The sequence below is a fragment of the Providencia alcalifaciens genome, from assembly GCF_915403165.1.
Lineage (GTDB): Bacteria > Pseudomonadota > Gammaproteobacteria > Enterobacterales > Enterobacteriaceae > Providencia > Providencia alcalifaciens_C.
On the sequence record NZ_OU659204.1, the window covers coordinates 1 to 115,343 of the forward strand.

General features: G+C 43.4%; 94 protein-coding genes, 2 tRNA genes and 3 rRNA genes (1 of these 99 running past the window's edge). 47 read left to right on the forward strand and 52 right to left on the reverse strand.

Translation table 11 applies throughout. The features are described from left to right. The 5 genes from dnaA to LDO73_RS00025 all read left to right on the forward strand — a co-directional run bounded on the left by dnaA (position 1) and on the right by LDO73_RS00025 (position 9,287). On the forward strand, positions 1 to 1,398 hold the full coding sequence (gene dnaA / locus LDO73_RS00005; protein ID WP_224059641.1) for a chromosomal replication initiator protein DnaA: 1,398 nt from the start codon (positions 1 to 3) through the stop codon (positions 1,396 to 1,398). A gap of 5 nt (positions 1,399 to 1,403) precedes the next feature. Continuing rightward, positions 1,404 to 2,504: a DNA polymerase III subunit beta gene (gene dnaN / locus LDO73_RS00010; protein WP_132496996.1), complete on the forward strand. Its 1,101-nt coding sequence runs from the start codon at positions 1,404 to 1,406 to the stop codon at positions 2,502 to 2,504. Between the two features lie 9 nt (positions 2,505 to 2,513). Then, a complete protein-coding gene (gene recF / locus LDO73_RS00015) occupies positions 2,514 to 3,608 on the forward strand; it encodes a DNA replication/repair protein RecF (protein WP_036950667.1) in 1,095 nt (364 codons plus the stop codon). 18 nt (positions 3,609 to 3,626) lie between these two features. Then, complete coding sequence (gyrB, locus tag LDO73_RS00020; protein ID WP_224059642.1) at positions 3,627 to 6,041, forward strand: DNA topoisomerase (ATP-hydrolyzing) subunit B; 2,415 nt, start codon at positions 3,627 to 3,629, stop codon at positions 6,039 to 6,041. Between the two features lie 258 nt (positions 6,042 to 6,299). Beyond that, entirely contained in the window at positions 6,300 to 9,287 is a 2,988-nt protein-coding gene (locus LDO73_RS00025) for an autotransporter domain-containing protein (RefSeq protein WP_224059643.1), read from the forward strand. Between the two features lie 117 nt (positions 9,288 to 9,404). On the opposite strand, the gene asd is transcribed toward LDO73_RS00025, so the two are convergent. Next, on the reverse strand, positions 9,405 to 10,511 hold the full coding sequence (gene asd, locus LDO73_RS00030; RefSeq protein ID WP_224059644.1) for an aspartate-semialdehyde dehydrogenase: 1,107 nt from the start codon (positions 10,509 to 10,511) through the stop codon (positions 9,405 to 9,407). Positions 10,512 to 10,855: 344 nt separating this feature from the next. Here asd and LDO73_RS00035 point away from each other — a divergent pair, with 344 nt between their 5' ends. Both LDO73_RS00035 and yidZ read left to right on the forward strand, forming a co-directional pair. Continuing rightward, positions 10,856 to 12,040 (forward strand): MdtL family multidrug efflux MFS transporter, encoded by a 1,185-nt coding sequence (locus LDO73_RS00035; protein WP_224059645.1) that lies wholly within the window; start codon positions 10,856 to 10,858, stop codon positions 12,038 to 12,040. Next, positions 12,033 to 12,998 (forward strand): HTH-type transcriptional regulator YidZ, encoded by a 966-nt coding sequence (gene yidZ, locus LDO73_RS00040; protein ID WP_224059646.1) that lies wholly within the window; start codon positions 12,033 to 12,035, stop codon positions 12,996 to 12,998. The genes LDO73_RS00035 and yidZ overlap by 8 nt, the downstream gene beginning before the upstream one ends. A gap of 105 nt (positions 12,999 to 13,103) precedes the next feature. Here the strand turns inward: yidZ and ykgO are convergent, their stop codons facing one another. Next, complete coding sequence (gene ykgO / locus LDO73_RS00045; RefSeq protein ID WP_006660624.1) at positions 13,104 to 13,229, reverse strand: type B 50S ribosomal protein L36; 126 nt, start codon at positions 13,227 to 13,229, stop codon at positions 13,104 to 13,106. Between the two features lie 211 nt (positions 13,230 to 13,440). Between ykgO and nagK the strand changes: the two genes are divergently transcribed. The 5 genes from nagK (at position 13,441) to LDO73_RS00070 (ending at position 23,327) form a co-directional block, all read left to right on the forward strand. Beyond that, positions 13,441 to 14,352, forward strand: a complete 912-nt coding sequence (nagK, locus tag LDO73_RS00050; protein ID WP_224059647.1) for an N-acetylglucosamine kinase — start codon at positions 13,441 to 13,443, stop codon at positions 14,350 to 14,352. A gap of 424 nt (positions 14,353 to 14,776) precedes the next feature. Beyond that, on the forward strand, positions 14,777 to 15,415 hold the full coding sequence (locus tag LDO73_RS00055) for an OB-fold-containig protein (RefSeq protein ID WP_224059648.1): 639 nt from the start codon (positions 14,777 to 14,779) through the stop codon (positions 15,413 to 15,415). 74 nt (positions 15,416 to 15,489) lie between these two features. Further along, entirely contained in the window at positions 15,490 to 17,691 is a 2,202-nt protein-coding gene (locus tag LDO73_RS00060; RefSeq protein ID WP_224059649.1) for a flotillin family protein, read from the forward strand. Positions 17,692 to 17,811: 120 nt separating this feature from the next. Next, entirely contained in the window at positions 17,812 to 22,749 is a 4,938-nt protein-coding gene (locus LDO73_RS00065; protein ID WP_224059650.1) for a DNA repair ATPase, read from the forward strand. Beyond that, positions 22,749 to 23,327, forward strand: coding sequence for a rhomboid family intramembrane serine protease (locus LDO73_RS00070; protein ID WP_224059651.1), 579 nt, complete (start codon positions 22,749 to 22,751; stop codon positions 23,325 to 23,327). Before LDO73_RS00065 ends, LDO73_RS00070 begins: the two co-directional genes overlap by 1 nt. Here the strand turns inward: LDO73_RS00070 and LDO73_RS00075 are convergent. After that, the gene (locus tag LDO73_RS00075; protein WP_224059652.1) at positions 23,319 to 23,990 is read right to left on the reverse strand and encodes a helix-turn-helix transcriptional regulator; all 672 of its coding nucleotides are present in this window, start codon (positions 23,988 to 23,990) and stop codon (positions 23,319 to 23,321) included. The two genes, LDO73_RS00070 and LDO73_RS00075, sit on opposite strands and share 9 nt — an antisense overlap. A 74-nt stretch (positions 23,991 to 24,064) precedes the next feature. On the opposite strand from LDO73_RS00075, the gene LDO73_RS00080 reads away from it, so the two are divergent. Continuing rightward, complete coding sequence (locus tag LDO73_RS00080; protein WP_224059653.1) at positions 24,065 to 25,516, forward strand: MFS transporter; 1,452 nt, start codon at positions 24,065 to 24,067, stop codon at positions 25,514 to 25,516. A 45-nt stretch (positions 25,517 to 25,561) separates the two neighbouring features. Here the strand turns inward: LDO73_RS00080 and LDO73_RS00085 are convergent, their stop codons facing one another. Together LDO73_RS00085 and LDO73_RS00090 are read right to left on the reverse strand one after the other, a co-directional pair. Next, positions 25,562 to 27,361, reverse strand: a complete 1,800-nt coding sequence (locus LDO73_RS00085) for an IucA/IucC family protein (RefSeq protein WP_224059654.1) — start codon at positions 27,359 to 27,361, stop codon at positions 25,562 to 25,564. A 201-nt stretch (positions 27,362 to 27,562) separates the two neighbouring features. Further along, positions 27,563 to 29,053, reverse strand: a complete 1,491-nt coding sequence (locus tag LDO73_RS00090) for an MFS transporter (protein WP_224059655.1) — start codon at positions 29,051 to 29,053, stop codon at positions 27,563 to 27,565. 93 nt (positions 29,054 to 29,146) lie between these two features. On the opposite strand from LDO73_RS00090, the gene LDO73_RS00095 reads away from it, so the two are divergent. Together LDO73_RS00095 and LDO73_RS00100 are read left to right on the forward strand one after the other, a co-directional pair. Continuing rightward, complete coding sequence (locus tag LDO73_RS00095) at positions 29,147 to 29,686, forward strand: TetR/AcrR family transcriptional regulator (RefSeq protein ID WP_224059656.1); 540 nt, start codon at positions 29,147 to 29,149, stop codon at positions 29,684 to 29,686. Positions 29,687 to 29,755: 69 nt separating this feature from the next. Further along, positions 29,756 to 30,637 carry a hypothetical protein gene (locus LDO73_RS00100; protein WP_224059657.1) on the forward strand — a complete coding sequence of 294 codons (882 nt, stop codon included), beginning with the start codon at positions 29,756 to 29,758 and terminating at the stop codon, positions 30,635 to 30,637. A gap of 71 nt (positions 30,638 to 30,708) precedes the next feature. Here LDO73_RS00100 and LDO73_RS00105 read toward each other — a convergent pair whose 3' ends face one another. After that, positions 30,709 to 31,356 carry a helix-turn-helix transcriptional regulator gene (locus LDO73_RS00105; protein ID WP_224059658.1) on the reverse strand — a complete coding sequence of 216 codons (648 nt, stop codon included), beginning with the start codon at positions 31,354 to 31,356 and terminating at the stop codon, positions 30,709 to 30,711. 192 nt (positions 31,357 to 31,548) lie between these two features. Between LDO73_RS00105 and LDO73_RS00110 the strand changes: the two genes are divergently transcribed. From LDO73_RS00110 to LDO73_RS00120, 3 genes are read left to right on the forward strand one after another with little or no spacing between them, the layout of a single operon-like run. Then, complete coding sequence (locus LDO73_RS00110) at positions 31,549 to 31,926, forward strand: RidA family protein (RefSeq protein WP_224059659.1); 378 nt, start codon at positions 31,549 to 31,551, stop codon at positions 31,924 to 31,926. 15 nt (positions 31,927 to 31,941) lie between these two features. Continuing rightward, positions 31,942 to 33,195 carry an MFS transporter gene (locus LDO73_RS00115; RefSeq protein ID WP_224059660.1) on the forward strand — a complete coding sequence of 418 codons (1,254 nt, stop codon included), beginning with the start codon at positions 31,942 to 31,944 and terminating at the stop codon, positions 33,193 to 33,195. Between the two features lie 22 nt (positions 33,196 to 33,217). Further along, positions 33,218 to 34,192: a sugar phosphate isomerase/epimerase family protein gene (locus tag LDO73_RS00120; RefSeq protein WP_224059661.1), complete on the forward strand. Its 975-nt coding sequence runs from the start codon at positions 33,218 to 33,220 to the stop codon at positions 34,190 to 34,192. Positions 34,193 to 34,264: 72 nt separating this feature from the next. Here the strand turns inward: LDO73_RS00120 and LDO73_RS00125 are convergent, their stop codons facing one another. Next, entirely contained in the window at positions 34,265 to 35,341 is a 1,077-nt protein-coding gene (locus LDO73_RS00125) for a nitrilase-related carbon-nitrogen hydrolase (RefSeq protein ID WP_224059662.1), read from the reverse strand. A gap of 558 nt (positions 35,342 to 35,899) precedes the next feature. On the opposite strand from LDO73_RS00125, the gene LDO73_RS00130 reads away from it, so the two are divergent. Beyond that, the gene (locus LDO73_RS00130; RefSeq protein ID WP_224059663.1) at positions 35,900 to 37,192 is read left to right on the forward strand and encodes an MFS transporter; all 1,293 of its coding nucleotides are present in this window, start codon (positions 35,900 to 35,902) and stop codon (positions 37,190 to 37,192) included. A 52-nt stretch (positions 37,193 to 37,244) separates the two neighbouring features. Here LDO73_RS00130 and LDO73_RS00135 read toward each other — a convergent pair whose 3' ends face one another. The 3 genes from LDO73_RS00135 to LDO73_RS00145 all read right to left on the reverse strand — a co-directional run bounded on the left by LDO73_RS00135 (position 37,245) and on the right by LDO73_RS00145 (position 40,246). Further along, entirely contained in the window at positions 37,245 to 37,889 is a 645-nt protein-coding gene (locus LDO73_RS00135) for a 3-keto-L-gulonate-6-phosphate decarboxylase UlaD (protein ID WP_224059664.1), read from the reverse strand. Between the two features lie 50 nt (positions 37,890 to 37,939). Further along, positions 37,940 to 38,407, reverse strand: coding sequence for a PTS sugar transporter subunit IIA (locus LDO73_RS00140; RefSeq protein WP_154628068.1), 468 nt, complete (start codon positions 38,405 to 38,407; stop codon positions 37,940 to 37,942). A 66-nt stretch (positions 38,408 to 38,473) separates the two neighbouring features. Continuing rightward, positions 38,474 to 40,246, reverse strand: coding sequence for a PTS ascorbate-specific subunit IIBC (locus tag LDO73_RS00145; RefSeq protein WP_224059665.1), 1,773 nt, complete (start codon positions 40,244 to 40,246; stop codon positions 38,474 to 38,476). Positions 40,247 to 40,673: 427 nt separating this feature from the next. Between LDO73_RS00145 and ulaR the strand changes: the two genes are divergently transcribed. The 5 genes from ulaR (at position 40,674) to LDO73_RS00170 (ending at position 44,707) form a co-directional block, all read left to right on the forward strand. Next, positions 40,674 to 41,429 carry an HTH-type transcriptional regulator UlaR gene (gene ulaR, locus LDO73_RS00150; RefSeq protein WP_224059666.1) on the forward strand — a complete coding sequence of 252 codons (756 nt, stop codon included), beginning with the start codon at positions 40,674 to 40,676 and terminating at the stop codon, positions 41,427 to 41,429. A gap of 115 nt (positions 41,430 to 41,544) precedes the next feature. Next, entirely contained in the window at positions 41,545 to 42,612 is a 1,068-nt protein-coding gene (gene ulaG / locus LDO73_RS00155) for an L-ascorbate 6-phosphate lactonase (RefSeq protein ID WP_224059667.1), read from the forward strand. A gap of 161 nt (positions 42,613 to 42,773) precedes the next feature. Beyond that, on the forward strand, positions 42,774 to 43,460 hold the full coding sequence (locus LDO73_RS00160; protein ID WP_224059668.1) for a hypothetical protein: 687 nt from the start codon (positions 42,774 to 42,776) through the stop codon (positions 43,458 to 43,460). Between the two features lie 15 nt (positions 43,461 to 43,475). After that, entirely contained in the window at positions 43,476 to 44,000 is a 525-nt protein-coding gene (locus LDO73_RS00165) for a sigma-70 family RNA polymerase sigma factor (RefSeq protein WP_224059669.1), read from the forward strand. Further along, entirely contained in the window at positions 43,985 to 44,707 is a 723-nt protein-coding gene (locus LDO73_RS00170) for a hypothetical protein (protein ID WP_224059670.1), read from the forward strand. The genes LDO73_RS00165 and LDO73_RS00170 overlap by 16 nt, the downstream gene beginning before the upstream one ends. 57 nt (positions 44,708 to 44,764) lie before the next feature. On the opposite strand, the gene LDO73_RS00175 is transcribed toward LDO73_RS00170, so the two are convergent. From LDO73_RS00175 to asnC, 16 genes are all read right to left on the reverse strand, one after another. Beyond that, on the reverse strand, positions 44,765 to 46,060 hold the full coding sequence (locus LDO73_RS00175; RefSeq protein WP_224059671.1) for an SLC13 family permease: 1,296 nt from the start codon (positions 46,058 to 46,060) through the stop codon (positions 44,765 to 44,767). 231 nt (positions 46,061 to 46,291) lie between these two features. After that, on the reverse strand, positions 46,292 to 48,124 hold the full coding sequence (gene glmS / locus LDO73_RS00180) for a glutamine--fructose-6-phosphate transaminase (isomerizing) (protein WP_224059672.1): 1,833 nt from the start codon (positions 48,122 to 48,124) through the stop codon (positions 46,292 to 46,294). A gap of 260 nt (positions 48,125 to 48,384) precedes the next feature. Continuing rightward, a complete protein-coding gene (gene glmU, locus LDO73_RS00185; RefSeq protein ID WP_224059673.1) occupies positions 48,385 to 49,755 on the reverse strand; it encodes a bifunctional UDP-N-acetylglucosamine diphosphorylase/glucosamine-1-phosphate N-acetyltransferase GlmU in 1,371 nt (456 codons plus the stop codon). Positions 49,756 to 49,878: 123 nt separating this feature from the next. Further along, complete coding sequence (locus LDO73_RS00190) at positions 49,879 to 50,304, reverse strand: F0F1 ATP synthase subunit epsilon (RefSeq protein WP_006660646.1); 426 nt, start codon at positions 50,302 to 50,304, stop codon at positions 49,879 to 49,881. A gap of 21 nt (positions 50,305 to 50,325) precedes the next feature. Continuing rightward, a complete protein-coding gene (gene atpD, locus LDO73_RS00195) occupies positions 50,326 to 51,708 on the reverse strand; it encodes a F0F1 ATP synthase subunit beta (protein WP_224059674.1) in 1,383 nt (460 codons plus the stop codon). 34 nt (positions 51,709 to 51,742) lie between these two features. Next, the gene (gene atpG, locus LDO73_RS00200) at positions 51,743 to 52,606 is read right to left on the reverse strand and encodes a F0F1 ATP synthase subunit gamma (protein ID WP_224059675.1); all 864 of its coding nucleotides are present in this window, start codon (positions 52,604 to 52,606) and stop codon (positions 51,743 to 51,745) included. Positions 52,607 to 52,661: 55 nt separating this feature from the next. Then, on the reverse strand, positions 52,662 to 54,203 hold the full coding sequence (gene atpA, locus LDO73_RS00205; protein WP_224059676.1) for a F0F1 ATP synthase subunit alpha: 1,542 nt from the start codon (positions 54,201 to 54,203) through the stop codon (positions 52,662 to 52,664). 14 nt (positions 54,204 to 54,217) lie between these two features. Then, the gene (atpH, locus tag LDO73_RS00210; protein WP_224059677.1) at positions 54,218 to 54,751 is read right to left on the reverse strand and encodes a F0F1 ATP synthase subunit delta; all 534 of its coding nucleotides are present in this window, start codon (positions 54,749 to 54,751) and stop codon (positions 54,218 to 54,220) included. Positions 54,752 to 54,763: 12 nt separating this feature from the next. Then, positions 54,764 to 55,234 (reverse strand): F0F1 ATP synthase subunit B, encoded by a 471-nt coding sequence (gene atpF / locus LDO73_RS00215; RefSeq protein WP_181477768.1) that lies wholly within the window; start codon positions 55,232 to 55,234, stop codon positions 54,764 to 54,766. 57 nt (positions 55,235 to 55,291) lie between these two features. After that, a complete protein-coding gene (gene atpE, locus LDO73_RS00220; protein WP_004246596.1) occupies positions 55,292 to 55,531 on the reverse strand; it encodes a F0F1 ATP synthase subunit C in 240 nt (79 codons plus the stop codon). Positions 55,532 to 55,578: 47 nt separating this feature from the next. Beyond that, positions 55,579 to 56,397: a F0F1 ATP synthase subunit A gene (gene atpB, locus LDO73_RS00225; protein WP_224059678.1), complete on the reverse strand. Its 819-nt coding sequence runs from the start codon at positions 56,395 to 56,397 to the stop codon at positions 55,579 to 55,581. A 33-nt stretch (positions 56,398 to 56,430) separates the two neighbouring features. Next, complete coding sequence (gene atpI / locus LDO73_RS00230; protein ID WP_224059679.1) at positions 56,431 to 56,805, reverse strand: F0F1 ATP synthase subunit I; 375 nt, start codon at positions 56,803 to 56,805, stop codon at positions 56,431 to 56,433. Positions 56,806 to 57,395: 590 nt separating this feature from the next. Beyond that, positions 57,396 to 58,019 carry a 16S rRNA (guanine(527)-N(7))-methyltransferase RsmG gene (rsmG, locus tag LDO73_RS00235; RefSeq protein WP_224059680.1) on the reverse strand — a complete coding sequence of 208 codons (624 nt, stop codon included), beginning with the start codon at positions 58,017 to 58,019 and terminating at the stop codon, positions 57,396 to 57,398. Position 58,020: 1 nt separating this feature from the next. Further along, positions 58,021 to 59,910: a tRNA uridine-5-carboxymethylaminomethyl(34) synthesis enzyme MnmG gene (gene mnmG / locus LDO73_RS00240; RefSeq protein ID WP_224059681.1), complete on the reverse strand. Its 1,890-nt coding sequence runs from the start codon at positions 59,908 to 59,910 to the stop codon at positions 58,021 to 58,023. A 376-nt stretch (positions 59,911 to 60,286) separates the two neighbouring features. Beyond that, positions 60,287 to 60,733, reverse strand: a complete 447-nt coding sequence (gene mioC, locus LDO73_RS00245) for an FMN-binding protein MioC (protein ID WP_224059682.1) — start codon at positions 60,731 to 60,733, stop codon at positions 60,287 to 60,289. A 91-nt stretch (positions 60,734 to 60,824) separates the two neighbouring features. Continuing rightward, positions 60,825 to 61,286, reverse strand: coding sequence for a transcriptional regulator AsnC (gene asnC, locus LDO73_RS00250; RefSeq protein WP_036950600.1), 462 nt, complete (start codon positions 61,284 to 61,286; stop codon positions 60,825 to 60,827). A gap of 161 nt (positions 61,287 to 61,447) precedes the next feature. Between asnC and asnA the strand changes: the two genes are divergently transcribed. Continuing rightward, positions 61,448 to 62,440 (forward strand): aspartate--ammonia ligase, encoded by a 993-nt coding sequence (gene asnA, locus LDO73_RS00255; RefSeq protein ID WP_154603240.1) that lies wholly within the window; start codon positions 61,448 to 61,450, stop codon positions 62,438 to 62,440. Here asnA and viaA read toward each other — a convergent pair whose 3' ends face one another. Both viaA and ravA read right to left on the reverse strand, forming a co-directional pair. Then, positions 62,441 to 63,898: an ATPase RavA stimulator ViaA gene (gene viaA / locus LDO73_RS00260; RefSeq protein ID WP_224059683.1), complete on the reverse strand. Its 1,458-nt coding sequence runs from the start codon at positions 63,896 to 63,898 to the stop codon at positions 62,441 to 62,443. Next, positions 63,895 to 65,418, reverse strand: a complete 1,524-nt coding sequence (ravA, locus tag LDO73_RS00265; protein WP_224059684.1) for an ATPase RavA — start codon at positions 65,416 to 65,418, stop codon at positions 63,895 to 63,897. Before ravA ends, viaA begins: the two co-directional genes overlap by 4 nt. Before the next feature lie 391 nt (positions 65,419 to 65,809). Here ravA and rbsD point away from each other — a divergent pair, with 391 nt between their 5' ends. The 6 genes from rbsD (at position 65,810) to rbsR (ending at position 71,677) form a co-directional block, all read left to right on the forward strand. Further along, complete coding sequence (rbsD, locus tag LDO73_RS00270) at positions 65,810 to 66,229, forward strand: D-ribose pyranase (RefSeq protein ID WP_224059685.1); 420 nt, start codon at positions 65,810 to 65,812, stop codon at positions 66,227 to 66,229. Positions 66,230 to 66,236: 7 nt separating this feature from the next. Then, positions 66,237 to 67,751 (forward strand): ribose ABC transporter ATP-binding protein RbsA, encoded by a 1,515-nt coding sequence (rbsA, locus tag LDO73_RS00275; protein WP_224059686.1) that lies wholly within the window; start codon positions 66,237 to 66,239, stop codon positions 67,749 to 67,751. After that, positions 67,748 to 68,710, forward strand: coding sequence for a ribose ABC transporter permease (gene rbsC, locus LDO73_RS00280; protein ID WP_224059687.1), 963 nt, complete (start codon positions 67,748 to 67,750; stop codon positions 68,708 to 68,710). The genes rbsA and rbsC overlap by 4 nt, the downstream gene beginning before the upstream one ends. 39 nt (positions 68,711 to 68,749) lie before the next feature. Continuing rightward, positions 68,750 to 69,640 carry a ribose ABC transporter substrate-binding protein RbsB gene (gene rbsB / locus LDO73_RS00285; RefSeq protein ID WP_108479110.1) on the forward strand — a complete coding sequence of 297 codons (891 nt, stop codon included), beginning with the start codon at positions 68,750 to 68,752 and terminating at the stop codon, positions 69,638 to 69,640. Positions 69,641 to 69,742: 102 nt separating this feature from the next. Continuing rightward, on the forward strand, positions 69,743 to 70,666 hold the full coding sequence (gene rbsK, locus LDO73_RS00290; protein WP_224059688.1) for a ribokinase: 924 nt from the start codon (positions 69,743 to 69,745) through the stop codon (positions 70,664 to 70,666). Between the two features lie 9 nt (positions 70,667 to 70,675). Further along, positions 70,676 to 71,677 (forward strand): ribose operon transcriptional repressor RbsR, encoded by a 1,002-nt coding sequence (gene rbsR, locus LDO73_RS00295; protein WP_423810862.1) that lies wholly within the window; start codon positions 70,676 to 70,678, stop codon positions 71,675 to 71,677. On the opposite strand, the gene mdtD is transcribed toward rbsR, so the two are convergent. Next, the gene (gene mdtD, locus LDO73_RS00300; protein WP_224059689.1) at positions 71,674 to 73,080 is read right to left on the reverse strand and encodes a multidrug transporter subunit MdtD; all 1,407 of its coding nucleotides are present in this window, start codon (positions 73,078 to 73,080) and stop codon (positions 71,674 to 71,676) included. The genes rbsR and mdtD overlap by 4 nt on opposite strands. 45 nt (positions 73,081 to 73,125) lie before the next feature. Next, entirely contained in the window at positions 73,126 to 73,818 is a 693-nt protein-coding gene (locus LDO73_RS00305) for a FadR/GntR family transcriptional regulator (protein ID WP_224059690.1), read from the reverse strand. Positions 73,819 to 74,347: 529 nt separating this feature from the next. On the opposite strand from LDO73_RS00305, the gene LDO73_RS00310 reads away from it, so the two are divergent. The 6 genes from LDO73_RS00310 (at position 74,348) to LDO73_RS00335 (ending at position 80,431) form a co-directional block, all read left to right on the forward strand. Then, positions 74,348 to 75,888: ribosomal RNA gene (locus LDO73_RS00310) — 16S ribosomal RNA — on the forward strand. A 65-nt stretch (positions 75,889 to 75,953) separates the two neighbouring features. After that, a tRNA-Ile gene (locus LDO73_RS00315) sits at positions 75,954 to 76,030 on the forward strand. Positions 76,031 to 76,163: 133 nt separating this feature from the next. Further along, positions 76,164 to 76,239, forward strand: a tRNA-Ala gene (locus LDO73_RS00320). Positions 76,240 to 76,550: 311 nt separating this feature from the next. Next, positions 76,551 to 79,459: ribosomal RNA gene (locus LDO73_RS00325) — 23S ribosomal RNA — on the forward strand. Between the two features lie 143 nt (positions 79,460 to 79,602). Then, a 5S ribosomal RNA gene (gene rrf / locus LDO73_RS00330) occupies positions 79,603 to 79,718 on the forward strand. The 16S, 23S and 5S rRNA genes sit together here with 2 tRNA genes alongside, the layout of an rRNA operon. A gap of 287 nt (positions 79,719 to 80,005) precedes the next feature. Further along, entirely contained in the window at positions 80,006 to 80,431 is a 426-nt protein-coding gene (locus LDO73_RS00335; RefSeq protein ID WP_224059691.1) for a hypothetical protein, read from the forward strand. A 111-nt stretch (positions 80,432 to 80,542) separates the two neighbouring features. Here the strand turns inward: LDO73_RS00335 and LDO73_RS00340 are convergent, their stop codons facing one another. The 7 genes from LDO73_RS00340 to acs form a co-directional block, all read right to left on the reverse strand. Then, complete coding sequence (locus LDO73_RS00340) at positions 80,543 to 81,937, reverse strand: 3-deoxy-7-phosphoheptulonate synthase class II (protein ID WP_224059692.1); 1,395 nt, start codon at positions 81,935 to 81,937, stop codon at positions 80,543 to 80,545. A 230-nt stretch (positions 81,938 to 82,167) separates the two neighbouring features. Then, positions 82,168 to 82,575, reverse strand: coding sequence for a cupin domain-containing protein (locus tag LDO73_RS00345; RefSeq protein ID WP_006814017.1), 408 nt, complete (start codon positions 82,573 to 82,575; stop codon positions 82,168 to 82,170). Between the two features lie 32 nt (positions 82,576 to 82,607). Then, on the reverse strand, positions 82,608 to 83,135 hold the full coding sequence (locus LDO73_RS00350) for a prephenate dehydratase domain-containing protein (RefSeq protein WP_224059693.1): 528 nt from the start codon (positions 83,133 to 83,135) through the stop codon (positions 82,608 to 82,610). Between the two features lie 22 nt (positions 83,136 to 83,157). Then, positions 83,158 to 83,856: an RraA family protein gene (locus LDO73_RS00355; protein ID WP_224059694.1), complete on the reverse strand. Its 699-nt coding sequence runs from the start codon at positions 83,854 to 83,856 to the stop codon at positions 83,158 to 83,160. Positions 83,857 to 84,237: 381 nt separating this feature from the next. Continuing rightward, entirely contained in the window at positions 84,238 to 85,887 is a 1,650-nt protein-coding gene (gene actP / locus LDO73_RS00360) for a cation/acetate symporter ActP (protein WP_224059695.1), read from the reverse strand. Next, positions 85,884 to 86,195, reverse strand: coding sequence for a DUF485 domain-containing protein (locus LDO73_RS00365; RefSeq protein WP_006657420.1), 312 nt, complete (start codon positions 86,193 to 86,195; stop codon positions 85,884 to 85,886). Before LDO73_RS00365 ends, actP begins: the two co-directional genes overlap by 4 nt. A 204-nt stretch (positions 86,196 to 86,399) precedes the next feature. Further along, on the reverse strand, positions 86,400 to 88,355 hold the full coding sequence (acs, locus tag LDO73_RS00370; RefSeq protein WP_224059696.1) for an acetate--CoA ligase: 1,956 nt from the start codon (positions 88,353 to 88,355) through the stop codon (positions 86,400 to 86,402). Between the two features lie 397 nt (positions 88,356 to 88,752). On the opposite strand from acs, the gene sodA reads away from it, so the two are divergent. From sodA to LDO73_RS00385, 3 genes are all read left to right on the forward strand, one after another. Then, positions 88,753 to 89,379 carry a superoxide dismutase [Mn] gene (sodA, locus tag LDO73_RS00375; protein ID WP_224059697.1) on the forward strand — a complete coding sequence of 209 codons (627 nt, stop codon included), beginning with the start codon at positions 88,753 to 88,755 and terminating at the stop codon, positions 89,377 to 89,379. A 100-nt stretch (positions 89,380 to 89,479) separates the two neighbouring features. Next, positions 89,480 to 90,202 (forward strand): 6-hydroxyaminopurine reductase, encoded by a 723-nt coding sequence (gene yiiM / locus LDO73_RS00380; protein WP_423810863.1) that lies wholly within the window; start codon positions 89,480 to 89,482, stop codon positions 90,200 to 90,202. A gap of 36 nt (positions 90,203 to 90,238) precedes the next feature. Next, the gene (locus tag LDO73_RS00385) at positions 90,239 to 91,144 is read left to right on the forward strand and encodes a LysR substrate-binding domain-containing protein (protein WP_224059698.1); all 906 of its coding nucleotides are present in this window, start codon (positions 90,239 to 90,241) and stop codon (positions 91,142 to 91,144) included. Between the two features lie 31 nt (positions 91,145 to 91,175). Here LDO73_RS00385 and LDO73_RS00390 read toward each other — a convergent pair whose 3' ends face one another. Continuing rightward, positions 91,176 to 92,054 (reverse strand): pirin family protein, encoded by an 879-nt coding sequence (locus tag LDO73_RS00390; RefSeq protein ID WP_224059699.1) that lies wholly within the window; start codon positions 92,052 to 92,054, stop codon positions 91,176 to 91,178. 283 nt (positions 92,055 to 92,337) lie between these two features. Here LDO73_RS00390 and LDO73_RS00395 point away from each other — a divergent pair, with 283 nt between their 5' ends. Next, complete coding sequence (locus LDO73_RS00395; RefSeq protein ID WP_224059700.1) at positions 92,338 to 92,883, forward strand: toxin-antitoxin system YwqK family antitoxin; 546 nt, start codon at positions 92,338 to 92,340, stop codon at positions 92,881 to 92,883. Between the two features lie 78 nt (positions 92,884 to 92,961). Here LDO73_RS00395 and trpS read toward each other — a convergent pair whose 3' ends face one another. The 11 genes from trpS to pilM all read right to left on the reverse strand — a co-directional run bounded on the left by trpS (position 92,962) and on the right by pilM (position 102,715). Next, positions 92,962 to 94,005 carry a tryptophan--tRNA ligase gene (gene trpS, locus LDO73_RS00400; protein ID WP_224059701.1) on the reverse strand — a complete coding sequence of 348 codons (1,044 nt, stop codon included), beginning with the start codon at positions 94,003 to 94,005 and terminating at the stop codon, positions 92,962 to 92,964. An 80-nt stretch (positions 94,006 to 94,085) separates the two neighbouring features. Further along, positions 94,086 to 94,772 carry a phosphoglycolate phosphatase gene (locus tag LDO73_RS00405; protein ID WP_224059702.1) on the reverse strand — a complete coding sequence of 229 codons (687 nt, stop codon included), beginning with the start codon at positions 94,770 to 94,772 and terminating at the stop codon, positions 94,086 to 94,088. Then, entirely contained in the window at positions 94,769 to 95,443 is a 675-nt protein-coding gene (rpe, locus tag LDO73_RS00410) for a ribulose-phosphate 3-epimerase (protein ID WP_224059703.1), read from the reverse strand. The genes LDO73_RS00405 and rpe overlap by 4 nt, the downstream gene beginning before the upstream one ends. 36 nt (positions 95,444 to 95,479) lie before the next feature. After that, positions 95,480 to 96,310, reverse strand: coding sequence for an adenine-specific DNA-methyltransferase (gene dam, locus LDO73_RS00415; protein WP_224059704.1), 831 nt, complete (start codon positions 96,308 to 96,310; stop codon positions 95,480 to 95,482). Positions 96,311 to 96,393: 83 nt separating this feature from the next. Beyond that, positions 96,394 to 97,323 (reverse strand): SPOR domain-containing protein, encoded by a 930-nt coding sequence (locus tag LDO73_RS00420; RefSeq protein ID WP_036950113.1) that lies wholly within the window; start codon positions 97,321 to 97,323, stop codon positions 96,394 to 96,396. 284 nt (positions 97,324 to 97,607) lie between these two features. Further along, a complete protein-coding gene (aroB, locus tag LDO73_RS00425; protein ID WP_224059705.1) occupies positions 97,608 to 98,696 on the reverse strand; it encodes a 3-dehydroquinate synthase in 1,089 nt (362 codons plus the stop codon). Between the two features lie 40 nt (positions 98,697 to 98,736). Next, positions 98,737 to 99,258, reverse strand: a complete 522-nt coding sequence (gene aroK / locus LDO73_RS00430; RefSeq protein WP_036950109.1) for a shikimate kinase AroK — start codon at positions 99,256 to 99,258, stop codon at positions 98,737 to 98,739. A gap of 505 nt (positions 99,259 to 99,763) precedes the next feature. Next, positions 99,764 to 100,807, reverse strand: a complete 1,044-nt coding sequence (locus LDO73_RS00435) for a transporter (protein WP_224059706.1) — start codon at positions 100,805 to 100,807, stop codon at positions 99,764 to 99,766. Beyond that, positions 100,800 to 101,336 (reverse strand): hypothetical protein, encoded by a 537-nt coding sequence (locus LDO73_RS00440; protein ID WP_224059707.1) that lies wholly within the window; start codon positions 101,334 to 101,336, stop codon positions 100,800 to 100,802. Before LDO73_RS00440 ends, LDO73_RS00435 begins: the two co-directional genes overlap by 8 nt. After that, positions 101,329 to 101,868: a PilN domain-containing protein gene (locus tag LDO73_RS00445; RefSeq protein ID WP_224059708.1), complete on the reverse strand. Its 540-nt coding sequence runs from the start codon at positions 101,866 to 101,868 to the stop codon at positions 101,329 to 101,331. The genes LDO73_RS00440 and LDO73_RS00445 overlap by 8 nt, the downstream gene beginning before the upstream one ends. Before the next feature lies 1 nt (position 101,869). After that, the gene (gene pilM, locus LDO73_RS00450; protein ID WP_224059709.1) at positions 101,870 to 102,715 is read right to left on the reverse strand and encodes a pilus assembly protein PilM; all 846 of its coding nucleotides are present in this window, start codon (positions 102,713 to 102,715) and stop codon (positions 101,870 to 101,872) included. 116 nt (positions 102,716 to 102,831) lie between these two features. Here pilM and mrcA point away from each other — a divergent pair, with 116 nt between their 5' ends. Further along, the gene (mrcA, locus tag LDO73_RS00455) at positions 102,832 to 105,372 is read left to right on the forward strand and encodes a peptidoglycan glycosyltransferase/peptidoglycan DD-transpeptidase MrcA (protein WP_224059710.1); all 2,541 of its coding nucleotides are present in this window, start codon (positions 102,832 to 102,834) and stop codon (positions 105,370 to 105,372) included. 96 nt (positions 105,373 to 105,468) lie between these two features. Here the strand turns inward: mrcA and nudE are convergent, their stop codons facing one another. After that, a complete protein-coding gene (gene nudE, locus LDO73_RS00460) occupies positions 105,469 to 106,023 on the reverse strand; it encodes an ADP compounds hydrolase NudE (protein WP_224059711.1) in 555 nt (184 codons plus the stop codon). 277 nt (positions 106,024 to 106,300) lie between these two features. Here nudE and LDO73_RS00465 point away from each other — a divergent pair, with 277 nt between their 5' ends. From LDO73_RS00465 to pckA, 4 genes are all read left to right on the forward strand, one after another. Next, entirely contained in the window at positions 106,301 to 108,400 is a 2,100-nt protein-coding gene (locus LDO73_RS00465; protein WP_224059712.1) for an IgaA/UmoB family intracellular growth attenuator, read from the forward strand. Positions 108,401 to 108,467: 67 nt separating this feature from the next. After that, on the forward strand, positions 108,468 to 108,908 hold the full coding sequence (gene hslR, locus LDO73_RS00470) for a ribosome-associated heat shock protein Hsp15 (RefSeq protein ID WP_224059713.1): 441 nt from the start codon (positions 108,468 to 108,470) through the stop codon (positions 108,906 to 108,908). Positions 108,909 to 108,936: 28 nt separating this feature from the next. Then, entirely contained in the window at positions 108,937 to 109,809 is an 873-nt protein-coding gene (hslO, locus tag LDO73_RS00475; RefSeq protein WP_224059714.1) for an Hsp33 family molecular chaperone HslO, read from the forward strand. A gap of 203 nt (positions 109,810 to 110,012) precedes the next feature. Next, the gene (gene pckA, locus LDO73_RS00480) at positions 110,013 to 111,632 is read left to right on the forward strand and encodes a phosphoenolpyruvate carboxykinase (ATP) (RefSeq protein WP_224059715.1); all 1,620 of its coding nucleotides are present in this window, start codon (positions 110,013 to 110,015) and stop codon (positions 111,630 to 111,632) included. Positions 111,633 to 111,732: 100 nt separating this feature from the next. On the opposite strand, the gene LDO73_RS00485 is transcribed toward pckA, so the two are convergent. Together LDO73_RS00485 and LDO73_RS00490 are read right to left on the reverse strand one after the other, a co-directional pair. Continuing rightward, on the reverse strand, positions 111,733 to 112,431 hold the full coding sequence (locus LDO73_RS00485; RefSeq protein ID WP_224059716.1) for a pirin family protein: 699 nt from the start codon (positions 112,429 to 112,431) through the stop codon (positions 111,733 to 111,735). Between the two features lie 483 nt (positions 112,432 to 112,914). After that, positions 112,915 to 114,111: an NAD(P)/FAD-dependent oxidoreductase gene (locus LDO73_RS00490; protein WP_224059717.1), complete on the reverse strand. Its 1,197-nt coding sequence runs from the start codon at positions 114,109 to 114,111 to the stop codon at positions 112,915 to 112,917. Positions 114,112 to 114,489: 378 nt separating this feature from the next. Here LDO73_RS00490 and pitA point away from each other — a divergent pair, with 378 nt between their 5' ends. Continuing rightward, positions 114,490 to 115,343 carry the 5' portion of an inorganic phosphate transporter PitA gene (gene pitA / locus LDO73_RS00495; protein WP_036950148.1) on the forward strand. 634 nt of this gene lie beyond the right edge of the window, so 854 of the gene's 1,488 nt are visible here — the first part of the coding sequence; the start codon lies at positions 114,490 to 114,492; the stop codon falls past the right edge of the window.

The following is a 115,343-nucleotide window of genomic DNA, read 5'->3' on the forward strand; positions in this document are numbered from 1 at the left end:
GTGTCACTTTCGCTTTGGCAGCAATGTCTTGCCCGATTGCAGGATGAACTACCTGCCACAGAATTCAGTATGTGGATACGCCCTCTTCAAGCTGAATTAAACGATAATACACTGGCACTGTATGCCCCGAATCGTTTCGTCCTTGATTGGGTGAGAGATAAGTACATCAATAATATCAATGAATTATTGAATGACTTTTGCGGTTCTGATGCCCCTGCTCTACACTTTGAAGTAGGGAATAAACCGTTAACGGTTGCGCCAGTGAGCACTCAAACACGCGTTAGTAATAATAATGCAATGCCGTCGTTCACGGTGCCATCCGCCCCTGTAAAACCAAGTTGGGATAACTCAAACAAAGTACAACCCGATGTAGCTTATCGTTCAAATGTTAACCCTAAGCACACGTTTGATAACTTTGTTGAAGGTAAATCAAACCAACTGGCTCGCGCGGCAGCGAGGCAAGTTGCTGAAAACCCTGGCGGCGCTTATAACCCTCTGTTCCTTTATGGTGGAACAGGCTTAGGTAAAACTCACTTATTACACGCCGTGGGTAACAGCATTATGCAACACAAGGCCAACGCCCGCGTGGTCTATATGCATTCTGAACGATTTGTACAAGATATGGTCAAAGCATTGCAGAACAACGCCATTGAAGAATTCAAGCGTTATTACCGTTCTGTTGATGCATTACTTATTGATGATATTCAATTTTTTGCCAACAAAGAGCGTTCACAAGAAGAGTTTTTCCATACATTCAACGCCCTGCTTGAAGGCAATCAACAAATTATTTTGACCTCTGACCGTTATCCAAAAGAGATCAACGGCGTAGAAGATAGATTAAAGTCCCGTTTCGGCTGGGGTTTGACCGTTGCGATTGAACCACCAGAGTTAGAAACCCGTGTGGCTATTTTGATGAAAAAAGCCGATGAGAACGAAATCCAACTGCCCGGTGAAGTGGCATTTTTCATCGCAAAACGCTTACGTTCTAATGTGCGTGAGTTAGAAGGTGCATTAAACCGCGTTATTGCTAACGCGAATTTTACCGGTCGCGCTATCACTATCGACTTTGTTCGAGAAGCGTTACGTGACCTATTAGCACTGCAAGAAAAGCTGGTAACTATTGATAATATTCAGAAAACTGTTGCTGAGTACTATAAAATCAAAGTCGCTGACTTACTTTCTAAGCGCCGCTCTCGTTCTGTCGCTCGTCCGCGTCAGATGGCAATGGCACTGGCGAAAGAGCTGACAAACCATAGTTTACCTGAAATCGGGGATGCTTTTGGCGGTCGTGACCACACCACGGTGTTGCACGCTTGTCGTAAAATTGAACAATTACGAGAAGAAAGCCATGACATCAAAGAAGATTTTTCAAATCTAATCAGAACATTATCATCTTAATTGCTATGAAATTTATTATAGAACGCGAGCAGTTATTAAAACCGTTACAACAGGTTAGTGGCCCTTTAGGTGGACGTCCAACGTTGCCTATTTTAGGAAACCTTTTACTTCACGTAAAAGAAGGTGCCCTGCAACTAACGGGAACCGACCTAGAAATGGAGATGATGGCCAATGTTCCGCTCACCCGTGAGCATGAAATTGGTGCAACCACGGTGCCTGCGCGCAAGTTTTTTGATATTTGGCGTGGTTTACCGGAAGGTTCTGAAATCCAAGTCGAGCTTAATGATGACCGACTGCTTGTGCGTTCTGGACGCAGCCGTTTCTCATTATCCACCTTACCTGCTGCTGACTTCCCGAACTTAGATGACTGGCAAAGCGAAGTCGAATTCTCTCTGCCTCAATCCATACTGAAACGTTTAATTGAAGCGACCCAGTTTTCAATGGCGCACCAAGACGTTCGTTATTACCTGAACGGCATGCTGTTTGAAACTGAAGGGCAAATGCTGAGAACTGTCTCCACAGACGGTCACCGCCTTGCGGTTTGCTCGATGGATATTGGTCAAGAGTTGCCATCCCATTCTGTGATAGTGCCTCGCAAAGGTGTCATGGAATTAATGCGTCTGCTAGATGGCGGCGATGCGTTATTGCAGCTACAAATTGGTAGCAACAATATTCGTGCTCATGTTGGCGACTTTATCTTTACCTCTAAACTCGTTGACGGCCGTTTCCCTGACTACCGCCGCGTTCTGCCAAAGAATCCAGATAAAACCTTAGAAGCTCGCTGTGATTTGCTCAAACAAGCCTTCTCACGCGCAGCAATTTTGTCTAATGAAAAATTCCGTGGCGTGCGCTTATTCTTCAGTGAAAACCAATTACGCATCACGGCGAATAACCCTGAGCAGGAAGAAGCGGAAGAGATTGTTGATGTTAATTACCAAGGTGGTGAGATGGAAATTGGCTTTAACGTCAGTTACATCCTTGACGTCTTGAACGCGCTGAAAAGCGAAAATGTCACACTGTTTTTAACGGATGCCGTTTCTAGCGTACAAATTGAAGACTCAGCAAGCCGCTCTGCGGTCTATGTTGTTATGCCAATGCGTTTGTAATCAGTCCGTATGATCCTTTCGCGTTTATTGATCCGCGATTTTCGTAATATAGAAGACGCCGATCTCTCCCTTGCAACTGGGTTCAATTTTTTAATTGGGCCTAATGGGAGTGGCAAAACCAGTGTACTGGAAGCAATTTATACACTTGGGCATGGGCGAGCCTTTCGCAGCATTCAGGCGAATAGAGTTATCCGTCATGACCAAGAACAATTTATTTTACATGGTAAACTGGGACACTCAGACACCGAACGTAAAACATTGTCCCTGGGTTTGAGTAAAAACCGCGAAGGCGACAGTAAAGTCCGAATTGACGGCACCGACGGGCATAAAATTGCGGAACTCGCAAAGTTATTGCCAATGCAGCTTATTACCCCTGAAGGGTTTACCTTGCTGAACGGCGGTCCAAAATATCGACGTGCGTTTATCGATTGGGGATGCTTTCATAATGAAGCACTCTTTTTCTCAACGTGGTCGGACTTAAAACGTTTGTTAAAGCAGCGAAATGCGGCTTTACGACAAGTGACTCGTTATGAGCAAATTCGCCATTGGGATCAGCAACTCGCCCCAATTTCAGAACAAATTAGCCAATGGCGCGGCGAGTATATTGCAGGTATCGCAGAAAATATTGAGCAAACCTGCAAACAATTTTTACCCGAATTTTCACTTTCAGTCTCTTTCCAACGTGGCTGGGACAAAGAAATTGATTATTCAGAACAGTTAGAGCGGCAGTTTGAGCGCGATAGAGCGTTAACCTACACCGCATCGGGGCCACATAAAGCTGACCTGCGAATTCGAGCCAACGGCATTCCCGTTGAAGATATGCTCTCTCGCGGCCAACTGAAATTATTAATGTGTGCACTCAGGTTAGCGCAGGGTGAATATTTCACCCAACAGAGCGGGCAACAATGCCTGTATCTACTGGATGATTTTGCTTCAGAACTTGATTCTGGTCGTCGGCAATTATTAGCGGCTCGACTCAAAGCTACGCAAGCACAAGTGTTTGTAAGTGCTATTACGCCGGCGCAAGTCAATGATATGATTGATGCCAACAGTAAGATGTTTAGTGTAGAGCAAGGCAAAATAGAAGTTCAACCTCAGGAATAGAAAGAGCAGGAAACGTTGATGTCGAATACATATGACTCCTCAAGTATCAAGGTATTAAAAGGACTGGATGCGGTGCGTAAGCGCCCGGGCATGTATATCGGTGATACCGACGATGGAACAGGTCTTCATCACATGGTCTTCGAGGTTGTGGATAACGCTATCGATGAAGCCTTAGCCGGTTTCTGTGACGATATCGTCATCACTATCCATGCCGATAACTCCGTCTCTGTCCAAGATGATGGACGTGGTATCCCTACGGGCATCCACGAAGAAGAAGGTGTCTCCGCTGCAGAAGTCATCATGACCGTTCTGCACGCTGGCGGTAAATTTGACGACAACTCCTATAAAGTTTCCGGTGGTCTGCACGGTGTAGGTGTTTCGGTTGTTAACGCCTTATCTGAAAAACTTGAATTAGTGATCCGCCGTGACGGTAAAGTCCACGAACAAGTGTATAAACACGGAGAGCCACAAGGTCCTCTAACTGTGGTTGGTGAAACTGACCAAACAGGGACTCGCGTACGTTTCTGGCCAAGCATGGATACCTTCAAAGGTATCACCGAATTCGAATACGACATTCTGGCAAAACGCTTACGTGAACTCTCATTCCTGAATTCCGGTGTTTCCATCAAACTCATTGATAAACGAGATGGTAGAGAAGACCATTTCCATTATGAAGGTGGGATCAGAGCATTCGTTGAGTACCTGAGCCGTAACAAAACTCCAATTCACCCATCCGTATTCTATTTCTCCACAGAGAAAGACGGCATTGGTGTGGAAGTTTCCATGCAGTGGAACGATGGTTTCCAAGAGAATGTTTACTGCTTCACTAACAACATTCCTCAGCGCGATGGCGGTACCCACTTAGCCGGCTTCCGTGCTGCGATGACCCGTACCCTGAATAACTACATGGAAAAAGAAGGCTACCAGAAGAAAAGCAAGGTCAACGCAACAGGTGACGATGCTCGTGAAGGCTTAATTGCCGTTATTTCTGTGAAAGTGCCAGATCCAAAATTCTCTTCTCAGACCAAAGAAAAACTCGTTTCTTCAGAAGTAAAAACCGCTGTAGAAACCATGATGAATGAGAAGTTAGTTGAATATTTATTAGAAAATCCAAACGACGCCAAAATCGTTGTTGGCAAAATCATTGATGCTGCTCGTGCCCGTGAAGCTGCACGTAAAGCACGTGAAATGACCCGTCGTAAAGGAGCATTAGATTTAGCAGGCTTGCCAGGTAAACTAGCGGACTGCCAAGAGCGTGACCCTGCATTATCTGAACTGTACTTAGTGGAAGGGGACTCTGCGGGCGGATCTGCAAAACAAGGTCGTAACCGTAAGAACCAAGCAATTTTGCCACTGAAAGGTAAAATCCTGAACGTGGAAAAAGCGCGTTTCGATAAAATGCTTTCTTCCCAAGAAGTTGCGACACTGATCACCGCATTAGGCTGTGGTATTGGTCGCGATGAATATAACCCAGATAAACTGCGTTATCACAGCATCATCATCATGACGGATGCTGACGTCGATGGTTCGCACATTCGTACATTACTGTTGACCTTCTTCTACCGTCAAATGCCAGAAATCGTTGAACGTGGCCATATCTTTATTGCTCAGCCGCCACTGTATAAAGTGAAACGCGGTAAACAAGAGCAATACATTAAAGACGACGAAGCGATGGACGACTATCTGATCTCTATCGCGCTGGATGGCGCTGAGCTGCACTTAAGCGCGGAAGCCCCAGCCATGAAAGGCGAACAACTGGAAAAACTGGTTGTTGAATACAATGCAGCACACCGTATTATCCGCCGCCTTGAGCGTCTATACCCACAAGCGCTGCTAAACAGCTTAGTGTATCAATCTACACTGACTGAAGACGCACTGAAAGATAGCGCGCAAGTTGAAGAGTGGGCGAAAACCTTAGTGGCACGTTTAGAAGAAAACGAGCAAGCGGGTAGCTCTTACAGCTATATCATTCATGAAAACCGTGAGCGTCAGCTATTCGAACCAACCATTCGTATCCGTACCCATGGTGTTGATAGCGACTACAACCTCGATTTCGACTTCGTTCATGGTAGCGAATACCGCCGTATCACCGAATTAGGTGACATCATCGGTGGGTTAATTGAAGAAGGCGCTTATATTCAACGCGGTGAACGTCGCCAGAATATCGACAACTTCGAGCAAGCATTAGAGTGGTTAAGCCGTGAATCTCGTCGTGGTTTATCCGTACAGCGTTATAAAGGCCTTGGTGAAATGAACCCAGAACAACTTTGGGAAACTACCATGAACCCTGAAACTCGCCGCATGATGCGTGTAACGGTCAAAGATGCCATTGCGACTGACCAGCTGTTCACCACCCTGATGGGGGATGCGGTTGAACCACGCCGTGCCTTTATCGAAGAGAACGCCTTAAAAGCTGCGAACATCGATATTTAATCGATTTTCCTGCGAAGTCATTGAATAACCCTATACTTCGGTATAGGGTTATTTTTTTATTTAATTTTAATCTTAAGTATCTATTTATTATTAATTCCAATTCAAACTTAATTAAATAAAATGACTAATTGAATTTAATTAATAGAATGAAGAATAAAAATAAAGTTTGTCTTATTTTATTTTCTATTTATAGAAAATAAAAATTACCTCATTAAGATGAAATAGGTTTTATCCTCTCTAAAAATCTATAGGTCTATAATGAACAAAATAACTCCCGCGGTATCGCTCGGTCTATTTGCTCTATTTAACGCCCAAATAACCTTTGCAAACTCAGATTATATTGATGCTAGTAAATCTATCATTGAACAACGAAATCAGCGATTTGACGAACTAAGAAATCAGGTAATCCCACCGTATCCAACCCCACAATCCCAAGCGGCGCAATGGGATAAAGACGTTAGCCAGCAGTCAATGCAATTAACAGCAAAACGCAAAAAGAACGCTGAAAAAGATAAAAAAAGCACGCCAGAATATATTTTTAATATTTACCGAGAATACCTATTTAATCAAAAAGGATTTAATTATAATGATTTTAAAGAAATTAAAGCCTATAACCGTTTAGAAAATTTATTCCATTTAGCTACCTTTGCAGATGACCCAATTCAAAACCGTCCTCGCTCAATGGATTTTATTCTCAAAGACTATTATTTACGTGGTCGCCCAAATCAAGTACTCGATGATAAAGGTGAATATTTTCCAAACTATGTCGTTATTACAGGCTCTTCTTACCCAAGTGGACATACTTGGAATGGATTTAAACAAGCGGCTGTATTTGCCACGATTTTTCCAGAAAAAGGCGCTCAATTTTTTAATCGAGCCATAGGCTATGGCGAAAGCCGCGTAATTGTCGGCGCACATTTCCCAACCGACACCATTGCCTCGCGCTCCGCCAATTATTATCTTCTCGCTCATTTACTCAAAGAGGATAAAACCGCCAATGCACTGATTAGCCAAGCCAAAGCGGTACGCCAAGCGCTCAATAGTCAATGCGCCATCAATGATAAAAAATGCAAACCACCAATAGGCTCGCTCCCCTCTTTTAATGAAAACCTAGGTTATTACGCTAAGCAGAGTGAGCAGCCATCACAGCTACTTCTCGTTGACCAAGTTCCTGCTGACGCCGCATATTTGCTACGCTCTCGCTTTGCCTATCTTAATCAATCTCAGTGGCAGCAAATTATTGCAGGCACCGCTTATCCTACAAACTCTTTAGCGGGCTGGGGCGTTAAGCAGGATCAACCGGAAAGCCATTGGGGGCTGATTAACTTACCCAAAGCCTACAAAGGTCCAACGCATCTTGCTGAAGATTGGGTTGTGAATCAGCGAGTGACGCAAGACGATGTTGCTAACGTCGGCATAGCCGATACTTGGAGCAATAATATTGAGGGTAAAGGGCGCTTAATTAAACAAGGAGAAGGGACTTTAACCTTAACGGGTACTAACCGTTTTGCAGGGCTGGATATACAACAAGGCCGTGTGGTTTTAACCCAAGAAAACCACTTAACAGGCCCCATCAACATCAATGGCGGGGAGCTTAGCGCCAAACATCTCTTGCATGTACCCGTTGACGTCACCAATGGCACATTAGCGCTCACGCACGGCATCAAAAATACAGTGACATTAAACCAAGGAGCTCGATTTATTGGTTCCGGCCAAGTTAATGATTTAGTGGTTAACAACGGCGCTATCTTAACCCTTGGCGATAATACTAAAGACCCAACACGCCGTATAATGGTGGATAATACCGCCACATTCCAACCCGGTAGTGAATTCCATGTGAGTCTTCAAGCAACAGACATACAGAACTTTGATGCCCTACAGTCTAGCGGTACTGTGACAATCAACGGCGGTAAGGTCAAAGTGTTCTTCGCTGAGAAATCACTGCCATTCAATGAACGTATACCAAATGAAGATGAAATTCAGGGGCGATTCCGCTCCGAATATAGAATTATTAGCGCTAAAAAAATCCAAGGGAAATTTGATAGCGTAGAACCAAACTATCTGTTTATCGGCACGACATTAGATTACGGTGAAGACTCTCGCTCACCCACCACGAAACTGGTAACACTCAACGTCGGGCGTAGCGACCTGGCATTCGATACATTTGCAAAAACGCCAAACCAAGCCGCCATTGCTCACGCTCTTGAAGATCTCCCTCTTAGCAACACCCTGTATGAACGCTTAGTGCTCAGCAAAACCACCGCAGGGGTTAACAGCCTTCTTCACACCCTATCCCCACAAATTCATATCGATACCTTAGCGAGCCAGTTGAATAACCATCGCCAATATCACGGCACGCTGCTGCAACAAACACGCTCATCGGAAAATCTCGTCAAAGAGCGTGGAGATAACCGCGGCAATGTGTGGGTCAATATTCCCTACCATTGGGACAGAACCCAAAGCGATGGAAATGCATCCGGCTTTACCAATAGCAATTATGGCGTGTACTTAGGGGCGGATAAGCATTTCTTTAATGATGACTTTATCTTTGGAATGAGCTCCGGTTTTACCAAAAATTCCGTCTCAGGCGGTGTCGGTCATAGCCATAGCAACAACTATTATTTAGCCGCTTACGGCTCATTACGATTAGCGCCAATCACCCTTCGCGCAGGGCTTGGGCATACATGGCACACCATCAAAACGGATAGAACCGTCAATTCACCCATTTATTCCGATCACAATACCGCTGATTATAAAGGCAAAACTAACCACTTATTTATGGAAGCTGCTTACCCGTGGAAATCGGCATTTATCAACGCCGAGCCATTTGCCAACTTTGCCTTTACTAATGCAGAAAGCCATGGATTTAAAGAAAAAGGGGAAAAAGCCTCGCTCACTACAGGTCGCCAATCCCTCGATGCCACAACCACAACGCTGGGATTACGTTTAGATAACCAATGGAAAGTGGGCAATACATCCTCAATCGATGTACATGGGGAATTCGGCTGGCAACATCAATATGACAAGCGGGTACGTGAAATGGCATTTCGATTCGCCCACCGCGACCTGGTTGCACCACCGCTTAACTATCACGGCGTTAATGCACCGCAAGACGGAGTGGCTATCAAACTGGGTTCCAGCCTTCAGCTAACAGATAATTTCAAACTGTCCATGGATTACAGCCAATTTACTGCCAAGGGGTATTTAGAAAATAATCTTGATGCCAAATTGTTAGTGTCGTTTTAATTCGTTGGTTTCTTTGTAATTCATCAACACCACAAACATTAGCATAATAAAAAATGGCACCGGAGCGTTTAATCACTCCGGTGCCATTCTTATTTTTAACCGTTAAAGAAAGCGGAGCTACAGCAGAATTCTCAACATACGGCGCAGAGGCTCCGCAGCCCCCCACAGTAATTGGTCACCCACGGTGAAGGCTGAAAGATACTCAGGGCCCATATTCAACTTACGCAGACGCCCCACTGGCGTGCTTAGTGTGCCCGTCACTGCCGCAGGAGTCAGTTCACGCATGGTGATTTCACGGTCATTCGGCACCACTTTCACCCATTCATTATGGGAAGCCAGCAGTTGCTCCACTTCATTCAGTGGCACATCTTTTTTCAGTTTCAGGGTGAACGCTTGGCTATGGCAGCGTAATGCCCCCACACGGACACATAAACCATCAACCGGAATAATATTGCTACCCGTTGCCAAAATTTTGTTGGTTTCCGCCTGCCCTTTCCACTCTTCACGGCTTTGACCGTTATCTAGCGCTTTATCAATCCACGGAATCAAACTGCCCGCTAGCGGAACGCCGAACGCATCCGTTGGCATGGAGCCACTGCGCGTAAAGTCTGTGACTTTTTTCTCAATTTCTAAGATAGCCGACGCTGGGTTTTGCAGCTCTTTCGCCACTTGCGCGTGTAAAGAACCCATTTGCGACAAAAGCTCACGCATATTACGTGCACCCGCACCGGATGCCGCTTGATAAGTTGCTACTGAAGCCCACTCAACCAAGTTATTCGCAAACAGACCGCCCAACGACATCAGCATTAAACTCACCGTACAGTTACCGCCGACGAAGGTCTTAATGCCTTTATTTAAGCCGTCTTGGATATGCTGCTGGTTAACTGGGTCTAAAATAATAATCGCATCGTCTTTCATACGCAGTGCAGACGCGGCATCAATCCAGTAGCCTTTCCAGCCCGCTTCACGTAATTTTGGATACACTTCATTGGTATAATCGCCGCCTTGGCAGCTAATAATAATATCCAGTGCGCTCAGTGCATCGATATCAAATGCGTCTTGCAACGTGCTGCGATGACCGCCAAAAACTGGTGCCTCAGCTCCGTGTTGGGAGGTGGTAAAAAAAACCGGATGAATAACGTTAAAATCCCCTTCTTCTACCATTCTTTGCATCAATACGGAGCCGACCATTCCACGCCAGCCAATAAACCCTACATTTTTCATTCTCTTCACCCTGTCTGTTTACATACATCACCCAAAAAATTTCTACCCTCGACTTTCACTTTGCCAATCGAAGCTGGAAATTTTTCGGAAAGATAAAATTCAGAAACCATCAACCAACCGTATTAAACGTGACAAAATATGAACCAGTGTGCAAGTGAATTTCATCACTAATAGCAAGAAGATTAGTAATAACGCTAATAATTAGTAACGACGTTAATAATTAGTAAAAAGTTATTGATTTATAATTTCCATTTTGGAAAATACTATTTTCCAATTAATCCATACATTCAATTACTCAACCCAATTAAGATTAACGGGTTAATCCTCATAAAGTAGCGAATCTCATGACTAAATATGTCCTCTTCAGTTTCTGGATTGTCCTTATCTATCCTTTGGGTGTTGATCTCCATTTAACCGGTATTCCTTATATTGCCGCTGATTTAAATGCCAATGAAAGCCAGCTCCATGTGGCGTTTTCCATCTATTTAGCCGGTATGGCATCCACCATGTTAATTGCCGGATGGTGTGCAGATCATATTGGTCGAAAACCTGTTGTTCTCGTTGGTACAATGGTATTTGCCATCGCCTCTGTTATCGCCGGAAATGCCACATCTATTGATACCTTTTTAGTGGCACGATTTTTTCAAGGGATTGGTGCAGGCTTCTGTTATGTCGTGACTTTCGCGATTTTACGTGATGTTCTTAGTCCACAAAGACGAACTAAAGTGCTCGCCGCAATGAATGGTATAACCTGTATTGCGCCAGTGCTCGCGCCTGTCATTGGATTTGCTATTTTGCTGATCCACCACTGGTCTGTGATGTTCTACTTTATGGCCGGTTATGCAGTTATCAGTATGCTATTTTGCCTAATCTCAATTAAAGAGACTAAGCCTTCTTCTACTCCATCAACAGAGCAATCAACCAACCAACCTGCGGCAGAAGAAAAGTTATTTAGCACCTTCTTTGTCACGCGCTTGATTATTTCCTGCTTTGGCATGGGCGTGATCCTGACTTACGTGAACGTCGCCCCAATTATCTTGATGGAAAACCTTGGATTCACAACGGGCCAATACTCTACCGCCATGACCTTGCTGGCGATGGTGAGTATGGGAACCTCATTCTTTATGCCAAAACTGATTTCGACATTTAATAGCCGAACCTTACTGAATACCGCATTAAGCCTATTTTTGGTCAATGGCGTCCTGCTTTCCATCTATCTGCTTGCACTCCCACATTTGGCGCTGCTGTACATCGTCTTCGCCTTCTGTGGTGTTGGTTTCTCCATGCAGTTCGGCATCATCATGAGCCAAGCGTTATCGCCATTTGCAAAAAAAGCGGGTATTGCCAGTTCTGTTTTAGCCATCTCACAATTAAGCTGTGCCTCCGCGTATATTTGGGTGATGGGTGTGATGGGCGTTCCATCAATCAGTATGTTGTTAATTATCTTGCTTGCGGCGGGAATGATTGGCATGGTGTTGCTAAGAGTGCCCACCACGCAAGTCAACCAACAGGTCGCTACATGTGAATAAGCAACTGCATCGATTAGACTTAAATTTACTGGTTATTCTGCAATATCTGGTGGAAGAACGCAGTGTTAGCCTCGCAGCTCAACGCCTTGCAATCACCCCATCATCAGTCAGTAAGTCGTTGTCTAAACTACGCCAATGGTTCGATGACCCTCTATTTATCCGCAGCCCGCAAGGGCTGCTTCCTACCCCACTCATGCTACGCATTGAAAAATCACTGCCTGAGTTTTTAAATCTCTCACACTATATCGCTGAAATTCGTGATACCGAAAAACCACGAGGCATGACTTTCCGCTTAATGATGGAAGCACCGTTAAACTTAATCATGCTTCACGATTTATCCCTGAATATCCTCAATCAATACCCAGAATCGGAGGTCATTGTACGGGATTGGGATTATAACTCGTTGGCAGCACTGATTGCGGGAGATGCCGATATCGGGTTAGTCGGTCGTGAAAGTTTTCATTCGTCCAAAGAGTCGATTAACCACCTGCCAGATATTCTTAATTTCGAAGTATTATTCACCGATAAACCTCTGGCATTTATCCGCAGTGACCACCCCATTTTGCAAGAAGAATGGACGCTGGCAAATTACCTAAAATATCCGCATATCAGCACCGAATTTGGTAACCGTATCCCGTGGGCGCTCGATGATTTACTGGAAACCATGGGATTACATCGCCAAATCCATTTATCCTTTTCGACCTTTGAACAATCCCTCTTAATGGCTTCTCGCCCGGATCATAACCTTATTACTAGCTCCCCCGGCTATTGCCAGCACTATGTTAATGATTTCAATCTTGATTTAGTCTGCCTTCCTCTGCCTGTTGATGACATTCTCTACCAGCAGCTCGAAATTCCTTTTTTGATGCTGTGGCACAAACGTAATTCCTATAACTCAAAAACCTTATGGTTAAGGGAGCAGATCAAAAATAGTACGCTTGAATTTGTGAAACCCTGACTTTGTGAAATTTTAAGCCTGTAAAAACATAAAAAAATGCCATGGCAGGAGTATGAATTGCCACGGCGAAAGCAAGGATGCGAAGAAACGGAGACTAACGGAATACTAACCTTGAACGGCTTTGAAACGAGGATTGGTTTTACAAATCACGTAGATACGGCCACGACGGCGCACAACTTGGCAATCAGGATGGCGCTGCTTAGCGGTTTTTAATGAACTGAGGACTTTCACGGTAACTCCCAATAACTATTTAATGTAAATAAAGCGCAATGTAATGTTATAATATAACATATATGGGATATGACAATAATCGAATTAAAATCATCCCGCAATCATTTTTTGGGAAACTTTTGTATACTTAAGCGATTACTGACTCTCTGTCATTATTTATCAAATAGATACATTTCTATTTAATGAAATAGACCAATTTGAGGAAGATGAAATGTATTATGGCTTTGACATGGGCGGCACCAAAATTGAGCTAGCAGTCTTCGACCAGGCGCTCAATCAAGTGTGGCAAAAACGTGTTCCAACCCCCAAAGATGACTATCTCGCATTGCTCAATGCTTTTCGTGATTTAACAACTGAAGCGGATGCGCAATTTAACTGCCAAGGTAAAATTGGTATTGGTGTTCCGGGGATCGTCAATCACTCAGAAGGCGTGGTATTTACGACCAATGTCCCAAGCGCACAATACAAACCTTTCATTCATGACCTAACCAAGCTGTTAAATCGCCCTGTTAAAGTTGAAAATGATGCCAACTGCTTTGCGTTATCAGAAGCGTGGGATCCTGAATTCAAGCGTTACCCTAGCGTTCTAGGTTTGATTCTTGGCACTGGCGTTGGCGGCGGTTTCGTCATCAACGGTAAGGTTTTATCGGGAAAAAATGGCATTGCAGGGGAAATCGGGCACATGAATATGAGTGTTCGTGCCGCGAAATACCTCGGAGAAACCGTACCTGAAATTGTCTGTGGTTGTGGTCAAACGGCCTGTTTTGAAACCTACCTTTCAGGCCCCGGCTTCGAACGCATTTATGCCGCGTTTACTGGTGAGAAACGTGCTGCTATCGAGATTATTGAACGTTATCACAACGGTGATATCGCCGCTAAACAGCACGTTGAACGCTATATGATGGTGCTGGCGATGTTTATGGGGCAAGTTATCACCGTCTTTGACCCTGACTTAGTAGTGATTGGTGGCGGCCTGTCGCAATTTGATGAAATTTATCGCCAATTACCGGAAATAGTCCCTCAATATCTTTATGGTATTGCGAAAATGCCTGCTATTGAAAAAGCCCGTTATGGTGCTTCTGGCGGCGCTCGCGGCGCTGCATTTTTGAATCTCGTCGACTAATTTTCCGCACGTCTTAATACCCGTACTTCATGTCCACGCACCGTTATTTTCGCGCATGATTCCGCAATCGCATCTCTACTCTTTCGACTTATCGAGAGTAGGGATGACCAATACCTCAAAATCGCCAAAATATAATTGAGAATAGTTATCATCTTTGTTAAGTTTAATTAAATTGGCTAATAATCAATAAGTTGAACCTATTTTTCTTTTTCAGATTAACTACAGAAAATTAACCATAGAAATCAGCAAGATAATCTAGAAACTAGACTTGTCCTATATTGTTCATTTGAAAATCACTTATGATAGATTCAATTCTGCTCATTTTTTGATAGGTGAGTAATAAAAATACAATTAAAGGTCATACTCACAGCCGACAGATACCCGCTAAAGTCACATTCAGCCACTTAACTAAAGAGAAAAATAAATGAATTTGTTTTTAGAAAATTGCTTGGCTTTCCCGACCATTATCTTTAGCGGTTTACTGATTATTGTCCTTTTTTACTGGCTATGTGCCGCTTTTGGACTGTTAGATATCGATTTATTTAATATCGATACTGAATTAGATGCTGACGGCATCGATCTCACTGGCTTTGCTGGCTGGCTGACAAAACTCGGTTTAGCCGGAATTCCCGTCACCATTATCTTGACGCTATTTACTCTCTTCGGCTGGCTGATTAGCTACTTTGCTGTGCATTTATTCCTACGTTTTATTGATATGACCTTGCTGCGTTACGCCGTCGGTGTCACATCGCTGGTGATCACCGCCTTTATCTCCCTACACTTAACCGCCATTTGCCTAAAACCAATCCGTAGCCGATTGGTTAACTTGAATAAACCCAAAACGGTTCATCAGCTAATGGGAAAATTGGCCACTGTGCGCTCTGGAGCAGTCACAGAACAAAATGGGGAAGCCACCTTAGAAGATGGCGGTGCCGGGCTAATTTTGCAGGTTAGAGCGCCTAGCTCTGAAAATATTAAACGCGGGGATCGCGTCGTTATCATCAGTTATGACCCACAATCCCACAGTTACCAAGTTGTCACCGAAAACGAATTCAGGCAGTAAACACAGAAAATAAACGACCTACTTTGCTAATTAATAAAGAATGACGACATCGTCAGAACCCATGGAGAAGAAATATGGATTTGGCTGAATACATGCCTTTTTTAACGGTTGTTGGGGGAGTGATCATCATCATTCTTGGGTTCTTTGGTTTATTTAAAGCCTTCTATATCAAAGTCCCCCAAGGTACCGCTCTGATTGTTAATGATATGTCAGCACAACCAAAAGTGCATTTTACGGGCGCGTTAGTCTATCCCGTTATCTACAAAAAAGAGTTTATGCGCATTTCGCTGCTGACTCTGGAAGTGGATCGCCGTGGTAAAGATGGCTTAATTTGCCAAGATAACTTACGTGCTGATATCACCGTTGCCTTCTATCTACGCGTGAATGAAACCACCGAAGACGTATTAAAAGTGGCTAAAGCTATCGGTGTTGAGCGCGCATCTGACCATCAAGCCGTCAGTGCTCTATTCAGTGCTAAATTCTCAGAAGCCCTAAAAACTGTTGGTAAGCAATTAGAATTAGCCAAGCTGTTTGAAGACCGCCAAAGCTTCCGTGACCGTATTGTCAATGTGATTGGTAAAGACCTTAACGGTTATGCACTAGAAGACGTGGCAATCGACTATTTAGAACAAACGCCGAAATCTGCCCTCGACCCGAATAATATTTTCGACTCCGAAGGTATTCGCAAAATCACCGAAATTACCGCTATCCACAATATTGAAACTAACCAAAAAGAACGCGACCAAGAGTTAGCTATCAAAAAGAAAAACGTGGAAACTCGCGAAGCGAGCTTAGCATTAGAGCGCCAACAAGCCGATGCGGAAGCCCGTCAAAAACGCGAAATTGATAATATTCGTGCACGAGAACAAGCCGAAACGCTGCGTGTTCAAGAAGAAGAGCGCCTCAAGTCAGAACAAGCGCGTATTCAAACTCAGCAAGAAATTGAAATCCGTGAAGAAAACCGTATGCGTGAAGTGGAAGTGGCTCAACAGAACCGCACCCGTGCCGTGGCTATCGAGGAAGAGCGTGTTAGCCGTGCTCGCGAGCTAGAAATTGTCGCCCGTGAGCGTGAAGTTGAACTACAACGCATCGAGAAAGAAAAAGCGTTAGAAGAAGAACGTAAGAATATCTCAAACGTGATCCGCGAGCGCGTCGCCGTTGAAAAAACCGTCGCTCAGGAAGAAGAGCGTATTAAAGAAGTCCGCGAAATTTCCGAAGCTGAGCGTATGAAGCAAGTCACCGTCATCAACGCTCAAGCTGAAGCTGAAGAAGCTTTAGTTCGCCAAGTGAAGCGCGCCGAAGCCGATGAAGCTAGCGCCAAGCACCGAGCAGAAGAAATCAGCACCATGGCACAAGCAGAATTAGAAGCTTCCGCCAAACAAGCGGAAGCCAAAAAACGCCTAGCCGAAGGTATTGAGGCTGAACATGCTGCATTAGGGTTAGCCGAAGCACGCGTTCGTCAAGCCACTGCCGAAGCAGAAGAGAAAGAAGGCCTGGTTCAAGCCAATATCACCGCAGAAAAACTGTTAGCCGAAGCCCGAGGCCTGAAAGAGAAAGGCTTAACCGAAGCCCAAGTCATGGAAGCAAAAGCCCACGCAGAACGCGAACAAGGCCTCGCTGAAGCGAAAATTCTCGAAGAGAAATTGGCTGCTCAGGCTCGCGGTGAAGAGCAACAAGCGAATGCAAAAGAGAAACTGGGCTTGGCAGATGCCAAAATTCTGGAAGAAAAACTGGCCGCTCAAGCGCGTGGTGAAGGCCAATTAGGGGCAGCGCAAGCAGAAGTGATTCGCCAACGTCTGAAAGCAGAAGCTGACGGTCTAACTGATAAGTTCCAATCTATGGATCATCTCAGTGACACGGCCCGTGCACACGAAGAATTCCGTATGCAACTTGAGAAAACGTTCGAGCAATCCATGGCATCCATTGAAGCGAATAAAGAAATTGCTCGCGAACAAGCGGATGTACTGGCTGCTGCACTGAGCAAAACCAACATCGAAATTGTGGGCGGTGATGGCGACTTCTTTAATACCTTCTCCAAAGCACTGAGCTTAGGTAAAGCCGTTGATGGGTTTATGGATAAAAGCAGTTTTGCCAAAGATAACCTTGAAAAGTTAGTCAATCGAGTCACAGAAGAGAAGAAAATTGATATCGCATCCTTACTGCAAAACCCTGAAGTCAAAGATTTAATCAATGGCTTTATGGCTGCAAAAGGCGCGCCACAAACAGCGAAAAACATCGTGAGCAAACCCGTGCCTTACGATGATAACCAAAGCTAATTCATCAATATTCCGGCTTTTCAGGTAAGTTTTATACCTCACCCCGCCAAGTTGCAGCACATAGGTAACTTGGCGTTTTATGAGCGTATCTTTTTTTAAGACCAAGGAAATTCGTTAAACATGTCAGAAACCCAAGATGTGAATCGCGAACAGGAAATTCTCGACAGTGCCGTCGCAGAAGGTGGCGCGTACGAAATATTACGCAAGCGCCTAACCGAACAAGGCCAGCAACTTCACCAAAAAGCGGCGCTACTCAACGACAATCGGTTGACTGAATTTGGTCAAAGCCAGATGGACATCATCGGGCGTATCCGTATTCGTACCGAAAATAACTGCCAAGCGAGGGACATTGTCCGTGTCGGTGACTGGTTGCTATTTGGCTATAACGTTTTTCTGGGTCTGAAAAAAGAAACTCACATTGAAGATGTTTTTTCCCTATATCAACTGACTGAAAATGAAGGTGATTTTGATGTAATCTCTGTCCCCTACGAAGAGACATTTCTCAATGATACGCGCTTTGTTCAGGATTTTACTGAGCTGTATACCTATTACAAAAACACGCAATTACTGCAATTAGTTGAGCGCGATGGCAAGCTGTTAGCCAGTTTTCAAATTGGTGATCGGTTAACTGACGTGCGTGTTTTCCGCTGGTCAATTTCCAGCGATAAATCCCGCATCGAATACATCGATAACCGGGGTGAACGTGATATCGCCCTGCCCCCCACTACCGATTTCGAATGGGTACGCACCACGCGGGAAAATACCGTCAATGGCCGTTACCCGCACATTAATATTCTCGATACCGTCTTTGTGGAAACCATCGGCGGCGACCTAACCATCAAATGTGAAAATAATACCGAAGATGGGTTAGGCATCTACCGCGAAGCGGTACTCGATAAAAATCAATCCCTCGATGACGCCCAAATTGAATATGCCCAGACAGGCAGCCTGATTTTACTCAAGATCTTGCCATACCGCGAAGAGAGCTGGCGCTATCTGGTTTACAATATTCTGAACCAAACTGTTCAACGCATTGATGCCATCGGGCAAGCGTGTGTGCAGCTGCCTGAAGATCACGGCATTATCTTCCCTGGGGGCTACTACCTGCAAAACGGTGAGTACAAAACCTTCGAGCAACCGATGGATGGCATGCGTTTTCGTCGTCTACGCCGTTCGCCTAACGGGGAAGATGTGCTATATGTGTTTTATTCCCCAAACCAAGGTCGTATCGCTCTTTTCAATTATAATTTGATTGAACGTAAGCTTGCCGTACCATTAATTGGTCACGGTTATGCCATGCTCGAAGATGGCAAAATGGTGCTATTCGAAGGAGAAGGCGACGAAGCCACCCGAGTTCATCCAATGCAGGTTTGGCAAACCCCATTCTATTCTGACGAGTTTGCCGATAAGCAGCCGCCACGGAGCGGGTTTCTGGGACGTATCGGTAATGCAGATTTAGTCCGTGGGATCTCTGAAATTATCCACATCGCCAAAGAGATTGAAGGCAACCAAGTTTCCGTTTCCCGCTATGAACAACTCAGCCAGCAGCCCAAAAACTTGCTGGATATTTTCTATTGGTTTAACGACGACCAGTGTTTAAGTATTGGCAAACTCTTAAAAGAAATCGCCCAAACCAGTGAGTTGGTACTCGACGAATACGAGAAAGTCGAAAGTATCCGCCAGCAATCCGTCAAATCCATGAATGAGGCTGTCACTCGCCAACGCGCCTTACTGTCCCTCACACTGCCTGAAGGATGGACGGACATTCAACAATTTGTGGATGGGTTAAATGCCTTAAACGCCCAACAAGGGCACCTGATTTCATTGCGAGAATTCCGCTATATGGATCTCGCCAAACTCAGTGAGATGGAAAATGAAATCACCCAAGCACAGCAGCGCGTCTCCCAAGGCACGGCACAATTTCTTGCCAGCGACAAAGCTCTGCAACCGTTTAAAACTCAACTTTCTACCTTTGAAGAGTTAATTGAAAAGGCACAAACCAGCGCTCAGTTAGATGTTCCAATGAATGACATTGAAAAAATGTCAGCGGATTTGGACATGCTCTCTAACTTAATGGCTTCCCTCCGTTTTGATGATGTCACCTTACAGACCCATATCATCGATGCCATTTCGCACATTTATGCTCAGTTAAACCAGTCCCGCGCCCGCCTACAACAAAAACGTAAATCCCAAACCAGTGTTGAGAGCGTGGCTCAATTTGGGGCGCAGTTCCGCCTCTTTAGCCAAGGGATCACCAACGCGTTATCCCTCGCGACTGACCCTGAACGTTGTGATGATCAGTTATCCCGATTGCTGGTTCAATTAGAAGAACTAGAAAGCCAGTTTAGCCATCATGATGAATTTCTTGATGATATTCTGGCAAAACGCGAAGAATTACTGGAAACGTTTGAATCCCATAAACAAGTCCTGATTGATGACCGCCAGCGCCGTTCTCAGAATTTATTAACCGCCGCCGATCGCTTATTAGAAAGCCTTCAACGCCGTACTGTACGCTTACAAAACCAAGATGAACTGAATGCGTTTTTTGCTACCGACCCACTCGCGCAAAAAACCCGTGAAATCATCGAGAAACTACGAGAAATCAACGATAACGTCAAAGCTGATGATATCGACGCCAGACTCAAAGCCTCTCGCGACCAAGCCATTCGCATTTTGCGAGATAAAACCGATATCTTTGAAGATGGCGGTAATATTATTAAGCTGGGACGCCACCGTTTCAGTGTTAACACCCAAGAGCTAGACCTGACTATCTTGCCAAAAGATAACCAACTGTGGGTGTACCTCACCGGAACGGATTTCCAAGAACCGATTGATAACGCCGAACTTGCACAGTTGCAGCCTTATTGGACTGCCAATCTTGAATCCGAATCTGATACCGTTTATCGCGCAGAATACCTCGCGTATTCCATCATCTATGCCGCGGCAAAACGCCAAGATGGCTTGGATTACGACACACTAAAAAGTGCGCTGTCCGCCCCTGAAAAAATCGATAAACTGGTGCGTGATTTTGCGGCTCCACGCTACAAAGAAGGCTACGAAAAAGGGATCCACGATCACGACGCTATCGCGATATTGAAAAAGCTGATCCCGATTGGTGAAAGCGCGGATTTACTGCGCTTCAACCCAACGGCTCGCGCCATCGCGGCGATTTTTTGGCAGCATATTCAAAACAACGAATACCCAGCCCAATGGCCAGAACGCGCCAGAACTGCGATGAATATCCGCCAGCTATTCAATAACGATGATGCCCTTTTAGATCTTCAAGCGGAGATTGAGGCAGATATCAGCTTATTCCTGCAAGATAACCCAATTAATTGCCAAGCTCATGAGCAAGCACAAGCCGCGGAATACCTCAGTTTTGCATTAGCCAGAACGCCGATTGAATTGGTATACAGCAAATATGCGCGGGACTTAGTGACAGCACTACAGACTCGCTTAGAAGAAGCCCATATGTGGTTGGATTTCAACCATTCACAGCAAAACCTTGGCACTCGCTATGCTCAGCGCTGGGCGCTACTGCAAAATTGGCTGCAAGGGTTATGTTCAATTGACGAATTTGCACACCTACGCCCGTATATTCCCGGTGCCATCGCTATTATTATCTTGGATAAAGTGGCATCGGCGCGTTATAGCGAAGCCGATTTATACTTTAAGGTCACTGGATTACTGGGGGATCACCCGACAATCCACAGCCAAACTCTCTCATTGAGTTTGGATGACTTTTTCAGTCGAATGCGCGAACAACGCAAGCAATTTATTCCGGCCTTCCGCCAATACCAAGCGCTGCGTCAGCGTATTGTGAGTCAAGAGCGTAGCCGCCTAAAACTTCATGAGTTCAAAGCTAAGCCACTGAGCTCATTTGTGCGTAACAAGCTGATCAATGACGTCTATTTGCCGATTATCGGTGATAACATGGCGAAGCAAATTGGTGCTCTAGGTGAAAACAAACGCACCGATTTAATGGGTTTGTTACTGATGATCTCCCCGCCGGGTTACGGTAAAACGACCCTGATGGAGTATGCGGCTGACCGCCTTGGTCTGATCTTTATGAAGATTAATGGCCCTGCACTTGGGCATGATGTGTTGTCCCTCGACCCAGAGCAAGCCCCGAATGCTACCGCCCGACAAGAGCTGGAAAAACTCAACCTTGCCCTCGAAATGGGCAACAATGTGATGCTGTATGTGGATGACATTCAACATACTCACCCTGAATTTTTGCAGAAATTTATCTCCCTGTGTGATGGAACCCGTCGCATCGAAGGAGTGTGGAAAGACAAAACCAAAACTTACGATATGCGCGGTAAAAAATTCTGCGTGGTAATGGCGGGTAACCCATATACCGAATCAGGCGAAGTGTTCCGTATCCCTGATATGCTGGCCAACCGTGCGGATATTTATAACCTCGGTGAAGTGCTCGGTGGGATGGATGATGCCTTTGCGCTGAGCTACATTGAAAACAGTCTGACCTCAAACTCTGTATTGGCACCGCTAGCGCTACGCGATTTAAATGACTTGTATTTGCTGGTGGATAAAGCCATGGGCAAATCAGTCTCCACTAACGCACTCAGCTACCCATATTCCGATGCGGAAGTAAATGAAATTACTGCGGTTATTTCCCGATTACTCAGCTTGCGTGATGTGGTACTGAAGGTAAACCAGCAGTATATTGCCAGTGCCGCGCAGTCAGATAAATACCGAACTGAGCCGGCATTCCGCCTGCAAGGCAGTTACCGAAATATGAATAAACTCAGCGAGAAAGTCTCTTCCGTCATGAATGATGATGAATTGGAGAGATTGCTGGATGATCATTATCTTGGTGAGGCGCAATTATTAACAACGGGTGCTGAAGAGAACTTACTGAAGCTGGCAGAATTACGCGGAAGGCTGAATGAGGAAGATGCGGCACGCTGGCAGCAAATCAAGAAAGATTTCTTGCGTAACAAAGCATTAGGTGGTGATAATGCCGATGTGGGTGACCGCGTTGTGACTCAGCTCGCTCAATTGGTTGAAAGCGTACAATCTCTCGGACATCGATAATGCAAACTTGGCTAAGCCCGCGAATTAAATTACTGATTACCCTTGCGGGTTTGCTGATCACTATCCAAATTGCCAATAGCTTAAGTGGCTACGCGCTTGTAGGGTTTGGCATCCAACCAAGAACGCTGCACGGGCTGGTGGGGATTATCTTCGCCCCACTGATCCACGGAGATTGGGGACATCTTCTGAGTAATCTGCCACCATTATTGGTTTTAAGCGCCCTACTGCTACACGACTCCATTCGAAAATATGCTTATGCCAGCGCATTTATTATCGTGGTTGGCGGGGGATTAGTCTGGCTCATGGGTAGAAATGCGCTGCACATTGGCGCTAGCGGCTGGATTTTTGGGCTGTGGGGTTTATTGATTGCCCAAGGTTTTTTCCGCCGCAAACTATTAGATATTATTATCGCCCTGTTGGTACTGTTTTATTTTGGTGCGATGGCGAGTGGGTTATTGCCGGTTCATCAACAAATATCAACAGAATCCCATATTGCCGGAGCCATCGCCGGAATTGCCTATGCGTGGTTAGCTAATAAAAAACTAAAAGCGGCATCACCGACTACCCTTTCAAAGTAACCCGATACACGCAGTAACTCTATACACACAACGCCCTGCGCCATCAAGCAGGTATTGCTCCCGTTCAACATTCACCTGCTCGCCTAATACTTCGCGAAACAGTGCCAATTCAGAACGGCAAAAATTTTGGCACGCGGTTGCTGCTGCGCAGATAGGGCAATGGTTTTCGATAAATAACCAGCTATCGCCTTCCTGTTCAACCTTCGCCATATAGCCCTCTTCACTACGAACCTCGGCGAGTGCAGCTAAACATTTTTCTAATGGCAACCCTTGGCATCGCTCTAAATATTTACTACGGCTTTCTGCTTCTCGCTGTTCAATCAGCTTTTCTAGCCCCGCATCGCCAAAAATGGTTTTTACTGAGTCAATGAGCTGCAAGGCCAACTGGGCATGGGTATCGGGAAAACGTTGATGCCCCAGTTCCGTTAAGATCCAGTTTTGCCGAGGACGCCCAGCACCCGACTGAGCGGTACATTGGACACCTTCCACCAGCCCCAGTGACGTTAATTTATGGATATGCTGGCGTGCCGCCTCCCCCGTTAAACTCAGGTCATGGGCAATCACAGCTGTGGAAACAGGTCCTTTAGTTTTTATGCAAAACAGCACCTTATCCACGGCTTGAGTGAGATTTAGATTATCAAAGTATTTACTTGCTTTATTCATAGTGTAATTTTATTATCCAAGCCAATACTTGGATAATACCCTTTTCTTTACTCTTTCGTCCAGCAGGTCTGCGTATGAGCAACAAAACAGTCACCGAATCCAATAAAAACGGCACCGAACCCAATGAAACAAGCACTGAATCTCAAGGAAAATGGGCCGATTTACTCAGCGGCACTAATGCATTATTGACGATAGCCCTCACAGGTGGCGTCGCACTTCATGCTATCAATATTTATATTGTCACCACGATTTTACCGAGCGTCGTCAATGATATTGGCGGTCTTGAATATTATGCGTGGAACACCACGCTGTTTGTAGCAACCTCCATTATTGGCTCTGCATTATCCAGTAAAGTGCTGGATAGCCTAGGGCCTAAACTCGCCTATCTTAGCGCTCTATTACTATTTTCCTTGGGTGCTATCTGGTGTGCCTCCTCACCTTCCATGCTCACCTTATTAGGTGGGCGCGCCTTGCAAGGACTTGGCGGTGGAATGTTATTCGCGCTTAGCTATGCGCTGATCCGCATTGTCTTCACGCCAAACTTATGGTCTCGCGCCATGGGGGTAATATCAGGTATGTGGGGGATCGCCACTTTGTGCGGCCCTGCCATTGGCGGTATTTTTGCTCAAGGGGGTCATTGGCGCTGGGCTTTTTGGGCTTTATTGCCCGTGGCGGTTGTGTTGGCAATGATTGTTATCAACCAATTGCCGGGGAAAAAATCTCAGCAAGCGCAAATAACAAAAATCCCAATTTTATCGATTTCACTGCTGGTTATCTCCGTGCTTGCTATCTCAATCGGTAGCTTATCAGAAAGCTTGCTCAGCAATCTTATCGGGTTACTCATTGGTATTGCCTTGCTTATCACCATTGCGTTTATTGATGGAAAAAATGGAAAGCGTTTACTACCCACAGGAGCCTACTCCCTGAAAACTCAACTTGGGGTTATTTTCCTGACTATGGGTTTACTGGTGGGGGGAATGACCACCGAAATTTATGTACCTTACTTCCTACAAACCATTCACCAGTTTTCACCGTTGATGGCGGGTTATTTAACTGCCGTGATGGCCGCTGGGTGGACAGTAGGGGCCTTACTCAGCGCCAATAAAACGGGCGTCATCGTTTTACGTATTCTCAAGATAGGCCCCGTTATCATCTTGGTATCATTGGTAATTCTAGCTATATTGACCCCTAACCTTGCTTTAGTCAGCTCCATTTCTTTATTTATTCTCTATTTAATCGCCATGATGGGCGTTGGATTAGGGATTGGTGTCTGCTGGCCACATTTAGTTCTGAGGGTATTTAATGCGGCACCTAAAGGGGAAGAAAACTTAGCATCCTCTTCAGTGATTACGATCCAATTGTATGCAACCGCGTTATCTGCGGCATTAGTGGGCGTGGTGGTCAATAATAGCGGATTGATTAATCCTGGTGGGTTAGTCGGTGCTCAACAAGCCTCTGTATGGCTATTTGCTTTGTTTGCTATTAGCCCATTCTTGGCTGCAATTTTAATTCGTAACGTAAAATAGTTAGGCCGTTGAAGGATACTCAAATGAGAGTATCCTTTTCCCTTGTTAATTATTTTTAAATAAAAACAATGGGTTAGAAAGCTCTCTCGTGAAGTCCTTATTGGTTTTGAACTCCCGTAGAGATAGACACTCAGGCCCATGGATCATTTTTTGTCGATTAATCGCGTATTGCTTAAATGTGGATTTAAATAGGTCTAACCGCGCATATTTTTCTGTATATTCTGGGTGTTGAGCCTGATATTCAAGAATGGTATCCGCCGCCAATTGCCAGAAATCATTCTCTGTTACACAGTCATGTTTATCTAAAATTACCGCCAAATAACGGAAGAAATAATCAAATATTTCAGTCCAGAAATGTTCAATTTTATGACTCTCTTTTACGATATGCGTACATTGCGCTACGGCCTCAGGTAACGGGCCTTCTGGGCTAAAGAAAATCACCTCTTCCGCAATGTCTTTCATAAACATGCCGGCAGGTTTGTTATCTTCGATAATCAAAATCACATTTTCACCGTGAGGCATAAACGCAATATCATGGGCGTAAAATAGGTGCAATTGCGGTAACAAATAACAATCTAAATACGCTTTTATCCATTCCTGACCAGAAAGACCGGAGAGTTTAATTAACTCCACAATAAAAGATTTTTCGTTTTTATCTACATGTAATAACGCCGCCATGGTCATTACACGCTGATTTTTCTCCATTTTATCGAAAACACTTTCTCTCCATAATGCAGATAACATATTCTTTTGCGGTGAAATCTCTGTAATAACCTTTTCAAATAGCGTATCTCTGTACCCTATCGCAGCAACCTCTTTGAGTAGCTTAAAGTTCTTTTCCACTAAATAGCTATCTTGAGAGCATAAATTATCTAGCCATTCATTAATTCCCGGTGTCACTTTCATGGCATAAGGGGAGAGTCCCCGCATAAACCCACAGTTGAAAATAGAGATAGCGAGCTTGATATAACGCTTGTTGGGATGGCTGACATTAAAGAGTGTTCTAATCGATTGTTGAGCAGAATAAGCGTCTAAGCTCATTCCCAAGAAAATAATATTTTTCTTCGCAATATCCGCTGCGAATCGAATTAAGATTTTCTCACGCCATTGCCATTCGTGCACTGGCATCCAATAGTAATCGTCACTCAATACTGCATGTTGATGGACTATGTCACTAAAATAACTGATTTCTTCTGTGGAGAGCTCTGACTGAATAATATCGTGATAACTCAATGAAGATATGGCGCTAAATGTCGCTTTGTCTTTATGAACAGCAATCCAAACAACCTTTTGCTCCGCCATGCATTCTGGCGAGTACATCAACGAATCAATAAAATCGAATCCATAACAGCCTCTATTCGCAATAATCGCGGGATGCCCTTCATCCATACTCGATTCTATTGATTGATAATCCGCGCATACCAGTTCATCTGAGCTAAGACGCTTCCCATCCCGTTTATACGCCCAACCATTTAACGTCGATATTAATCCATCAACATAGGTTGGTAATATCGCCTTATTAATATGAATAAATTCGAGTAATTCAATAAAAAGATCTAAAGCGTCTAAAGGGATTTCCAACCCATCTTTATATTTTTTTATTGATTCAAGACTGATATCCAAATGTGCTAGTAAATATTCTTTTGCTTTAAAATGGTAACAAACGCATTGACTTTCGATATTCAGTACATAATCGCCGTGGCTAGTATGCTCGGGTGTAATGACCCCCTCATGAGTAAGTTCCGTCAAAATCTTCTTTGTCATCACTTTATTCGCCGCGAGCCAACTGTTTTGAGTCAGGTAATTATCACGGAAAATTAAACTATCACGTTGTTCTAGTTGCATAAATCCCCCTGCACTTTCATTCTCACCAGATTGAAAATGCAGAGTAAGCAAAACGCGCTAGATAAGCCATTTTAAAGGGTGTTAGATATATATACTTATTAGATGATTTTAAAATCAATAAAAAGTGCGCTTTTATTCCGCGCACTTTGTTCTCAATTTTTAGACTCTACTATTTAGGCAATATGATTTAGACAAGATTGCTTAGGCGGTACGCTTTTGGCGAAAGAAAAACGGCAACACAACAATACTCACCACTAGCACGATTACCGTGGCAATCATGACAGACATAAATGCGCTATCAAATGCCATACTCGCCTGATTCACTAAGAGACTTGCACTATCTTGCGGTAACCCTTCCGCCACAATTAACGCTTCATCAAGGCTATCATAGACTTTGTCTGCTACCGTTAAACCTGCCGGTAATACCAGCTTGGCGGTATAAACCGCACTCATCAAGCCCCCCATAAATGTCACACCGAGCACGCTACCTAGCTCGTAAGCCACTTCTTCAATGGATGCTGCCATTCCTGCTTTTTCATCAGGCGCATTTAACATAATGGTGGTTGATGCTGTGGTAAAAATGGCACCTAACCCGAACCCAACACAGAATAAGAATGACAGTAATACCAAGCCAGTTGAGGTTTTGAATACCCACGCAACCCCAACCACGCCCACTAATGTGCAAATAAATCCTAAAATCATCATTAGTTTAGCGCCGACTTTATGCAAATACATGCCCGCTAACGGAGACGCTAACACAGACGCAATCGGGATCGGAATAATGTATAACGCCGCCTCGAATGGGGTATAACCTAATACCAACTGCAAGCGCTGACTTAATAGTAGCTCGACACCAACGATAATCACGATGGATAAAATCGCCATCAGAATGCCCGCAAAAAACCGAGGGTCGCCAAGTAATTTGAAATCAATCATGGGCGATTCTGATGCTAATTGTCGGCGGCTAAAAATAACCAGAAAGGCAATGCCGATCGCCCCAGCAATGAGTAACGTGAGCCAATCAATATTGGCTTTTCCAAGCTCTTTCAAGGCGTAGATTGAACCAATCAGCCCCACCAAGATAAACAAAGAGCCTAAATAATCAATCGGTTGCTGTGAATTCCGCGTACTTTTTGGTATTAAAGAAAGTGCAAATGGGATCACCAATAGCACTACCGGTACGTTGATTAAAAAGACGGAGCCCCACCAGAAATGATTGAGTAATACGCCGCCAACTAATGGTCCAATGGCAGCACCACCCGATGCCACAGCAGCCCAAATACCAATCGCCAGCGCCCGCTCTTTCGGATCTAAAAAGACTTGGCGAACAATGGCTAATGTCGCCGGCATACTAATCGCGGCACCAACAGCTAAAAATCCACGAGATAAAATTAAGCTCAATGCGCTCGGTGAAAATGCCGCGCACAGAGAGGCCAATGCGAATAAGGGCAACCCAAGCACAAACATCCGTTTATGACCCACTTTATCACTTAACATTCCCGCAGCAGGCAATAGCCCCGCCACCACTAGCGGGTAAGCATTCATGATCCATAATTTTTCAGACGCTGTTGCGCCTAGGTCATGAGTGAGCTTAGGCAGTGCGGTGTATAGCACGGTGACATCAATGACGATGAGAAATAAAACACTCGATACTAAGAGTAGGATAATCCAACGTTTATAATCTGCTATCATAAAATCTTCTCAACTTGTTTAATTGATCACCTTTATGGATGATCATGCTATAATATAATTCCATACGTACGTATTGAAAAGAGGTTTTTTTAAATGGGACGTCAACGAACCATCGATCGCGAGAAAGTGCTAGAAGCAGCAGAAGAGATTGTGATTAATCAAGGTGCTACCGCACTAACGATTGATGCAGTCGCCAAATCAATGGGGATTTCTAAAGGGGGAGTCCAATACTGCTTTGGTAATAAAGAGGCCTTAATTGATGCCATGTTTGAGCGTTGGAGCCACTCTTACGATGAAATTTTCAGCCGCATGATTGCTCAAGATAATTCCCCTGAAGGCCATGTGATTGCCCATATGAAAGCTACTGCGGACCACGATAAAACCAGTATCGCCAAAGGTGCCGCATTAATGGCTTCTCTACTTCAAACACCCGAATATTTAGAAAGCACCCGTAAATGGTATCGAGAACGTATTGCTAATTTAGACTTATCAACCGAAAGCGGTAAACGCGCTAGATTGCTATTTTTAGCCACTGAAGGCACTTTTATTTTGCGCCATTTTGGTTTGATGGATATTGACGATGCTGAATGGCAGTCAATATTCAGCGATATCGAAAACACCTTTAAATTTTAGGCTAAAATCCATTTTTGATATCTCTAACACTCTCTTTTTTATATTTTTATCTAAAAAGGAGAGTATTCAATGAATAGAATAAGTAATGGGTGTGCAGGTAAAGTATTTCAGCCACATATTGAACAAAACCAATCCGCTTTGGCGAAACCTAAAAATAAAAAAAATGTGTTTATAGAGAGAGTAAACAGGTTGTTTAATACCTGCTTGTTTCATACATTGTTAAAACACCCCAAGAAAACAAAAAATACCGAAATCATCCCTTCCCATCAAAGCTTCGTAAAACTGGCAATCCCTGAAGTTATCCCTCTAAAGACACTCAAAAATACGAATTTAGCGCCAAACAAAGTACACATTGAACCGATCGTACATATTGAACCTATAATCGAAAAAGCGATACCAAGTGAAATAGACCAATTCACAAAAAAATTACATCATCTCAATATCATCTTTAAAAATGATGCGTTCGGCGCTGATCATCGACCTACCTTTTTAGTCAAAAATCACTCGGCAAATCGCACAATCACCCTCAACAGACATAATTATCTTGGTAAGGGGGAATATGGAACTGCCTATCGAGTAGGTGACTTTGTGATTAAAATTCCTCATCGCGATTTAAACTTTAAATACAATAAATATGCGAAATACGATCGCTGCGTCAGAGTATTAAATGAGGTAAATCAAGATATTAACTTTTCTCGTTCTATTACGCTAGCAAACGGCAACATTATTTTAGTCACTAAGTTTATTGATGGAAAATCGATAAAAGGTAAGGAGGCTTTTGATTTTGTTAAATCAAGAGGAAGAATAATTATGGATTATAATTCTGATGGAAATGTAAAAAGAGACAATAAAAATAACACCTATTTAATTGATGCTGATTTTGTCGCGCAACCCAAAAAATTAAATCGAAAACTATCAATAGGCACAATTGATATTTATAAGCGTTATTAGAATCAATGATAACAAGATAAATAACTAAACTAAAAATCCGGTTAACATTAACCGGATTTTATCTGAAAGTATTAGGCATTAATTTTTCGCAAGTGCTTATATATGGTTGCAGAGCTGATACCTAATTCAACAGAAACAATTTTATGAGCCGCTGGAAACTCAAACATTCCACTATCATGGAGTTCTTTGATGATTTCGTAATTCTTATTTTTACTTGGGATATTTTTGTTGGAATAGACCGTATTCTTGATCGGCTCAAGGTGATCCATAATTAACTTATTAATATCCTGAGAAAAATTTTCATTCTTTGAGTTGTGACTGCTGCTCATCAAATCAACCATGGCATTCATCGGCATGTCCAATGCCCAGTTCATGCACACCATTCCAATAGGTTGATTATCTAAGTTAACAATCAGTGTGGAAGAAGAACGGAAAGGTCGGATACTTTTGGTATTAAAGTAAACATCCCACGATGAATGATTCTTTTTAAATCCTGCCAACTTTTCCAGCGCGATATTGGTCACTGGTGCCCCAAGAGTTCTTCCTGTTAAATGCCCATTCGCAATATGAATCACTGAACTGTGTAAATCTTCAAAACTGTGTAGAACAACTTCACAATATGGCCCCAAAAATTCACCAAGGCACTCAATCATCGGAATATATGATCGCAGTAATTTGCGGTCATCTTCCGTAAACACATGATTAATACTCGTTTCCATATTTGTTAGCCTTCAATAAATTGATTTATTAATTTTAGATAATCAAGTCAACTATTTCAATCCTAAAAACCAAATCACCTCACTGAGTAAACTATTTTTTTACTTAATCAAATTATAGACGCCCATCACGGTGTTGAATTTTTCCATGTGGTTAAATGCTGATCATCAAATAGCGTCATTAAAGGAGTCAATATGATCATCTCAACCACCAATGCCCCAAAAGCCATTGGTCCTTATTCTCAAGCAAGACAAGTGGGTAATACCGTTTATATTTCTGGCTGCTGCCCTTTTCATCATGAAGATGGATCCGTTGTCGGAACAGACATCACGGCACAAACCCATCAGGTAATGAAAAATCTACAAGCTATCGTTGAAGCAGCGGGTTTAACCATGAATGACGTTGTTAAAACCACCTGCTTTATCAGTGATATGAATAACTTTGCGACATTTAATGGAATTTACCAATCCTATTTCTCTGAAGGTATCTACCCTGCCCGTTCATGTGTGGAAGTTTCTCGTCTACCAAAAGATGTATTTATTGAAGTTGAGGCTGTCGTTGTAAAACAATAATAACAAGGCGGATGTATGAATAAGTGGATAAGACTTAGTTTTCTCATTCTTGGTGCTGGAACCATTTTCAAATTATCCAGTATGAAAGATGTTTTCTATGTTCCTATGCAGCAAGATTGGGGACTGACAAATGCTCAAATTGGTTTCGGTTTTACTGTTTACACTATTGTTCAAACCATTGGTCTATTTTCATCGTTATATATTGCGGATAGATTTTCTAAAAAAATTCTTCTACCCGTAGGATTAATTGGTGTTGGGCTTTGTGGAGCATACTTATCCACACTTCCGCCATTTACAGGCTATCTCATCTCATTTGCCGTGATGGCCTTATTCGCCGATGTGATTTATTGGCCTGTATTGCTTAAAGCCGTTCGTTTGCTCGGTGATAAAAAAGAGCAAGGTCGTTTATTTGGTTTCCTAGAAGCTGGCCGCGGCATTGTTGACGTGATCATTGCTTCCGGTGCGCTGTACGTGTTTGTGCTATTTGGTGAAGGCAAAGCAGGTATGCAAGCCGGGTTGATGTTCTATACCATCGTAACGGTATTAATCGGGGTCATCACTTATTTCATCGTGACCGATGATGATAAAAAAGTGGTTGAAAACGCGTCTGATGCAAATAAACAAGTTATTGAAGGGATTAAAAGTGTCATTAAATGCCCTAACCTCTGGTTAGCATCGATGACTATCTTCTTTATCTATGCATCATACTGTGGATTGACTTACTTCATTCCATTCTTGAAAGATATTTATGCACTACCCATCGCATTAGTGGGTGCTTACGGGATTATTAACCAATATGCACTGAAAATGGTCGGTGGCCCAATTGGCGGTTATTTATCTGACAAAGTCTTTAAATCGCCAACCAAATTCTTGCAGTTCACCTGCTTATTAGCCGCAGCCGCGATGGCGCTGTTCATGCTACTGCCTCATGAAACCATGAACGTTTATTTAGGCATGGCTGCGACATTAGGATTTGGTGCAATTATTTTCTGCCAGCGCGCTATCTTCTTCGCTCCAATGGAAGAAATCGGCACTAAGCGTGAATATGCGGGTTCTGCGATGGCATTTGCTTGTATTCTTGGTTACATGCCAGCTATGTTTGCTTACGCTATTTATGGTTCATTCTTAGATAACTACCCTGGCATTACTGGTTATAACTTTGTTTTTGGCATGATGATCATGTTCAGTTTGCTCGGTTTTGTGACAGCTAAAATCTTAACTAAACGCATCAAACAACGCGAAGCTGCCGCTATTACAGCCAATGAATAGAATTGATATTACAGGTGAAAAAATGAATAACATCGAAGCTAAGAAAATTGTTGAACGCATTGACTCCATGCCGCTGTATCTTCACGCTTATGCATTCCATTTAAATATGCGAAAAGAACGTGTATTACCCGATGATTTATTAGAAATCGCGAAAAAGCTCCATCTTACTGGCGCAAAAATCCATGTTGAAGACGGTGAGACTCAATCACTGAAAACCATGAGTGATGAACAACTCGATACCTTCGGGAAAAAAGCCAAAGCGTATAATCTCGACCTGAAAATTGAAACCAGTTCATCCGCAGCAAGCGCTATTGATGAAGCTGTGCATATCGCGCTAAAAACAGGGGCAAGCTCTATTCGTTTTTATCCTCGCTATGAAGGACATTTACAAGATGTATTGCAAAAAGTGAGCGCGGATATTCAATACATCAAAGAGACCTATGAGCATACAGGGCTGAAATTTGTTATTGAACAACATGAAGATTTAAAAAGTCATGAATTAAATCAGTTGGTTGAAGATGCTAATTTCCCTAACTTTTCATTACTGTTTGATTTTGGAAATATGTTTAATGCTAATGAGCTTCCGCTTGAAGCATTCGAAAACATGAAAAACAACATTACCCAAGTGCATATGAAAGATGCGATACGCGTTCCTGAAGGCAAAGGTTTTGGTCATAAAGCCAGTCTTTCTGGTGAAGGGGAAGTTCCCGTCAAAGCATTATTAAAACAATTGATTTGCTTAGGTGATGAACAACCTCAAGTGGTTTCATTCGGTTTAGAAGAGGAAGTGGATTACTATGCGCCAGCATTTCGTTTTGATGATGAAGGCGATAATCCATGGATCCCTTACCGCGGTGCTAGTGAAACCCCGATGCCAGTCGAAGGGCTCGATATGCGGTTAGAAAAAGAGTTGAATGATGCTATGAATCAGCTCACTTTCATTCGAAATATTGCTCAAGAATTAAAGCAAGAAGCACTCAAAGTTCTTAATCAATAGCCCTTCTTTCCATCATAAAAAATCCGATAATATGATGAATGTTATCGGATTTTTTGCGATTAAATTAATGGATTACTTCTTATCATACACACTCGGTACAAACACATTTCTTTCGATCATTTTCTCGATTTGCTTATTTAAAATGGTTTCTCGGTAGTGCTTATGATTGCCTTGTGGCTCATGTAAGTAGGTGTTTTTCGGGTAAATTGGCGTTTCATAAATGAGCTGAGCGCATTCAGTTCGAATGTCTTTTAACCAATTACTTACTGAGGCATTTGCGCGGTGATGGCGCATCGCTTCGATATCAATGACCCCATAAACATAGGTAGAACCGTTAGTATCCTCTTGTTTACCCACAATTTTACCCTTGTAGTCCACAATCAGCGATCGACCACCACCACAGTCAATTGGCGCTTGTGTGGTTGGGAACATATACATTGAGCCAATATTCGGTGCCACTACATAAAAGTTATTTTCTAACGCACGGGCGCGGTTAGAAATTTCAAATAGGTCATTTTCAGTAAATGGTGTCGGTAATGAGGCGCGATACACTACTTCTGCCCCATTTAATGCCAGACCACGGCCGTTTTCAGGGAAGTTTCCTTCCATGGCCATCATTATCCCTAATCGGCCAATTTCAGTATCAACAACTGGCCAGAAAGATTGTAATGAACGCCCATATTTTTTTATCCACTCATCGTACAGATCATGAGGCGATGCCGAACGTTCACACGGCAGCAAAGAGGACATTTTATAGTGCTTCAGGATAATGTTGCCTTTGGGATCAATAATAAACCCAACGTTAAACATAATACCCGGCCAATCTGGGTCACGGGTTTTTGCTTGCGCCATGATGTACACATTTTGAGATTTCGCTAATTCACCCAATCTGTCAGTCTCTGGGCCTGGGATATCAATCGCGCCATCTTTTAAAAATTCAGCAATAGGTAAATCCAATGCTTCATCGTTGAAACCTTGTAAAGCCCCCTCAGGGAGGACAAGTAAACGAACCGGGAGATCCAATGAAGATAGCCACAGCGCACCGTGAGATAGCTCCTCAAGATGGTCGATATTTTTCATAATATCGCTACGCGTTTTTATTCCCCACGTTGTTGGTACTAAACCCACTACACCATATGGCTTTATCATAATAATTCTCCGATTTTATTTTCGATTTACCTGCATTTGGTATTGTTCAAAAATCAAACTCATCGAATATTATTCACATGTTAAATTTATGTCAAATAAATATTAAATTACATTTTTTGGATATTCACACTTAATCTGTTCAATATTTAACACTAATATTTAAAATAAAAAAACAAGCTATAAACATATTAACAATCTAGCGAAAGTCTTATTATCTATAAATATAACCCTGCGTTACTTTATTTAAAATAACAGTAAAATCAATGCAGTGTATCTTTATTGTTATTTTTAATTTCTCCATGGAATCAATATAGGAAAACATTTTCATTCTTAAGAATAGAAACAAAAATAGCGAGCAATCTTAAGTTTTACTAATATTTAATCAAAAAACAAAAACTGCAAAAAATATCCTATTTCTGCATTTATTGTACATTTAATTAACATTTCTATTGTGATTTAACTTAAAAAAGTAAAGTGTAATGTCGGCTTTTCAGATTTAAAAATATACGTACTTGCCATTAAAAAAATATCGGTCGAATAACGATTAGAGAGTGATTTATGACAATACAAACATCTGAAATTACATCTGTCTCCTCAAAACGCACGACCTTTAAAGTCATGCTGGTTTGCTGGCTAAGCATTTTATTTGAAGGTTATGACGTGGGGGTGATGGGTGCGGTTTTACCCACACTCTCTGAATACAAAGAGTGGAATTTAACGCCTATTGAATTAGGTGCCTTAAGCAGTTACACCCTCGTGGGAATGTTCTTTGGTGCTTTTATTATCGGAACGTTAAGCGAGTTATATGGTCGACGACGCATGCTATTAATCTGCGTTACGCTGTTTTCGTCCACCATGTTAGCCACCGCTTTAGCGCCAACACCTTGGTTTTTTGGATTAATGCGTTTTATCGGTGGAGTCGGACTTGGGGGCGTGATCCCCGTTGCCGCCGCTCTCACAATTGAATATTCACCAACAGAAAAACGGTCGTTTAACTATGCCATTATGTACTCAGGTTACTCTCTGGGTATCTTATGTGCCGCATTAGTGGCGATTGCTATTCTTAGCCAATTTGGATGGCGTGGCGTAATGATGGTCGGGTCATTACCTTTATTATTAATTTGGCCAATGTCCCGCCTGTTACCTGAGTCTATTGAATACCTCAATAACCGAGGGCAACACGAAAAGGCGAGAAAACTAGCGGAGAAACTTGAAGTCGCTTATCACGAACCCGTGAAACAAGAAAAACAATCTTCCCGTAGCTTAAAAGAAGTGGTCGCGATTATCTTTTCCAAAGATTACCTGCGAGCAACCTGCTGTTTTTGGGTCGCACTGTTTTGTGGTGGATTTATCGTTTACGGCTTAAATACGTGGCTGCCATCCATTATGCGCAAAGAAGGTTATGATCTCGGCTCCAGCTTAACCTTTTTAGTCGTGTTCAGTTTATCTTCTGCGCTAGGTGGGTTATTCCTCGGGAAAGTCGCCGATAAATGTGGTGCTCGCGGCACAGTTGCCTTCTTCTTTATGCTAGGCGCGATGGGTATTGGATTGATGGTCTTCAAGCAAAATATTTATATGAATTATTTACTTGTGGGTCTCGCGGGGATTGGCTGTATTTCTGCACCATTAATTTTGACGGGCTATGTCGCCCATTTCTATCCATCCAGTGTGCGGGCATCCGCAACAGGTTGGACAATGAGTATCTCCCGTGTAGGTGCCATGTCCGGCCCCATGTTCGGGGCTTATATTGCCAGCCTTGGTGTCGCCAGCAGTTGGAACTTTGCTGCATTCTCTGCAATGACGGTAATAGGCGGTATTGCTGTAATGCTACTTCCAAGTAAACGCTTATAAACCAAAAACAATATCCCCTCGGTGATTTCGAGGGGATATTTATCAATACCAATTACCAGAAACGAGCAATTTGTTCACGCAATGCTTCTGCGGTGGCTTTTCCTTTTTCCCCAACCAATGCACGCCCAGCAATAAAGGCTTTAGCTTTGATGCCTTCGAAAAGGTGAATATCTTCTGGCACAATCCCGCCAGTTATCGACAATTCGAGTCCTAAATCAGAAAGTTGGCGCATTTTGATGAGATCTTCAGGCCCCCAGCCCACTCCAGCTAACTCAGCATCACGAGAACGGTGGTAAATCGCCTGTTTGATTCCTAAATTCACCCAGCGCTGCGCATCGTCTAATGTCCAGTTGCCATACAGTTCAATTTGAATTTCACGACCAAATTCATCCGCCACTTTTTTACACGCAGTGATAGTGGCAATATGTGCTGCTGCCGAAACCGTGATCCAATCCGCGCCTGCTTCGAACGCCATTTTCGATAAAATCGCACCGCCATCCGTGGTTTTCATATCGCACACAATAATGTGTGATGGATGATTTTTACGTAGGGTTGAAACTGCATTCATACCTTCCGCAAAAGCCAAAATAGTGCCAATTTCAATCACATCAACAAAAGACTCCACATTATCAGCAACCGCCAGCGCATCTTTCAGATTGGTTTGGTCTAATGCAATTTGAATTAAAGGTTTAGTCATTTGATTATCCTAGTGTTTTAGATTAAATCGGGTATCTGGTGAATAACGGCTTAAGCCAATGCGGCATCAATCACCTGATAGACCTCATCGGCACTGGTGCAGCGGCGAATTTTATCGAGGTCAATCCCCGTTTCACTCTCTTCATCATCCAGTACTTGAGTCACTTCCATTAAGCCTTCCATATGTTCATCAGAAGAACTACCCGCAAGTGTAATAAGGACATCCACAGGCTCACTTTCCCCATCAAATACAATCGGTTCTTTTAATGTCACCAAGGCAAATGCGGTTTTTAAAACGCCATTTTCTGGGCGAGCATGAGGTAAGGCTAAATTAGGTGCAATACAGATATAAGGGCCTAACTCTTTGACGCTGCTAATAATGGCTTCATGGTAATCCGGCAAAATCGCCCCAGATGCGATGAGCATATCGGTGCCAATCTTAATCGCATCCTGCCAATTATCCGCTGAGGCATGTAATTTAATGGAGTTGTTATCCATTAGAGATTGTTTGAAACCCATGGCATTGCTCTCCTATAGTCATGGATATTCATCACTGAATCCCCATGACAAATTTAGTTATTGGATTTATTTCGACTCACTAAAGTTATTATGAATAATTGCCAGTAATTCATCGCCGAATGAGTTGGGATTTAACATATTCTGCACACCCAGTACGAATTTACCTTCCCCCGCATCCATTTCAGAAGAGAGATGCTTGGAAGAAACAATAATGTCTGTATTCGCTAACTTTGATTTGTAATCAGAAACCGCGCAGGAATCCATCACATGAGGAATACCTTTACCTTCAAGGTACTTAGCAATTTTCATTTTCATCATCATCGATGAACCTTGCCCATTACCACACACGGCGAGAATACTGACAGGTCTAGCACGCGTTAAAATAGGCTGTTCTGTTGCTTCAACTGACGTATTTTCAACACTCAGCTCCACTTGTGGCTCTGCTGCCGCAGCGGCTTGTGCATCTTCTTCCGCACGCAATCTTTTCGATGCAAAATACATGTAAACAAATGACAGTCCAATCAAGACAAAGAAGAAATATTTAGAGAAGGAAAGCCCCTGCATCACTGGTGGGAACACTAACGCCCAATCTGCCATACCCATCCAACCGCTAAAATCCGTTCCTTGCTGGCTAAATAATGAAATCGCCCATGCAGAGCCAACAACTTCAATGATCCCCATAACGAAACAGATTTTCATGACTGCTTTCCAGCCACCGAAATGGTTGGCAAATACCCCAATTGTCGCGTTGGAGAAGAACATCGGGATAAAGCCGGGAATAATCATGATCGGGGAGCTTAATCCCAACATAATCAATACCGCAGTAAACTGCCCCAACGCCCCCCACATAAAGCCGAATACCATGGCATTTGGAGAGAAGGCGTAAATTGCCGCACAGTCAATGGCAAGTACTGCGTTAGGAATAACGCGCTCGGAAATCCCTTTAAACGCTTCAGAAAGCTCGGCAACAAACATCCGCACGCCGGTAACAATAATCTGAATGGCAACCGCGAATTTCAAACCGGTTTCGAGAATATAGATGCTCCAATGGGTTTTCCCTGCCATTTCTTGCAAGTTAGTTAACCCAAAGGAAAGAAGAATGATGCCGAAGAAAACGGTCATTACAATCGCGGTGGCTGCGATACTATCATGGAAAATATGTAGCCATTTCGGTAGTTTAAGATTATCAACGCTATCGTTTTTATCACCGAGTTTATGGGCAATTTTAGTGGCAACCCATGATGCGACTTGCTGCTGGTGACCGATTGAAAACCCAGCTCCCCCCGTGACAGATTCCGTTGGCTTAAACATAATATTGGATGAAATGCTCCAATACAGTGCCATGAGAACGGCTGAGTAAATAATGGTTTCCCACATGCTAGTACCCAGCACAAAATAGAATACCGCGATCAATCCCGCTTGCTGGAACATGATATGCCCCGTCAGCATAATGGTTCGGATCCCCGTGATACGGCGGAAAAGCACCAAAAGAATATTAATCGCCAATGCAATCAACACAGTATACCCAACCCATGAATAGTTATCCCCCATGGTTTCCATGGTGGCCATCATTGAGGTATAAGGGTCAATAACTGAACCGGTAATGTGATGATATTCTGACATTTTTGCAATGACAGGTTTGAAGCTTGAGACTAATGTATCGGCTCCCACTTGCACTAACATAAAGCCGACAATCGTTTTTATGGTTCCTTTCAGGATGGTTGTGCCATCTCTCTTTAGAAGCCAGTAGCCAATCAATGTCACTAAACCCAGTAATAACGGGGCTTTGGTCATCACTTGGCTGTAAAAAATATAGAATGAGTCATACAGAAAATCCATATTTTTACCCCTAAATCAAATTTAGTGTGAATTATTATCTTATTTAAAATTACATTACCCTGATCACAGACAAGCATTCTCACGCTATAATCAAACAGTTCATCAATTCAATCACTCAAATACATTTTGTAATCATAAGTAATCACCAATTGCTCATTAATGATTATTTGAAGTGACACTTTTTGACTAGCAAAAAACCCTACATTTGTTGAGCCGATCACAACAAATATAGTAAAAATCAATATTTACATATAGTTAAAGAATTAAATTGGCTTGGGTAATTTTTGTATTTAGTGAGTTGACAATTTTCACCATGATCATATAGAATCAAATTCAATCATTTTGAGTCAAAAGTAGTCATGATACTGTGATTATAATAATCATCACTAAAGACGAAAAATGATTATACAGAAATAAGGCGCTACACATGAATGAGACACAAAGACATCATGAAATATTGTCTTTATTGAAAGAAAATCAAATCATTAACGTATCTTTTATTACAAAACATTTTGATATCTCGCCCGCAACAGCTCGTCGAGATATCGCCAAACTGGATGAGCAAGGCAAACTCAAAAAAATACGTAATGGTGCAGAGCGCATTGAAGAAAAAAGACTCAGATGGTCACCGCTGAATATCAACTGTACCGACCATTATGAAGAAAAGTCACAAATCGCCATGAAAGCGGCAGAACTTTGCCAACCGGGAGATAGCGCCGTTATCAACTGTGGATCCACTGCATTTTTGCTAGGACAGCAACTGTGTGGAAAAGGGGTTCAGATAGTGACGAACTATTTCCCCCTCGCCAGCTACTTGATTGAAGAAGAGCATGAAGATGTGATTCTAATTGGCGGGCAATATAACCGAACACAAGGTATTTTCCTCAATCCTGCATTAAGCACATTGATGGGATATGCCGGTAACTGGATGTTTACTTCAGGGAAAGGTTTAACCGAAACAGGGCTGTACAAAACAGATATGCTGACTGCGGTCGCAGAGCAACAGATGCTAGATCGTATTGATAAATTGGTTGTCGTTGTGGATAGCTCAAAAGTTGGAAGTCGAACGGGCATGCTATTTTGCCCTGCCGAAAAAATTGACTATCTCATCACTGGTAAGAACGCCGACCCCAAAATTATCAAAACCATCGAAGCTCAAGGCACGCAAGTCATCCTTGTATAATTAGATTAACTATCTAATTCAACGAATTAACAAATTTATTCTGTATTTCGCCTTATTTTCATGAATAAGGCGCTAATCCCTTACATTTGAAATTCTAGATAGGAAAGGTGTTGCTATGAGTAAAGTAAATGAAATTACCCGTGAATCTTGGATTTTAAGCACATTCCCTGAGTGGGGAACCTGGCTCAATGAAGAGATCGAAAAAACCGTTGTAGAACCAAACACATTTTCTATGTGGTGGCTGGGTTGTACAGGTCTTTGGTTGAAAAGCGAAGGTAACACTAACATTTCCATCGACTTTTGGTGTGGCACAGGTAAAAAAACCCAGAAAAATCCACTGATGAATCAGCAGCATCAAATGATGCGTATGGGCGGTGTTGAAGCCCTGCAACCCAACTTACGTACCGCGATTTTTCCGCTCGACCCTTTCGCTATCAAAGATGTCGATGCCATTTTGGCATCCCATGACCACGCTGACCATATTGATGTCAACGTTGCTGCGGCAGTGCTACAAAATTGCGGAGACCACGTTAAATTTATTGGTCCACAAGCCTGTGTAAACCTATGGACAGGTTGGGGCGTACCGGAAGATCGCTGCATTGTGGCCAAAGTGGGTGATGTGATTGAAATCGGTGATATGAAAATTCGCGTTTTGGATTCATTCGACCGTACAGCGTTAGTGACCTTACCAAAAGGCGTTTCTTCCTATGATAAAGCCATTTTGGATGGCATGGACGAGCGTGCCGTGAACTACTTAATTGAAACAACTGGCGGCTCTCTGTATCACTCTGGAGATTCTCACTATTCCAACTACTATGCAGCGCACGGCAACCGCTACAATATCGATGTTGCTCTGCTTTCTTACGGTGAAAACCCGCGCGGTGTTACTGACAAAATGACCTCTTCCGATATTTTGCGTGCCGCAGAATCATTAGATTGCACGACGGTTATCCCATTCCACCACGACATTTGGGCTAACTTCCAAAATGACCCTCGTGAAATTGAAGTGTTATGGAATATGAAAAAAGAGCGCCTACAATATAAATTTGCCCCATTCTTCTGGCAAGTTGGCGGGAAATATACCTACCCAACCGATAAAGGACGCATGCATTATCAGCATTTCAGAGGCTTCCAAGATATCTTTAAAAACGAACCTGAATTGCCGTATAAAGCCTTCTTGTAAGATTTTTTACATCGTTTTATTGCGCTTTTTCGACCTGATAATCAACATTATCAGGTCTTTTTTGATCAAAAACCGTCCTAAAAAATATTTTCAATTCCCTGCATCCAAATTCATGTCCTTGTCGTCTCTCTTATTGAAACCCATACAACAAGGAAATAATAATGAACATTCGCATCGCAGCCACACTGTTAAGCCTGTTTGCCTTCTCGGCAGCAGCCTCCGATATTTCAACTAAACAAACCACGCTAGGTCAGGTTTACACCAATAACCAAGGTATGACACTCTATTACTTTGATAATGATAAACCCGATCAATCCGTTTGCTATGATGATTGCGCCAAACTCTGGCCACCATTATTAGTGAGCGATGAAACGTCATCCCTGCCTGGTTTAAATAAAATCCAACGTAAAGATGGCAAAATGCAGTGGGCAATGAACCACCAGCCTCTCTATTTGTGGAGTAAAGATCAAAAACCCGGTGATATTACTGGTGCAGGCATTAAAAATATTTGGTCAATTGCTCGAGCTGACAGCATACCCATCAATGTATATAGCACCGATAGCGGTAAGGTTTTAACCAATAAAGCGAAGATGTCGCTCTATACCTTCACTAAAGACAGTGATGGACTATCATCATGTAATGGTGATTGCGCGATTAAGTGGCCACCATTAGCGGCACAACAAGGTGATGTATCCAGTGCTCCATTTAGCGTTGTCTCTCGCCAAGATGGTACCTATCAATGGGCTTACCAAGGCAAGCCATTGTATACATGGATAAACGATCAGAAACCGGGCGATATCACTGGCGATAAAGTGGCAAATGCTTGGAACTTGGTTGTTTTGCCATAACGTTATGAGGTGAACGTGAGCGAAGAAAGCAATGAGCTAGAAACGTTATTTTCGCAGATAAAACTGGGAGATCAGCACGCTTTTGAGCGATTTTATGGTCTAACAAATCGTAAATTATATGGGCTGTTGGTCAATATCGTCGCCGATCGTGACATAGCGGCGGATCTTTTGCATGAAGGATATCTCAAGATCTGGTTCTCTGCATCGAGCCATTATGTGATATCGCCTTGGGCATGGAGCTGTCAGTTAATGCGTAATTTAGCGATAGATCATGTTAGAAAACAAGGGCGAATGCCGAAGTTCGAAAATATAGATCTCTCCCCAGAGATTGCTATTGATGACCCTGTACCTGAAGCTTCACAAAAGCTTGACCGTTGTTTTCTCGCGCTCACGACTGAAAAACAGCAAGCCATAAAGCTTGCTTATATTCATGGTTATTCTCATGAAGAAATCGTCAAGCGCCTTGCTCACCCTCTAGGCACTATCAAATCATGGATACGACGAGGCTTAAAGGAGCTAAAACAATGCATAAGCGCCTAACACCACTTCGTTATAGCAACCCAGCCATACGCGAACATTTGGTGAGCCAGTACGTGCTCGGCACATTATCAACCAACGCCAGAAAGCGCTTAGAATCCTTGATGGCTAACGATACCTCTTGGGCTGAATTAGTCGTACAGTGGCATGCATACCTTTATAGGCTAGAACCAATGGCAGTAGATAAGCCACCATCATGGGTATGGAAAGATATCGAATCAGTGATCAGTAAAAAAGAAAAAATGCCTTTTTATCACCATATTTGGCGATATAAATGGTCACTCATCCCATGGGGGTGTTCTCTCTTTTTGTTCGTGTTTTCCAGCATGATGTTACTACAACCAACCCCTCAAGTTGCTACGCCGAGCTATATCGCTACCATGTCATCTCAAGAGAGAAATGACCATTTTGTACTGATGGCATACAAAGGGAATAAACCCGGAAAATCACGCCTTCAATTGGAATGGAACAGCCAATATCCATTACCAGAAAGTCATCTGGAAAATGCGATGATTTGGGCTAAGGACAAGGTAACAGGGGAAATTTCACTACTGGGACGTTTTGATGAATTGCAGTCCACTCGCTTACTCACCCCAACCGAGTGGAAAATGATCAAAAACAGTAGCGAGATTTTGATCACCGAAAATAGTGAGCCTAACAGCACGGTTTTGTTTAAAGGGGCATGCATAGAGTTACTAAGCTCCTCTTAATACTGCCATGCTTCATTGAAAAAGGTCGGCATTGTAAAAAATGCCGACCTTTTTTCACTAAGGGATCACACCCAATAATTTAAACCAGAAATAATCCAGCGGCACCAAGAGGAAAAAGGTCAAAATAAACAAAATCAGACACAGCCTTACGCCATCCATTAAAGGCACTTTGCCCATTCCCATCGCGACAACAATCGGAGACGCTTGATAAGGCAATAAGGGTGTCGAATAACCGATGACTTGTACCATGAGAACCGCAATTAGCGGTAAGCCCGTGGCATTAGAGAGAGATTCCGCTAACGGGGTATACAGTGCTGGAACGCCGTTTGCCGTCACCACAAAGTTTAATCCACTGGTCAGTCCTACTAAGCTACCAAAATCCATGAATGGGCTATTTGGATCAAGTGGCAGCAACTTTTGTAAGTAAGTACCAACCACCATTCCAACATTGGAATAACTCACCAATGTTGCTAGGCTCAAAATCCCTGCGACATAAATACAGGTGCGGATATTCACGGCTTTAACAAACTCGTCATTGGTGACAAAACCGACTTTAGGCAGTAAACAGAAACATGCCGCGACTAATCCCACCCATGCCGGTGAAATGCCGTGAGTGGTATCCGTGATCCAGAAAAGCAACGTAACCGCCAGCACAATACCGAGCTTTTTCTCATCGCGGCTCATCGGCGGTAAGGTTTTTTGCTCAACCACCTGCTGCAATTTGGCAGGAAACAGAAAATAGATACATAGCACCACCATCGTGCCTTTAATCAGCCCTAAGATTGGCATATGCAGAAACAGGTAATTCAAGTAGGAAAGTTTAAGGTGATAAGTGGTTTCTATCGCCCCCGCCATGACGAGGTTGGGAACGTTCGCAGGCAGTACAGTTGCAGAAAGTTGGAAGGTACCGAAACCGACCGCCAGCGCTAACCCGATACGCCCTCGGCTGCCACTTTCTAGCCCAACTTTATCCGCAATTGCCATTACAATCGGCATCAGTAACGCAATTCGCCCCATATTCGACGGCATAATAAATGCCAATCCATAGGCGAGGAGCACTACGCCAATGATCAATGTGAGCCACGATTTGGTGAAACGCCCTGAGATATGCTGAGCAATACGTTCCGCCAGCCCCACTTTATTGATGGCAAACCCAAGGATAAAGCCGCTTAAAACTAACCAAAATGCTTCTGAGGTAAACCCTGAGAAAATCACATTGGTTGGTGCTAAATGTAAGCATGCTGCTGCCGCTAAAAACAGTAATGCGACCAAATACTCCGGTAATTTTCCTGTCGCCCAAAACCCTATCGTGATTGCGATGACAACCGCACTCAACCATTCAATATCTGCCATCCCCGTCGCCTTCTACTGATTTTTATTGTTGTTTATTATTGCTCAATACTGCATCAAGAAAATTAAGTATACGTGAAATCGATAGCGAATAGATGCATGCAAAAGCAACTAATTAGCATCGGATTGTTATAGTTCAGCGAGGAAATTTTAATGGCGAATAAGAATAAAGGGGCAATAAAAAGCCGGTGTACTTTTACAGGACACCGGCTGGATTTTTAAATCAGAGTGCGATTACTCAACAGTCACTGATTTTGCCAAGTTACGCGGCTGATCGACATCAGTCCCTTTGATTAACGCAACATGGTAAGACAGTAACTGCAGTGGCACAGTGTAGAAAATTGGGGCAATCAGCTCTTCCACATGCGGCAGAGAAATAATTTTCATATTTTCACTTGCCACAAAGCCAGCATCTTGGTCAGCGAACACATACAGTAAACCGCCACGAGCGCGAACTTCTTCAATGTTAGATTTCAACTTCTCTAACAGTTCGTTGTTCGGTGCGATGATGATCACTGGCATATCCGCATCAATTAATGCTAATGGGCCATGTTTTAATTCGCCTGCCGCATACGCTTCGGCGTGGATATACGAAATCTCTTTCAGTTTCAGTGCGCCTTCAACAGCGATAGGGAACTGATCACCACGACCTAAGAACAGCGCGTGGTTTTTGTCTGAGAAATCTTCAGCTAACGCTTCAATCACTTTGTCTTGAGACAGCATGCTTTCAATGCGAGCAGGCAGTGCGTGAAGTGCATGAGCAATGCGCTCTTCCAGTTCTGGGTTCGCCCCTTTCAGGCGTCCCATATACGCCACAAGCATCAACAATACCGTTAACTGGGTTGTGAATGCTTTAGTGGAGGCAACGCCAATTTCAGCACCCGCTTTAGTCATCAGCGAAAACTCAGATTCGCGGACTAATGAAGATGCGCCAACGTTACAAATCGCTAGAGACGTTAAGTAACCCAGTTCTTTAGACAAGCGCAGAGCAGCTAAGGTATCCGCCGTTTCCCCTGATTGGGAAATGGTGATCATCAAGCTGCCTTTACGGTGTGCTGGTTTGCGGTAACGGTATTCAGACGCAATTTCCACGTCACAAGGGATACCCGCCAGTGATTCAAACCAGTAACGCGCAACCATACCTGCGTTGTACGAAGTTCCGCAGGCGACGATTTGGATATGGTCAACTTTAGACAGTATTTCGCTGGCTTTCGGACCTAATTCGCTCAGGTCAATACCATTGTCTTGGTTAAAACGCCCTTCAAGAGTGTTTTTAATCGCCATCGGCTGTTCATAGATCTCTTTTTGCATGTAATGGCGGTATGCGCCTTTATCACCTGCATCGTATTGAACATTCGATTCGATTTGCTCACGTTCAACTGGTGCGCCTTGCTTATCAAAAATACGCACAGTGCGACGAGTAACTTCCGCAATATCCCCTTCTTCGAGGTAGATAAAACGACGAGTCACAGGCAATAATGCCAGTTGGTCAGAAGCTAAGAAGTTTTCACCAACACCCAGACCGATAACCAACGGGCTACCAGAGCGTGCTGCGACTAATAATTCTGGGTTGCGGCTATCCATAATCACGGTGCCATAAGCGCCACGTAATTGCGGGATCACGCGCTGAACCACTTCCAGTAATGTGCCGCCTTGCTGCTGTTCATGATGAACAAGGTGCGCAATCACTTCAGTGTCAGTGTCTGAACTAAAGATATAGCCAAGTTTTTTCAGCTCTTCTTTCAGTTCTAAATAGTTCTCGATAATTCCGTTATGAACAACGGCAATGTAGCCCGAGGTATGAGGGTGAGCGTTACGCTCGCTTGGAATACCATGAGTCGCCCAGCGGGTATGCGCGATACCTGTTCCGCCAGAAACAGGATGTTTTTCTGCTTCTTCCGCCAGCATTTGTACTTTGCCGACTTCACGTAAGCGTTGCAGATGACCTTCATGATCAACCACCGCCATACCCGCAGAGTCATAACCACGGTATTCTAAACGGCGAAGACCTTCTAACAGAATTTCCGCGATATCACGTTGTGCGACAGCACCAACAATTCCACACATATTAAGTTATTCCTAAATAAAGGGGATTTCCCTTCTTATTGTCGCAACCTGATTATTGTTCAGCTTTCGCTGTCCCCCAGCCTTGTAGAAACGGGGAATTTTATTGTTTTATTTGTTTGCTACTTTGTAGCGATTTTTATATAAAAAAATACTGACCGACATTGCTTAGACTGCTAATTCTTAGATAACTAATTCGTTCATAGCTAATCATAGGAGAGACTTGAATATCTCTCCTCTCTATTTACTTATGTTTTATTTACTTATTTTTTCTTTACTGGGCGCTGCCAGTTTTTAATGTGAGTCTGTTTCACGCGGCTCACCACCAGCTCACCTTCGTTAACATCACGGGTGACTGTGGTACCAGCGCCAATGGTTGCACCATTTGCAATATTCACTGGTGCGACTAATTGCGTATCTGAACCCACAAATACATCATCACCAATGACTGTTTTAAATTTATTAGCGCCATCATAGTTACAAGTAATGGTACCTGCACCGATGTTCACGTTATCACCAATCTGAGCATCACCCAGATAGCTTAAGTGTCCCGCTTTAGAGCCTAAGCCCAGCGTGGAATTTTTCATTTCAACAAAGTTACCCACATGGGACTTCGCCGCTAATTTAGCACCAGGGCGTAAACGAGCGAAAGGTCCAACAGTACATTCCGTGGATAATTCAGAATTTTCAATCACTGAGTATGGGCTGATAATTGAATTATCGCCAATCACACAGTTTCTCAATACGCAGCCAGTTTGGATCTGAACATTATTACCCAGCGTCACATTACCTTCGATAATCACGTTGGTGTCGATCACCACATCGTGACCATGAGTTAGGGTTCCGCGAATATCAAAACGTGCAGGATCGATAAGCATCACACCCGCTAACAGTAGTTTTTCCGCTTGTTCTTTTTGGTAGATACGCTCTAATGCCGCTAATTGCAGACGGTTATTAACCCCTTCCATTTCACTAAGATGACTTGGGTGAACGGTCGCAATTTTATTACCCTCTTTATGAGCAAGGGCAATGATGTCAGTGATGTAATATTCACCTTGGGCATTGTTATTGTTCAGTTGGCCCAGCCAGCGGTTAAAGTCTTTACCGCTTGCGACCATAATACCGGTGTTGATTTCTTGGATTTTACGCTGTTCTTCACTGGCATCTTTCTGCTCGATGATACCAACAACCTCGCCGTTTTCGCGGATAATACGACCATAACCGGCTGGGTTATCGAGGATAACGGTGAGTAAACCAATGCCACCTTCCGGTTTAGCTTCTACCAGTCGTTGTAATGTGTCTTTGGCGATCAGCGGTACATCGCCATAAAGCATGACAATGTCTTCATCATCTTGGAAGTGTGGAGCGGCTTGCTGCATCGCATGACCGGTACCCAGTTGCTCCGCTTGCAGAACCCAATTGAGGTTTTGTTCACCCAGTTTTTCTTTCAGTAAATCACCGCCATGCCCGTATACCAGATGAATATCCGACGCACCAATTGATTTCGCAGTATCAATCACATGCTGAACCATTGGTTTACCTGCGAGTAAATGCAGAACTTTAGGTAAGTCTGAATACATCCGTGTGCCTTTACCGGCAGCTAAAATCACGACACTTTTTCTTTGCACAGTCATATTTTCCTGAAACTCCAACTTTGGGGTGAAAGTAAACCTATTTCCTGTATAAATTACTACATATTTCGCACAAATAAAAAAGCCAGTTAGTCAAACTAACTGGCTTTTTCTATATTGCTATCATTACATAAGCTTTTTAGTTAACTCGATAACTCGAAGTTTCGCTATTGCTTTTGCAAGTTCTGCTGATGCCTGAGCATAATCAACATCGCCGTGTGCTTTGCGGACATGTTCTTCCGCTTTGCGTTTAGCTTCCACTGCACGAGCTTCGTCTAAATCTTTACCACGGATCGCTGTATCAGCGAGTACGATAACACCTGTTGGTTGAACTTCTAAGATACCACCGGAGAGGTAAATTAGTTCTTCTTCACCAAACTGCTTCGTAATGCGTACCATGCCCGGTTTTATGGCAGTCAGCAGCGGGGTATGCTGCGGATAAATCCCCAACTCACCTTCACTACCTGTCACCTGAATTTTTTGTACTAAGCCTTCAAACATCTGTTTTTCCGCGCTTACTACTTTCAGGTAGTATGTCATTGCAGCTACCATATCAACCTCTCGTCAGATGGATTAAAGCTTTTTCGCTTTTTCCACAGCTTCTTCAATGGTACCAACCATGTAGAACGCTTGTTCTGGCAGGTGGTCGTAATCACCGTTCAGGATGCCGCTGAAGCCACGGATAGTGTCTTTCAGAGAAACGAACTTACCTGGTGAACCGGTAAAGACTTCTGCAACGAAGAATGGTTGAGACAGGAAGCGCTGGATCTTACGAGCACGAGCAACAACCAGTTTGTCTTCTTCAGACAGTTCATCCATACCCAGGATTGCAATGATATCTTTCAGTTCTTGGTAACGTTGCAGAATAGACTGAACGCCACGAGCAACATCATAATGCTCTTGACCAACTACCAGTGGGTCTAATTGACGGCTGGTAGAATCCAGAGGGTCAACCGCAGGGTAGATACCCAGAGATGCGATTTGACGGCTCAGAACTACGGTTGCGTCTAAGTGAGCAAAGGTGGTTGCTGGTGATGGGTCAGTCAAGTCATCCGCAGGAACGTAAACCGCTTGAACGGAAGTGATAGAACCAGTTTGAGTTGAGGTAATACGTTCTTGCAGAACACCCATCTCTTCCGCCAGCGTTGGTTGGTAACCTACCGCTGATGGCATACGACCTAACAGTGCTGATACTTCAGTACCTGCCAGTGTATAACGATAAATGTTGTCAACGAACAGCAGTACGTCACGACCTTCGTCACGGAATTTTTCAGCCATAGTCAGACCAGTCAGCGCAACACGCAGACGGTTTCCTGGTGGCTCGTTCATCTGGCCATAAACCAGTGATACTTTATCCAGAACGTTTGAGTCAGTCATTTCATGATAGAAGTCGTTACCTTCACGGGTACGCTCACCAACACCGGCGAACACTGAGTAACCTGAGTGCTCAATCGCGATGTTACGGATCAGTTCCATCATGTTTACTGTTTTACCAACACCCGCACCACCGAACAGACCTACTTTACCACCTTTCGCGAATGGACAGATTAAGTCCATTACTTTGATACCGGTTTCCAGCAGTTCAGTTGAGTTAGCTAACTCTTCGTAGCTTGGTGCAGAACGGTGAATAGACCAGCGCTCTTCTTCGCCGATATCACCTTTCATGTCGATTGGTTCACCCAGAACGTTCATGATACGTCCCAGAGTTGCTTTACCGACTGGTACTTCGATTGGGTGCTCTAGGTTTACAACTTCTAAACCACGGCTCAGGCCGTCAGATGTACCCATTGCGATACAACGGACAACACCACCACCTAACTGTTGTTGAACTTCCAACACCAGTTTTTCTTTACCGTTAATAACCTCAAGAGCATCGTACACTTTTGGTACGTTATCTTGAGGGAACTCGACGTCCACAACGGCGCCGATTACCTGGATAATCTTTCCAGTAGCCATCTTGAATCCTCTACGTAATTCGTAAACCTAGCTGTTAAACCGCGGCAGCACCAGAAACGATCTCGGTCAGTTCCTGAGTAATGCTGGCCTGACGAGCTTTGTTGTAAACCAACTGCAACTCTTTGATCAGTTCGCCACCGTTATCTGTAGCGGCTTTCATCGCTACCATTCGAGCGGCCTGCTCACTAGCTAGGTTTTCAACGACGCCCTGATAAACCTGCGACTCGATATAACGACGCAACAGGGTATCCAGCAACGCCTTAGGATCGGGTTCATATAAATAATCCCAAGATTTCTTCTTCAGTGTTTCGTCATCGCTTTCAGGCAATGGCAGTAACTGAAGAATGGTTGGCTCTTGAGACATTGTATTGACGAACTTGTTGTTCACCACATACAGTTTATCTAAACGCCCTTCATCATAGGCTTGTAGCATAGAGTTAACTGGGCCAATCAGGTCAGAAAGGGTCGGGTTATCCCCCATTCCGGTTACTTGTGAAACGACATTGCCGCCTACAGAACCGAAGAATGCTACCGCTTTAGAACCGATTAAAGCCAAATCAACCTGAACGTTTTTCTCAGACCATACTTTCATATCTGCCAGCAGTTTTTTGAACAGGTTAACGTTCAAACCACCACACAGACCACGGTCTGTTGAAACAACCAAATACCCGACGCGCTTAACTTCGCGCTCTTCGAGATATGGGTGCTTATATTCCAGATTACCTAATGCAAGGTGACCAATCACACTGCGCATGGTTTCTGCATAAGGACGGCTGGCCGCCATGCGTTCCTGCGTTTTACGCATTTTGGACGCCGCGACCATTTCCATCGCTTTAGTGATCTTCTGCGTGTTTTGCACGCTTCCAATCTTGGAACGTATCTCTTTTGCGCCGGCCATTTCTGCTTCTCCTTATTAACCAAACGGCCCATAAAAATTCACGGGCCGAATAGTATTACCAGGACTGGGTGGCTTTGAATGACTCGAGCAGTTTATTCAACTTAGCTTCGATATCATCGTTATATTTGCCCGCCAGACCAATTTCGTTCATAAGGTCAGCATGCTCGCGCTGTGCAAATGAAACTAACGCAGCTTCGAATGCACAAACTTTCGCTAACTCAACATCGTCCAGATATCCACGTTCTGCAGCGAACAGAGACAGTGCCTGCTCTGCTACTGACATTGGTGCATACTGTTTCTGTTTCAGCAGTTCAGTTACTTTCTGACCGTGGCTCAACTGTTTACGAGTTGCGTCATCGAGGTCGGAAGCAAACTGAGCAAACGCTGCCAGTTCACGGTATTGAGCCAGTGCTGTACGGATACCACCAGACAGTTTCTTAATGATTTTAGTCTGAGCAGCACCACCAACACGAGATACTGAAATACCTGGGTTAACCGCTGGACGAATACCAGAGTTAAACAGGTTAGATTCCAGGAAGATCTGACCATCAGTAATCGAAATTACGTTAGTTGGTACGAATGCAGAAACGTCACCCGCTTGAGTTTCAATGATTGGCAGAGCAGTCAATGAACCAGTTTGGCCTTTCACTTCACCTTTAGTAAATGCTTCTACGTAGTCAGCGTTAACACGAGCAGCACGCTCAAGTAAACGGGAGTGCAGATAGAAAACATCACCTGGGTATGCTTCACGTCCTGGTGGACGACGCAGCAACAGTGAAATCTGACGGTATGCGACAGCCTGTTTAGACAGGTCATCATAAACGATCAGGGCATCTTCACCACGGTCACGGAAATATTCACCCATCGCGCAACCAGAGTATGGTGCTAAGTATTGCAGTGCAGCTGATTCAGATGCAGTTGCAACAACAACGATAGTGTTTTCCAGAGCGCCGTGTTCTTCCAGTTTACGTACTACGTTAGAGATAGTTGATGCTTTCTGTCCGATAGCAACGTAAACACATTTGATGCCAGAATCACGCTGGTTGATGATTGCATCGATCGCCAGAGCTGTTTTACCAGTTTGACGGTCACCGATAACAAGCTCACGCTGGCCACGGCCGATTGGAATCATCGCATCGACTGATTTATAACCAGTCTGTACAGGTTGATCAACTGATTGACGGTCGATAACCCCCGGAGCAATAACTTCTACAGGAGAGAAGCCATCGTGCTCAACAGGACCTTTACCATCAATTGGTTGACCCAGTGTATTCACGACACGTCCTAGCAGGCCACGGCCTACTGGAACTTCAAGAATACGACCAGTACATTTAACTTTCATGCCTTCTGCTAAGTCAGCATAAGGACCCATAACAACCGCACCAACAGAGTCACGCTCTAAGTTCAGTGCAATTGCGTAACGGTTGCCAGGCAGTGCGATCATTTCACCCTGCATGACTTCGGCTAAACCGTGAATACGAATGATACCGTCGTTAACGGAAACAATCGTACCTTCATTGTGAGCTTCACTCACAACATCGAACTGAGCAATACGCTGTTTGATCAGTTCGCTGATTTCGGTGGAATTCAGTTGCATATGCTCCAGTCCCCTTAAGACTGCAAGACGTCAGTTAAACGCTCTAAGCGACCGCGGACACTACCGTCAATGACGAGGTCTCCCGCACGAATGATCACTCCAGCAATAACAGACTTGTCAATTTTGCAATTCAGCTTAACTTTGCGTGACAGACGTTTTTCCATCGCGGCAGAAATTTTAGCTGACTGCTGTTCACTCAGTTCGTTCGCAGAAAGAACATCAACTTCAACAGTTGATTCCAGCGTATCGCGCAATTGGATAAATTGAGCTAATACTTCTGGCATCGTTGTTAAACGACCGTTTTCCGCCATAACACGAATCAGATTTTGAACATGCTCGTCAATTTCATCTCCACAAACAGAGATAAACGTTTTAGCTAATGTTTCTGGTGCAATAGAACCAGAAAGCAGCTCACCAACCTGTTCATTGCGCGTCACCTCAGAGGTGAAGGCCAGCATTTCCTGCCATTTAGCAACAGATTGGTTTTCCACAGCAAAGTCAAAAGCTGCTTTGGCGTAGGGGCGAGCTACAGTAGCGATTTCAGACATGCCCCTCCCTCCTTACAGTTCAGCGACTAGTTTATCAACGATGTCGCTGTTAGCAGCTTCATCCACGGAACGTTCGATGATCTTCTCGGCACCTGCGATAGCAAGCATCGCAACCTGTTTACGTAACTCTTCACGTGCACGTTTACGCTCAGCATCAATTTCAGCTTGCGCTTGTGCTACGATTTTTGCACGTTCTGTTTCTGCTTCCGCTTTAGCTTCATCAATCATTTGAGTGCGTTGTTTATTCGCTTGTTCAATGATGATTTGAGCTTCAGCTTTCGCTTTTTTCAGTCGGTCGGTTGCGTCGGTTTGCGCCAGTTCCAGGTTCTTTTTAGCACGTTCTGCGGAAGATAAACCGTCAGCAATTTCTTTTTGACGTTTTTCTATGGCCGCCATAATCGGTGGCCATACATACTTCATACAGAACAAAACAAACAGGACAAACGCGATAGCCTGGCCGAGGATTGTTGCATTTAGATTCACAGACAATACCTCTTATTTATTAATTAGTTAATGTTCTTAATGTGTGCCGAACGTTAATTAGGCAACAGCGAACATTACATATAAGCCCAGACCAACAGCAATCATCGGAATAGCATCGACCAGACCCATTACGATAAAGAACTGTGTACGCAGCAGAGGAATTAAATCTGGCTGACGAGCAGCGCCTTCTAAAAATTTACCACCTAGGATGCCGATACCGATCGCAGCACCGATCGCCGCTAAACCCATCATAATAGCGGCAGCCATGTACAGCAGATCCATACTCAGGTTTTCCATGACAGTCTCCAGTTTGTTTCAGTTAATACAATTATTGATTAATAAAATTAGTGCTCTTCAGAAGCCATCGACAGATAGACAACAGTCAGAACCATAAAAATAAAGGCTTGTAGCGTAATAATCAGTATGTGGAAGATAGCCCAAGGCAGGCTTAACAACCACTGTGACCACCACGGAAGCAGAGCCGCGATAAGAATAAAGATCAATTCACCTGCATACATGTTACCAAACAGTCGCAGACCGAGTGATACAGGTTTTGACAGCAGGCTAACCCCTTCAAGAATCAAGTTTACAGGGATAAATACCGGATGGTTGAAAGGCTGCATAGTGAGCTCTTTCGTGAATCCGCCAATTCCTTTCATCTTGATGCTGTAAAAGATTATTAGGATAAACACACCAACCGCCATAGATAAAGTCACACTCACGTCTGCTGTTGGTACTGCACGCAGAGCAGGTAACCCTAAATAATGTTCACTTATGTAAGGAAGGAAATCGATTGGGAGTAAATCCATCAGGTTCATTAAAAATACCCAGACGAACACCGTTAATGCCAGAGGGGCAATAACTTTGCTCTTCCCGTGATACATATCACGGACTGAGTTATCAACGAAACCAATGATCAGTTCTATTGCAGTCTGTAACTTACCGGGTACGCCACTAGTCGCATTGGCAGCAACTTTTCTAAATAGCCACAGGAATAAAGCCCCGAGAACTACAGAGAAAAAAAGCGAGTCAATGTTTAACGTCCAAAACGTTGGACTAGCGTGGGGATCGACCAACTCAAAGGTACGTAAGTCCAACTGAAGATTCCTCAGATGGTGACTTATATACTCATTTGTAGTCATCACTTCTCCTGATGCAGACATGATGCCTCTTACCCTTTTGTAGTTTAAAAATACTTACCGTTTTACAACGGCTGGTGCAACAATCTGAACAATCAGCACCGCTAAATAGGTCAAACCCAGTGGTGTTATTGACGCTTTAAACACACCAAAAGCAACAACTAAAACAGTAATAGTTGTCACAACCTTTAACCCTGCTCCTAATGCAAAGAACCAGGCAATGCGGACAGGTTCATCCTCTTCTTTTGCTTTTTCAAAGCGTGATAGCAGCATAAATACGATATTAGGTAACCAGCATGCTAACCCACCAGCAAGAGCAGAGACCCCCCATTCTATACTATTTGCACAGAAAGCCCCACTGAGGATTACAAAAGTTATTAACTGAATAGACAGTTGCTTAGAAGCATTACTGCCATAAAGGGAAACAGACATAACTTTGTGTACTCCCAGCTCTCTCAGCCTAAGAAACGCTAAGGGTTGTAATAAAACTGCCTTTGCTTAAATGTGTCAAGAGACAAAAACGTGCAAATTATACGGGCAGGCGAAATGAATTCAATCAGTAAGTAGCGAAAAGGTGAATAAATATTTAATTTTTTCGAGATAGCGCAGAATTAAGACAGGTGGGATTAATAATTTATTAACGATTCATCGCCTAAAAATAACTTTATGTGATTAAGATCACAACAAATCTTAATCTCTTGATTAATAACCACACTCTTTATCTGGTTAGAACCCTGTTTTTAAGCCATAAATCAAATAATTAAATTTGTTATTTTTTAGGCAAAAAAATGAAAAGATAATTTGGATATTTCATTATTAATGCTAAAACGATTTAGTAATAATATTAGATTAGGAATATTATTACCAATAATGTGATTATTTTTGATATATATTCGTTAATATTCTGTAAATAATAAGTGAATTTAAATTATCTTTATTTTTATTATATATAAAAATAGCCGTAACATTGTAAATGTACGGCTACCGCTCTAAAAGATAAAATAATTTTACTAAAAACTAAGTTATTTTTTGAATAATTTAACCAAGTGACGTTGTTCGTCCAATTCTGGAATTTTTAGCTCTGTAATGGACTCAATCTCAAAGCCTTCAGGCAACTGTGTAAGTTCTTCATCACGAACAACACCTTTTAACGCATAAAAGCGCCCTTCCCTCGCAGGAAGATGGTGGCACCAGCTCAGCATATCGTTGAGTGATGCAAAAGCTCGGCTAATTACCCCATCAAATCCATCTTCAGCTGGGTACTCTTCGACTCGAGATTGAACAGGCTCAATGTTAGATAGCCCTAACTCATGCTGAACCTGTTTTAAGAAGCGTATACGCTTCCCTAAGCTGTCTAACAGGACAAAGTGGGAATCAGGTCGCACAATGGCTAACGGGACGCCAGGAAGCCCTGGGCCCGTTCCTACGTCGATAAACTTGTCACCCTTGAGGTGACCGTTCACCACGATGCTGTCCATGATATGGCGAACTAACATTTGTTCAGGTTCACGTACCGACGTTAAGTTGTACGCTTTATTCCATTTGTGCAATAAACCGACATAATCAACTAACTGCTGTTTTTGTTTGTCAGTCAGCTGGATGTCAGTTTTTGCCAGTAGCTTTGTCAGTTTGCTGAGTAAATCCATATTATGCACTCCGACGCAACATGCCTTGTTTTTTGAGCCACACTAACAGAATTGAGATTGCTGCTGGTGTTATCCCTGAAATACGAGATGCTTGACCAATTGACGTTGGTTTGTGGTCATTCAGTTTCGCGATGACTTCGTTGGATAAGCCTTTCACTTGCTTATAGTCTAAATCAACAGGGAGTAAGGTATTTTCATTACGCAGTTGACGTTCGATCTCTTCTTGCTGACGAGCAATGTAACCTTCGTATTTCACTTGAATTTCAACTTGATCTGCCGCTTGAGGATCTTCAACACCCGGAGCAAACAGATTTAACGAGGTCAGCATTTGATAAGTCATTTCAGGACGACGCAGTAAATCTTCACCATTCGCTTCTTTCGATAATGGAACGGTTAAAATTTGGTCGATCTCTTCATGGTTATCAGATTTAGGGTGAACCCAGATATCTTTTAAGCGTTGACGCTCTTTTTCGATCATTTCGACTTTTCGGTTGAAGTGTTCCCAACGAATATCATCCACTAAACCTAATTCACGCCCTTTTTCAGTTAAACGTAAATCTGCGTTATCTTCACGTAGCATCAAACGGTATTCCGCTCGGGAAGTGAACATACGGTACGGTTCTTTAGTCCCTAATGTGCACAGGTCGTCAACTAATACACCGACATAGGCTTGGTCACGACGAGGGAACCAGCCTTCGAGGTCAAATGCGTGTTGTGCTGCGTTAAGGCCGGCTAATAAACCTTGAGCTGCGGCTTCTTCGTAACCTGTTGTACCGTTGATTTGGCCTGCAAAGAACAAGCCTTCGATAAATTTGCTTTCGAGAGTTTGTTTTAGATCGCGTGGGTCAAAGAAATCGTACTCAATGGCATAACCAGGGCGGACGATCCTTGCATTTTCCATTCCCTTCATGGAATGAACAATTTTCATTTGAACATCAAATGGCAAGCTGGTGGAGATCCCGTTTGGATAAATTTCGTTGCTAGTTAAACCTTCTGGCTCTAAGAAGATCTGGTGAGCATTTTTATCCGCAAAACGCATGACTTTGTCTTCAATTGAAGGGCAGTAACGAGGACCGATCCCTTCGATGATCCCTGCATACATTGGGCTGCGATCTAAGTTATTACGGATCACATCATGGGTTTGCTCATTGGTATAAGTGATGTAGCAAGGCACTTGTTGTGGATGTTGCTCTTGCGAACCTAAAAATGAGAATACCGGCATTGGGTCGTCACCTAGCTGTTGAGCTAGCTGACTTAAATCTATTGTTCTTGCATCAATACGTGGTGGTGTGCCTGTTTTTAAACGGTTTACACGTAATGGCAATTCTCTTAAACGTTGAGATAACGTAATTGCGGGTGGATCACCAGCACGACCACCACTGTAGTTTTCTAAACCGATATGAATTTTTCCATCAAGGAAAGTACCGACGGTTAATACCACCGCTTTGGCTTTAAATTTTAAGCCCATGCGGGTAACAGCGCCTGTTACTCGGTTATTTTCAACTATCAGATCTTCAACAGGTTGTTGGAAGATCATTAAGTTTGGTTGGTTCTCTAATGCAGTTCTAACGGCTTGGCGATATAGCACGCGGTCTGCTTGTGCTCGAGTTGCGCGAACAGCTGGGCCTTTACTTGCATTGAGTGTTCTAAATTGAATACCCGCTTTGTCAGTTGCGGTAGCCATTAAACCACCGAGGGCATCAATTTCTCTTACCAGATGTCCCTTACCGATCCCACCGATGGCTGGGTTGCAAGACATCTGGCCCAATGTATCAATATTGTGAGTCAGTAATAGGGTTTGACGCCCCATACGTGCAGCTGCCATTGCTGCCTCAGTACCGGCATGACCACCACCAATTACGATGACGTCAAATTGCTCTGGATAAAACATGTGTGAACCTTAACGTTAGAAAATGCGGATTCTGCATTCGAGGAATGAATTCTACTCAAGTTTGATGGAGAGACCAAGCCCTGGCCTCTCGCCTATATAATATAAAGATCTTTTTTATTTAAAGATCTCTTTATTAGATCTTTTATTAGGATCGACGGTTTCTGTGGATAAGTGATTTTTCACTTTAAAGATCATCAAAGTGTAAAGGATCATATACTGTGAATGATCCGTGATCCTTTTGCGTATAAGCTGGGATCAAAACAGGGACTTATGCACAGGCCTTGAATGACCTAAAACTTATAATCTGGATAACTACCGGTTAATACCATGATCTTACCGTAGTTATCCACAGTTGTTTGCTGTTATTTTGAACAAATCAGAGTTCGTTTGCCCAATTTTTAACCCAAACACCTGCGGGATCTTCAGGGATTTCGTGTTGCTGCACATCAATTTCGAAGCAATCACCGATCCTTTTTGCACCATGATCCTGTAATAAGGTATCAAGAGTATGGATCGCACCACAAAAAGTATCATATTCCGAACTACCAATACCCACAGCCCCATACTTGATCTTGCTCAGGTCAGGTGACTGAGATTGAATAGCTTCTGCTAAAGGCAGGATATTTTCGGGAAGATCCCCTGCTCCGTGTGTTGAACTCACCACCAGCCATAACCCTTCAAGTGGTAAGTCATCCAGTTCAGGGCCGTGCTGTATATCTGTTTCATAGCCGAGTTCTTCTAAAATCTCCGCCATATGCTCTGCAACATATTCGGCACTGCCCATGGTACTGCCACTAATTAAGGTTACTTTTGTTACGCTCATGGTTACTCTCTTTCACATTAACAGGGCGCTATTGTACGCTGTGAATGAGCTGGGATCTACCTGTGGATAATGTGGTTATATCATTTTTTTTCTACGGGGTGATCGTTCGCATGATCGGGTTTTGTAAGGAGATCAGTGTTTCGGTTGATTGTATTTCATCGATAGTCTGGATTTTGTTGATAAGTACGTCTTGGAGGGAATCTATCGAGCGGCACATTACCTTAATAAAGATACTGTATTGACCCGTCGTATAATAAACCTCTACTACTTCCTCTAAAGCGTCCAACTTTTTAAGGGCGGTATGATAATCCTTGGCACTTTTTAAAATGATCCCTATAAAGCAGCAGACATCAAAACCTAATTGTTTTGCACTGATATCGATACGGGTTCCTTTTATTATCCCAGCCTGCTTCATTTTTTCCACTCGCACATGAATGGTTCCTGGACTTACCGAGAATTTTTTGGCGAGTTCTGCATAAGGTGTACGTGCATTGACCATTAATTCGTGAAGTATGTCACGATCGAGATTATCGATTTGATAATTTTCTGGCATTATTTAGTCCTCATTTTGATGATTATTCATTTTTATACCCATTTTTTTAATCAAAATAAACAGTAAAGGCTTTTTTTAATGATGGATATTGAATTTATACCTCATTTTGTTGCTTAATCTACACATCGGCTAATTACAGCTAACAAATTATGGGTAATATTATGGACAAGTCATTTATCGAACATCAGCAACAAATCAGCTTTGTTAAATCCTATTTCTCACGTTTACTTGAAAAAGAGCTTGGCTTAATTGAAGTTCAAGGCCCTATCCTGAGCCGTTTAGGTGATGGTACACAAGACAACTTATCAGGCTGCGAAAAAGCAGTTCAAGTAAAAGTGAAATCAATTCCTGGTGCAACGTTTGAAGTGGTTCACTCTTTGGCTAAATGGAAACGCAAAACCTTAGGTCGTTTTGGTTTCAGCGAAGGTCAAGGCCTGTACACACACATGAAAGCGTTACGTCCAGACGAGGATCGCTTAACCCCAATCCACTCCGTCTATGTTGATCAGTGGGATTGGGAAAAAGTGATGGCAGATGAGGATCGTACACTTCCTTATCTGAAGCAGACAGTGGGTAAAATCTATAAGGCAATAAAAGAAACAGAAGCTGCCGTAAGTAAAGAATTTGGACTGGCACCGTTCCTGCCAGACCAAATTCACTTTATCCACAGTGAAGAGCTGCTAAAACGTTACCCTGACTTAGACGCAAAAGGCCGTGAGCGTGCGATTGCGAAAGAATTGGGAGCGGTATTCTTAATCGGTATCGGCGGAAAACTGTCAAGCGGTGAATCCCACGATGTGCGTGCACCAGACTACGATGACTGGACAACCGAAAACGAAGATGGCTTCAAAGGCTTAAACGGTGACATCATTGTTTGGAACCCAGTATTGCAAGACGCATTTGAAATCTCTTCAATGGGGATCCGTGTAAGCCCTGAGTGCTTAACCCGCCAGCTCGGATTAACGGGTGATGAAAAACGTATGGAGCTGGAATGGCATCAAGCGTTAGTCAAAGGTGAAATGCCACAATCTATCGGTGGTGGTATTGGCCAATCACGCTTAGTGATGTTACTGCTGCAACGTCAACATATCGGTCAAGTTCAGTGTGGTGTTTGGTCACCAGAAATGGCTGAAACTGTTGAAGATATGCTGTAATTAGCGATTAAAACGGCGCAGTAGTCGGCTTTTTAGCCCTGTATCAAAGCGCCAGATATGATCAAATATCTTCATGATACCGGGCTTCCCATAATTTGAGACGGATACCGCATGGAAGCGGTATTTACCAATCTTCTGAAGGGATTTAATCTTCTGAATTAACTCATCCGGTAAGCGTTGAGCCACAAAGTCCGAAATAACAACCGCATCGGCATCACTCCACTGTTTTGACTCCAATTTTACCGTTGTTTCTCGTAAACATGCCGCCAAGTCGGTTCCACCACGGAATGTTTGATGCAAGAAGCGCATACACTGCTCTAAGCCATCCGCGGAGAGAAGGTCATAATGAACAATTTCGGTGGAAAACAGCATGACATGGCAGGCTCGGTTATCCGCCAGCGCGATTTTCATTAAGGCTAGGCAGAATGCTTTTGCACAGCGTTCATTTATTCCACCCATCGAACCTGAAGTATCGATACATACTACAAATGGCCCTCTGGGCTGGTCTTCATGTTGATGATGGGTCACGGGACGTAAAACTTTGCGTTCTTGCCAGCTTTCCCCTTGTAAGCGATAGGTAATAAGCTGCTTCTCTAATAACTTTCGGTAGAATTCAAATTCAATATCTTCGAGCCCTAACATCGCAAGCTCTGCCGGTAATAGCCGCAGAATATCGTCACTCTGATTTAGGCCATTCACTTGCTCGGGGACAGTTTCAGGGACTTTTTCCATCACCGTCATCGGTTCAAGGATCACATTGTCATCAAGAATAGATTTGGCAGATTGGCTACGCCCCAGTAACTGAGCAATTTTTTCCAGCTCGGGTTGCTGGCGCAAAAAATCACTGTAGCGAGCAATTAATTGATCATTATAAGACGCTGGGTTACTAAACCCTTTACTCAGATCCCATAATCGCCCAGAGGAACGTTCATTTTCCCCTAGAATATCCTCAAGGTTTCCACTCAGAGCTAAACGGCGCTGTAATTCCGCCAGCAGTTGCTCTTTTTCTTGCTCTAAAAGTTCTTTATGTAATGTAGTCACCTGCAAAATCAAACTAATACGCCAACGTTGAACAATCAAAGATTGTCGCGCACTGCGATTTTCAATTTTTCCTTTTTGCAGCTGCACAGCTTCACGGTAAAACGGGGAATCTAATTGCTCGAGCCGTGCTATCACATCAGGTAATTGCGTGAAAAACGTATCCGTGGGGATGCCTAATGACTTCTGATATAGCCCAAACTCCTCTGAAAGTTGCTGAGGAACTAACGCATCTTGCAGCTTCTGTTTAAGGTCTTTTTTCCAACTGGAGAGATCTTTTAATAGCGCCTTTTTCAATCGAGGATGCTTTTCAAAGAAAATCGCTAGCTGTGGGGTGGCGAGAAGAGAAATAATAATCTCTTCAATCAGCTGGCTTTCATTCACTGAAAGCAATAATTCGAGGGACGCTAGGCTCATCATAATGAGTTAGCCACCTTTCCCATAATTTGCTGGCGGAGCTGGGTCAGTTTATCGCTAAGTTTAATAAAGCTCTCTTCAACATCCGCTAGCCAGTGTGCCTCGATAAACAGGTTCGGTTGCTGCTTCTCAAACTGGTATTTCGCCCCTTGGACCTCATTTTGGATGGCATCAAGCTTATCTAGCCACTCTTTATTATTGGTTGTCGGCGCGGTGGCTGCGCTTTTATCTTGTAAATATAAGGTTGATGCTTGATGGCTAACATCCAACAGTTGGATTTGATTTAAATTATTCACTTCAGCCGCTAACTCTTGTGCGAAACCAATTCCATTAAGATGAGCCGATAAGGTGGTTCCTTTATTAAGGAAATTCACCAGTGATTTTTTCTCGGTGGTAATAAAGGTCACTTTCATATTATGCAGCTGTAATGGGCGATGCAAAAATAGAGTTACACGCCCTTCGCTAATATTCTCTGGTAACACATAAGAGGCTTTTCGTGCAAACATCGCATTATTTTTTAAAACTTTAAAAGCATCTTGGTTATTTTGATCTTGGGTGGATGACATCCACTGTTGGTAAACTTGCTCAATTTCTCGCGTGAATTTGCGCTGCTGCCAGCCATCTTCCTGAACTAACGATTTAAGTAATTGTGGCAGTAGGCTCATTGACTGCATATCGTGCCATAGGCAATCTTTGAGCAGCACAATATCCAACGGTGAAACTGAGTTTCGACCATTAAAGAAAGCGCTAGCCTGCAATAAATAAACGGCTTTTTTCCACCGTCTATCAGAGACATACAGATTCTTCTCTGTGGCATCAATTTGTTGGCGTAATTGGTAAATCAATTCAAAACAGTGATCGGGCAGCGAAACCTTGGGAATTTCTTTTTGCCACTCACAATACTCTTCTTCACTGATTTTTAGGTGATCAGGAACCAAATTCTCTTCTTTCTGAGATTTGCCTGTCAGCAGTGCGCGGAAATTTTGTTTCTCTTGAACTTTATCCAGCCAAATCCGTAGCAGCATCCTATCAAATAGCGCCTCAAGGCTATTATCCGCATCGGGTAGCTCGTTGGATGCTGTGACTAACAAGCGCATTGGGATATTTTTCTCTTCATCCCCATTACGGAATTTGCGTTCATTTATCGCCGTCAGTAAGGTATTTAAGATGGCAGGGCCCGCTTTCCAAATCTCATCCAGAAATACCACTTCCGCATCGGGCAGGTATCCTTTGGTTAAACGCTCATAACGCCCTTCATCTTTTAAGGCTTGAATGGAAAGCGGTCCAAAAATCTCTTCAGGGGTAGAAAATCGAGTCATTAAATATTCAAACGCATTCGCTTGGCGGAAGGCATATTTCATGCGGCGGGCAATTAAGCTTTTCGCTATCCCTGGAGGTCCCAGCAAAAACACACTTTCCCCACTGAGCGTGGCGAGCAAACATAAACGAATAGCTTGCTGACGTTCATACAAACCACCTTCAAGGTAGTTGCTTAATTGGGCTATCCGTTCTGCTAATTGCATAAGGTGTTCCTTTTCTCTAAATAACTCGTCTAAGGGTTAGAGGGAGATGGTTATTGACCAAGCTATTGCTAGGTTATCCGTCCTTTTATTCATTGTGCAATCAGTTTTGTGATTTTTCTTTGATGTTATTTAGGATAAAGAGCAACAAATTTAGGTTGTAACAATCAACTGGGCATTAATTAAGCAGGAACGATTCAGCGACAACTTATTCAATAAGTTAGCTTTTTATGCGTAAAAATAGGCTAACGAAACGTTTCGATAGTGATCACAAAACCAAGATAAGAACATTGAGTTGTGACTATTCTTTACTATTATTGTATAAGCGAAACGTTTCGCTCGTAACGAGCAGAAATCAAAAAGTAGAAAAAACAGACTAAAAACGGTGGTAAGAATGAAGAAAGGTATGTTGCTTAACTCAAATGTTGCTTCCGTGATTGCAAAACTCGGTCATACCGACCATATCACGCTGGGTGATGCCGGCCTGCCAATTCCTGCCAGCGCTGAACGTATTGACCTCGCAGTGACGCAAGGACTACCGGATTTTATGTCTGTTTTGCGAGTGGTCACCCAAGAAATGCAGGTAGAAAAAGTGATACTTGCTCAAGAAATCAGCAAAATAAATCCGCAAATGGAAAAAGCCATTTTAGCCCATCTTCATGAATTGGAAGCGGCACAGGGAAACCACATTGAAGTCATCTATTGCAGTCATGAACATTTCAAGCAACACACTCATGAAAGCAAAGCCGTGATCCGAACAGGGGAATGTTCACCATACGCTAATATTATTCTTTGTTCTGGTGTGACTTTCTGAGGTGACCATGCAACCTTTATTAGAACTTATCGGCATTGATAAAGCCTTTCCCGGTGTAAAAGCCCTCTCGGGAGCCGCCTTAAAAGTCTACCCTGGTCGAGTTATGGCGCTGGTGGGGGAAAATGGTGCGGGGAAATCCACCATGATGAAAGTGCTCACGGGGATCTACAACAAAGACGCGGGCGCGATCCGTTACCTTGGTAAAGAAGTGGCGTTTAATGGCCCGAAAAGTTCCCAAGAAGCGGGGATCGGGATCATTCACCAAGAACTGAATTTAATTCCTGAACTTACCATCGCTGAAAACATCTTTTTAGGTCGCGAATTTGTGAACAAATTCGGCAAAATTGACTGGAAAAAAATGTTCAGCGAGTCAGACAAACTGCTTCAGCGATTAAACCTTGATTACGATAGCCACCAAACCATCGCCGAATTATCCATCGGTGAACAACAAATGGTGGAAATTGCCAAAGTTCTCAGCTTTCAGTCTCAAGTCATCATTATGGATGAACCGACGGACGCACTTACCGATACCGAAACCGCCTCACTCTTTCGCGTGATTGAGGATTTAAAATCCCAAGGCTGTGGCATTGTGTATATCTCTCATCGTTTAAAAGAGATCTTCGAAATTTGCGACGATGTGACGGTTTTTCGTGACGGTCAATTTATTGGTGAAAAGCAGGTCAGTAAATTAGAAGAAGAAAAACTGATTGAGATGATGGTAGGACGCAAACTGGAAGATCAGTATCCGCGAGTCGATGTACCTGTTGGCGATATTCGTCTTCAAGTTGAAAATGTTTCTGGCCCCGGTGTCACCAATGCCAGCTTCACGCTAAAAAGCGGTGAGATTTTAGGTGTTTCGGGTTTGATGGGGGCAGGACGTACCGAGCTGATGAAAATCATTTACGGTGCAGCCCCGAAAAAATCCGGCAATATCCAGTTAGAAGGTAAAAACATTACATTAAAAACCCCACAAGATGGTTTGCATAACGGCATCGTTTATATTTCGGAAGACCGTAAGCGCGATGGTTTAGTTCTGGGGATGTCAGTAAAAGAAAATATGTCCTTAACGGCATTAGGTTACTTCAGCCACTTTGGCGGCACATTAAAACATGGTGAAGAGCAAATGACCGTGGGGGATTTTATCCGCTTATTTAATATTAAAACCCCATCCATGGACCAAATTATTGGCAACTTATCTGGTGGTAACCAGCAAAAAGTAGCTATTGCCCGTGGATTAATGACACGACCGAAAGTGCTTATCCTCGATGAGCCAACCCGTGGTGTCGACGTCGGGGCAAAAAAAGAGATCTACCAACTAATCAACCAATTTAAAAAAGAAGGGCTGAGTATCATCCTTGTATCTTCAGAAATGCCTGAAGTGATTGGGATGAGCGATCGCATTTTGGTTATGCATGAAGGGCATATCAGCGGCGAGTTCTCTGCCAAAGAAGCAACGCAGGAAGCCTTAATGGCGGCCGCAGTCGGTAAAAATTACGGCTCAGTTCAGGAGTTAACAGCATGAGTTCAACAACCGCACCATCAAAACGCTACTTCAGCAAAGCATGGCTAATGGAGCAAAAATCATTAATCGCCCTATTAGTATTAATTGCGATTGTTTCAACCTTAAGTCCCAACTTTTTTACGGTCAACAACCTGTTTAATATCCTGCAACAGACTTCTGTGAACGCGATTATGGCGGTGGGAATGACATTAGTGATTCTGACTTCGGGCATTGATTTGTCTGTGGGATCACTGCTGGCATTAACCGGCGCGGTAGCCGCATCGATGGTCGGCGCTGAAGTGAACGCCTTTGTTGCCGTTGCGGGAGCATTAGCGCTCGGTGCTGCAATTGGGGCGTGCACAGGGGTGATTGTCGCAAAAGGTAAAGTCCAAGCTTTCATCGCCACATTGGTCATGATGTTATTACTGCGAGGTATAACTCGTGTTTATACCGATGGTAGCCCAATCAATACGGGTTTTAGTGATAATGCCGATTTATTTGGTTGGTTTGGTATCGGTCGCCCGTTAGGTATACCTACCCCTGTATGGTTAATGGTTATTGTGTTTGCTGCGGCATGGTACATGCTACACCACACTCGCTTAGGTCGTTATATCTATGCATTAGGCGGAAATGAATCAGCGACCCGCTTATCCGGTATTAATGTCGATAAAATTAAAATTATCGTTTACTCCCTGTGTGGTTTATTAGCAGCGCTGGCGAGTGTGATTGAAGTTGCACGCTTATCTTCAGCTCAGCCAATGGCGGGTAACGGTTATGAACTGGATGCGATTGCTGCGGTGGTACTGGGTGGCACAAGCCTTGCTGGTGGTAAAGGGCGCATTGTTGGTACGCTGATTGGTGCGCTGATCCTTGGTTTCTTAAACAATGGTTTGAACTTATTAGGTATTTCCTCGAACTACCAAATGATCGTAAAAGCCGTTGTGATTTTATTAGCTGTACTTGTTGATAACAAAAAATAGTGATTCAGACCCCTACCCGATAACGACAGGAATTTTCTTATGAAACTGAACAAATTAGCGACTTTATTTACCGCTTTTGCACTAACAGCAACCGTCAGTGTGAACGCGATGGCCAAAGAGAGCATCGCGCTGGTTATTTCAACCCTGAACAACCCATTCTTTGTGACCATGAAAGATGCTGCACAAAAAGAAGCGGACAAACTGGGTTATGAATTGATTGTTTTGGATTCTCAAGATAACCCAGCGAAAGAATTAGCGAACGTCCAAGATTTAACGGTACGTGGCACCAAATTAATGCTGATCAACCCAACTGACTCTGATGCTGTGGGGAATTCTATCCTGATGGCAAATAAAGCGAAAATCCCAGTGATTACTTTAGACCGCGCCGCTAACAAAGGTGAAGTGGTGAGCCATGTTGCCTCTGATAACCGCATGGGCGGAAAAATGGCGGCAGACTTTATCGCCAAGAAAACGGGCAATGATGCGAAAGTCATTCAATTAGAAGGAATTTCTGGCACTTCAGCAGCTCGTGAACGTGGTGAAGGTTTCAATACGGGTGCGAAAGAACATAAATTCAACGTATTAGCCAGCCAGCCAGCGGATTTCGACAGAACTAAAGGCTTGAACGTTATGCAAAACTTACTGACAGCGCACCCTGCTGTTCAGGCTGTTTTTGCACAAAATGATGAAATGGCTCTGGGCGCGTTAAGAGCATTACAAACTGCTGGTCGTGATGACGTTTTAGTGGTTGGCTTTGATGGTACAAATGACGGTATCAAAGCGGTTCAAGGTGGAAAACTCGGTGCAACGATTGCTCAGCGCCCAGATCAAATTGGTATTGTTGGGGTACAGATCGCAGATAAAGTATTAAAAGGCGAGAAAGTCGAAGCAACAGTTCCCGTTGAATTAGAACTCGTGGTAAAACAATAAATCTATATAAAGTAATTATCCTTGATAAAACAATAAGATTGATAAATCGCCGTGAGTTTAGCGGCGGTTTATTTAATTGCGTAGCAAAAGGACATAAATGTGATGGCAGCAGCTAAACTGGTTGTTTTAGGTAGTATCAACGTTGACCACATTCTCAATGTGCAACAGTTTCCCCAGCCAGGTGAAACAGTAAGAGGTGATAGTTACCAAGTTGCTTTCGGCGGTAAAGGCGCGAACCAAGCGGTCGCCGCAGGTCGTAGTGGTGCTGATATTACATTTATTGCTTGTGTTGGTGATGATGATGTTGGTGTCAGCATCAAAAAACAACTGCAAAAAGATGCCATAAAGATTGATTGTATTGATTCAGTTGCTGGCGAAACAACGGGTGTTGCACTGATTTATGTGAACGGGCAAGGCGAAAATATTATTGGGATTAATGCTGGGGCAAATGGTCATCTTTCCACAGAGCGACTAGCAGAGTATCAGCAAAAAATTATCGACGCCGATGCACTATTGATGCAGCTTGAATCCCCGATTGAAACAGTCCAAATGGCCGCTGAGATTGCGCGTCAACATCAAACCCAAGTGATCTTAAACCCAGCGCCTGCACAAGCGTTGCCTGATTCACTATTGTCGCTGGTGGATGTGATCACGCCAAACGAAACGGAAGCGGAGCATTTAACAGGTATCGCTGTTAATGATGAAAACGGCGCACAAAAAGCAGCGCAAGCACTGCATCAAAAAGGCATTCATAAAGTGATGATTACATTGGGTGCCAGAGGGGTTTGGTACAGTGAATCTGACAAGCAAGGCAAAATAATTCCGGGCTTTAAAGTGAAAGCGGTGGACACCATTGCAGCAGGTGATACATTCAATGGGGCGTATGTAACTGCGCTACTTGAAGGTCAGCCCGATGAAGATGCTATTATCTTTGCCCATGCGGCTGCCGCAATTGCAGTGACGCGTCCCGGCGCACAACCTTCTGTTCCATGGCGTAATGAAATAGACCAGTTTCTTCTTCAATAGGATTAATTTGTGGCAACAATGAAAGATGTTGCTCGCCTTGCAGGCGTGTCAACATCCACCGTCTCCCATGTTATCAACCAAAATCGCTATGTTAGCGAAAGCGTCACTTCACGGGTAAAAAGTGCCATTGAACAACTCAACTATGCGCCATCGGCCTTAGCGAGAAGTTTGAAAATGAACCGCACCAATACCATCGGAATGTTACTGACCGCCAGTAACAACCCGTTTTATGCGGAAGTCGTGCGTGGTGTAGAACGTAGTTGCTACGAATTGGGTTACAGTTTGATCCTGTGTAACACCGAAGGGGATTTTAAGCGGATGGATCATAGCTTAGAAACCCTTTTGCAAAAACGCGTCGATGGGCTTTTGATTATGTGTACCGAGGTTCAGGGGCCATCCAAAGTCGTATTTTCCCGTTATCCATCAGTTCCTACAGTGATGATGGATTGGTCTCCGTTTGAATCAGCCGGGGATATTATTCAGGATAACTCTTTCCTGGGCGGTGAAATTGCCACGCGTCATTTAATTGATGCGGGTTTTACTCGAATAGCCTGTATTGCAGGTCCTCAAGATAAATCCCCCGCACAAGCGCGTTATCAAGGTTTCCTTCATGCTATGAAGGCGGCATCCCTCAATATCTATGAAGAATATATTATCTTTAGTGATTTTGAGTTTTCAGGTGGTTTTGATTCGATGAATAAACTCTTAGCGCTACCGAATCCCCCTGATGCCATTTTTGCGGGGAATGACGCAATGGCGGTCGGTGCTTACCAAGCGATTTACCAAAAAGGCATGAAAGTGCCTGACGACATTTCCATTATTGGTTATGACGACATTGCACTCTCTTCTTATATGATCCCACCACTTACTACTGTTCATCAGCCAAAAGATGAACTTGGACAGCAAGCGGTTAACCAACTTATTTATCGGATGGATAACCCAGATGCGGAACCATCAATTTTAGTATTAACACCAAAATTAGTGGAACGCCAATCGGTGAAAAAACGCTAATTTTTCGTTTTCTCGGACTTTTTGCCTTTTATTAAATTATCGCCATCGGTTTTACTGAGCAATAGAAATACAAAGGCAGAAATGAACGTGATAGCCCCAATCGCAATAAAGGTGTAATGGAAGTTATCCACGACATTACTATTTGGCTGATTATCAAAAAAGCTCAAAATGGTGGCGCTTACCGCTATCCCAAAGCTAATCGAAAGTTGCTGAGTTACCGCTAACATGCTGTTGCCGGCACTGGCGTTATTATCCGTTAAGTCCGCTAAGCAAATGGTATTCATGGCAGTGAACTGGGTGGACATCACCATACCTAAAACAAACAACGGAACGATAAGCAGGTAAATCGACATATCTGGAGATTGCAGCGAAAATTGCGAGACCATCAACCCAATAATCACCGTGACAGTAAATAGTGTATTACGGTATCCAAATCGCGTTAGAATTTTTGTGACTGCGGATTTTGCCGTAATAGACCCAATAGCCAGCGGAGCCATCATCATTCCCGCCACCACCGCTTCATAGCCAAACCCCACTTGCAGCATCAATGGCATTAAGAATGGAATGCTTCCAGTTCCTAATCGAGTGGCGATGTTGCCGCTAATACCAATGGAAAAGGTTCTCGTCTTAAATAAGTTGAGCGGAATAATGGCGTGCTTAATGCGCCTTGCATGAAGTATATAAAGAAGAAGACAAAGAAAACCGCCCAGAACTATCGCTAACGGTATATAGCTAGATAATGATTTGTCGCCAAACAGATCCAGACTGACTGAGAGCATGACCAAGCCAAACCCAAATAAAATAAATCCAAGGGTATCAAACTTGCGTTTTGGCATTTTAAAATCAGGCATATGCTTTAATGCATACACAATCCCAAGTACACCAATAGGGATATTAATAATGAATATCCAATGCCATGTAGCATAGGTGACGAGAATACCACCTAATAGAGGTCCTAAGATGGGGCCGACTAATCCAGGGATGGTGACAAAATTCAAAATAGGCAGAAGTTCACTGCGCGGATACGCCCGAATTAATGCGAGTCGCGCTACGGGCATCATCATCGCCCCGCCGATTCCTTGGATAACGCGAGAAATAACTAGCACAGTTAATGAAGGGGAAAGCGCGCAGAGCAATGACCCTAAAGAAAATAGAGAAACTGCAATAATAAAGATACGTCGAGTACCAAACCTATCGGCAAACCAGCCACTCACCGGGATTAAAAGTGCAACGGTTAGGGTATAGCTCACCACGGCAGATTGCATCGCTAATGGGGAGTGATGCAAACTTTTGGCGATATCGGGCAGTGCCGTATTCAATATCGTGGCATCTAACGCTTGCATAAAGAAAGCCATCGCGGCAATCCATGGCAAACCCGACATATTTTTAGCAGTTTTAAACATCCGTTACCTATCGATAAATTTGGTGAGCGAATTCGTTCTGTTAGCTTATTTGTTCATTGTCGTTAATAAGGTATAGCAGAGATCGTAAGCTTCACGACTATTGCCATTAATAATAGCATCGGCAAGTTGTTGATGAAGTTCCACTTCAATCGCATCATTCTCTGTTATTGCATCAAAATAAAGCTGGTACACCGACCTAAAGAGATTAGCGAACGAAATTAAAAATGGATTACAGCACGCACGATAGATAGTGAGATGAAAACGAAAATCAACTTTTATCCAGTGAGGCCTATCGAACTCTTTTTCTAAGGTTACCATTTCATTTGATAGTAATTGCAGAGACTGTTTTTGTTCTTCTGTGGCATTCAGTGCAGCGAGATAGCAAGCTTGGGGCTCAATGGCGAGGCGAACAACTTGAAAGTGTTTAATCACCACGGATTTTTCTTCGCTGTTAATCCACCAATTTAATAAGTCTTGGTCGAGAAAGTTCCAATTAGATGCGGGCATGACTCGTGTACCAATTCGAGGACGAGCTAAAACCATGCCTTTTGCAGCTAATGTTTTAATGGCTTCTCTTATAGCGGTTCGACTGGCATTAAATTGCTTTGATAATTCTAATTCGCTGGGAAGAATAGAGTCAGATAAGTAGGTGCCTTTTAATATTAGCTCTCCAAGACTCCGCGCAATAATAAAAGAGAGGTTTTTTTGTGAGGCATTTTGTTGCTTGCTCAATTCCATAATTCATCTCATACAGATACTAATCAATGATATGTTACGTGAGTAAATCAATTATTGCTGCTGAAATAGTCAAAAAACAGTAGTAATTTACGCTATTAAGTCATATTTGGCTAAAAAAAACGCGAACGAAATAAATATGTAAAAAAACACTTGCGAGATTTTGGCAGCTCCCTATAATGCGCATCCGTTGTCACGACAAACCGGTTCGAAGAAAACCTCGAAGCCCCGTGATAACAGAGGTGAAGAAAGAAAATAGTTGAAAATAATCGCTTGACTTTCTAAATAAAAAACGTAGTATACGACACCTCGCGACAACGACCTAAAGTCGAAAATCGAAAGATTAAGTCGCACCGCTCTTTAACAATTTATCAGACAATCTGTGTGGGCACTCACAGGACACTATCAAAAAAATATTTGATTTTAAGTCTTGAAGAGTGACTAACACGTTAATTCATATATATGAACTAATAGGTAATTTGGTTTCTTCGGAAATCAAACGACAGTAACATTCTTTGAGCATCAAGCTTTTTAATTGAAGAGTTTGATCATGGCTCAGATTGAACGCTGGCGGCAGGCCTAACACATGCAAGTCGAGCGGTAACAGGGGAAGCTTGCTTCTCGCTGACGAGCGGCGGACGGGTGAGTAATGTATGGGGATCTGCCCGATAGAGGGGGATAACTACTGGAAACGGTAGCTAATACCGCATAATCTCTCAGGAGCAAAGCAGGGGAACTTCGGTCCTTGCGCTATCGGATGAACCCATATGGGATTAGCTAGTTGGTGAGGTAATGGCTCACCAAGGCGACGATCCCTAGCTGGTCTGAGAGGATGATCAGCCACACTGGGACTGAGACACGGCCCAGACTCCTACGGGAGGCAGCAGTGGGGAATATTGCACAATGGGCGCAAGCCTGATGCAGCCATGCCGCGTGTATGAAGAAGGCCTTAGGGTTGTAAAGTACTTTCAGTTGGGAGGAAGGCGTTGATGCTAATATCATCAACGATTGACGTTACCAACAGAAGAAGCACCGGCTAACTCCGTGCCAGCAGCCGCGGTAATACGGAGGGTGCAAGCGTTAATCGGAATTACTGGGCGTAAAGCGCACGCAGGCGGTTGATTAAGTTAGATGTGAAATCCCCGGGCTTAACCTGGGAATGGCATCTAAAACTGGTCAGCTAGAGTCTTGTAGAGGGGGGTAGAATTCCATGTGTAGCGGTGAAATGCGTAGAGATGTGGAGGAATACCGGTGGCGAAGGCGGCCCCCTGGACAAAGACTGACGCTCAGGTGCGAAAGCGTGGGGAGCAAACAGGATTAGATACCCTGGTAGTCCACGCTGTAAACGATGTCGATTTGGAGGTTGTTCCCTTGAGGAGTGGCTTCCGGAGCTAACGCGTTAAATCGACCGCCTGGGGAGTACGGCCGCAAGGTTAAAACTCAAATGAATTGACGGGGGCCCGCACAAGCGGTGGAGCATGTGGTTTAATTCGATGCAACGCGAAGAACCTTACCTACTCTTGACATCCAGAGAATTTAGCAGAGATGCTTTAGTGCCTTCGGGAACTCTGAGACAGGTGCTGCATGGCTGTCGTCAGCTCGTGTTGTGAAATGTTGGGTTAAGTCCCGCAACGAGCGCAACCCTTATCCTTTGTTGCCAGCACGTAATGGTGGGAACTCAAAGGAGACTGCCGGTGATAAACCGGAGGAAGGTGGGGATGACGTCAAGTCATCATGGCCCTTACGAGTAGGGCTACACACGTGCTACAATGGCGTATACAAAGAGAAGCGACCTCGCGAGAGCAAGCGGAACTCATAAAGTACGTCGTAGTCCGGATTGGAGTCTGCAACTCGACTCCATGAAGTCGGAATCGCTAGTAATCGTAGATCAGAATGCTACGGTGAATACGTTCCCGGGCCTTGTACACACCGCCCGTCACACCATGGGAGTGGGTTGCAAAAGAAGTAGGTAGCTTAACCTTCGGGAGGGCGCTTACCACTTTGTGATTCATGACTGGGGTGAAGTCGTAACAAGGTAACCGTAGGGGAACCTGCGGTTGGATCACCTCCTTACCATTGAAGTGTTTTTGTGAAGTGCTCACACAGATTGTCTGATGAAATAGAGTAACGGTATCGATAGGCTTGTAGCTCAGGTGGTTAGAGCGCACCCCTGATAAGGGTGAGGTCGGTGGTTCAAGTCCACTCAGGCCTACCAAAATCGAATTGATGCTTCGTTATAACTCAGCTCGTTTACCAAATGTAAACGTCGCCAAGTTATGCCTTGCCTAAATTCAATTTAACTCAAAATTCTTTCTTAGTGAGAGAATCGATACTGGAAATACCTTTATGGGGCTATAGCTCAGCTGGGAGAGCGCCTGCCTTGCACGCAGGAGGTCAGCGGTTCGATCCCGCTTAGCTCCACCATAAATTTTTCTGATTATTCAGAATAGATTAGAAATAGTCTATTGCGAATAATTATGCTCTTTAACAATCTGGAACAAGCTGAAAATTGAAAACAACGCACATTGTTTATCGCTTAAACAATGTGAGAGTCTCTCAAAAATCTCAACTTGAAGATGTTCTGTGAACATTCGAGTCGACGAGCGACATGAGTTCAAGGCAGCCCGCGCACAGCAAGCGCAGCATACAATAGTATGTGAGCATTGCGAGCACGGACTAACGCCGAAATCATGAAGCGCAGTCACTCGTTGTAAGAAGACACCTTCGGGTTGTGAGGTTAAGCGACTAAGCGTACACGGTGGATGCCTAGGCAATCAGAGGCGATGAAGGACGTGCTAATCTGCGAAAAGCGTCGGTAAGGTGATATGAACCGTTATAACCGACGATATCCGAATGGGGAAACCCAGTGCAATTCGTTGCACTATCGTTTGATGAATACATAGTCAAACGAGGCGAACCGAGGGAACTGAAACATCTCAGTACCTCGAGGAAAAGAAATCAACCGAGATTCCCCTAGTAGCGGCGAGCGAACGGGGAGCAGCCCAGAGTCTTAATCAGCATTAGCATCAGGAGAACGGTCTGGAAAGGCCGGCAGTAAAGGGTGATAGCCCCGTATCTGAAGATGTTAGTGTTGTGAACTCGACGAGTAGGGCGGGACACGTGTTATCCTGTCTGAATATGGGGGGACCATCCTCCAAGGCTAAATACTCCTGATTGACCGATAGTGAACCAGTACCGTGAGGGAAAGGCGAAAAGAACCCCGGCGAGGGGAGTGAAATAGAACCTGAAACCGTGTACGTACAAGCAGTGGGAGCCTTGATTTATCAGGGTGACTGCGTACCTTTTGTATAATGGGTCAGCGACTTATATTCTGTAGCAAGGTTAACCGTATAGGGGAGCCGTAGGGAAACCGAGTCTTAACTGGGCGAATAAGTTGCAGGGTATAGACCCGAAACCCGGTGATCTAGCCATGGGCAGGTTGAAGGTTGGGTAACACTAACTGGAGGACCGAACCGACTAATGTTGAAAAATTAGCGGATGACTTGTGGCTGGGGGTGAAAGGCCAATCAAACCGGGAGATAGCTGGTTCTCCCCGAAAGCTATTTAGGTAGCGCCTCGTGAACTCATCTTCGGGGGTAGAGCACTGTTTCGACTAGGGGGTCATCCCGACTTACCAACTCGATGCAAACTACGAATACCGAAGAATGTTATCACGGGAGACACACGGCGGGTGCTAACGTTCGTCGTGAAGAGGGAAACAACCCAGACCGCCAGCTAAGGTCCCAAAGTCATAGTTAAGTGGGAAACGAAGTGGGAAGGCTCAGACAGCCAGGATGTTGGCTTAGAAGCAGCCATCATTTAAAGAAAGCGTAATAGCTCACTGGTCGAGTCGGCCTGCGCGGAAGATGTAACGGGGCTAAACTATGCACCGAAGCTGCGGCAGCGATATGTAAATATTGTTGGGTAGGGGAGCGTTCTGTAAGCCTGTGAAGGTGTGCTGTGAGGCATGCTGGAGGTATCAGAAGTGCGAATGCTGACATAAGTAACGATAATGCGGGTGAAAAACCCGCACGCCGGAAGACCAAGGGTTCCTGTCCAACGTTAATCGGGGCAGGGTGAGTCGACCCCTAAGGCGAGGCAGAAATGCGTAGTCGATGGGCAACGGGTTAATATTCCCGTACTGGTGATAATTGCGATGGGGGGACGGAGAAGGTTAGGCTGGCCGGGCGACGGTTGTCCCGGTTTAAGGATGTAGGCAGGTGAATTAGGCAAATCCGGTTCACTATATGCTGAGGTCTGATGACGAGTCACTACGGTGGCGAAGTAGCTTATACCCCGCTTCCAGGAAAAGCCTCTAAGCTCTAGATTATCATTAATCGTACCCCAAACCGACACAGGTGGTCAGGTAGAGAATACTCAGGCGCTTGAGAGAACTCGGGTGAAGGAACTAGGCAAAATGGTGCCGTAACTTCGGGAGAAGGCACGCTGGCATTAGGTGAAATGGTTTACCCATGGAGCTGAAGCCAGTCGCAGATACCAGCTGGCTGCAACTGTTTATTAAAAACACAGCACTGTGCAAACACGAAAGTGGACGTATACGGTGTGACGCCTGCCCGGTGCTGGAAGGTTAATTGATGGGGTTATCCGTAAGGAGAAGCTCTTGATCGAAGCCCCAGTAAACGGCGGCCGTAACTATAACGGTCCTAAGGTAGCGAAATTCCTTGTCGGGTAAGTTCCGACCTGCACGAATGGCGTAATGATGGCCAGGCTGTCTCCACCCGAGACTCAGTGAAATTGAACTCGCTGTGAAGATGCAGTGTACCCGCGGCAAGACGGAAAGACCCCGTGAACCTTTACTATAGCTTGACACTGAACATTGAGCCTTGATGTGTAGGATAGGTGGGAGGCTTTGAAGCGTGGACGCCAGTCTGCGTGGAGCCAACCTTGAAATACCACCCTTTAATGTTTGATGTTCTAACGTCGCCCCGTTATCCGGGGTGCGGACAGTGTCTGGTGGGTAGTTTGACTGGGGCGGTCTCCTCCCAAAGAGTAACGGAGGAGCACGAAGGTTGGCTAAGCATGGTCGGACATCATGCGGTTAGTGCAAAGGCATAAGCCAGCTTGACTGCGAGAGTGACAGCTCGAGCAGGTACGAAAGTAGGTCTTAGTGATCCGGTGGTTCTGAATGGAAGGGCCATCGCTCAACGGATAAAAGGTACTCCGGGGATAACAGGCTGATACCGCCCAAGAGTTCATATCGACGGCGGTGTTTGGCACCTCGATGTCGGCTCATCACATCCTGGGGCTGAAGTAGGTCCCAAGGGTACGGCTGTTCGCCGTTTAAAGTGGTACGCGAGCTGGGTTTAGAACGTCGTGAGACAGTTCGGTCCCTATCTGCCGTGGGCGTTGGAAGATTGAAAGGGGCTGCTCCTAGTACGAGAGGACCGGAGTGGACGCACCACTGGTGTTCGGGTTGTCATGCCAATGGCATTGCCCGGTAGCTAAGTGCGGAAGAGATAACCGCTGAAAGCATCTAAGCGGGAAACTTGCCTTGAGATGAGTCTTCCCTGACTCTTTAAGGGTCCTAAAGGAACGTTTAAGACTAAGACGTTGATAGGTTGGGTGTGTAAGCGTAGCGATACGTTGAGCTAACCAATACTAATGAACCGTGAGGCTTAACCTGACAACACCGAAGGTGTTTTAGAGATTGAGAGATTAAGTTGATTCAATAGCGAGTGAGAAGCCGAAAGGTGAAGGACACAGCAGCTTGTTCAGGATTGATATTCTGGTTTAAGAAAAAACTTAAACGGGAATAAACAGAATTTGTCTGGCGGCAATAGCGCGGTGGTCCCACCTGACCCCATGCCGAACTCAGTAGTGAAACGCCGTAGCGCCGATGGTAGTGTGGGGTCTCCCCATGTGAGAGTAGGGAACTGCCAGACATTAAATTAGCCGAGAAGCCACCCATTGGGTGGCTTTTTTGCGTTTAAAGATCACTGAAATAATACTAATCATTGTTTACCCGCCATAGCTTTTAGTACCCTCCCTAACCTTATAAGCACCACGTTTATAGATAAGAATACGATCAAATGTAAAAACAATAGATTAATTTTGTTAAATTGATGTTTAATTGTATTGATAATATACTATTAAAAATGGTTATTTTTATCTAATCAAGTCATTGTGTAGCTAAAAGGATGGATTTATGTTCATCCAATAGGTGGATAAAATGAAAAATAAGAATAGTGAAATTTTTGAGCAGATTATTTCTGTTAATAAACAGCAAGAAAATGAATTTAATAATGGTCAGGATGGTGCGCTAATCCTTTCCTTGTTAGTGATATTTTTAATTCCGCTTTCTCTGTTTGTGATGATGAAAAATTATTTAGGAATGGATAATAGTCTTATCGCTACGATTGGAGCTGTTGTATTAAGTTTATTAGTTGCTATCGCTTTATATCGATCGTTGAAAATTGGTACGCGATTTATTGAAAAACGTTCTATGTTAGAGAAGCTACTATCTCAATATAGTCCGAATGATAAAAATGAATTTAAAAAATTACAGTTTGAAAGCCAGCGTGAGCCAAGTTTACTTTATAAACTCGTTGATGAGTGGGTACAAACCGAAAAGATGTTGGCTGTTACGGTTAAATGAAGTATTAACTCATTTTTATGATAAAAATCTCCCTATACGACAGGGAGATTTTTTGTATGAGTTATTTGTTGATATGGTAAAGAGTGTAGATCGTCGTTTTAGTCCGTGTTATTACCAGTTTTGACCAAGAAAATAAGCTAACTCAAGTGACTGCATTCTATTTAGTCTAGGATCACACAATGTTTGATACTTATAAGAGATATCGTTGGTATTGATTTCTTGAAGCCCACCTGTACACTCAGTGACATCTTTTCCTGTCATCTCTAAATGTAGCCCACCGGGGTGTATTCCTGCATTTTTTAATACACTGATAAATTGTAAAACTTCATTTTTCATATCTGAAAAATGCCTTGTTTTATATCCGCTATTTGTACCCTTTGTATTCCCATGCATTGGATCAATCATCCAAATTACGGGAGCTCCGTGATTTTTTACGGACGCGATTAAGTTAGGTAATGAATCCAGAATATTATTAACCCCCATTCTGATAATCAAAATTATTTTTCCTAATTCATTGTTAGGGTTTAATTTATTAATCAGTTCTATAAGGGTTTCTGAACTCATTTTAGGGCCACATTTAATACCAATAGGATTCTCTATACCTCTTAAGTATTCAATATGTGCTTGATTGATATCTCTCGTTCTCTCACCCACCCAGACCATATGAGCTGAACAGTTATACCATTTTTGGTCGCTGGAATCCTGCCGTGTCATTGATTCTTCATATGGAAGTAATAATGCTTCATGGCTGATATACATAGATTTTGAGGCATTATCTTTGTTAGAAAGATAGCTAGAGGTTCGATAAAGCTCTTCTAAAAAATGTATATAGTGAGACTGTTCAGTTGACCCAGGATAAATTTTTATATTGCAGCGATATGAGTACTCGGGGGAATCAGATGAGTTCACTGCTCTAATTAAATTCAGCGTTGCAGATGAATGGTAATATGCATTCAACATTCTATGGGGATCAGGTGTTCGACTCGCATCAGTAAAGTCTAGTCCATTAATAATCTCACCTCGGTAGCTAGGTAGGTCGACCCCATCCTGGGTTTCAAATGGGTTACTACGAGGTTTCGCATATTGTCCTGCAATTCGGCCAATATTGATAATAGGTAGTTTAATTGATTGATGTATTAATCCAGACATCTGACCAAAAGTATAAATGAGATCTTTGATTACTGTGGATTTGCAACTATCAAAGGATTCTGCACAATCACCTCCTTGTAATATAAATGCTTTACCTTCTGTGGCGAGGGAAAGTACATTTTTAAAATGTCTAATTTCCGAAGCGAGTACGAGGGGCGGATAGCTTTTTAGACGAGTTTGATAATATTGCAAAGCACACTGATCAGGATATTCTGGGTTTTGCTCAATGGGAAAATCTTTCCATGAAGATGGAGACCATGAAGTTAACGAGTTTTTCTTAAAGAAAGGATAGCCTTCAGTGTTAAAAATATCGTCATGTTTTCCCGTAATGACGTCATAATCGAAAGAATGTAACATATCCACTCCTTAACTATGAAACTAGGCATATCTTGGTATTTCTAGCGTTTCATAGTTACTATTTGAAATAGAGCATTAGGTCAAAAAAGACAATAACATCCTATAAAGATACTAAATGCATCTTTAATGGTTTAATTATCTCAATATATTTAAGGCAAGTAGCTGCCCTATATGGGCAATAATGCTGCTTTAAATTCAGATGAAAAATAATCTTAAGATATTAATACCGCCTAGGAACAGTCAGCTTTCTTCTGGGAAGTGTTAAGGTAGGTTTCAATAGATCCATTTTGTCTTGCCAGATAGTCTTCTCTGATAGGCGTATACACATCGATAACTTCTGATGGCTCAAGTGCTTCAGCATCATGGGTTGCCCAAGAGGGAATGATAAAAGAGTCACCAGCATGTAAATACACAGTTCTTCCATCAACCGTTAAACGTAATGAGCCTTTTAAGATAGTTGTTGCAGTCTCATGTTCATGCACATGTTCAGGAATGATTGCATGTGGTTTAAATGTCCAAAATGCCATGGTAAAGCCAGTGCCATGGATAAACTTTGCTTGTATTTTACTTTCTTCACCTTCACTACGGTTCAGATCCATATCGTAGGAGGTCATTTCATTCGATAAAAATAGACTCATGATGCACCCTTATTTTTGGATGAAAGATATGATTAGTTGATTTTTGTATGAATAGAGAATCCCATAGGTACGGGACCAAAATCATGCAAGATAGTTAAGTGATTACTTTCGGCAGCTTTAAGCGTTGTAATGCAGGCATCCACCGTGCCTTTTGCACACTGTAATGCAGATTCACTATTTGAATTAAATAAAATAGACTCTATGCTGGGATTTAAATGATGTATTTCAGAAATTAAATCTTTAGGTGCAGGATGCGAACCTACGGATTTAATTTTCTTAAAATCATTGAATCGACTAGCAAATAACATATTATGTGTATCCATTACAAAACAATCTGTTAATTTTAATAAATTTAAATTTTTAAAAACAATATTATGTAAATAAGGATAAACAATACAACCGAGTAAAATACAGTCTGTATCTTTTTTTATTTTTTCTACTGCATCTTCCAAAGTTTCATGAAGTATGACATTTCCATGAAGTTTTTTTTGCTCTAACCAATAATGGGCGGCTTTTTCACAATTTGTATCTTTAGGTCCTAATGTATGGATGTTAAACATAATATTATTACCTCTCGCTAATTTATATTCTTCCTGTTTCGTTGATTAACTCTGGCAATCGCTGTCCAGATTTTATTTTTGCTAACATTGTATTTTCAGTACTACTAATTGAAATTGCCTCATTAATTACTTGGTCTATTAAATTAAATGGGATAACGACAGAGCCATTTTCATCGGAAATAATTAAATCTCCAGTATGTATAATGTTATCTTCGATTCTACAGCTAGTGCCTGTTTCACTGACACAGTAAGCCCCCTGTGTATCTGACGGTATGATGTTACTTGCAATGACTGGGATGTCGAGCTCTCTAAGCTCACTGATATCTCTTACTGCTCCTCCTAGGATGATGGCATTAAATCCCAACTTTTGAAAATAGGTACAGCTCATTCCTCCTGCCAGTGCTGCATGCTTGAGTAAATCTCCTGCGCCAGCCACGTATACGAGCCCATCAGCAGAGTTCAGTTCAGGTACAAGAAACTGGCGTACTTGCTCCCAAGTTGAGGGCTGTTCATCCGTGATACTTTTCCCTTTTTTAACAAGCTTCCATTGAACAGTATAAGCCTGTCCTACAGTGTAATAATGAGTAATATTTAAAGATAATAACTGATGAGATAATACATCACCGGATTTAAGCCCATCTAATATATCAATAATGGTTGATGTGCTTATTTTAAGTGACTTTATTTTATCGATTACGGTTGAGTCTATTTTTTTAATCATGATTATCCATTTACCTTTAGTCTTAATGATTGGCAATTTAATTAATAGTTCTAATCCATAAAACTAGCAAGGTTAAAAATGCAATAATTTTTAATAGAATTGTATTAATGGTTATTTTTTTATGGAAAATAAATTTATATTTATATAAAAACAAAGTGTTAGTTATCTAATAATTTCATTGTTATATTTTATTTTTATTTTGATATAAGTAATTATTGTTCATTATGTTTTTATTATATAAGCTTAGTTTCAATTGCCTATCATTATTGTGTTTATTATAAATGAGGTAAATATTTTCTATAATATTAAATTAACTCATTGTTATTTTTTGGAAATAAAAAAACGACTCAAAGAGTCGTTTTTCAGGGGGAAAATATTAATTTAGTGGGATTTGCCTTGCTCTATACCAAGACCAATTTGAGAGCGAATAAACTGTTCTTTAAATCGAGATCTCTCCATCTTACCTTGCTCTGAATTATCCGTAACAGAGAATAGCCATGAAGCAACAAATGCCACAAGCATAGAGAAAATGGCTGGATATTCGTACGGGTAAATTGGTTTTTCATGATGCAGAATAGTCACCCAGATTGTTGGACCTAAGATCATGAGTACGACTGCGGTTATCAAGCCTAACCAACCACCTGCAAGAGCTCCCCGCGTGGTTAACTTGCTCCAATACATTGATAGCAAGATAATTGGGAAGTTACAGCTTGCTGCAATAGAGAAGGCCAAGCCCACCATGAAGGCAATATTTTGTTTCTCGAACAAAATCCCTAAGCCAATCGCTACAAAGCCGAGGATCACAACAGTAATTTTTGATACACGCAATTCATCACGTTCATCGGCTTTACCATTTTTAATCGCCATCGCATACAGGTCGTGGGAAACCGCAGATGCCCCCGCCAACGTTAAACCAGCAACAACCGCAAGAATGGTGGCGAAAGCAACTGCAGAGATAAACCCAAGGAAGAAGTTTCCACCCACGGCATCAGCAAGGTGTACCGCTGCCATGTTGGTACCACCGATTAAGGCACCAGCTGCATCTTTAAAGTCAGGGTTTGAGCTAACCAGAACGATAGCTCCGAAACCGATGATAAATGTCAGAATGTAGAAGTAACCGATAAATCCAGTTGCGTAGAACACACTTTTACGGGCTTCTTTTGCATCACTAACGGTGAAGAAGCGCATGATGATGTGAGGTAAACCTGCTGTACCGAACATCAAGGCTAGCCCAAGAGACAAGGCGGATATTGGGTCAGAAACCAGTCCTCCGGGGCTCATAATAGCGATACCATTCTTATGTACTTCAACGGCTTCTTTAAATAATGTATTGAAGTTGAAGCCGACATGTTTCATGACCATAACAGCCATGAAGGTTGCGCCTGCGAGTAACAAAATGGCTTTGATGATCTGTACCCATGTCGTTGCGAGCATCCCACCGAATAGAACATACAGCACCATCAATATCCCAACAATCACGACGGCAATGTGGTAGTTAAGCCCAAATAACAGCTCAATCAGCTTTCCTGCCCCAACCATCTGAGCGATTAGGTACAGAGCGACTACAACTAAAGAACCTACTGCTGAAAGAATGCGGATAGGTCTTTGTTGTAATCGATATGACGCCACGTCCGCAAAAGTATAGCGACCTAAATTTCGTAAGCGCTCAGCAATTAAGAACAGAATAATTGGCCAGCCAATTAAGAAACCGATGGAGTAGATAAGCCCATCATAGCCCGAAGTATAAACCAGTGCGGAGATCCCTAAGAATGAGGCGGCGGACATAAAGTCACCCGCAATCGCCATTCCATTTTGGAAACCTGTAATTTTTCCGCCGGCAGTATAATAATCAGAGCGAGAGCGAGTTCTCTTTGAAGCCCAGTAAGTGATATAGAGCGTAAAGCCCACAAACAGCAAGAACATCACGATTGCTTGAATATTGATTGGTTGACGCTCAACATTGCCTGTCAGGGCATCAGCGAACGCCATTGACGAGGTAAAAAACAGAATAAGTGAGAGCAAGACTTTCATTTTTCTACCTCTTTTAAGATTTCAGCGGTTAAGCGGTCAAATTCGCTATTAGCTCGAATGACATATAAACCCGTTAAGATAAATGAGATCACAATTAGCCCAACGCCCACAGGAATACCGCGGGTGATGTAGGAACCTTCAGCGATTGGGGTACCTAGCCAACTTGGATCAAACGCGATAAGAAAGATAAAACCAACATACAGAACTAACGTTATTGCAGATAACAACCATGAAAAGCGACTACGTTTTCTCACTAATTCTTGAAAGAGAGGGTTCGCCTCGACCTTTTCGTAAGCAGTAGCATTCATCAGAGTTCTCCTCTGTTATTGTATTATTGGCATACTCTGATAGCTCAAAGGCAGATTTTAGGGCGACACATGGCTACCCAAGGAATTAACTGGGTATTCGGTCAGACTCTATTTTCTGCTGATTGAGTGATGCTGAGTATTGATTTTAGGTCGCCCGTAGGCGACCTGTAGTGCCATGAGCTATCTACACAACTATTTATATAGCTACGAGATACTCATTGACTGTTTTTCTTCGAGCAGTTTTTCGACAACACCTGGATCTGCCAGTGTGGAAGTATCTCCAAAATTACTGGTATCACCTGATGCAATTTTTCGTAGGATACGGCGCATAATCTTACCGGAACGCGTTTTCGGTAAAGAATCAGTCCAATGTAAAACATCTGGCGTGGCAATCGGGCCAATTTCTTTACGAACCCAATTACGCACCTCTGTGTACAACTCTGGGGATGGCTCCTCGCCAGAAATCAAAGTGACATAGGCGTAGATTGCCTGCCCTTTGATGCTATGAGGAATACCCACGACGGCAGCTTCAGCAACTTTCGGATGTGAAACGAGGGCGGATTCAATTTCTGCAGTCCCTAAGCGGTGACCTGAAATATTCAGAACATCATCAACACGACCGGTTATCCAGTAATAGCCATCTTCATCACGACGCGCACCATCACCACTAAAGTACATGCCTTTAAAGGTAGAGAAATAGGTTTGTTCGAAACGTTCATGGTCACCAAATAGGGTACGAGCTTGACCCGGCCAAGAATCCACAATAACTAAATTACCTTCCGTTGCACCATCGATAGGCTCACCAAGGTTATCAACCAATGCAGGACGAACACCAAAGAAAGGTAATGTTGCTGAGCCAGGTTTTAACATTGTCGCACCCGGCAGCGGCGTGATCATGAAGCCACCAGTTTCTGTTTGCCACCATGTATCAACCACTGGGCAGCGGCTATTCCCCATTTTCTTGTAGAACCATTCCCACGCTTCTGGGTTGATTGGCTCACCGACCGACCCCAAAATACGTAGAGAATCGCGCTGGGTACCTTCAATCGCTTTATCACCTTCAGCCATCAGTGCACGAATAGCGGTTGGTGCGGTATACAGGATATTGACTTGGTGCTTATCAACGACTTGAGCCATACGGTTAACCGCTGGGTAGTTTGGCACACCTTCGAACATTAAGGTTTTTGCGCCATTAGATAACGGTCCATAAAGCAGGTAGCTGTGACCCGTTACCCAACCCACATCCGCCGTACACCAGTAGACTTCATTTTCATGATAATCAAAGGTGTATTTGAATGTCAGCGTTGCATAGACCAGATAACCGCCTGTGGTGTGGAGAACCCCTTTAGGTTTACCCGTGGAGCCGGAAGTGTAGAGAATAAACAGCGGATCTTCTGCATTGATCTCTTCCGGTGGGCAATCAGCGCTTACGCCTTGGATAACGTCGTGCCACCAAAGGTCACGGCCTTCAACCCAGCTTGGTGCATTACCTGTACGGCGATAAACAATCACATTCGTGACGGTAGTGACTTGTGGGTTTTGCAGTGCATCGTCCACGTTCTTTTTCAGTGGGATTGCGCGACCTGCTCGCAAGCCTTCATCGGAGGTGACGATAAGCTTGGCTTTACAGTCAATAACGCGCCCAGAGACAGCCTCAGGGGAGAATCCCGCAAAGATAACGGTATGGATAGCGCCGATACGCGCACATGCTAGCATCGCGACAGCGGCTTCAACCACCATTGGCATATAGATAGCGACGACATCCCCTTTGCGGATGCCTTGCTTCTTCAGAACGTTAGCGAACTGGCATACATCATGGTGCAGCTCACGGTAAGTAATATTTTTTGATTGGGTTGGGTCATCACCTTCCCAGATGATAGCGGTTTGGTCGCCACGAGTGGCTAGGTGACGGTCTAAACAGTTAGCGCTCAGGTTTAAGGTGCCATCTTCGAACCAGCGGATATTGACGTGTCCTGGGTCGAATGAGGTGTTCTTAACGCGAGTGTAAGGTTTAATCCAATCAACGATTTTCCCTTTTTCGCCCCAAAATCCTTCGGGGTCTTGAATCGAGCGTTGGTACTCATCGTTATACTGTTGTTCGTTTATCAGGGCATTTTTAGCAATATTAGCAGGAACGGAATGTTTAGTTATTTGTGTCATATTATTATCTCCTTGCAGATGTTAATAGTATGTCAAAAAACAGTTAACTGAAGTATGGATGGTTATTTTGTTTTTCTTTTGAGCGGAAGATCACGTATTAATAGTAATGGGATTTGCAGTATGATCATTTGATGCTAAATCCATGATTGAAATAAAAATTCAAAAATATAACTAACATTAGAATTAAAGAAAAACAAAGATGAACTATAGTGGTATTAGTTACTGAATAATCTATTGATGATAGTTGTTGGAAGAATCCACATAATTCACATGGATATGATAATGATTTTCATTAACACTAAAATAACTATAATGGGAGCGTGGTTAAAAACACGCAGTTACTGAAATCCTAATTCAGTCTGTGAGGTAGAAAGATAAGTCACTGGAGACAAACAATATGAGTTACACATTACCTGCTTTACCTTATGCTTACGATGCGCTGGAACCTCATTTTGATAAACAAACCATGGAAATCCATCACACCAAGCACCACCAAACCTACGTGAATAACACCAATACCGCTTTAGAAAAACTGCCTGAACTGGCGGGTTTAGATATTGATGTGTTAATCCAAAAACTAGACCAAATCCCTGCGGACCAACGTACTTTTGTACGTAACAACGCAGGTGGCCACTCAAACCATAGCCTGTTCTGGAAAGGGTTAAAATTAAATACTGAATTAAAAGGCGAATTGAAATCAGCGATTGAGCGTGATTTCGGTAGCGTTGATGAGTTTAAAGACCTGTTTGAAAAAGCCGCTGCGACACGCTTCGGTTCTGGTTGGGCATGGTTAGTCTTAAAAGATGATGGCAAGCTGGCCGTGGTTTCTACAGCAAACCAAGATAACCCATTAATGGGTGAAGCTATTTCTGGTACTTCAGGTTATCCGATCATTGGTTTAGATGTTTGGGAACACGCTTATTACCTGAAATTCCAAAACCGTCGCCCTGACTATATCAAAGCATTCTGGTCAGTTGTGAATTGGGATGAAGCAGCAAAACGTTTTGCAGAAAAAACCAAGTAATTTTTTTGCTAACTGATTTTTTGATAAGCGCGGTTCTTAGGAGCCGCGTTTTTTTGTTTTTGCCGCTTGTGTAACGTTGTTATCTCTATGGTCATTCTTTATGATGAAAACTCTTTCTGGTGGGGTTATCGGGAGCAAAACGGTGAAAATACATCCTCAAGTTTTTATTGGTACCATTCAAAGCACAGCCCATTGTGGCGTGAGTGCGATTCATAAGCGAGCCGTGGATGGGGTATTAACCTTAAATAGCTTAGGAATTGAAGGGGATGAACAAGCAGAAACGCGTTTTCATGGTGGGCCTGATAGAGCGCTGTGCCATTACCCGCAAGAGCATTATGAATTTTGGCGACAACGATACCCGCAATTAGAGGATTTATTCCTGCCTTCCGCTTTTGGTGAAAACCTGTCAACCCAAGGAATGACTGAAGAAAACGTCTTTATCGGTGATATTTATGCTTGGGGGGATGCACGCATTCAAGTCACTCAACCACGTTCCCCTTGCTATAAACTCAATGGGTTAACGGGGGTGGAAAATTTTGCTCAAGTGATGCAGGACGAAGGTCGCTGTGGTTGGTTATATCGAGTGATTAAAGGTGGTAGTGTCGGTGCGGATACCCCACTTAAACTATTGAGCCGTAATAGTGATATCTCGATGCAAGAGGCGATTATGATAGCCTTCCATGCGCCGTATGATGAAGAGTTGTACCGTCGATTATTGTCTGCGGCGGGGCTATCGGCGAGTTGGAGCCTGACGATGCAAAATCGGTTAGAGCATCATAAAATTGAAGAGTTTAGCCACCGCTTATTTGGTCGACGCGGCTGATGGTTTATCACAGTCATTAGGGTTGAGGAAAACAACATGCAGTACGATTTAAATGACCTCTATTATTTCGTTAAAGTCGTTGAACATGGTGGCTTTTCTCAAGCGGGTGCGGCGCTTGGGATCCCAAAATCAAAACTTAGTCGTCGTATTGCCGACTTAGAACAGAAACTGAATGTTTCATTGATTTATCGGTCAACCCGGCAATTTCATGTCACTGACATTGGGCAAGTTTTTTATCAGCAATGTAAAAATGTCGTGGAAGAAGCAGATATTGCCCATGAACTGATATGTTCAGTACAAACCCACCCCAAAGGCACCATTAAACTCTCTTGCCCTGTGACCTTACTGCAAGTGTATTTGCAGGATTTACTGATTGATTTTATGGAGAAATACCCTGATATCGACGTGCAAATTCTGGCAGTTAATCGCCCTGTCGATGTGATCAGCGAAGGGCTGGATTTGGCATTACGAGTACGTTCATTACCCCTTGATGATTCAGGGATGATGATGAAAGTGTTGGGGTATTCTCGGCGGATCTTAGTTGCAAATCCAAGCGTACTCAGTGAAAAAGGGGAACCATCAACCCCTGAACAGCTGGTGGATTATCCAGTTCTTGCCAATACGGAGCATTCACAGCGTTACACCCTATCTTTAAAAAACAGTGATGAGCTGAGTGTGACGGTGCATGTCACTCCCAAGCTAGCAACCACCGATATTTTAACGTTATACCGTGCTGCGGTTAGGGGGCTAGGAATTGCGCGTTTACCACAGGGAGTCGTTGAAAAAGAGTTAAAAAGTGGGGAGCTGGTGGAGGTGTTGCCACAATGGCAATTTCCAGAAGATATTATTCATGCAGTATACCCTTCGCGTAAAGGGTTGTTACCCGCAGTTCAGTTATTTCTAACTTATTTGGCAGAGAATATGGCGGCTGAGGAAAAATAGAGTCCCCTGAAAAATTCAGAGGACTTTATAGTTAGCTAGCATTCGGGATCCGGCCAAATTTACCGCTATTAAAATCATTCACGGCTTCGTTGATTTCTTGGCTAGTATTCATCACAAATGGGCCATATCCTACTACAGGCTCATCGATAGGATCCCCGCTGAGCAGTAGCGCTAAGGCTTCATCGGTAGTCGCTTCTAACAGCACATTGCTATCAGTAGCATCAAGGATCATCAACTCACCTTCATTCAATGCGGTATGGCCATCCACAAATAAGCTGCCTTTCAACATCACCAGTCCAACATTGCGACCGGTCTTAGTTGGCAATCCCACGACTTTTCCTTTATTCAGACGTAGATCCCAAACATCAAGGGCGGTAAATGTGCGAGCGGCACCTGTATTGCCTAGATAGTCTCCCGCAATGACCCGCAGTGTTCCCGCCTCATTCGGCAAGCTAATGGTTGGGATAGCATCGCGAGTCAGCAATTGGTAACCCGGTGCGGCTAGTTTATCTTTTGCGGGTAAGTTCACCCACAGTTGAACCATATCTAAGGTTCCGCCATTTTTCATAAAGTTATCAGACTGATATTCTTGATGAAGTATTCCTGATGCCGCTGTCATCCACTGTACATCACCGGGTCCGATAACGCCGCCTTCTCCGGTAGAGTCGTGGTGAGCCACTTCGCCGTCATACACGATAGTGACCGTTTCAAAGCCTTTATGTGGATGCTCACCAACTCCACGATTATCCCCTTCTGAAGCAGGGAAACTGTGTGGACCCGCTCTGTCCAACAGTAAGAATGGGTTCAGGTATTTCCCGTGGTTGCTATAACTAAACATCGAGCGAACAGGGAAACCATCACCAACCCAGTGGCTACGTGGGGATTGATAAATACCAATAATCTTTTTCATGGAGAGACTCCAAACTGGTTTTATTTATGAACTAATCATTTCGATAAACCAATAATAGAAGAGTCAAAGCAGGGTGAGTAGAGGCAAAAATAGGTTTGATTGTTCTGAAAATAGAACAATGAAACCATTGTGGAGTGAGTTAAATGTCGGTTTCTAGTATGCTTCGGATTAGCCAAAATCGGAGCGTTCCTCTTCATTTATTCATCTTAAACATGAACGATCAGGGATACTAAATTGGTATGATGTCTCCGAGTGAACCTGTGATTCCGTTAAAAGGATTGTTATGAAAACTATTAATATCGCCATGGTATTTTCTGTTGCCTTCATGTTGGCTGGTTGCCTTTCTCAACCAGTAACTCAGTATGACAACAATGGCATCCAGTTAGAAGAGTTTAAAGAGCTAGAAAGCTTGAGAATGCCAGAGCTGGACATTCCTGAAGGGGCACCGGATGGGGACTATATCGAACGTTATGGAAATGGTGCCATTCAGTTTAAATCGTGGGTGAAAAACAACTGCTTAGATAAGAGTATTACGGTTTATTATAAAAATGGTCAGCCGAAAATGTTTATCCCTATAAAAAATTGCAAAGTGGATGGCATCATTAAGTCTTACCACCCTAATGGGAATTTAGATACCGAGATGGGATATAGCAATGACCGACTCAACGGCGATTATAAATCCTACTACGACACACCAAAGAATAATCTGCATCTTAAAACGAGTTTTGTGAATGGAGTCGCGGAAGGTGTTCTTGAAGAGCGTGGGCAAGATGGCGAGCTATTAAAGCAGGGGCTGATTAAAGACGGTAAGTTGTACACTGCGAAGTAAGTGGACTACAGATAAAATAAAAGCCAATTAACCGTGAGAAAGTTAATTGGCTTTTTGCTATTGAATAGCGATGTAAGATTACAGCTGTGGACGTTTTACAAAGCCGATTGCATCGTAAACCTTGTCTAAGGTTTCTTGTGCGCGGGCTGCTGCTTTAGTTGCGCCTTCATCCATAATTTGGTTCAGCAGTGCTTCATTGTTGCGGAACTCATGGTAACGAGCTTGTAAGTTAGTCAGCATATCAGAAACTGCTTCAGCCACTGCACCTTTCAGATGGCCGTACATTTGGCCTTCAAACTCGGCTTCTAGCGTTTTCACGCTTTTGCCTGTTACGCCAGCAAGGATATCTAACAGGTTAGAAACACCTGCTTTATTTTCAATATCGTAGCAAATACGTGGTGGCTCTTCAGAGTCGGTCATTGCGCGTTTGATTTTCTTCACAACGGATTTCGGATCTTCCAACAGCGCAATCACGTTATTGCGGTTGTCATCAGATTTAGACATTTTCTTGGTTGGCTCTTGTAATGCCATCACGCGTGCGCCGCCATCAGTTGGGATAAATGGCTCTGGTACGGTGAAAATATCCCCGTAAATGGCATTGAAGCGCTGAGCAATATCGCGGCTCAGTTCAAGGTGCTGTTTCTGGTCAATTCCAACAGGAACTTGGTTAGTTTGATAAACCAGAATATCGGCAGCCATCAGAACTGGGTAGTCAAACAGACCCGCGTTGATGTTTTCTGAGTGGCGAGCAGATTTGTCTTTGAACTGGGTCATGCGGCTTAGTTCGCCGAAATAGGTGTAGCAGTTTAATGCCCAGCTCAGTTGTGCATGTTGTGGCACATGTGACTGAACAAAAATGGTGCTTTTCTTCGGATCAATACCGCAGGCTAAGTAGAGCGCTAATGTATCGAGGGTTCTTTTACGCAGTTCGGTTGGGTCTTGGCGAACAGTGATCGCGTGTTGGTCAACGATACAGTAGATGCAATCATAATCATCTTGCATCTTAACCCACTGACGTAACGCACCCATGTAGTTACCGATGGTTAATTCACCGGAAGGCTGTGCGCCGCTGAATACAATAGGTTTCTGGGGTTGTTTAGATTTCTCAGTGGGTGTGCTCATTTCTTTGTATGTCCTTGTAGTATTTTTATACCCTATTAAGTTTCGAGTCACACCGTTGGTGACCCGAATTATTGGGGATTTTATTTTGATAAATCAATAACGGAGAGTAGCTCAGAAAAGTGGCTTAACACGTAGTCAGGCTCGGTAATTGCGATTGATTCACCATAGTTGTAGCCGTAGGTTAACCCTACACTTGGGCAGCCAGCATTGTGGGCTGCGATAATATCATTACGGGAATCACCGACAAAAAGCAATTCTTCTTTGCGTAAACCGAACTGACCCATTGTTAAATAGAGTGGCGCTGGGTGCGGTTTGGTTTTTACTACATCATCGCCACCAAGTACTAATGAAAAGTAGCTATCGATGCCCAGCTTTTCGAGTAATGGCGCTACAAATGGGGTTGGTTTGTTGGTCACAATCGCCATTGGCAAGTTGTGTTTCGCAATGGTTTCTAGGGTCTCTTTGACCTCAGGGAACAGCTGGCTACCGGTATTAACGGTAGTTGCATAATGTTCATCGAAGCGGATGCGAGCTTGTTTTTTCAGCTCAGGCGAGACCGTCATACCCGCCCATTCTAGCGCACGCTCTACAAGCATATCAGCGCCGTTGCCTACCCAGATGGAGACACGCTCTTTGCCTGCTGGTGGTAGATTTAGCTCTTCGAGGGTTTTGTCGATGGCGTCGGCTAAACCGCCGGCGCTGTCAACAAGGGTTCCATCCAAATCAAACGCAATCGCTTTAATACTTTCTAAAACCGCATATGTCATTGAGATACCTTTTTCAATTCTTGGCGCATTTCATCGATGACTTTTTTGTAATCAGGCCTATCAAAAATCGCGGAGCCAGCAACGAAGGTGTCTGCACCTGCTGCAGCAATTTCTGCAATGTTATTGACCTTCACGCCACCATCGACCTCTAAACGAATATCATAACCACTTTCGTCAATCATTTTACGAACTTGGCGCAATTTGTTCAGGGTTTGTGGGATAAACGATTGACCGCCGAATCCTGGGTTAACCGACATCAGCAGGATCATATCGACTTTATCCATCACATAATCTAAATAGCTAAGCGGGGTCGCTGGGTTAAATACCAGGCCTGCGGTACAACCATTCTCTTTGATGAGTTGTAAGGTTCTATCGATATGTTCGCTGGCTTCTGGGTGGAAGCTTATGTGGGTCGCACCCGCTTTAGCGAAATCCGGGATAATGCGATCGACCGGTTTAACCATTAAGTGAACATCAATCGGGGCGGTGATACCGTAATTGCGCAGGGCTTTACAGATTGGTGCCCCGAACGTGAGGTTCGGTACATAGTGGTTGTCCATCACATCGAAATGGACAATGTCTGCACCCGCAGCAAGAACTTTGGCGGTATCTTCGCCTAAACGTGCAAAGTCAGCAGATAAAATAGATGGGGCAATGAGAAAATCTTTCATAATTGTCTCCGATTATTCGTCGTTATCTGATAGCACCTATAGTTTTTTAGATGCTCCCGCATATAAAGCCAAAAGCTCGTTGACTTTGGCGCGGTTCAAAATATTTCTACTAATGGTGCGACGCACTTTTACGGTATGTAACTGTGCTTGATAATACCACTCTCGGGTCACTGGGGTCTCATGATTTGAGATAAGAACTGGGATCTTGCGCTCAGATGACAACTTATGTGCCAAAAAAGCCAGATTCTGTTGCTCTTGCGCACTAAAGGCATTGGTGTGATAGGCCGTAAAGTTAGCCGTATCAGACAGAGGTGCATAAGGCGGATCGCAGTAGATAACTGAGCCATCTTGAGCGTCGAGCAATGTTTTGCTGTAAGACTGCGTGACAAAGGTCGCTTTCTGGGCTTTTTCAGCAAACCACAGTAATTCATCTTTCGGAAAATAGGGTTTCTTATAGCGCCCGAAAGGCACATTGAATTCACCGCTTAAGTTATAGCGGCATAGCCCGTTATAACAGTGGCGGTTAAGATACAAAAAGAGAATGCTACGTTTAGCAGGGTCATCTGATTGGTTAAAGGCTTGGCGCATTAAATAATACTGTTCAGAGGTATTAAATTCAGGTGTGAACAGTTGCTGAGCTTCTTCGATAAAAGCATCAGAGCGATATTTAACCGTGTTGTAGAGGTTGATGAGATCACTGTTAATGTCCGCAAGCACGTACGAATCGTAATTGGTATTTAAAAACACCGATCCTGCACCAACAAAAGGTTCTATTAAGCAATCTCCTTGTGGAAGATATTTTTTGATCTCGTCCACAAGCGGGTATTTACCCCCAGCCCATTTTAAAAAAGCGCGTTTTTTTTTCATGCCGTCTTATTATTACAATCGTTTAAGAGCCGCCACTTGGCGGCTCTTTCAGGACAACATTATGCGCCCGGGGAAAAACGTTGTTATTTTTGATCCTGTTTAACTTGTTTCATATTACGCACCCACGGTTTTTTCGCTTGCACTGCGGCAGGTAAGGCTGCAATTGCATTTTTTGCTTCGCTCACTGAGCTGTAATTTCCGTGGATCAGTACATACCAAGTTTGGCCATTACGAATGGTTTTATACACTTGATAGTTAGCAAGTTTATTCTCTTTTGCGAAAGCTTCCAGTGTATCTGAACGACTTGCGCTACTTAATTGTAATGTATAGCTTCCAGATGGTGCAGCAACGGTACTACCACTTTGGCTTGTGCTAGTTGCAGGCTTAGTGGTTGTTTTTGGCTGAGCAGGTTGTTTTTGTTCAACAGGCTTAGTCGCTTTTGGTTGCGTTTTCTCTGGTGTGACGGGTTTAACTGTTGGCTGTTTTTCCACAGGTTTTACTTGTGGAGGCGTCAACGGTGTCACATTTTGTGGTGGCGTAGTGGTGCTTTCAGATGGCAGGTTTTGGCCTTGGTTGAGAGCATCGGCAACATCACCCGGAATTTCAATACGTTCACCAAGACCATTTTGTTGGGTCTGAGTGTCAGCTTGAGTTGGCATTGGGTTAATTTGCTGACCATTTAACTCTTGCGCTTGGCTCGTTTGCGGTTGCGTTGTGGATTGAGTATCTGAGTTGGTCAGTGATGAAGAACCTGATAAATCGATATTACGCTGATTAGCGCTATCATTTTGTAATTTCTCATGTTCTGTTGGTGCTTTTAATGCGGAACTGATTGCAATGATCAGCAGAAGCAGCACTAAAACGCCGACACCGATCATGATGTGTTGACGTGATAACGCAATTTTTGGCTTAGCTGCCGCAGCAGGACGCGCACGTCCGGTTGGTCTATCTGATGTATCAGGCCTTAAATCATTCTGCACCTGAGGCTGATTGTCTGGTTTAAATTCGTCCATTTTCCTCTCCCGAAATTAGTTCGCCTGTGTAGAGATAAAATGTCTCTTATCATTACGACCTGTTCACGACTAAGCAATTGCTTCTGCTCACTTTTAAAGAATAGATTGTTTAGCAATTTCATTCCAATTTCAATGAGATTGCGACCACCTTACTTCGTTACTCGTTATAGGTGCTAGGCGTGCGTATAATTTAACGGCTTTAGTTGATATCTGCCAGTAACATTTTAAAACCCCTGAAAATATTCAGGAGCCAATTAATGCTTTTTACTTAGTTCAGTAATGATTTATGGCATACAAGCCGAAATAGCGGTAATTACCGTTGAGGCATCCACATCGGAACGCATTTCTGAACTGCCGATAGTGGTTGGAAGGATAAGGTGCAATTTGCCTCCCATGACTTTTTTATCTCGCATCATGTGAGGTAAATAGTCGTCAGGTTGCATTTTTGCAGGCCCAGTAACAGGTAGCTCGGCGCGTTTTAAAAGGGCGATGATGCGTTCTGTTTGTTCAGGGGTAAATTGGCCAATCAGTTCAGCGGTTTTTGCAGCCATGACCATACCAGCAGCGACAGCTTCTCCATGAAGCCATACGCCGTAGCCCATTTCAGCTTCGATAGCATGACCAAAGGTATGCCCTAAATTTAATAGTGCACGTAGCCCGCTGGTTTCTTTTTCATCGGCGGCGACCACTTGCGCTTTCAGCTCGCAACAACGGCGAATGCAGTACGCCATGGCTTGGTTATCTAATGCCATTAAGGCATCGATATTTTTTTCCAACCAGCTAAAAAATTCACCATCAAGAATGATGCCGTATTTAATGACTTCGGCCAGGCCAGAAGAAAGTTCACGTTTAGGTAAGGTTTTTAAACAATCGAGGTCAATCACGACGGATGCCGGTTGATAAAATGCCCCGATCATATTTTTCCCCAAAGGGTGGTTAACGGCGGTTTTTCCACCAACCGAAGAGTCCACTTGGGAGAGTAACGTAGTAGGAACTTGAATGAAGCGTACGCCACGTTGATAGCTGGCTGCTGCGAATCCAGTTAAGTCACCGATTACTCCCCCACCAAGGGCGATGAGGGTCGTGTCACGGTTATGGTGCTTTTCGAGTAATGCCGTAAAAACATCATTCATGATGAATAAAGATTTGTACTGTTCGCCATCAGGTAAGACGATGGAATCGACTTTGACACCTGAGGCTTCAAGAACAGTTTGGATCTTATGTAGGTAAAGCGGAGCGAGAGTTTCGTTAGTCACTATCATTGCTCGCTGACCCGCAGTTAGTGGCCAAAATGCATCCTTTTCTTGGTACAAACCGGGTGCAATATTGATTGGATAACTGCGTTCATCCAGAGTAACAGTGACTTTTTCCATCTTGCTTTACCTTGAATTCATGACTTCTGATGTATAAAAATTAGTTTTTTTCTAACATTTCAATGATTTGGTTGGCAACAACTTTTGCGCTTTGCTCATCAGTATGAATTGTTATATCCGCTATCTCTTCATACATAGGATTGCGTTCATCGGCTAATTTTTCTAAAACTTCACGAGCAGGCTCATCCACTTGTAAAAGCGGACGTTTTTTATCGCGTTGTGTGCGGGATAATTGCTTTTCAATGGTGGTTTCGAGATACACGACAACCCCACGAGCGGACAAGCGGTTACGCGTCTCTTTAGATTTAACGGAGCCACCACCTGTCGCTAAGACAATGCCTTGCTTTTCAGTGAGTTCATTGATGACTTTCTCTTCGCGATCGCGAAAGCCTTCTTCACCTTCTAGGTCGAATACCCAACCTACATCTGCGCCAGTACGTTTTTCAATCTCGTGATCGGAGTCAAAGAACTCCATATTAAGCTGTTGAGCTAACTGACGACCAATAGTGCTTTTTCCGGCTCCCATTGGTCCAACCAGAAAGATATTGCGTTTCTCTGCCATGTTTTTTGGTATTACTACGATTATTCGTTAATGATCACCCGCCCCGCCAATCGAATTAGCGGCGGGACCTAAACTGAAACCTCATAAGTGATGATGTGAGATCAGATAAGAAAATTATCTCAATACATCAACCTGAATTGCAACTATATAAATATGGCACTTAGAAAACAAAGTGCCATATTCTTCGTTGCGGGTTTCTATATATTTGAGCCGTCTACATTACATAATGCACTGTTTAGCGAGCTTATTAACAGGTTGTTTATTCCACTAAATGAATGGAACCTATTAATTATAAAGCAAAATTTCTGTAGCTATTTTATAAGCGGCTGATAGTTTGTTCTTGCATCTACCGATAGTTAGAACACTCAATGGATAACCTTGTATGCTAAAACGTCCTCAGCGTCAAATTTATCCGGTAGGTTTATGGCACAAAAAGTAATAATTTCACGGCACTTTGAGGAATTAAACATTCAACTAATTGAATGTATAGGCGTTATTTTTTACGCTAAATCTTAATAAGTTTTGGTGTAATAAATACCAGTAAAACACGCTTATCAACATGCTGTGTCTTATTGATAAATAAACTTCCTAATAGCGGAATTTGTGAGAGAAACGGGATGCCTGAATCTGTTTTTTCTTGTTTTTGTTGAAAAATACCGCCCAGTATTAAGGTGTTATTATTTTTGATAGTCACTGAGGTCGCAATTTCTTGTTTATTGATGGCGAGATGTTGGTTTGGATTGATAGTGAGCGCGGTATCTGGAGAGTTATGGCTGATTTTTAATACCATTTCGATTCTGTCATCTCGGGCAATGGTAGGTGTGACTTCCATACCTAATACCGCATCTTTAAACTGAACGTGGCTTTTTTTATCGGAGGTGGTGACATAGGGAATTTCGCTGCCTTGTTGGATGCTAGCGGGCTGTTTGTGGGATGCCACCAAACGCGGGCTGGCAATAATTGACAGTAAATTTTCTTTTTCTAGGGCGTTAAGCTTCATTTCAAGTAAGCCTTCTCCGAGCCGTAATACATTCAATGCCATCTGACCTGATTGGCTGCTGTAACGGTTATAGCGGCTGTGGTGCCCATCAGTCGCTGACTCTCCTAGCATTCCCCACTCTAAACCTAATGCTTGTAAAGCTGTGCGTGAACTGCTGATGATGTGGGCCGTGATTTGCACTTGCTGCTGGGGAATATCTTTTTGAACAAGCCATGTTTCAATTAATGCCAAACGTTCCTTGGTGTCAGTGATGATCAAACTGTTGGTGGCAGCATCAAAGTGGGCAATGCCTTTATCGGATAGTAGGCGCATGTTAGGTTCCGTGAGTTGTTGATGAACGGTTTGAGCATCGATAGAGACTAAAGGAAAAATTTTTTCAGTGAGGACTATTTCCGGTGCTTTAGGTGGAATGATGGTTTCTAAGAGCTGGGTATCTTCTTCTGTTGGGGATATGGGTTCAAAAGGGTCTCGGGGTGTTTGGGCATACCCGAAGAAAGAGCTGCATAGCATTAACATTAATAAGGGGACAAAAAAATTAGTGTTACTCATTAGGTTGTTCATCCTTGATAAATGAGAGCGATAAATTGGCGGTCAGTTGCTGATTTTTAGCCGTCAAAATGACATCAGAAAATTGCCAATATTGCTGTGGGAGTGTATGAGTGAGTGATTGCATAAATTCGAGGAGATCCTTAAATTTCCCTTGGATCTCAAGTTGGTACTGAGAATTCAGCGGATCCGATGGCTGAAGCTGATTTAAGACAACATTGTTATTCGCAATGAGCTGCTGTAAGTGAAGAACAAAGAACTGAGGATCTAAGGTAATTTCCTCATTAGAAGGGAATGAAGCGAGTTCCTGTTCTAGCCAAACGCGAGTCGGATTTTGGGCGAAAAACTGGCTACTGGCTTGGTTTTGTAGGTGCAAGGCAGAGCTGTTTTGTTGTAAATATGCCCATTGATTTTGCTTGTCTTGCCAAATGAAGGTATAGCCAGCGGTAATGCTCACCACCAAAACCAACGGTATCATAAGGTATTGTTGCCAAAGGGGGCGATACCAAAAGGCAGCAAAGTGATTATTCATCAACGACACCTCGATAATCGGCAATCAGGTGCAGTTGGTTAATGGCAGCAACCCGCCGTAACGTGCGCAATTGCACGTTATCGACCTGAGGTGTTTGGCTAAATTGAGTTAACAGCAAATTCAGGTCTTGAAAGCGATAACTGAGTGCTTTGATTTCTAAGCGACCTTCACGTAGCTGGAAGGTGGATAGCCAGCTTTTAGGTGGCGTGAGATTGGATAGCGACCTTAATAGGTTGAGTAAGGCATGGTTATGTTGCGCGTAGGATTGACGCTGATTTTGCTGATGTGTGAATTTTGCTAGCTGCTGTTGCTGGGTTTGTAATTGTGTCTTTAGCTGTTCAATATGCTGTTGATGTTGCTGCTGAGCGGTAAGGTATAAGCGGGCTTGTGATATATCCGTTAGAAGCAAACTGACTAAATAGCCAAAGATAATGATGACGGAAATACAGCTGCCCCCCGTCACCATTAAAAAATAGCGTCGCTGGCGAGTGAGCTTATTGGTTCGCCAAGGTAGGAAGTTAACCTGATACATACTAAAGATCCCCATGACGCAGAGCCAGCCCCGCGGCAATGACAAAATCCCCCAATTGACGGGGTAATTTGATGGGGTATTGATGAAAAGCTTGCAGTAAATCCCATTGATACTCTACGCCTTGAATATCGTGGTCACTAATACAGTAAATCGGTAATTTTAAGGCTTCAGGATCGTCAGTTAATAAGGATTGAATTTGGTTAATGTGTACTAATTGACTATTTTGATTCGGGTTATCGCGTTGAATATGACTATAACTTGCAGGTTGGCTGATAGGCCCTGACCAGAACCATTCGTTTTGGCGATAGTAAACAAGCCAGCATTCATTAGGCAACTGAGCATGCCGAGCAAGGTAACGCAGCGCGATGGGGGCGATATCTACAGCAAGCAGGTGATAGCCGCTCTCCAGTAACAAATCTTGCCAGAAGGTAATATCAGATTGGCGTGCGGCATTGAAGTAAACTTGTTGCCCAATGATCCGATAATCTACAGCAAGCTCTTGGGCTTGCATGGGGAAAAGTTGGTCAATTTGCGTCTGTAAATACCAGCTCAGCTCTGGTTGTTGCAGGCTCATTTGGTTGGAAAGTGAGACCTGTTTTTGTAGCGACCTCAGTGAGGGTAACGCAATAGAAACAGAACAATTTTTAGGTAATTTCTGACGCCATTTTTGCAGAATATTGCGTAAAATTACGCGGTGTTCATCAAGGGCATGTAATGCGCTGTCAAAGGGTAGTGCGTGCTGCCAGCATTCACATAACGACCAGAATTTGCGATGTTTTTTTGCGGCAACTAACTGGATGTGGTGCTGTGATAGCTCAATTCCGATGTGCCATTTTGGTGAATACATACATAATATCCTTATCATTAACAATTAAATTACGTTTTCTATTGTGCTGTATAAGCTTTATACTATGCAGCAGTGATATCTAAACCCGCCAGTCAGTTGCATATGGGAATTCTTCGGTGAAGTTCGTAAAATATTTTTTAATTCTGGTTTTCTGTTGCATTTTTTTGGGAAGCGCCTCGATTTATGGCATGTACAAATATGTCGAAGGTGAGCTGCCTGATGTCGCAACAATGAAAGACATTCGTCTGCAAACGCCAATGCAGGTATTCAGTGCAGACAATGAACTGATCGCCCAATATGGTGAAAAACGCCGTATTCCATTGCCATTAACTGACATTCCTCCGATGTTAGTGCATGCCTTTATTGCAACAGAAGATAGCCGCTTCTATGAGCACCACGGTATTGATCCAATTGGTATTTTCCGTGCGGTGACTGTAATGGCTTCATCGGGTCATGCATCGCAAGGGGCGAGTACCATTACTCAGCAGCTGGCGAGAAACTTTTATTTAAGCCCAGAAAAAACCTTGATGCGTAAAGCAAAAGAGGCATTTTTGGCGATTCGTATCGAACAGTTATTTACCAAAGATGAAATTATGGAGCTGTACCTGAATAAAATTTATTTAGGTAACCGTGCTTATGGTGTGGGTGCTGCCGCTTATGTTTATTTCGGTAAAACAGTCAATGAGTTGACGTTAAGTGAAATGGCGATGATTGCCGGTTTACCGAAAGCGCCGTCAACATTCAACCCGCTGTACTCTTATGACCGTGCAGTTAACCGCCGTAACGTCGTATTGATGCGGATGTTAGAAGAAAAATACATCACGCAAGACCAGTACGAGCAAGCGAAAAGTGAAAAAATTGTCGCCTCTTATCACGCTCCCAAAGTGGATTTTTCCGCACCTTATTTAGCGGAAATGGCACGCCAAACGATGTATGAAAAATACGGTGAAGATGCCTATACCGATGGTTATAAGGTGTACACCACGGTTGTGCGTAAAGACCAGTTAGCGGCGACTGAAGCCGTACGTAATAATTTGATAGATTACGATATTCGCCATGGTTATCGCGGCCCTGCGGAAGTGTTATGGAGTGGAAGCCAAGCCGCATGGGATAAAGAGCAAATCCTGGAGAAACTGAAAAAATTACCGAACTACGGTTCGTTGGTGCCGGCTGTTGTCATTTCGGCGAGCAGCAGCGATGCGAAAGTGATGCTGGCGGATGGCTCGGACATCCAAATTACGATGGCGGGTGTGCGCTGGGCGCGTAAATTTATTTCAGATACCCAGCAAGGTGGTACGCCATCTGCCGTGAACAAAGTTGTGCAGCCCGGTGAGCAGATTTGGGTTCGTCAGGTTAAAGATAGCTGGTGGTTAGCCCAAGTCCCTGATGTAAACGCGGCATTTGTTGCATTGAATCCGAATGACGGTGCGGTGATAGCCCTTGTGGGTGGTTTTGATTTTAACATGAGTGAATTTAACCGCGTGACGCAATCATTGCGCCAAGTGGGCTCAAACATTAAGCCATTCTTGTACACGGCGGCGATGGATAAAGGCTTAACGTTATCATCGTTACTCAACGATGTGCCGATTAGCCGTTGGGATGCGGGGGCTGGTTCAGATTGGCGTCCGAAGAACTCACCACCGCGCTATGCGGGTCCTATTCGTCTACGCCAAGGCTTAGGTGAATCGAAAAACGTGGTGATGGTTCGTGCGATGCGCGCTATGGGTGTGGATTATGCCGCAGATTATTTAACGCGTTTTGGTTTCCCGAAAGAGAATATTAACCGTACAGAAGCGTTGGCGCTGGGCGCTCCATCATTTACCCCAATGCAAATGGTGCGTGGTTACGCCGTGATGGTGAACGGGGGATACCTTGTAGATCCTTACTATATTTTGAAGATTGAGAATCACAGCGATGAAGTGATTTTCGAAGCGAAACCAAAAATTGCATGCCCAGAGTGTACAAATATTCCGGTCATTTATGGGGATACGGCACGTACGATTGCGCTGAGTGATTCTGAAGGCGAAGACGCAACAGAGGAAGTGACTCAATCGAATAATAATGTGGTGGAACAAGAGCCAACAATGGCCTTGTCTACGGCAGCAGAACAGCAGAGCCCTGAAGACCAATATGCCCCGCATGTTATTAGCACACCGCTGGCGTTCTTAATCCGCGATGCGATGGTGACAAATATTTATGGCGAGCCAGGTTGGTCAGGTACGGGTTGGCGTGCGGGTCGTGATCTGGGTGGTCGTCGAGACATTGGCGGGAAAACAGGAACCACGAATAGCTCGAAAGATGCGTGGTTCTCCGGTTATGGCCCTGATATTGTTGCTTCCGCATGGATTGGTTTTGATGATAACAAGCGCACATTAGGCCGTACTGGAATAAGCGGTGGTGAAGCGGGTGCGAAGAGTGCTCAGCCGATTTGGGATGACTTTATGAAAGCAGCCCTTGACGGTGTCCCAGTGAAAACGATGCAACCACCAAAAGGAATTATTTCAGTCACTATTGATACTCGTACAGGTAAGCTCTCATCCGGTGGACCTTCTCGTAGTGAGTACTTTATTGAAGGTACTGAGCCGAAAGAGCGCGCGGTACAAGAGGTTGGAACGACCATTTCAACGGAAAATGGAGCCAGCCAAGAGCTATTCTAATGAGCTGTTTTGAGCGTAAATAAACTGCACCCCATCGCCGTTTGGCATGGGGTGTAATTATTTAGGATATTGAAGAAATTGAATATCAATGTGGCGTTATTTCGCGTTATTTTTTAAGTAACGTTCTACATAAAACAACGCGCTAATATTACGGGCTTCATTGAAGTCTGGGTGGTCGAGGAGTTCCATCATACGTGCAATCGGCCATTTGACTTGTTGCAGTGGTTCTGGCTCATCCCCCTCAAGTTTTTCGCTAAATAGGTCGTTAGCTATAAGTATGTTCATCTTGCTGGAAAAGTAAGATGGGGACATGGTGAGTTTTGCCAAAGGGGTAATTTGGCGAGCCCCATAACCGATTTCTTCTTTGAGTTCGCGCTGAGCTGCCTCGAGAGGGACTTCTCCTGGGTCTACAGCCCCTTTAGGGAAGCCTAGCTCATAGTTTTCGATACCAACGGCATATTCACGGATCAGAATCAGGTGATCATCAATGATGGGGACGATAAGAACCGCTTCACGCTTTGCAGGGCGCATTCTTTCATAAACACGTTTTTCGCCATTACTAAATTCGAGGTCAACAGATTGGATACTGAATAGTTTAGATTGAGCAATATCTTGAATATTCAGGATTTTTGGTTTTTTTGACTCTGTCATAACGATTTCCGAATCAGGTGAATGGGATCCATGAGGGCAAGCATACATTGTCTTTAACTATGACGCATATCAAAAAAAAATGATAGAGATTATAGGGTGGAGAAAATGCTGTTAGTATAATCTACTTATGAAAATCGCACTGATTAATAAGTAAAACATTTTATTTACAACATATTGTAAAATAAAACAAAAACTGGAAGAGAATAGGAATTGGCTTATATAGTAAAAAGCATTACGTTGCTATGCTTTTTAGGTAGACAATTCTGTTGAGAAAAAAATGCTAAACACCGTCATTATACTGGCTCTGATCATAGCTAGCCTAATTATAATGGTTTCCGTTCTGTTTTTCCGGCGGGGACGGCGTTCTAGTGTCTATCAAATACCCTCTCTAGCGACACCCGCGTTTAAAAAAATGATTGAGTCTGATTTCCAGACTATCACCCAGTATCTTAATCACAGTGCATCTAAAAACCTTCATTCGCCTTCCCAAGCTGCATGGCAAATACGAAAAAATGCCACTGTTGCCACCATCTGCAATGCCATTACGCGATTTAATTTGCGTCAAGAGCAAGGGCAGGGTTGGCGCTATTTTATTGATACGATTGAAGTTCAGTTACCTTCTCAGCTAGAACCGTTCTTACAACGACAAAATGTCATGGAAATTGTGGAAACGGACCACCTGCCTTTAATTGTTGCTCTCAATAGCCACTCGTTGAAAGAATTTAGCTATGAATGGGAAGTCCCTTCAGAGGAGCCTAGGCCTCAACCTGAGGCTGATATCCATGAAGGTGAACCGAACACCATTCAATTGTTGAAGATGCGTAAGGAAAGTAAAGAGGAGCATCGGCTACATAATTCTTCAGGGTGGTTAGGGGCGATCGTAGTGAGCCTTAGTTTTTTTATCGGCTATCTGACGATTGTTTCTATTCCCATTTTTCAAGGGTGGGGGCTGACATTAGCTGCGGCGGTGTTTATCCTTGGGATGTTTTTATTATTCCGTTTACGCCTTTTTCCTAAACCTTATCAAGATGTGCAATGTATTTATGGGCAAGCCAAACGCTGGGAACTGTATGGAGAGTTAGATAAAAAGTACTCTTCCACCATTTCGATAGGGGGCGTGGATCTACACTACCCCTCCTATTGGCTCCCTTACCTAAAATATGAGCTAAACCACCCTACGAATATTGACCTCTATTCGACGGGAGAGGTGCTGCGGTATGGTCGTTATCTCTCAGTTCATGAAGAGGAACGCTATTACCCCTATAAACGATTTAAAAAGAATGTGCTGATGTTTTTCAGTGCATTGCTTGTTTTGGCGATGGTGTTTTCTTATCAGTCGATCAGCTTGCCAGTGAAATTAGGATTTGCGTGGATTGAAGGTGCGAAAAAAGTCAGTGTTGTTGACCCTTCAGATTTAACAGCGCGTAAAATTAGAGTTGGAGATACATTATCAGCGAAGGGAATAGGGATGTGTTATCGCCCACCTAATTTGAATGATGCCAACCAAGCGTTGTTTGTGCCTTTCGATTGTTCGGGTGTGTATTGGAATAATATTAACCTGATTACTGAGCCGCAGTCTGAAATTGTGAATCGAGCCATTGATTTATTGAATAGCGTAAAGAACCAATTGCATCCAGATAAAGATGCCGCGGGAATTAACCCAAGATTACAGCGTGAAATTATGAAATCAGGGATGAATATTATTTTCGATTTTTCAGAAATAATATTAAAAACCAACGCGTTGTGTGATCAACAAGATCATTGCATTAAACTCAAAAGCGCATTGTCTAACTTGGGTGGAAGTGCGGATGATTGGCCGTCGTTGGTGAATAAAGCGTCTTCAGGAAAATTAAGTGGTGCGCATGTTTTATTACGTGCAGGAAGTGCGGATGCCTTGGAAAACTTAGTTGAAGACACCACATATGATTTCATCAAGAAAGAACTTGAGAAGGAAGTTCGTAAACTCAATAGTCCACCACCGGGTGGGGTATTGTTGATCAGCGATGAAAACCGCCCGTTGGTAGATTTAATGCCAGTAAGCTCACTGAGTGAAATGAACCAGGTTCAGCGATGGTACGAGTTAAAGCGTTTATCCAGCATTCTGATTAATACCCCGTTTGATGTTGAAGGGGTTATCACGAACATTTCGACAGATGCCAATGGCACATTACAAGTGGTGGTTCATGAGCGCTTGGATGAAGATGTGTTATCAGAATATGTCTGCCGTTCAATGTTGGTTTTCTTCTTGATCATTTGTACCTTGATAAATGGAACATTAATTATTATTCGAGTTTTGAATAACAAACGGCGTTTGCGTAAAATCACTGAATATTACGATAAATGCTATGAGGCAGATAATCCTTCCGAGTCTAGATAGTATTATCCTTCCCTGACCATGGAGCCTCATTTTGGTTTGGCATTCAAACTAAGTGTGAGGAGGTACCATGAAGCCGTTATCGACAAATCAATCTTCAACAAAGACATCATCCGCTGAACAAGTTCGCCTTGATAAATGGCTATGGGTTGCACGTTTTTATAAAACACGTTCAATTGCTCGTGAGATGATTGATGGCGGAAAAGTCCATTATAATGGGCAAAGAAGTAAGCCGGGCAAAATTGTTGAGCTAGGCGCAATGATAAAAGTGCGTCAAGGAAATGATGAGCGGATTGTCGAAGTGCTAGAGATCAGCAACCAACGTAAAGGTGCACCAGAAGCTCAGTTACTCTACCGTGAAACCGTAGAAAGCCTTGAACAACGTGAAAAGATGGCGATGGCACGTAAGATGAATGCACTCACGATGCCACATCCTGACAGACGTCCCGATAAAAAAGAGCGTCGGACTCTGCTAAAATTTAAACACACGAATTCCCATGAATCGTCTTAATAGACTGCCTGAGTAATAGAGAGAAATTATGGCTAAACAAGACCAACTCCACCGTTTCCTGTTCGAACAGCATGCGGTACGTGGAGAAATGATTACTGTCGATGAGACTTTTCATCATATTCTAGAAAATCATGATTACCCAGAAGCCGTCAAAATGCTGCTGGGCGAACTGCTGGTTGCAACCAGTCTTCTGACAGCTACTTTAAAATTTGATGGTGATATTACTGTTCAAATCCAAGGTGATGGCCCTGTTAAGTTAGCCGTGATTAACGGTAATAACCTACAACAAATGCGCGGTGTTGCACGTGTTGATGGCCCTGTTGTCGCGGGAAGTACGTTACAGCAAATGATTGGTAACGGATTCATTGTCATCACGATTACACCAAAAAAAGGTGAGCGTTATCAAGGAATTGTGGCGATTGAAGGTAACAGCATTGAAGAGAGCATTGATGCCTATTTCCGCCAATCTGAACAGTTACCAACTCGCTTGTTTATCCGTGTTAGTGAACAAGATGGCAAAGCAATTGCTGGCGGGATGTTGCTGCAAGTTTTACCTGCGGCAGGAGAGACTAGCCATGAGTTTTTTGATCACTTAGTGCAACTGACTGCGACTATCAAAGGCAAAGAGCTAAGCGAATTAGACGTGAAAGAGGTACTTCATCGTCTGTATCATGAAGAGGATGTCACGCTGTATGACCCACAATCTGTTGAGTTCCGTTGCACTTGTTCACGGGAACGTTGTGAAGCGTCTTTAGTGACATTAACCCATGAAGATGTTATGGATATTTTGCACAAAGATGGGAAAATTGATATGGAGTGTGAATATTGTGGCTCACACTATGTATTTATTGAATCCGATATCATCGGGTTAAATAATGAGCGAAATCAGCAACTTCACTGATACGATTTAGCAACCTAATTATGTGACGAGGGTGCAATTTTGCACCCTTTTTTTATAATTTTAAAGGATTATAACGTGCTCTAAGTCTCATTATGAATTAAAAAAAATTATACATTTTCAATTCTTTGATAACTATCGCTGTTAATTAGTCGTAAAGATTTATGATCGTCGGCAGAATAGCTATGTTTACCAGGAGCAATATAATGAGCGCTAAAAGCATTACCCTGAAGGATCTCGAAAAGTACGGCATTCATGACGTCGCTGAAGTTGTTTATAACCCAAGTTATGAGCTGTTATTTCAGGAAGAAACCAAGCCAGGTCTTGAAGGTTATGAACGCGGTACCGTCACTACATTAGGTGCTGTTGCTGTTGATACCGGTATTTTTACAGGACGTTCCCCAAAAGATAAATATATCGTTCGTGACGATGTAACCCGTGATACCGTTTGGTGGGCTGACCAAGGTAAAGGTAAAAACGATAACAAACCAATGACCCAAGAGGTTTGGAGCAGCCTGAAACACTTAGTGACTGAGCAGCTATCAGGCAAACGTTTGTTTGTTGTAGATGCATTCTGTGGTGCGAACGCAGATACTCGTCTGAAAGTCCGTTTTATCACTGAGGTTGCATGGCAAGCTCACTTCGTGAAAAACATGTTCATTCGTCCATCTGATGAAGAGTTAGTTGGTTTTGAACCAGACTTTATCGTGATGAACGGTGCAAAATGCACTAACCCGAATTGGAAAGAGCAAGGTCTGAACTCAGAAAACTTTGTTGCTTTCAACTTAACTGAGCGTATGCAGTTAATCGGCGGTTCTTGGTACGGCGGCGAAATGAAGAAAGGTATGTTCTCTATGATGAACTACCTGCTGCCATTAAAAGGTATCGCATCAATGCACTGCTCTGCAAACGTCGGTGAAGAAGGCGACGTTGCGATTTTCTTCGGCCTGTCTGGTACAGGTAAAACCACACTGTCTACCGATCCAAAACGTAAGTTAATTGGTGATGATGAGCACGGTTGGGATGATGACGGCGTATTCAACTTCGAAGGCGGCTGCTACGCGAAGACTATCAACCTGTCTAAAGAAGCTGAGCCAGACATCTATGGCGCAATCAAACGTGATGCGTTATTAGAAAACGTCATGGTATTGGCTGACGGTTCCGTTGATTTCAATGACGGTTCTAAAACTGAGAACACGCGTGTTTCTTACCCTATCTACCACATCGAAAATATCGTAAAACCAGTTTCTAAAGCGGGCCATGCGACAAAAGTTATCTTCCTGACGGCAGATGCATTCGGTGTGTTACCACCAGTTTCTCGCTTAACACCAGAGCAAACTCAGTACCACTTCCTGTCTGGTTTCACGGCGAAGTTAGCCGGTACAGAGCGTGGTGTGACTGAACCAACTCCAACATTCTCTGCATGTTTCGGCGCAGCGTTCTTATCTCTGCACCCAACGCAATACGCGGAAGTGTTAGTGAAGCGTATGGAAGCAGCAGGCGCGAAAGCATACTTGGTCAATACAGGCTGGAACGGTACGGGCAAACGTATCTCTATTAAAGATACGCGTGCAATCATCGATGCAATCTTAAGTGGCGATATCGAAAAAGCGGATACCATCAAGCTGCCAGTGTTTGATTTAGAAGTCCCAACAGCATTACCGGGTGTGGATACCAATATCCTTGACCCACGTAATACTTATGCTGATAAATCTCAGTGGGATGAAAAATCTAAAGACTTAGCGGATCGCTTCGTGAAGAACTTCGATAAGTACACTGATACTCCTGCAGGTGCGGCACTGGTTAAAGCTGGTCCTAAACTGTAATTTCGGGTAGCTCAGATAAAAAAAGGCTCTACAACCATTGAAGATAACTTCATGGTGTAGAGCCTTTCCCATTGGTGTTAGCGTTTACTTACCTGAAAAGTTATTCCGCAGCAGGCAAGTCAAAAATTAAGATTTCACTCTCTTCATCAGCTTTAATGGTTAACTGATTTTCTTGCCAAATGGCTAAACCATCGCTAGCCGTCGCTTTCTGCCCATTAACTTCAATATTGCCTTTAACGACTTGGATCCAAATAACGCGTTTTTCTGCGATGTCGTAGGTGCTTTGCTCATTAGCCGGCAATGCCCAGCGCCATAAGGTCATGTCTTGGTTAACTTTCAGCGAGCCATCGCGCGCATCCGGTGATAACACCAATTGCTTACCACTTGTCGAATCAAAGCGTTTTTGCTCGTAACGTGGTTCGATGCCATTTTTATCTGGAATGATCCAGATTTGATATAAACGCAGCTCTTTTTCATTGCTTGGGTTGTATTCAGAGTGACGAACACCTGTTCCCGCGCTCATGATTTGGAATTCACCCGCAGGGATCTGTTCCATATTACCCATGCTATCTTTGTGCTCAACAGCACCATCCAGCACGTAGGTCAATATTTCCATGTCTTTATGAGGGTGAGTACCAAACCCTTGTCCCGCAGCGATGTAGTCCTCATTGATGACTCTTAACGCTGAAAAACCCATAAATTTTTCATCATAATAGTTAGCGAACGAGAACGTGTGCCAACTGTCCAGCCAACCGTGGTTTGCGTGTCCACGTTCATTTGCTTGGCGTAAATAGATCATTGAGTCATCTCCTTAAAGCGGATAGCCAATTTTCATTGGGCTCTTGCTTAACTTGTTGATGACAGTTTAACCAAATTGCAGAAAGAGAAAAGTAGGCGGTATTAACCATAGGATCCAAAAAATTTGAATAAGATTTTGGGTGATATCACCAAGATGATTTACGGTATGAAAGAACAAGTTTGGGTGGATGAGAATAAGTGTATCAATGGCAAGGTATAGATAAAAAAATAGCCAGCATAAGCTGGCTAAAGTAAATACTGGAAGCAATGTGAGCAATGTCGTACCTCCTACAAGAGACTGACTAAGTAAGTCGCCTGCGGAAGATGTGATAATGATAATAGTTATCACTATCGTTTGTAAAGGGTTATTTTTAACCAATTTTAGATTTATTTAAACCCACAGCTCAACTGCCTGATTTGGTTGAAATTAAATAATATCCATTATTTTTCAATGGATTAAATAATTTCATAAAAGTGTGCGCGATTAAGCTTGATGGGGTAAGTTTTCCGCGCAAGCAGAAGCGGAACTCCACGCCCATTGGAAATTGTATCCCCCTAACCAACCTGTCACATCCATCACTTCTCCAATAAAATAGAGTCCAGAAGACTTGAGTGATTCCATGGTTTTGGATGAAATGTCATGGGTATCAACGCCGCCAAGGGTCACTTCCGCAGTACGATAGCCTTCTGTGCCATTGGGTTGTACTTGCCAGTTATGCAATAAATCGTCGAGAGCATCAATTTGTGCGTGGGTGAGTTGTTTGAGTGGGCAATCTGGAATCTTTCCAAGTTGTTGTAAAATCTCGATTAAACGTTTAGGTAGCAGTACCGCTAAGGTATTTTTGAGTGATTGGTTAGGGTGTTGCTGTTTCTCATTAGTCAAAAATTCTCCCAATGAAAGCTCTGGAAGTAAGTTAATACTCACATACTCGCCAGGTTGCCAGTAATTCGAAATTTGCAAAATCGCAGGGCCTGATAACCCCCTGTGAGTGAACAGGATATTTTCTTTAAATATCACACCGCTGGCGGATGTGACGGTTGCCGCCACGGAAACTCCGGAAAGGGCTTGCAGTGCTTCAAGTAGAGGCTTGTGTAAGGTAAAGGGAACGAGTGCAGCACGGGTAGGGATGATGCTGTGTCCAAATTGCTCGGCAAGGCGATAGCCAAACGGAGTTGCACCTAAGCCTGGCATTGAAAGCCCGCCAGTCGCGACCACCAGTAAGCGAGTACTTACTTGATCCCCGTTTACAGTGACAACATATCCGTCATCCGTTTTGTCTACTTGGGTGACTTCACTGCGTAGCTTGATAGTGACATTGGGCTGATCGCACTCACTTTTCAGCATATCGACGATATCTTGCGCACTATTATCGCAAAATAACTGTCCTAGGGTCTTTTCGTGGTAAGGAATCTGATATTTGCCAACAAGCTCAATAAAATCCCATTGTGTATAGCGAGCAAGTGCTGACTTACAGAAATGAGGGTTAGTCGAGAGATAGTTATTGTGATCGGCGTACATATTGGTGAAATTACAGCGTCCGCCACCGGACATCAAAATTTTACGCCCTAATTTTTTACCGTTATCCAGCACAAGGGTATTTAAACCGCGCTTACCCGCGAGTGAAGCGCAAAATAATCCAGCCGCGCCTGCACCTAAAATAATAACGTCAATATTTCTCACAATTAGGGTTCTCTATATATATTTGATTTTTATCGTAATTACGATTGTGTATGCCGCTATTTTACGCGATTTAACGTAGGTTGTAATGCGGCGGATCATCGAAGAATTAATGAAAAGTATGGTAGACGTATTATAATTAGGAAGAATCGCGAAAAAAGACTATTTCCCCCAGATTTTCACAAATTATCATAAAAAAAGTTTCAAAAATTCAGAATAACTTTAATTATGGTAACTGAATGATATTAAAGGGATAGTTTGTATTTGATGGTTTTTTGATTAGTATTTAAATCAAAAAAAGGTCAGATTTCGCTTCCACCGCTAGCGTTTGTCACTGATAATGCGCCGCGTTCATGTCCAACCAATAATGGCTTAACGTCTATGCTACATCTTTTTACAGGTTTAGAATTTTACACAGGTCTATTGTTAGTTCTAGCACTGTTATTTGTGCTGTTCTATGAGGCGATTAACGGATTCCATGATACTGCTAACGCGGTCGCAACGGTGATATACACCCGAGCAATGCGTGCTCAGTTCGCGGTTGTCATGGCCGGGGTATTTAACTTTTTCGGTGTCTTGCTGGGAGGGCTGAGCGTGGCGTATGCCATTGTTCATCTTTTACCAACAGACCTTCTCCTTAATGTGAGCTCTGCTCACGGCCTTGCAATGGTCTTTTCATTGCTACTGGCTGCTATCATCTGGAACCTTGGAACCTGGTATTTAGGTATTCCAGCATCAAGTTCTCATACGCTGATCGGTGCAATTATCGGTGTTGGTTTAACCAATGCGATAGTGACTGATACATCGGTGGTTGATGCGCTGAATATTCCTAAAATGATCAGCATTTTCATGTCCTTAATTCTTTCTCCGGCTATCGGTTTTGTGATTGCTGGGCTGATGATTTTCATGTTACGCCGTTATTGGAGCGGAACGAAAAAACGTCGCCGTATTCACTTAACGCCAGCTGAGCGTGAGAAGAAAGATGGTAAGCGTAAACCACCATTTTGGACGCGTACTGCATTGATCCTGTCTGCTGTCGGCGTGAGCTTCTCTCACGGCGCGAACGATGGGCAAAAAGGTATCGGTCTGATTATGCTGGTGTTAATTGGTGTTGCGCCAGCAGGCTTCGTCGTTAACATGAATTCAAACGGTTATGATATCGCGAGAACACATGATGCGGTGGTTCATCTGCAACAATACTATGAAACACATAAACCAGCCTTAAACCACGCAAT

Excerpts from the sequence above, each read along its gene's own strand:
- dam (WP_224059704.1), bottom strand. The coding sequence starts at position 96,310 with ATGAAAAAAAAACGCGCTTTTTTAAAATGGGCTGGGGGTAAATACCCG.
- ulaR (WP_224059666.1), top strand. The coding sequence starts at position 40,674 with ATGAATGAGACACAAAGACATCATGAAATATTGTCTTTATTGAAAGAA.
- hslR (WP_224059713.1), top strand. The coding sequence starts at position 108,468 with ATGAAGCCGTTATCGACAAATCAATCTTCAACAAAGACATCATCCGCT.
- LDO73_RS00140 (WP_154628068.1), bottom strand. The coding sequence starts at position 38,407 with ATGGGTTTCAAACAATCTCTAATGGATAACAACTCCATTAAATTACAT.
- LDO73_RS00435 (WP_224059706.1), bottom strand. The coding sequence starts at position 100,807 with ATGAGTAACACTAATTTTTTTGTCCCCTTATTAATGTTAATGCTATGC.
- viaA (WP_224059683.1), bottom strand. The coding sequence starts at position 63,898 with ATGATGAGCCTAGCGTCCCTCGAATTATTGCTTTCAGTGAATGAAAGC.
- sodA (WP_224059697.1), top strand. The coding sequence starts at position 88,753 with ATGAGTTACACATTACCTGCTTTACCTTATGCTTACGATGCGCTGGAA.
- LDO73_RS00445 (WP_224059708.1), bottom strand. The coding sequence starts at position 101,868 with ATGTATCAGGTTAACTTCCTACCTTGGCGAACCAATAAGCTCACTCGC.
- LDO73_RS00170 (WP_224059670.1), top strand. The coding sequence starts at position 43,985 with ATGCATAAGCGCCTAACACCACTTCGTTATAGCAACCCAGCCATACGC.
- dnaN (WP_132496996.1), top strand. The coding sequence starts at position 1,404 with ATGAAATTTATTATAGAACGCGAGCAGTTATTAAAACCGTTACAACAG.
- LDO73_RS00115 (WP_224059660.1), top strand. The coding sequence starts at position 31,942 with ATGAATAAGTGGATAAGACTTAGTTTTCTCATTCTTGGTGCTGGAACC.
- nagK (WP_224059647.1), top strand. The coding sequence starts at position 13,441 with ATGTATTATGGCTTTGACATGGGCGGCACCAAAATTGAGCTAGCAGTC.
- LDO73_RS00055 (WP_224059648.1), top strand. The coding sequence starts at position 14,777 with ATGAATTTGTTTTTAGAAAATTGCTTGGCTTTCCCGACCATTATCTTT.
- LDO73_RS00390 (WP_224059699.1), bottom strand. The coding sequence starts at position 92,054 with ATGAAAAAGATTATTGGTATTTATCAATCCCCACGTAGCCACTGGGTT.
- yiiM (WP_423810863.1), top strand. The coding sequence starts at position 89,480 with ATGATGAAAACTCTTTCTGGTGGGGTTATCGGGAGCAAAACGGTGAAA.
- gyrB (WP_224059642.1), top strand. The coding sequence starts at position 3,627 with ATGTCGAATACATATGACTCCTCAAGTATCAAGGTATTAAAAGGACTG.
- LDO73_RS00405 (WP_224059702.1), bottom strand. The coding sequence starts at position 94,772 with ATGACATATGCGGTTTTAGAAAGTATTAAAGCGATTGCGTTTGATTTG.
- asd (WP_224059644.1), bottom strand. The coding sequence starts at position 10,511 with ATGAAAAATGTAGGGTTTATTGGCTGGCGTGGAATGGTCGGCTCCGTA.
- asnA (WP_154603240.1), top strand. The coding sequence starts at position 61,448 with ATGGACAAGTCATTTATCGAACATCAGCAACAAATCAGCTTTGTTAAA.
- LDO73_RS00095 (WP_224059656.1), top strand. The coding sequence starts at position 29,147 with ATGGGACGTCAACGAACCATCGATCGCGAGAAAGTGCTAGAAGCAGCA.
- LDO73_RS00385 (WP_224059698.1), top strand. The coding sequence starts at position 90,239 with ATGCAGTACGATTTAAATGACCTCTATTATTTCGTTAAAGTCGTTGAA.
- LDO73_RS00035 (WP_224059645.1), top strand. The coding sequence starts at position 10,856 with ATGACTAAATATGTCCTCTTCAGTTTCTGGATTGTCCTTATCTATCCT.
- rbsC (WP_224059687.1), top strand. The coding sequence starts at position 67,748 with ATGAGTTCAACAACCGCACCATCAAAACGCTACTTCAGCAAAGCATGG.
- LDO73_RS00145 (WP_224059665.1), bottom strand. The coding sequence starts at position 40,246 with ATGGATTTTCTGTATGACTCATTCTATATTTTTTACAGCCAAGTGATG.
- LDO73_RS00395 (WP_224059700.1), top strand. The coding sequence starts at position 92,338 with ATGAAAACTATTAATATCGCCATGGTATTTTCTGTTGCCTTCATGTTG.
- LDO73_RS00130 (WP_224059663.1), top strand. The coding sequence starts at position 35,900 with ATGACAATACAAACATCTGAAATTACATCTGTCTCCTCAAAACGCACG.
- rpe (WP_224059703.1), bottom strand. The coding sequence starts at position 95,443 with ATGAAAGATTTTCTCATTGCCCCATCTATTTTATCTGCTGACTTTGCA.
- nudE (WP_224059711.1), bottom strand. The coding sequence starts at position 106,023 with ATGACAGAGTCAAAAAAACCAAAAATCCTGAATATTCAAGATATTGCT.
- LDO73_RS00345 (WP_006814017.1), bottom strand. The coding sequence starts at position 82,575 with ATGAGTCTATTTTTATCGAATGAAATGACCTCCTACGATATGGATCTG.
- LDO73_RS00420 (WP_036950113.1), bottom strand. The coding sequence starts at position 97,323 with ATGGACGAATTTAAACCAGACAATCAGCCTCAGGTGCAGAATGATTTA.
- glmU (WP_224059673.1), bottom strand. The coding sequence starts at position 49,755 with ATGACTGTGCAAAGAAAAAGTGTCGTGATTTTAGCTGCCGGTAAAGGC.
- rbsD (WP_224059685.1), top strand. The coding sequence starts at position 65,810 with ATGAAGAAAGGTATGTTGCTTAACTCAAATGTTGCTTCCGTGATTGCA.
- glmS (WP_224059672.1), bottom strand. The coding sequence starts at position 48,124 with ATGTGTGGAATTGTTGGTGCTGTCGCACAACGTGATATCGCGGAAATT.
- rbsA (WP_224059686.1), top strand. The coding sequence starts at position 66,237 with ATGCAACCTTTATTAGAACTTATCGGCATTGATAAAGCCTTTCCCGGT.
- mdtD (WP_224059689.1), bottom strand. The coding sequence starts at position 73,080 with ATGTTTAAAACTGCTAAAAATATGTCGGGTTTGCCATGGATTGCCGCG.
- LDO73_RS00335 (WP_224059691.1), top strand. The coding sequence starts at position 80,006 with ATGAAAAATAAGAATAGTGAAATTTTTGAGCAGATTATTTCTGTTAAT.
- ulaG (WP_224059667.1), top strand. The coding sequence starts at position 41,545 with ATGAGTAAAGTAAATGAAATTACCCGTGAATCTTGGATTTTAAGCACA.
- LDO73_RS00365 (WP_006657420.1), bottom strand. The coding sequence starts at position 86,195 with ATGAATGCTACTGCTTACGAAAAGGTCGAGGCGAACCCTCTCTTTCAA.
- LDO73_RS00060 (WP_224059649.1), top strand. The coding sequence starts at position 15,490 with ATGGATTTGGCTGAATACATGCCTTTTTTAACGGTTGTTGGGGGAGTG.
- LDO73_RS00340 (WP_224059692.1), bottom strand. The coding sequence starts at position 81,937 with ATGTTACATTCTTTCGATTATGACGTCATTACGGGAAAACATGACGAT.
- mioC (WP_224059682.1), bottom strand. The coding sequence starts at position 60,733 with ATGAGCGTAACAAAAGTAACCTTAATTAGTGGCAGTACCATGGGCAGT.
- LDO73_RS00485 (WP_224059716.1), bottom strand. The coding sequence starts at position 112,431 with ATGATCTATTTACGCCAAGCAAATGAACGTGGACACGCAAACCACGGT.
- aroK (WP_036950109.1), bottom strand. The coding sequence starts at position 99,258 with ATGGCAGAGAAACGCAATATCTTTCTGGTTGGACCAATGGGAGCCGGA.
- LDO73_RS00025 (WP_224059643.1), top strand. The coding sequence starts at position 6,300 with ATGAACAAAATAACTCCCGCGGTATCGCTCGGTCTATTTGCTCTATTT.
- aroB (WP_224059705.1), bottom strand. The coding sequence starts at position 98,696 with ATGGAAAAAGTCACTGTTACTCTGGATGAACGCAGTTATCCAATCAAT.
- recF (WP_036950667.1), top strand. The coding sequence starts at position 2,514 with ATGATCCTTTCGCGTTTATTGATCCGCGATTTTCGTAATATAGAAGAC.
- LDO73_RS00440 (WP_224059707.1), bottom strand. The coding sequence starts at position 101,336 with ATGAATAATCACTTTGCTGCCTTTTGGTATCGCCCCCTTTGGCAACAA.
- LDO73_RS00355 (WP_224059694.1), bottom strand. The coding sequence starts at position 83,856 with ATGATTAAAAAAATAGACTCAACCGTAATCGATAAAATAAAGTCACTT.
- LDO73_RS00125 (WP_224059662.1), bottom strand. The coding sequence starts at position 35,341 with ATGATAAAGCCATATGGTGTAGTGGGTTTAGTACCAACAACGTGGGGA.
- pilM (WP_224059709.1), bottom strand. The coding sequence starts at position 102,715 with ATGTATTCACCAAAATGGCACATCGGAATTGAGCTATCACAGCACCAC.
- rbsB (WP_108479110.1), top strand. The coding sequence starts at position 68,750 with ATGAAACTGAACAAATTAGCGACTTTATTTACCGCTTTTGCACTAACA.
- rbsK (WP_224059688.1), top strand. The coding sequence starts at position 69,743 with ATGGCAGCAGCTAAACTGGTTGTTTTAGGTAGTATCAACGTTGACCAC.
- atpD (WP_224059674.1), bottom strand. The coding sequence starts at position 51,708 with ATGGCTACTGGAAAGATTATCCAGGTAATCGGCGCCGTTGTGGACGTC.
- LDO73_RS00105 (WP_224059658.1), bottom strand. The coding sequence starts at position 31,356 with ATGGAAACGAGTATTAATCATGTGTTTACGGAAGATGACCGCAAATTA.
- atpA (WP_224059676.1), bottom strand. The coding sequence starts at position 54,203 with ATGCAACTGAATTCCACCGAAATCAGCGAACTGATCAAACAGCGTATT.
- rsmG (WP_224059680.1), bottom strand. The coding sequence starts at position 58,019 with ATGGATTTACTCAGCAAACTGACAAAGCTACTGGCAAAAACTGACATC.
- LDO73_RS00100 (WP_224059657.1), top strand. The coding sequence starts at position 29,756 with ATGAATAGAATAAGTAATGGGTGTGCAGGTAAAGTATTTCAGCCACAT.
- LDO73_RS00110 (WP_224059659.1), top strand. The coding sequence starts at position 31,549 with ATGATCATCTCAACCACCAATGCCCCAAAAGCCATTGGTCCTTATTCT.
- acs (WP_224059696.1), bottom strand. The coding sequence starts at position 88,355 with ATGACACAAATAACTAAACATTCCGTTCCTGCTAATATTGCTAAAAAT.
- hslO (WP_224059714.1), top strand. The coding sequence starts at position 108,937 with ATGGCTAAACAAGACCAACTCCACCGTTTCCTGTTCGAACAGCATGCG.
- ravA (WP_224059684.1), bottom strand. The coding sequence starts at position 65,418 with ATGCAATTAGCAGAACGGATAGCCCAATTAAGCAACTACCTTGAAGGT.
- LDO73_RS00350 (WP_224059693.1), bottom strand. The coding sequence starts at position 83,135 with ATGTTTAACATCCATACATTAGGACCTAAAGATACAAATTGTGAAAAA.
- LDO73_RS00305 (WP_224059690.1), bottom strand. The coding sequence starts at position 73,818 with ATGGAATTGAGCAAGCAACAAAATGCCTCACAAAAAAACCTCTCTTTT.
- trpS (WP_224059701.1), bottom strand. The coding sequence starts at position 94,005 with ATGAGCACACCCACTGAGAAATCTAAACAACCCCAGAAACCTATTGTA.
- LDO73_RS00160 (WP_224059668.1), top strand. The coding sequence starts at position 42,774 with ATGAACATTCGCATCGCAGCCACACTGTTAAGCCTGTTTGCCTTCTCG.
- LDO73_RS00120 (WP_224059661.1), top strand. The coding sequence starts at position 33,218 with ATGAATAACATCGAAGCTAAGAAAATTGTTGAACGCATTGACTCCATG.
- LDO73_RS00080 (WP_224059653.1), top strand. The coding sequence starts at position 24,065 with ATGAGCAACAAAACAGTCACCGAATCCAATAAAAACGGCACCGAACCC.
- LDO73_RS00085 (WP_224059654.1), bottom strand. The coding sequence starts at position 27,361 with ATGCAACTAGAACAACGTGATAGTTTAATTTTCCGTGATAATTACCTG.
- atpG (WP_224059675.1), bottom strand. The coding sequence starts at position 52,606 with ATGGCCGGCGCAAAAGAGATACGTTCCAAGATTGGAAGCGTGCAAAAC.
- LDO73_RS00075 (WP_224059652.1), bottom strand. The coding sequence starts at position 23,990 with ATGAATAAAGCAAGTAAATACTTTGATAATCTAAATCTCACTCAAGCC.
- atpH (WP_224059677.1), bottom strand. The coding sequence starts at position 54,751 with ATGTCTGAAATCGCTACTGTAGCTCGCCCCTACGCCAAAGCAGCTTTT.
- asnC (WP_036950600.1), bottom strand. The coding sequence starts at position 61,286 with ATGCCAGAAAATTATCAAATCGATAATCTCGATCGTGACATACTTCAC.
- LDO73_RS00175 (WP_224059671.1), bottom strand. The coding sequence starts at position 46,060 with ATGGCAGATATTGAATGGTTGAGTGCGGTTGTCATCGCAATCACGATA.
- LDO73_RS00135 (WP_224059664.1), bottom strand. The coding sequence starts at position 37,889 with ATGACTAAACCTTTAATTCAAATTGCATTAGACCAAACCAATCTGAAA.
- pckA (WP_224059715.1), top strand. The coding sequence starts at position 110,013 with ATGAGCGCTAAAAGCATTACCCTGAAGGATCTCGAAAAGTACGGCATT.
- LDO73_RS00070 (WP_224059651.1), top strand. The coding sequence starts at position 22,749 with ATGCAAACTTGGCTAAGCCCGCGAATTAAATTACTGATTACCCTTGCG.
- LDO73_RS00465 (WP_224059712.1), top strand. The coding sequence starts at position 106,301 with ATGCTAAACACCGTCATTATACTGGCTCTGATCATAGCTAGCCTAATT.
- LDO73_RS00190 (WP_006660646.1), bottom strand. The coding sequence starts at position 50,304 with ATGGTAGCTGCAATGACATACTACCTGAAAGTAGTAAGCGCGGAAAAA.
- atpI (WP_224059679.1), bottom strand. The coding sequence starts at position 56,805 with ATGTCTGTTTCCCTTTATGGCAGTAATGCTTCTAAGCAACTGTCTATT.
- LDO73_RS00090 (WP_224059655.1), bottom strand. The coding sequence starts at position 29,053 with ATGATAGCAGATTATAAACGTTGGATTATCCTACTCTTAGTATCGAGT.
- atpE (WP_004246596.1), bottom strand. The coding sequence starts at position 55,531 with ATGGAAAACCTGAGTATGGATCTGCTGTACATGGCTGCCGCTATTATG.
- mnmG (WP_224059681.1), bottom strand. The coding sequence starts at position 59,910 with ATGTTTTATCCAGAGCAATTTGACGTCATCGTAATTGGTGGTGGTCAT.
- LDO73_RS00065 (WP_224059650.1), top strand. The coding sequence starts at position 17,812 with ATGTCAGAAACCCAAGATGTGAATCGCGAACAGGAAATTCTCGACAGT.
- actP (WP_224059695.1), bottom strand. The coding sequence starts at position 85,887 with ATGAAAGTCTTGCTCTCACTTATTCTGTTTTTTACCTCGTCAATGGCG.
- atpB (WP_224059678.1), bottom strand. The coding sequence starts at position 56,397 with ATGTCTGCATCAGGAGAAGTGATGACTACAAATGAGTATATAAGTCAC.